The sequence below is a fragment of the Streptomyces pallidus (ex Mingjun et al. 2026) genome (genome assembly GCF_051550185.1).
GTDB lineage: Bacteria > Actinomycetota > Actinomycetes > Streptomycetales > Streptomycetaceae > Streptomyces.
In genome coordinates this window covers 444,869-553,900 of record NZ_CP196181.1, presented here as the reverse complement: position 1 = coordinate 553,900, position 109,032 = coordinate 444,869, and the positions used below count along the sequence as shown (strand labels likewise).

At 74.1% G+C, this 109,032-nt stretch carries 114 protein-coding genes, 1 tRNA gene and 3 pseudogenes (2 of these 118 only partly in view); 65 read left to right on the top strand and 53 right to left on the bottom strand.

All coding sequences use genetic code 11. The annotated features are described in order from the left end of the window. A protein-coding gene (locus ACSHWO_RS02830) for a hypothetical protein (protein WP_438309907.1) crosses the window boundary here: on the top strand, positions 1-206 show its 3' portion. The gene continues 19 nt to the left of window position 1, outside the view; the window shows 206 of its 225 coding nt (coding positions 20-225); the start codon falls outside the window, past its left edge; it ends in the stop codon at positions 204-206. 247 nt (positions 207-453) lie between these two features. Here ACSHWO_RS02830 and ACSHWO_RS02825 read toward each other — a convergent pair whose 3' ends face one another. After that, entirely contained in the window at positions 454-873 is a 420-nt protein-coding gene (locus tag ACSHWO_RS02825; RefSeq protein WP_438309906.1) for a hypothetical protein, read from the bottom strand. Between the two features lie 105 nt (positions 874-978). Here ACSHWO_RS02825 and ACSHWO_RS02820 point away from each other — a divergent pair, with 105 nt between their 5' ends. The 4 genes from ACSHWO_RS02820 (at position 979) to ACSHWO_RS02805 (ending at position 3,472) form a co-directional block, all read left to right on the top strand. Further along, positions 979-1,158 (top strand): hypothetical protein, encoded by a 180-nt coding sequence (locus ACSHWO_RS02820; RefSeq protein WP_438309905.1) that lies wholly within the window; start codon positions 979-981, stop codon positions 1,156-1,158. Positions 1,159-1,603: 445 nt separating this feature from the next. Beyond that, the gene (locus tag ACSHWO_RS02815; protein WP_438309904.1) at positions 1,604-2,152 is read left to right on the top strand and encodes a hypothetical protein; all 549 of its coding nucleotides are present in this window, start codon (positions 1,604-1,606) and stop codon (positions 2,150-2,152) included. Between the two features lie 122 nt (positions 2,153-2,274). After that, complete coding sequence (locus ACSHWO_RS02810) at positions 2,275-2,673, top strand: hypothetical protein (protein ID WP_438309903.1); 399 nt, start codon at positions 2,275-2,277, stop codon at positions 2,671-2,673. Between the two features lie 58 nt (positions 2,674-2,731). Further along, positions 2,732-3,472, top strand: a complete 741-nt coding sequence (locus ACSHWO_RS02805) for a GAF domain-containing protein (protein ID WP_438318877.1) — start codon at positions 2,732-2,734, stop codon at positions 3,470-3,472. A gap of 47 nt (positions 3,473-3,519) precedes the next feature. On the opposite strand, the gene ACSHWO_RS02800 is transcribed toward ACSHWO_RS02805, so the two are convergent. Together ACSHWO_RS02800 and ACSHWO_RS02795 are read right to left on the bottom strand one after the other, a co-directional pair. Next, positions 3,520-4,263: a UdgX family uracil-DNA binding protein gene (locus ACSHWO_RS02800; RefSeq protein ID WP_438309902.1), complete on the bottom strand. Its 744-nt coding sequence runs from the start codon at positions 4,261-4,263 to the stop codon at positions 3,520-3,522. 55 nt (positions 4,264-4,318) lie between these two features. Beyond that, the gene (locus ACSHWO_RS02795) at positions 4,319-4,840 is read right to left on the bottom strand and encodes a DUF5709 domain-containing protein (RefSeq protein WP_361101312.1); all 522 of its coding nucleotides are present in this window, start codon (positions 4,838-4,840) and stop codon (positions 4,319-4,321) included. Positions 4,841-5,058: 218 nt separating this feature from the next. Here ACSHWO_RS02795 and ACSHWO_RS02790 point away from each other — a divergent pair, with 218 nt between their 5' ends. Then, on the top strand, positions 5,059-6,846 hold the full coding sequence (locus ACSHWO_RS02790) for a thiamine pyrophosphate-requiring protein (RefSeq protein ID WP_361101309.1): 1,788 nt from the start codon (positions 5,059-5,061) through the stop codon (positions 6,844-6,846). A 366-nt stretch (positions 6,847-7,212) separates the two neighbouring features. On the opposite strand, the gene ACSHWO_RS02785 is transcribed toward ACSHWO_RS02790, so the two are convergent. After that, on the bottom strand, positions 7,213-7,854 hold the full coding sequence (locus ACSHWO_RS02785; protein ID WP_438309901.1) for an endonuclease: 642 nt from the start codon (positions 7,852-7,854) through the stop codon (positions 7,213-7,215). Between the two features lie 176 nt (positions 7,855-8,030). Between ACSHWO_RS02785 and ACSHWO_RS02780 the strand changes: the two genes are divergently transcribed. Then, positions 8,031-8,216, top strand: a complete 186-nt coding sequence (locus tag ACSHWO_RS02780; RefSeq protein ID WP_385839490.1) for a hypothetical protein — start codon at positions 8,031-8,033, stop codon at positions 8,214-8,216. Positions 8,217-8,249: 33 nt separating this feature from the next. Here ACSHWO_RS02780 and ACSHWO_RS02775 read toward each other — a convergent pair whose 3' ends face one another. Then, entirely contained in the window at positions 8,250-8,615 is a 366-nt protein-coding gene (locus ACSHWO_RS02775) for a hypothetical protein (RefSeq protein ID WP_385839491.1), read from the bottom strand. A gap of 157 nt (positions 8,616-8,772) precedes the next feature. Here ACSHWO_RS02775 and ACSHWO_RS02770 point away from each other — a divergent pair, with 157 nt between their 5' ends. Continuing rightward, a complete protein-coding gene (locus ACSHWO_RS02770; protein ID WP_438309900.1) occupies positions 8,773-9,132 on the top strand; it encodes a hypothetical protein in 360 nt (119 codons plus the stop codon). Between the two features lie 169 nt (positions 9,133-9,301). Here the strand turns inward: ACSHWO_RS02770 and ACSHWO_RS02765 are convergent, their stop codons facing one another. Beyond that, a complete protein-coding gene (locus tag ACSHWO_RS02765; RefSeq protein WP_438309899.1) occupies positions 9,302-10,564 on the bottom strand; it encodes a DUF1266 domain-containing protein in 1,263 nt (420 codons plus the stop codon). A 496-nt stretch (positions 10,565-11,060) separates the two neighbouring features. On the opposite strand from ACSHWO_RS02765, the gene ACSHWO_RS02760 reads away from it, so the two are divergent. The 9 genes from ACSHWO_RS02760 to ACSHWO_RS02720 all read left to right on the top strand — a co-directional run bounded on the left by ACSHWO_RS02760 (position 11,061) and on the right by ACSHWO_RS02720 (position 17,440). Next, complete coding sequence (locus tag ACSHWO_RS02760) at positions 11,061-11,918, top strand: alpha/beta fold hydrolase (protein WP_438309898.1); 858 nt, start codon at positions 11,061-11,063, stop codon at positions 11,916-11,918. A 161-nt stretch (positions 11,919-12,079) separates the two neighbouring features. Then, positions 12,080-13,195, top strand: a complete 1,116-nt coding sequence (locus tag ACSHWO_RS02755; RefSeq protein ID WP_438309897.1) for a hypothetical protein — start codon at positions 12,080-12,082, stop codon at positions 13,193-13,195. Between the two features lie 676 nt (positions 13,196-13,871). Next, positions 13,872-14,045 carry a hypothetical protein gene (locus tag ACSHWO_RS02750; protein WP_438309896.1) on the top strand — a complete coding sequence of 58 codons (174 nt, stop codon included), beginning with the start codon at positions 13,872-13,874 and terminating at the stop codon, positions 14,043-14,045. 273 nt (positions 14,046-14,318) lie between these two features. Continuing rightward, entirely contained in the window at positions 14,319-14,471 is a 153-nt protein-coding gene (locus tag ACSHWO_RS02745; RefSeq protein ID WP_361101274.1) for a hypothetical protein, read from the top strand. Positions 14,472-14,655: 184 nt separating this feature from the next. Beyond that, complete coding sequence (locus tag ACSHWO_RS02740; protein ID WP_438309895.1) at positions 14,656-14,985, top strand: hypothetical protein; 330 nt, start codon at positions 14,656-14,658, stop codon at positions 14,983-14,985. 51 nt (positions 14,986-15,036) lie between these two features. Further along, the gene (locus tag ACSHWO_RS02735) at positions 15,037-15,684 is read left to right on the top strand and encodes a hypothetical protein (RefSeq protein ID WP_438309894.1); all 648 of its coding nucleotides are present in this window, start codon (positions 15,037-15,039) and stop codon (positions 15,682-15,684) included. Then, on the top strand, positions 15,684-16,067 hold the full coding sequence (locus tag ACSHWO_RS02730; protein WP_438309893.1) for a peptidase inhibitor family I36 protein: 384 nt from the start codon (positions 15,684-15,686) through the stop codon (positions 16,065-16,067). The genes ACSHWO_RS02735 and ACSHWO_RS02730 overlap by 1 nt, the downstream gene beginning before the upstream one ends. 402 nt (positions 16,068-16,469) lie before the next feature. Further along, positions 16,470-17,069: an RNA polymerase sigma factor gene (locus ACSHWO_RS02725; protein ID WP_385839497.1), complete on the top strand. Its 600-nt coding sequence runs from the start codon at positions 16,470-16,472 to the stop codon at positions 17,067-17,069. Then, on the top strand, positions 17,066-17,440 hold the full coding sequence (locus ACSHWO_RS02720) for a hypothetical protein (RefSeq protein ID WP_438309892.1): 375 nt from the start codon (positions 17,066-17,068) through the stop codon (positions 17,438-17,440). The genes ACSHWO_RS02725 and ACSHWO_RS02720 overlap by 4 nt, the downstream gene beginning before the upstream one ends. A 19-nt stretch (positions 17,441-17,459) precedes the next feature. On the opposite strand, the pseudogene ACSHWO_RS02715 reads toward ACSHWO_RS02720, so the two are convergent. The 3 genes and pseudogenes from ACSHWO_RS02715 to ACSHWO_RS02705 all read right to left on the bottom strand — a co-directional run. Further along, positions 17,460-18,424: pseudogene (locus ACSHWO_RS02715) on the bottom strand (IS481 family transposase); the annotation flags it as partial. Positions 18,425-18,562: 138 nt separating this feature from the next. Further along, entirely contained in the window at positions 18,563-19,066 is a 504-nt protein-coding gene (locus ACSHWO_RS02710) for a hypothetical protein (protein WP_361101257.1), read from the bottom strand. Positions 19,067-19,222: 156 nt separating this feature from the next. Further along, positions 19,223-19,831, bottom strand: coding sequence for a TetR/AcrR family transcriptional regulator (locus ACSHWO_RS02705; RefSeq protein ID WP_438309891.1), 609 nt, complete (start codon positions 19,829-19,831; stop codon positions 19,223-19,225). Positions 19,832-19,954: 123 nt separating this feature from the next. Between ACSHWO_RS02705 and ACSHWO_RS02700 the strand changes: the two genes are divergently transcribed. After that, positions 19,955-20,911, top strand: coding sequence for an alpha/beta fold hydrolase (locus ACSHWO_RS02700; RefSeq protein WP_438309890.1), 957 nt, complete (start codon positions 19,955-19,957; stop codon positions 20,909-20,911). Between the two features lie 49 nt (positions 20,912-20,960). Here the strand turns inward: ACSHWO_RS02700 and ACSHWO_RS02695 are convergent, their stop codons facing one another. The 3 genes from ACSHWO_RS02695 to ACSHWO_RS02685 form a co-directional block, all read right to left on the bottom strand. Next, positions 20,961-21,650, bottom strand: coding sequence for a hypothetical protein (locus ACSHWO_RS02695; protein WP_438309889.1), 690 nt, complete (start codon positions 21,648-21,650; stop codon positions 20,961-20,963). Between the two features lie 304 nt (positions 21,651-21,954). Then, on the bottom strand, positions 21,955-22,626 hold the full coding sequence (locus tag ACSHWO_RS02690) for a response regulator transcription factor (protein WP_361101243.1): 672 nt from the start codon (positions 22,624-22,626) through the stop codon (positions 21,955-21,957). Further along, positions 22,623-23,621, bottom strand: coding sequence for a sensor histidine kinase (locus tag ACSHWO_RS02685; RefSeq protein WP_385839503.1), 999 nt, complete (start codon positions 23,619-23,621; stop codon positions 22,623-22,625). Before ACSHWO_RS02685 ends, ACSHWO_RS02690 begins: the two co-directional genes overlap by 4 nt. 261 nt (positions 23,622-23,882) lie before the next feature. Here ACSHWO_RS02685 and ACSHWO_RS02680 point away from each other — a divergent pair, with 261 nt between their 5' ends. From ACSHWO_RS02680 to ACSHWO_RS02670, 3 genes are all read left to right on the top strand, one after another. Beyond that, positions 23,883-24,353: a TrkA C-terminal domain-containing protein gene (locus tag ACSHWO_RS02680; RefSeq protein WP_361101237.1), complete on the top strand. Its 471-nt coding sequence runs from the start codon at positions 23,883-23,885 to the stop codon at positions 24,351-24,353. A 7-nt stretch (positions 24,354-24,360) separates the two neighbouring features. Beyond that, the gene (locus tag ACSHWO_RS02675; RefSeq protein ID WP_438309888.1) at positions 24,361-25,587 is read left to right on the top strand and encodes a cation:proton antiporter; all 1,227 of its coding nucleotides are present in this window, start codon (positions 24,361-24,363) and stop codon (positions 25,585-25,587) included. Between the two features lie 99 nt (positions 25,588-25,686). After that, complete coding sequence (locus tag ACSHWO_RS02670) at positions 25,687-25,926, top strand: hypothetical protein (RefSeq protein WP_385839505.1); 240 nt, start codon at positions 25,687-25,689, stop codon at positions 25,924-25,926. A 57-nt stretch (positions 25,927-25,983) separates the two neighbouring features. Here the strand turns inward: ACSHWO_RS02670 and ACSHWO_RS02665 are convergent, their stop codons facing one another. The 4 genes from ACSHWO_RS02665 to ACSHWO_RS02650 form a co-directional block, all read right to left on the bottom strand. After that, positions 25,984-26,631 (bottom strand): hypothetical protein, encoded by a 648-nt coding sequence (locus ACSHWO_RS02665; protein ID WP_438309887.1) that lies wholly within the window; start codon positions 26,629-26,631, stop codon positions 25,984-25,986. Between the two features lie 18 nt (positions 26,632-26,649). Further along, a complete protein-coding gene (locus ACSHWO_RS02660; protein WP_438309886.1) occupies positions 26,650-26,961 on the bottom strand; it encodes a hypothetical protein in 312 nt (103 codons plus the stop codon). A 57-nt stretch (positions 26,962-27,018) separates the two neighbouring features. Beyond that, a tRNA-Trp gene (locus tag ACSHWO_RS02655) sits at positions 27,019-27,093 on the bottom strand. A 67-nt stretch (positions 27,094-27,160) separates the two neighbouring features. Continuing rightward, entirely contained in the window at positions 27,161-27,874 is a 714-nt protein-coding gene (locus ACSHWO_RS02650) for a hypothetical protein (protein WP_438309885.1), read from the bottom strand. Positions 27,875-28,066: 192 nt separating this feature from the next. Between ACSHWO_RS02650 and ACSHWO_RS02645 the strand changes: the two genes are divergently transcribed. After that, positions 28,067-28,774, top strand: coding sequence for a TetR-like C-terminal domain-containing protein (locus tag ACSHWO_RS02645; protein ID WP_438309884.1), 708 nt, complete (start codon positions 28,067-28,069; stop codon positions 28,772-28,774). Positions 28,775-28,834: 60 nt separating this feature from the next. Continuing rightward, positions 28,835-29,971 (top strand): NADAR family protein, encoded by a 1,137-nt coding sequence (locus tag ACSHWO_RS02640; RefSeq protein WP_438309883.1) that lies wholly within the window; start codon positions 28,835-28,837, stop codon positions 29,969-29,971. Here ACSHWO_RS02640 and ACSHWO_RS02635 read toward each other — a convergent pair. Next, on the bottom strand, positions 29,945-30,175 hold the full coding sequence (locus tag ACSHWO_RS02635) for a hypothetical protein (RefSeq protein WP_438309882.1): 231 nt from the start codon (positions 30,173-30,175) through the stop codon (positions 29,945-29,947). The two genes, ACSHWO_RS02640 and ACSHWO_RS02635, sit on opposite strands and share 27 nt — an antisense overlap. A gap of 115 nt (positions 30,176-30,290) precedes the next feature. On the opposite strand from ACSHWO_RS02635, the gene ACSHWO_RS02630 reads away from it, so the two are divergent. Next, positions 30,291-31,016 (top strand): DsbA family oxidoreductase, encoded by a 726-nt coding sequence (locus ACSHWO_RS02630; RefSeq protein ID WP_385839511.1) that lies wholly within the window; start codon positions 30,291-30,293, stop codon positions 31,014-31,016. On the opposite strand, the gene ACSHWO_RS02625 is transcribed toward ACSHWO_RS02630, so the two are convergent. Further along, positions 31,013-32,011, bottom strand: a complete 999-nt coding sequence (locus tag ACSHWO_RS02625) for an IS481 family transposase (protein WP_438309881.1) — start codon at positions 32,009-32,011, stop codon at positions 31,013-31,015. The genes ACSHWO_RS02630 and ACSHWO_RS02625 overlap by 4 nt on opposite strands. 123 nt (positions 32,012-32,134) lie before the next feature. Continuing rightward, positions 32,135-32,344 (bottom strand): hypothetical protein, encoded by a 210-nt coding sequence (locus ACSHWO_RS02620; protein WP_438309880.1) that lies wholly within the window; start codon positions 32,342-32,344, stop codon positions 32,135-32,137. A gap of 499 nt (positions 32,345-32,843) precedes the next feature. Between ACSHWO_RS02620 and ACSHWO_RS02615 the strand changes: the two genes are divergently transcribed. Genes ACSHWO_RS02615 through ACSHWO_RS02605 form a run of 3 tightly spaced genes read left to right on the top strand, consistent with a single transcriptional unit; the run spans position 32,844 to position 33,940 of the window. Continuing rightward, positions 32,844-33,017: a hypothetical protein gene (locus ACSHWO_RS02615; protein ID WP_438309879.1), complete on the top strand. Its 174-nt coding sequence runs from the start codon at positions 32,844-32,846 to the stop codon at positions 33,015-33,017. Between the two features lie 51 nt (positions 33,018-33,068). Then, complete coding sequence (locus ACSHWO_RS02610; RefSeq protein ID WP_438309878.1) at positions 33,069-33,509, top strand: MarR family winged helix-turn-helix transcriptional regulator; 441 nt, start codon at positions 33,069-33,071, stop codon at positions 33,507-33,509. After that, positions 33,506-33,940 carry a hypothetical protein gene (locus tag ACSHWO_RS02605; RefSeq protein WP_438309877.1) on the top strand — a complete coding sequence of 145 codons (435 nt, stop codon included), beginning with the start codon at positions 33,506-33,508 and terminating at the stop codon, positions 33,938-33,940. The genes ACSHWO_RS02610 and ACSHWO_RS02605 overlap by 4 nt, the downstream gene beginning before the upstream one ends. Positions 33,941-33,956: 16 nt before the next feature. Here the strand turns inward: ACSHWO_RS02605 and ACSHWO_RS02600 are convergent, their stop codons facing one another. The 5 genes from ACSHWO_RS02600 to ACSHWO_RS02580 all read right to left on the bottom strand — a co-directional run bounded on the left by ACSHWO_RS02600 (position 33,957) and on the right by ACSHWO_RS02580 (position 38,795). Next, entirely contained in the window at positions 33,957-34,733 is a 777-nt protein-coding gene (locus tag ACSHWO_RS02600) for an MBL fold metallo-hydrolase (RefSeq protein ID WP_438309876.1), read from the bottom strand. A 98-nt stretch (positions 34,734-34,831) separates the two neighbouring features. Continuing rightward, the gene (locus tag ACSHWO_RS02595) at positions 34,832-35,908 is read right to left on the bottom strand and encodes a GlxA family transcriptional regulator (protein ID WP_438309875.1); all 1,077 of its coding nucleotides are present in this window, start codon (positions 35,906-35,908) and stop codon (positions 34,832-34,834) included. A gap of 405 nt (positions 35,909-36,313) precedes the next feature. Beyond that, positions 36,314-36,814: a hypothetical protein gene (locus tag ACSHWO_RS02590; protein ID WP_385839518.1), complete on the bottom strand. Its 501-nt coding sequence runs from the start codon at positions 36,812-36,814 to the stop codon at positions 36,314-36,316. Positions 36,815-36,881: 67 nt separating this feature from the next. Then, on the bottom strand, positions 36,882-38,102 hold the full coding sequence (locus tag ACSHWO_RS02585; RefSeq protein WP_438309874.1) for an FUSC family protein: 1,221 nt from the start codon (positions 38,100-38,102) through the stop codon (positions 36,882-36,884). A gap of 69 nt (positions 38,103-38,171) precedes the next feature. Next, positions 38,172-38,795 carry a TetR/AcrR family transcriptional regulator gene (locus tag ACSHWO_RS02580; protein ID WP_385839520.1) on the bottom strand — a complete coding sequence of 208 codons (624 nt, stop codon included), beginning with the start codon at positions 38,793-38,795 and terminating at the stop codon, positions 38,172-38,174. A 156-nt stretch (positions 38,796-38,951) separates the two neighbouring features. Here ACSHWO_RS02580 and ACSHWO_RS02575 point away from each other — a divergent pair, with 156 nt between their 5' ends. The 8 genes from ACSHWO_RS02575 (at position 38,952) to ACSHWO_RS02540 (ending at position 47,412) form a co-directional block, all read left to right on the top strand. After that, positions 38,952-39,743, top strand: coding sequence for an SDR family NAD(P)-dependent oxidoreductase (locus tag ACSHWO_RS02575; protein ID WP_438309873.1), 792 nt, complete (start codon positions 38,952-38,954; stop codon positions 39,741-39,743). 96 nt (positions 39,744-39,839) lie between these two features. After that, on the top strand, positions 39,840-42,317 hold the full coding sequence (locus ACSHWO_RS02570) for a CehA/McbA family metallohydrolase (protein ID WP_438309872.1): 2,478 nt from the start codon (positions 39,840-39,842) through the stop codon (positions 42,315-42,317). A 152-nt stretch (positions 42,318-42,469) separates the two neighbouring features. Continuing rightward, a complete protein-coding gene (locus ACSHWO_RS02565) occupies positions 42,470-43,417 on the top strand; it encodes an NmrA/HSCARG family protein (protein WP_438309871.1) in 948 nt (315 codons plus the stop codon). 97 nt (positions 43,418-43,514) lie between these two features. Then, complete coding sequence (locus ACSHWO_RS02560; protein WP_438309870.1) at positions 43,515-44,468, top strand: SDR family NAD(P)-dependent oxidoreductase; 954 nt, start codon at positions 43,515-43,517, stop codon at positions 44,466-44,468. Between the two features lie 10 nt (positions 44,469-44,478). Continuing rightward, positions 44,479-45,057 carry a TetR/AcrR family transcriptional regulator gene (locus ACSHWO_RS02555; RefSeq protein ID WP_385839526.1) on the top strand — a complete coding sequence of 193 codons (579 nt, stop codon included), beginning with the start codon at positions 44,479-44,481 and terminating at the stop codon, positions 45,055-45,057. A 391-nt stretch (positions 45,058-45,448) separates the two neighbouring features. Further along, positions 45,449-46,129 (top strand): DUF998 domain-containing protein, encoded by a 681-nt coding sequence (locus tag ACSHWO_RS02550; RefSeq protein WP_438309869.1) that lies wholly within the window; start codon positions 45,449-45,451, stop codon positions 46,127-46,129. 69 nt (positions 46,130-46,198) lie between these two features. Continuing rightward, positions 46,199-46,417: a DUF4287 domain-containing protein gene (locus ACSHWO_RS02545; protein ID WP_438309868.1), complete on the top strand. Its 219-nt coding sequence runs from the start codon at positions 46,199-46,201 to the stop codon at positions 46,415-46,417. A gap of 131 nt (positions 46,418-46,548) precedes the next feature. Further along, positions 46,549-47,412, top strand: coding sequence for a hypothetical protein (locus ACSHWO_RS02540; protein ID WP_438309867.1), 864 nt, complete (start codon positions 46,549-46,551; stop codon positions 47,410-47,412). A 64-nt stretch (positions 47,413-47,476) separates the two neighbouring features. On the opposite strand, the gene puuE is transcribed toward ACSHWO_RS02540, so the two are convergent. Further along, positions 47,477-48,385 carry an allantoinase PuuE gene (gene puuE / locus ACSHWO_RS02535; protein WP_438309866.1) on the bottom strand — a complete coding sequence of 303 codons (909 nt, stop codon included), beginning with the start codon at positions 48,383-48,385 and terminating at the stop codon, positions 47,477-47,479. A 256-nt stretch (positions 48,386-48,641) separates the two neighbouring features. On the opposite strand from puuE, the gene ACSHWO_RS02530 reads away from it, so the two are divergent. The 6 genes from ACSHWO_RS02530 to ACSHWO_RS02505 all read left to right on the top strand — a co-directional run bounded on the left by ACSHWO_RS02530 (position 48,642) and on the right by ACSHWO_RS02505 (position 56,368). Continuing rightward, entirely contained in the window at positions 48,642-48,905 is a 264-nt protein-coding gene (locus tag ACSHWO_RS02530) for a hypothetical protein (protein ID WP_438309865.1), read from the top strand. 158 nt (positions 48,906-49,063) lie between these two features. Then, positions 49,064-50,233, top strand: a complete 1,170-nt coding sequence (locus ACSHWO_RS02525) for an FAD-dependent monooxygenase (protein ID WP_438309864.1) — start codon at positions 49,064-49,066, stop codon at positions 50,231-50,233. A gap of 192 nt (positions 50,234-50,425) precedes the next feature. After that, positions 50,426-50,980, top strand: a complete 555-nt coding sequence (locus tag ACSHWO_RS02520; protein ID WP_438309863.1) for a YrhB domain-containing protein — start codon at positions 50,426-50,428, stop codon at positions 50,978-50,980. A 55-nt stretch (positions 50,981-51,035) separates the two neighbouring features. Further along, complete coding sequence (locus ACSHWO_RS02515) at positions 51,036-51,341, top strand: trypco2 family protein (protein ID WP_385839534.1); 306 nt, start codon at positions 51,036-51,038, stop codon at positions 51,339-51,341. Between the two features lie 43 nt (positions 51,342-51,384). Continuing rightward, positions 51,385-54,840 (top strand): trypsin-like peptidase domain-containing protein, encoded by a 3,456-nt coding sequence (locus ACSHWO_RS02510; RefSeq protein WP_438309862.1) that lies wholly within the window; start codon positions 51,385-51,387, stop codon positions 54,838-54,840. Positions 54,841-54,994: 154 nt separating this feature from the next. Continuing rightward, positions 54,995-56,368, top strand: coding sequence for an FAD-dependent oxidoreductase (locus ACSHWO_RS02505; RefSeq protein ID WP_438309861.1), 1,374 nt, complete (start codon positions 54,995-54,997; stop codon positions 56,366-56,368). On the opposite strand, the gene ACSHWO_RS02500 is transcribed toward ACSHWO_RS02505, so the two are convergent. The 3 genes from ACSHWO_RS02500 to ACSHWO_RS02490 form a co-directional block, all read right to left on the bottom strand. Then, a complete protein-coding gene (locus ACSHWO_RS02500; protein ID WP_438309860.1) occupies positions 56,355-56,942 on the bottom strand; it encodes a hypothetical protein in 588 nt (195 codons plus the stop codon). The two genes, ACSHWO_RS02505 and ACSHWO_RS02500, sit on opposite strands and share 14 nt — an antisense overlap. Before the next feature lie 79 nt (positions 56,943-57,021). After that, on the bottom strand, positions 57,022-57,939 hold the full coding sequence (locus ACSHWO_RS02495) for an MBL fold metallo-hydrolase (protein ID WP_438309859.1): 918 nt from the start codon (positions 57,937-57,939) through the stop codon (positions 57,022-57,024). 97 nt (positions 57,940-58,036) lie between these two features. After that, the gene (locus ACSHWO_RS02490) at positions 58,037-59,299 is read right to left on the bottom strand and encodes an MFS transporter (RefSeq protein ID WP_438309858.1); all 1,263 of its coding nucleotides are present in this window, start codon (positions 59,297-59,299) and stop codon (positions 58,037-58,039) included. A gap of 133 nt (positions 59,300-59,432) precedes the next feature. On the opposite strand from ACSHWO_RS02490, the gene ACSHWO_RS02485 reads away from it, so the two are divergent. The 4 genes from ACSHWO_RS02485 to ACSHWO_RS02470 all read left to right on the top strand — a co-directional run bounded on the left by ACSHWO_RS02485 (position 59,433) and on the right by ACSHWO_RS02470 (position 62,774). Continuing rightward, complete coding sequence (locus tag ACSHWO_RS02485) at positions 59,433-59,642, top strand: hypothetical protein (RefSeq protein WP_438309857.1); 210 nt, start codon at positions 59,433-59,435, stop codon at positions 59,640-59,642. After that, the gene (locus ACSHWO_RS02480) at positions 59,629-61,026 is read left to right on the top strand and encodes an amidase (protein WP_438309856.1); all 1,398 of its coding nucleotides are present in this window, start codon (positions 59,629-59,631) and stop codon (positions 61,024-61,026) included. The genes ACSHWO_RS02485 and ACSHWO_RS02480 overlap by 14 nt, the downstream gene beginning before the upstream one ends. 126 nt (positions 61,027-61,152) lie before the next feature. Further along, a complete protein-coding gene (locus ACSHWO_RS02475) occupies positions 61,153-61,704 on the top strand; it encodes a TetR/AcrR family transcriptional regulator (protein WP_438318874.1) in 552 nt (183 codons plus the stop codon). A 302-nt stretch (positions 61,705-62,006) separates the two neighbouring features. Next, the gene (locus tag ACSHWO_RS02470) at positions 62,007-62,774 is read left to right on the top strand and encodes an NPP1 family protein (protein ID WP_385839543.1); all 768 of its coding nucleotides are present in this window, start codon (positions 62,007-62,009) and stop codon (positions 62,772-62,774) included. Here ACSHWO_RS02470 and ACSHWO_RS02465 read toward each other — a convergent pair. The 5 genes from ACSHWO_RS02465 to ACSHWO_RS02445 all read right to left on the bottom strand — a co-directional run bounded on the left by ACSHWO_RS02465 (position 62,758) and on the right by ACSHWO_RS02445 (position 67,520). Further along, positions 62,758-64,119, bottom strand: a complete 1,362-nt coding sequence (locus ACSHWO_RS02465; RefSeq protein ID WP_438309855.1) for a cytochrome P450 — start codon at positions 64,117-64,119, stop codon at positions 62,758-62,760. The two genes, ACSHWO_RS02470 and ACSHWO_RS02465, sit on opposite strands and share 17 nt — an antisense overlap. 2 nt (positions 64,120-64,121) lie before the next feature. Then, positions 64,122-64,340 (bottom strand): hypothetical protein, encoded by a 219-nt coding sequence (locus ACSHWO_RS02460; RefSeq protein ID WP_438309854.1) that lies wholly within the window; start codon positions 64,338-64,340, stop codon positions 64,122-64,124. A 445-nt stretch (positions 64,341-64,785) separates the two neighbouring features. Beyond that, positions 64,786-65,529 (bottom strand): class I SAM-dependent methyltransferase, encoded by a 744-nt coding sequence (locus tag ACSHWO_RS02455; protein WP_438309853.1) that lies wholly within the window; start codon positions 65,527-65,529, stop codon positions 64,786-64,788. Positions 65,530-65,734: 205 nt separating this feature from the next. Beyond that, positions 65,735-66,001: a hypothetical protein gene (locus ACSHWO_RS02450; RefSeq protein WP_438309852.1), complete on the bottom strand. Its 267-nt coding sequence runs from the start codon at positions 65,999-66,001 to the stop codon at positions 65,735-65,737. Positions 66,002-66,293: 292 nt separating this feature from the next. Beyond that, complete coding sequence (locus tag ACSHWO_RS02445; protein ID WP_438309851.1) at positions 66,294-67,520, bottom strand: SMI1/KNR4 family protein; 1,227 nt, start codon at positions 67,518-67,520, stop codon at positions 66,294-66,296. Between the two features lie 115 nt (positions 67,521-67,635). Between ACSHWO_RS02445 and ACSHWO_RS02440 the strand changes: the two genes are divergently transcribed. Together ACSHWO_RS02440 and ACSHWO_RS02435 are read left to right on the top strand one after the other, a co-directional pair. Next, complete coding sequence (locus tag ACSHWO_RS02440; protein ID WP_438309850.1) at positions 67,636-67,977, top strand: hypothetical protein; 342 nt, start codon at positions 67,636-67,638, stop codon at positions 67,975-67,977. An 11-nt stretch (positions 67,978-67,988) separates the two neighbouring features. Then, positions 67,989-68,255, top strand: a complete 267-nt coding sequence (locus ACSHWO_RS02435) for a hypothetical protein (protein WP_438309849.1) — start codon at positions 67,989-67,991, stop codon at positions 68,253-68,255. Positions 68,256-68,273: 18 nt separating this feature from the next. On the opposite strand, the gene ACSHWO_RS02430 is transcribed toward ACSHWO_RS02435, so the two are convergent. Beyond that, on the bottom strand, positions 68,274-68,741 hold the full coding sequence (locus ACSHWO_RS02430) for a MarR family transcriptional regulator (RefSeq protein ID WP_438309848.1): 468 nt from the start codon (positions 68,739-68,741) through the stop codon (positions 68,274-68,276). Beyond that, positions 68,738-69,232 carry a MarR family winged helix-turn-helix transcriptional regulator gene (locus tag ACSHWO_RS02425; protein ID WP_438309847.1) on the bottom strand — a complete coding sequence of 165 codons (495 nt, stop codon included), beginning with the start codon at positions 69,230-69,232 and terminating at the stop codon, positions 68,738-68,740. Before ACSHWO_RS02425 ends, ACSHWO_RS02430 begins: the two co-directional genes overlap by 4 nt. Before the next feature lie 78 nt (positions 69,233-69,310). Between ACSHWO_RS02425 and ACSHWO_RS02420 the strand changes: the two genes are divergently transcribed. From ACSHWO_RS02420 to ACSHWO_RS02410, 3 genes are all read left to right on the top strand, one after another. Further along, entirely contained in the window at positions 69,311-69,835 is a 525-nt protein-coding gene (locus tag ACSHWO_RS02420; RefSeq protein WP_438309846.1) for a MepB family protein, read from the top strand. 161 nt (positions 69,836-69,996) lie between these two features. Next, complete coding sequence (locus tag ACSHWO_RS02415) at positions 69,997-71,076, top strand: MBL fold metallo-hydrolase (RefSeq protein WP_385839554.1); 1,080 nt, start codon at positions 69,997-69,999, stop codon at positions 71,074-71,076. Between the two features lie 85 nt (positions 71,077-71,161). Further along, positions 71,162-71,497, top strand: coding sequence for a hypothetical protein (locus tag ACSHWO_RS02410; RefSeq protein ID WP_385839555.1), 336 nt, complete (start codon positions 71,162-71,164; stop codon positions 71,495-71,497). A gap of 34 nt (positions 71,498-71,531) precedes the next feature. On the opposite strand, the gene ACSHWO_RS02405 is transcribed toward ACSHWO_RS02410, so the two are convergent. The 3 genes from ACSHWO_RS02405 to ACSHWO_RS02395 form a co-directional block, all read right to left on the bottom strand. After that, positions 71,532-71,756 (bottom strand): hypothetical protein, encoded by a 225-nt coding sequence (locus ACSHWO_RS02405; protein WP_385839556.1) that lies wholly within the window; start codon positions 71,754-71,756, stop codon positions 71,532-71,534. A gap of 1,008 nt (positions 71,757-72,764) precedes the next feature. Beyond that, positions 72,765-73,175, bottom strand: coding sequence for an SRPBCC family protein (locus tag ACSHWO_RS02400; RefSeq protein WP_438309845.1), 411 nt, complete (start codon positions 73,173-73,175; stop codon positions 72,765-72,767). Positions 73,176-73,257: 82 nt separating this feature from the next. Continuing rightward, entirely contained in the window at positions 73,258-73,485 is a 228-nt protein-coding gene (locus tag ACSHWO_RS02395) for an ArsR/SmtB family transcription factor (protein WP_385839558.1), read from the bottom strand. A 38-nt stretch (positions 73,486-73,523) separates the two neighbouring features. On the opposite strand from ACSHWO_RS02395, the pseudogene ACSHWO_RS02390 reads away from it, so the two are divergent. The 5 genes and pseudogenes from ACSHWO_RS02390 to ACSHWO_RS02370 all read left to right on the top strand — a co-directional run. Further along, positions 73,524-74,015, top strand: a pseudogene (locus tag ACSHWO_RS02390) (beta-ketoacyl synthase N-terminal-like domain-containing protein); the annotation flags it as partial. A gap of 108 nt (positions 74,016-74,123) precedes the next feature. Beyond that, the gene (locus ACSHWO_RS02385) at positions 74,124-74,480 is read left to right on the top strand and encodes a hypothetical protein (RefSeq protein WP_438309844.1); all 357 of its coding nucleotides are present in this window, start codon (positions 74,124-74,126) and stop codon (positions 74,478-74,480) included. 72 nt (positions 74,481-74,552) lie between these two features. Beyond that, on the top strand, positions 74,553-75,755 hold the full coding sequence (locus ACSHWO_RS02380; RefSeq protein ID WP_438309842.1) for an erythromycin esterase family protein: 1,203 nt from the start codon (positions 74,553-74,555) through the stop codon (positions 75,753-75,755). A 200-nt stretch (positions 75,756-75,955) separates the two neighbouring features. Continuing rightward, positions 75,956-77,077: a nucleotide disphospho-sugar-binding domain-containing protein gene (locus tag ACSHWO_RS02375; RefSeq protein WP_385839560.1), complete on the top strand. Its 1,122-nt coding sequence runs from the start codon at positions 75,956-75,958 to the stop codon at positions 77,075-77,077. A 280-nt stretch (positions 77,078-77,357) separates the two neighbouring features. Next, positions 77,358-77,891 carry an HD domain-containing protein gene (locus ACSHWO_RS02370; RefSeq protein ID WP_438318871.1) on the top strand — a complete coding sequence of 178 codons (534 nt, stop codon included), beginning with the start codon at positions 77,358-77,360 and terminating at the stop codon, positions 77,889-77,891. 43 nt (positions 77,892-77,934) lie between these two features. Here the strand turns inward: ACSHWO_RS02370 and ACSHWO_RS02365 are convergent, their stop codons facing one another. The 3 genes from ACSHWO_RS02365 to ACSHWO_RS02355 are packed head-to-tail and all read right to left on the bottom strand — an operon-like array spanning position 77,935 to position 80,036. Then, a complete protein-coding gene (locus ACSHWO_RS02365) occupies positions 77,935-78,327 on the bottom strand; it encodes a hypothetical protein (protein ID WP_385839563.1) in 393 nt (130 codons plus the stop codon). Continuing rightward, the gene (locus ACSHWO_RS02360) at positions 78,320-79,162 is read right to left on the bottom strand and encodes a heavy metal-binding domain-containing protein (RefSeq protein WP_438309841.1); all 843 of its coding nucleotides are present in this window, start codon (positions 79,160-79,162) and stop codon (positions 78,320-78,322) included. Before ACSHWO_RS02360 ends, ACSHWO_RS02365 begins: the two co-directional genes overlap by 8 nt. 1 nt (position 79,163) lies before the next feature. Next, entirely contained in the window at positions 79,164-80,036 is an 873-nt protein-coding gene (locus ACSHWO_RS02355; protein WP_438309840.1) for a heavy metal-binding domain-containing protein, read from the bottom strand. 363 nt (positions 80,037-80,399) lie between these two features. Between ACSHWO_RS02355 and ACSHWO_RS02350 the strand changes: the two genes are divergently transcribed. From ACSHWO_RS02350 to ACSHWO_RS02325, 6 genes and pseudogenes are all read left to right on the top strand, one after another. Continuing rightward, the gene (locus ACSHWO_RS02350) at positions 80,400-81,377 is read left to right on the top strand and encodes an alpha/beta hydrolase (RefSeq protein ID WP_385839566.1); all 978 of its coding nucleotides are present in this window, start codon (positions 80,400-80,402) and stop codon (positions 81,375-81,377) included. A 324-nt stretch (positions 81,378-81,701) separates the two neighbouring features. After that, positions 81,702-82,193: a hypothetical protein gene (locus ACSHWO_RS02345; RefSeq protein ID WP_438309839.1), complete on the top strand. Its 492-nt coding sequence runs from the start codon at positions 81,702-81,704 to the stop codon at positions 82,191-82,193. 349 nt (positions 82,194-82,542) lie between these two features. Beyond that, positions 82,543-83,205 carry a hypothetical protein gene (locus tag ACSHWO_RS02340; RefSeq protein WP_438309838.1) on the top strand — a complete coding sequence of 221 codons (663 nt, stop codon included), beginning with the start codon at positions 82,543-82,545 and terminating at the stop codon, positions 83,203-83,205. Between the two features lie 769 nt (positions 83,206-83,974). Beyond that, the gene (locus tag ACSHWO_RS02335; RefSeq protein WP_438309837.1) at positions 83,975-85,075 is read left to right on the top strand and encodes an LLM class flavin-dependent oxidoreductase; all 1,101 of its coding nucleotides are present in this window, start codon (positions 83,975-83,977) and stop codon (positions 85,073-85,075) included. Further along, the gene (locus tag ACSHWO_RS02330) at positions 85,072-85,725 is read left to right on the top strand and encodes a CE1759 family FMN reductase (RefSeq protein WP_385839569.1); all 654 of its coding nucleotides are present in this window, start codon (positions 85,072-85,074) and stop codon (positions 85,723-85,725) included. Before ACSHWO_RS02335 ends, ACSHWO_RS02330 begins: the two co-directional genes overlap by 4 nt. Before the next feature lie 169 nt (positions 85,726-85,894). Continuing rightward, positions 85,895-88,675: pseudogene (locus tag ACSHWO_RS02325) on the top strand (ATP-binding protein); the annotation flags it as partial. A 590-nt stretch (positions 88,676-89,265) separates the two neighbouring features. Here the strand turns inward: ACSHWO_RS02325 and sbnA are convergent. The 9 genes from sbnA to ACSHWO_RS02280 form a co-directional block, all read right to left on the bottom strand. Beyond that, positions 89,266-90,360, bottom strand: a complete 1,095-nt coding sequence (gene sbnA, locus ACSHWO_RS02320) for a 2,3-diaminopropionate biosynthesis protein SbnA (protein ID WP_438309836.1) — start codon at positions 90,358-90,360, stop codon at positions 89,266-89,268. 11 nt (positions 90,361-90,371) lie between these two features. Then, positions 90,372-91,406 (bottom strand): 2,3-diaminopropionate biosynthesis protein SbnB, encoded by a 1,035-nt coding sequence (sbnB, locus tag ACSHWO_RS02315; protein WP_438309835.1) that lies wholly within the window; start codon positions 91,404-91,406, stop codon positions 90,372-90,374. Next, positions 91,403-92,470, bottom strand: coding sequence for a TauD/TfdA family dioxygenase (locus ACSHWO_RS02310; RefSeq protein ID WP_438309834.1), 1,068 nt, complete (start codon positions 92,468-92,470; stop codon positions 91,403-91,405). Before ACSHWO_RS02310 ends, sbnB begins: the two co-directional genes overlap by 4 nt. Beyond that, a complete protein-coding gene (locus tag ACSHWO_RS02305; RefSeq protein ID WP_438309833.1) occupies positions 92,467-95,103 on the bottom strand; it encodes a non-ribosomal peptide synthetase in 2,637 nt (878 codons plus the stop codon). The genes ACSHWO_RS02310 and ACSHWO_RS02305 overlap by 4 nt, the downstream gene beginning before the upstream one ends. Positions 95,104-95,108: 5 nt before the next feature. After that, entirely contained in the window at positions 95,109-97,709 is a 2,601-nt protein-coding gene (locus ACSHWO_RS02300) for a Pls/PosA family non-ribosomal peptide synthetase (protein WP_438309832.1), read from the bottom strand. 846 nt (positions 97,710-98,555) lie between these two features. Next, a complete protein-coding gene (locus ACSHWO_RS02295) occupies positions 98,556-100,118 on the bottom strand; it encodes a mucoidy inhibitor MuiA family protein (protein ID WP_438309831.1) in 1,563 nt (520 codons plus the stop codon). A gap of 8 nt (positions 100,119-100,126) precedes the next feature. Beyond that, the gene (locus ACSHWO_RS02290; protein WP_438309830.1) at positions 100,127-102,256 is read right to left on the bottom strand and encodes a DUF4139 domain-containing protein; all 2,130 of its coding nucleotides are present in this window, start codon (positions 102,254-102,256) and stop codon (positions 100,127-100,129) included. A 202-nt stretch (positions 102,257-102,458) separates the two neighbouring features. Continuing rightward, on the bottom strand, positions 102,459-102,944 hold the full coding sequence (locus ACSHWO_RS02285) for a lamin tail domain-containing protein (RefSeq protein WP_385839606.1): 486 nt from the start codon (positions 102,942-102,944) through the stop codon (positions 102,459-102,461). 335 nt (positions 102,945-103,279) lie between these two features. Continuing rightward, a complete protein-coding gene (locus ACSHWO_RS02280; protein ID WP_438309829.1) occupies positions 103,280-103,549 on the bottom strand; it encodes a hypothetical protein in 270 nt (89 codons plus the stop codon). Positions 103,550-103,649: 100 nt separating this feature from the next. On the opposite strand from ACSHWO_RS02280, the gene ACSHWO_RS02275 reads away from it, so the two are divergent. Continuing rightward, positions 103,650-104,711 carry an NAD-dependent epimerase/dehydratase family protein gene (locus ACSHWO_RS02275; RefSeq protein ID WP_385839616.1) on the top strand — a complete coding sequence of 354 codons (1,062 nt, stop codon included), beginning with the start codon at positions 103,650-103,652 and terminating at the stop codon, positions 104,709-104,711. A 38-nt stretch (positions 104,712-104,749) separates the two neighbouring features. On the opposite strand, the gene ACSHWO_RS02270 is transcribed toward ACSHWO_RS02275, so the two are convergent. Continuing rightward, the gene (locus ACSHWO_RS02270) at positions 104,750-105,868 is read right to left on the bottom strand and encodes a sensor histidine kinase (protein ID WP_438309828.1); all 1,119 of its coding nucleotides are present in this window, start codon (positions 105,866-105,868) and stop codon (positions 104,750-104,752) included. Further along, entirely contained in the window at positions 105,865-106,587 is a 723-nt protein-coding gene (locus ACSHWO_RS02265; RefSeq protein ID WP_438309827.1) for a response regulator transcription factor, read from the bottom strand. Before ACSHWO_RS02265 ends, ACSHWO_RS02270 begins: the two co-directional genes overlap by 4 nt. Positions 106,588-106,701: 114 nt before the next feature. Between ACSHWO_RS02265 and ACSHWO_RS02260 the strand changes: the two genes are divergently transcribed. Genes ACSHWO_RS02260 through ACSHWO_RS02250 form a run of 3 tightly spaced genes read left to right on the top strand, consistent with a single transcriptional unit; the run spans position 106,702 to position 108,781 of the window. After that, on the top strand, positions 106,702-107,403 hold the full coding sequence (locus ACSHWO_RS02260) for a glycosyltransferase family 2 protein (protein WP_438309826.1): 702 nt from the start codon (positions 106,702-106,704) through the stop codon (positions 107,401-107,403). Further along, positions 107,400-108,029, top strand: coding sequence for a TIGR04282 family arsenosugar biosynthesis glycosyltransferase (locus tag ACSHWO_RS02255; protein ID WP_438309825.1), 630 nt, complete (start codon positions 107,400-107,402; stop codon positions 108,027-108,029). Before ACSHWO_RS02260 ends, ACSHWO_RS02255 begins: the two co-directional genes overlap by 4 nt. Further along, positions 108,026-108,781, top strand: a complete 756-nt coding sequence (locus ACSHWO_RS02250) for a class I SAM-dependent methyltransferase (RefSeq protein WP_438309824.1) — start codon at positions 108,026-108,028, stop codon at positions 108,779-108,781. Before ACSHWO_RS02255 ends, ACSHWO_RS02250 begins: the two co-directional genes overlap by 4 nt. 19 nt (positions 108,782-108,800) lie before the next feature. On the opposite strand, the gene ACSHWO_RS02245 is transcribed toward ACSHWO_RS02250, so the two are convergent. Further along, positions 108,801-109,032: the 3' portion of a hypothetical protein gene (locus ACSHWO_RS02245; RefSeq protein WP_438309823.1), read on the bottom strand. The gene runs 152 nt beyond the window's last position; only the last 232 of its 384 coding nucleotides appear in the window; the start codon falls outside the window, past its right edge; it ends in the stop codon at positions 108,801-108,803.

Below are 109,032 nucleotides of genomic sequence, written 5' to 3'. Positions count from 1 at the left end.
AGGACGGCGGCAGCCCCCGTACGCCCCCGCACGCCCCGGCCGAGCACATCCTCGTCGTCGACCTCGGCACCACCGTCACCACGGCCACCCTCCTCATGGGCCCCGAAGCGCAGCCCATCCCCGACCCGGTCGCGGGCGCCCGCTCCTGGCCGAGCCGTTCCCCCTCGGCGACGGCCTGGTGTGCGACCCGTCCGGGCGGTTCCTGACCGTGGGGATCGGCACCCGGACGGTGCTGGTGCTCCACCTGCCCGGCCTGGAACCGGCCGCTGTGACCGGGCTGCTCGCCGAGCCCTTCACGGAACGCACCCGCGGAGGAACTGCCCTCCTAGAAAGGCGCCCAGGGCGGCCAGGTGCCGGGCTCAGGGGCAGGGCCGGCCCGTGCGGGCGACGGCGGGCCGCTTCCGCCCCGCCGCATGCGGCCGCCCCGGGGCTCGTCGATCCGCGGGACCGCCGTCACACCGCGGGCGACGACTCCGCGATGCGGTAGCGCCGGTACGCGCTGGCGAGCGGGCGCCGGTGCCGGTCGGTGAACACCCCGTGGACCTCGTACGTGCCGGCGGCGGCGTGTCCGACGGGCAGACGCTCGGGCTGGAGGTGGATCTCATAGGGGCCGCCGGCCCTGAAGCCGCCGAGCTGGGTCTCCTGCGCCGCCTCGACGGTGCCGTCCCGGACCCGGGTCTCGGTGTAGGCGAGCCCGTCCACGTCGCGGCCCAGCCGGAAGACGAGGCACAGCGTGACCAGCGCCCCCTCGGGTAGTTCGACCGGGTCGGACCGCTCCGGGTGCGCGCTTCCCGGGCGGCCCGGGCAGCCCTCGTGCTCGGTCAGCAGGGCCATGTCCACGAGTTGGAAGTCGGTGTTCCGTGATGCGTCCATGCTGCGCCCCTGCCCCGGGGGACCGCCAGGAAACGAAGCACGGCGGCCGCGGGTGTCGGCCCCGCCGGGCCGGGGCAGGCGCGGCAGCGCGAAGGAGGTGCGGTCATGGCAGGCAGCATGCGGGACAAGCAGCAGCAGCCCGGAACGGGCCGCGAGGAGCAGATCCACGAGGTACCGGCGCCGGCGGACCCCGGGCCGGCCGACGAACCGCGGCGGAAGGACCGCCCGCGCGGCCACCGCCCGCCCCAGGACCGGCGGTGGAGCACCGCCCCCCGGGAGGACTGACACGGCCCCGGTCCCTGACCCGCCGAAGGAGGCGGTGTCGGCGGGCAACGCTCCCGGGCCGTGCCGGGCCGGGGCGTTGTGCGAAACGTGGTGCGAAACACTGCGGCCGGACCGCTTCCGGGACCAGGGAGCGGGCAGGCGGGTGCACCCGCCGGTGCCGCACCGGCGGGGCACCGACGCGAGCGGGGCGTACCCATGGACGGGCCCGGCAGTGCCAGGCCCCGGGACGGCTGCGCGCCCAGGCGGCGGGACTGCGTGACGGGGACGTCGACCGCGTGCGCGCGTCCTGGAGGAGACGGACGGGACGCGCATCGGGATCCGCGTTCCGGCCCCGGCCGCGGAGCAGTACCGGCTCTCCTGCGTCGACACGGCCGCGGTCGGTGCGGGCGAACTGGAACTCCCGGGCACGCTGCACTTCACCAGCGGTCCGCCGGAGCCCTGGGCCGTGGTGCGGGCCGCGGCCCGGCAGGTCGTACCCGACTCACGGCGGACCGTGCGGTTCACCGGGCCCGCCCCGGCCGACGAGGCCCGGGCCGCCCTGTGGCGGCGCACCGCCGAGTTCGTACGCCGCTCCCCGCTCGGCCGGGAGGCGCCCGTACCTCCGCTCGTCCTCGGGAGGGCGGACGGCTGCTGGCCGCGACCGCACTGGAGGTGTTCCCCCACGACGGCGTCGCGCACCCCCTCGACCCGCCGGAGGGCCGGACCGGGACATCGGCCTGGTGGACACCGCCGGGTCGGTGCCGGTGCCCCCAGGACCCTGCAGTACGCCTTCGCGCGGCACGCCGCGACCACGCCGCTCGCCTGCCTGCGCCGGGTGCGCCTCGCCCAGGTGCACGCCGAGTTGACGGCGGCCGCCCCGGCCGACGGCGGCGCCATGGTCACCGAGGTCGCCGCGCGCTGGGGGCATCAGCCACGCCGGCCGCTTCGCGGCGGCCTGCCGGAACGCGTACGGCGCCTCGCCCTCGCAGACCCTGCGGTCCCCCTCGACGGCTGACCCCGGCGGCCCGCGCATGCCCGGGCGGGTGACAACGGACGATACGTCCGTACACCCTCCGGCATCACCCCCGGTGAGGGTGGCCCGGAGCGGAGGCGGACCACAGCGGGGAGGTGGGGGGTGTGGTCGACGACGCACCGGTCGGTGACGGTCCGGCGCGCCGTTCCCTGAACGGGGTGTGGCTGGCGGTCGCGCGGGAGATCACGGCGGCGCTCGACGGCGTCCCCGCGGAACAGGCGCCCGAACGGTTGTGCGGCGACCCCACGGCCCTGCGCCTGGCGGAGATCCAGTTCCCCCTCGGGGAGGGCCCCGGCGTCAGCGCGGCGGAGGTCTTCGCCCCCGTCCTCGCGCCCGACCTGGCCACCGACGCCAGGCGGTGGCCGCTGTTCGTGCCGCAGGCCCTGCTCGGATGCCGAGCCGACGAGGCGCTCCCGTTGCGCGCCCGGGCCTTCCGCGAGGGACGGACGGCCGCCGAGGTCGCATGCCGTCATGCACCGCAGGATCCACTTCGACGAGAGTGACTAGTTCCAAGCCCGCAGGGACGGGAAGCAGGCGACCCGACATGACCGCGAACAGCAGCTGGCCAGGGCATTCGTCAGCCTGACGGACACGCTCGCGCCCGACTTCGACCACCTGGGCCTCTTCGACGGACTGATCGGCCACTGCGTGGACCTGCTCGACGCCGACGCGGGCGGTGTGATGATGGGCGACGCCCGCGGGGGACTGCGCATCATGGCAGCCTCGGGCGAGGAAGCGGTACTCCTCGAACTGCTCCAGCTGCGGACGGGCAGCGGGCCGTGCGTGGACTGCTACCACAGCGGTCAGCCGCTCCCGGTCCCCGACCTGGCGGCGGAGCGCCGGCGCTGGCCCGAGCTGTCCGCCGCCGCCCTGGAGGTCGGCTACCAGTCCTCCCAGACCGTCCCGCTCCGCCTCCACGACCACGTCATCGGCGCGCTGACGCTGTTCCGCCGCGCCACGGGCACGCTGCGGCCCGAGGAGATCGAACTCGCCCAGGCACTCGCTGACTCCGCCGCGCTGTCCCTGCCGCACTGGAGTGCCGACCCCGTCCCCGCGGCCGAGGTGCTCACGAAGACGCAGGCCGCGATCGCGTACAAGAACGCCCTCGATCGCCAAGGGCATGGTCGCCGAGCACGCCCGGGAGCCTGCAAGAGGCCTCGCAGTTGCTGCGCGACTACGCGGTGCGCCACCAGGTGTCCATCGCGGACACCGTGCACGGGCTCGTGGCGCGCACCCTCGACCTCGACCGGATCACCGCCCTACCGCAGCCGTGAACCCGCAGCCGTGAACCCGCAGCCGTGAACCCGCAGCCGTGAACCCGCGGCCGGGGGCCCTGCGCCCGTCTGCCGTCAGCCCTGCCCCCGCGGCCGGGCCCGCTGAGTCCCCGCGAGGGCACGGACGGCGACCTGCAGGTCGGCCACCAGGCCGCGGTACGCGGCGTCCCGGTCCGGCGCGCGGAGCACGGCGGACGGATGCACGGTGACCAGCACCTGGGCCTCGGGCAGACCCGGACGTCCGTCCCGCCCGTCGGCTCCCGGGAGTGACTCCAGCGTGCCCCGGTGGTCACCGAGCCGGAAGGGCCCGCCGAGGAGCGCCCGCCCGGCGGTCGCGCCCAGGGCCACCACCAGGCGTGGCCGGACCGAGGCCAGCTCCGCCACCAGCCACGGCCGGCAGGCGGTCATCTCCCGCAGGCTCGGGGCCTTGTGGATCCGTCGTTTCCCGCCCTCGGGAACGGTGAACTTGAAGTGCTTCACCGCGTTCGTGAAGTAGACCGAGGACTCGTCGAGGCCGACCTCGCCCAGGGCCCGGCGCAACAGGACGCCCGCCGGGCCGACGAACGGCTCGCCGGCCCTGTCCTCCCGGTCCCCGGGCTGCTCGCCCACCAGGACGACCGGGGCCCTGCGCGGGCCCGCCCCGAAGACCGTCTGCGTCGCGTCCTCGTGCAGGGGGCAGCCGCGGCAGGAGGACGCGGCCCTGCGCAGCTCGCCGAGGTCGCGCGTGTCCGGAACGAACGGTCCGGCGTCGTGGTCCGGCCCCCCTGCCGCGGCGGCACTCCGTCCGCCGCCTTCCGCGTGCTGAGCTCGCTGCCGCACGCCACTCACCTCCGTCGGGTCCACCGGAGGGCGCGCCCGGGCGGCACCGGGGGTGTCACCCGGCGTCGGTGCCCGGGAAGCCGGTGTCCTCGTCCTGTTCCTGCTCCTCCGCCTGCTCGGGCTCCTCGATCACGTGGACCGCGGCCTCCTCCGCTGCTGCGGCACCGCCGTCGATACCCACGTCGCTGGCCCTTACGGCCAGCTGCCGGCCCGCTTCGGGGTCGTACACGGCGGTCAGCCGGCCGGCCCGCACGCCACCGGCCTGAGGGTCGATCGGTTCGCCGTTGCCACCCGGCAGGTCGCCGATTCCGTTGTCCTCACCGGGCTGCGTCGGGTCGGGGTCGGGGACCTCCCGGGCCAGGCGCTCGTCCAGGCTCTCCCCGTCGTGCTGCTCGCGCAGGGTCGTGCCGTGGCCCGCGGCCGCGTACGGACGCTCGGGCGGGGACTCGCCGGTGTCGAGCCGTTCGTCGAGTCCGGGCTCGGCGAGGGTGTTCTCCAGGTCCGGCTGCGCCTCACCGGGCTGGTCCGGGTTCGGCAGCTGGTACACGTTGTCGCCGGTGGAATCGGTGTCGCTCATGGGTGTGCGCCTTTCACTGGGCGTCCGTGCGTGCTCCGTGCCCCGCCCTGCGGCTACTCGCGCTCCACGTCCCGTTTTACCACCGTTCCGGGATCCGGCCCTGGCGGGTCCGGCGACCCCGCATGCGCCGACCCCGCCCGGGCAGACGTCGAAGGCGACGGGGGCTGCGGGCGCGACGGGGCGGAACCGTGCGGTTCCGACCAGGAGGGAGCAGGACGATGAAGGTTGCCGACTACGTGTTGCAGCGACTGCGGGAGTGGGGGATCAGGTACGTCTTCGCCTACCCGGGCGACGGAATCAACGGTCTCCTCGCGGCCTGGGGACGGGCCGAGGACCGGCCGCGCTTCATCCAGGCGCGGCACGAGGAGATGTCTGCCTTCCAGGCCGTCGGCTACGCCAAGTTCTCCGGCCGGATCGGCGTCTGCGCCGCCACCTCCGGCCCCGGAGCGATCCACCTCCTGAACGGGCTGTACGACGCGAAGCTCGACCACGTGCCCGTCGTAGCCGTCGTCGGGCAGACCGACCGCAGCGCCATGGGCGGCTCCTACCAGCAGGAGGTCGACCTGCTGTCCCTCTACAAGGACGTCGCCTCCGACTACTGCGAGATGGTCACCGTCCCCGCACAACTGCCCAACGTCCTGGACCGGGCGTTGCGGATCGCTGCCGCCCGCCGGGCACCCACCGCCGTGATCCTCCCCGCCGACGTGCAGGAACTCGACTACGAGCCGCCCGCCCACGTCTTCAAGCAGGTCCCCTCCAGCCTGGGCGTCGGCCACTACGCCCCCGTGGCCGCCGCCGAGGACATCGCGCGGGCCGCGGACATCCTCAACGCGGGCGAGCGGCCGGCGATCCTCATCGGGCAGGGTGCCCGGCACGCCCGCGCCGAGGTCGAGCAGGTCGCCGACCTCCTCGGGGCCGGCGTCGCCAAGGCGCTGCTCGGCAAGGACGCGCTGCCCGACACCCTGCCGTACGTCACCGGGGCGATCGGGCTGCTCGGCACCAGGCCGTCGTACGAGATGATGCGGGACTGCGACACCCTGCTCGTGGTGGGATCCAGCTTCCCCTACACGCAGTTCCTGCCGGAGTTCGACCAGGCCCGTGCCGTCCAGATCGACATCGAACCGGCCATGGTCGGCCTGCGCTACCCGTTCGAGCTCAACCTCGTCGGTGACGCCGCCGAGACGCTGCGGCGCCTCGTACCGCTGCTGGACCGCCGTACGGACGGCGCCTGGCGCGAGACGATCGAGAAGGGCACGGCGCGCTGGTGGGAGGTCATGGAACGGCGGGCCGGCGTACCGGGCGAACCGATCAACCCCGAGTACGTGGTGCACGCGCTGGACGGGCTGCTGCCGGACGGCGCGATCGTCACCGCGGACTCCGGGTCCGCCGCGAACTGGTACGCGCGGCACCTGCGGATGCGCGACGGCATGCGCGGCTCCCTCTCCGGCACCCTCGCCACGATGGGACCGGGTGTGCCGTACGCGATCGGCGCGAAGTTCGCCCACCCCGACCGTCCGGCGATCGCACTCGTCGGGGACGGCGCCATGCAGATGAACGGGCTGGCCGAACTCCTCACCGCGGCCAAGTACTTCCACGAATGGTCGGACCCCCGGCTGGTCGTCGCGGTGCTGAACAACCAGGACCTCAACCAGGTCACCTGGGAGATGCGCGCCCTGCAGGGCGCCCCGCAGTTCGAACCCTCGCAGAGCCTCCCCGACGCCCCCTACGCAGAGATCGCCGCACTGTTCGGCCTCGACGGCGAGCGGGTGGAGACGGCCGAGGCCGTCACGCCCGCCTGGCGGCGGGCGCTGGCGGCGGAGCGGCCGTACGTCATCGACTTCCGGACGGACCCCGCCGTACCGCCGATCCCGCCGCACGCCACCTGGGACCAGATCAAGTCCGCCGCCGCCTCGGTGCTGCGCGGGGACAGCGACCGCGCCGCCGTGGTCCGCCAGGGCGTGAGGGCGAAGCTCCAGGAGTTCATGCCCGGCGGCGGGGGGAGCTGACCGTGACCGGCCGGTGGAACGCCGGCACCGACCCCGGCCGGATCGACCTCGCCGGGCTGGAACCCGACGCACCGGACGCGCCGCACAGCAGACCACGGAGCCGCAGCGCCCGGGAGCCCCCGACAACCTCCACGCACCGGCCGACGGCGAACGGGAATTCGGGGCGCACGGCCGCTTCGACGCCCGCGCCCGCAGCCGCAGCACGCAGCAGTGCGCCGCCCGGTGCCTCGACGAGCTGGCCGGGCGGCTGAGCGGCGCGGTGCGGACGCCGGGGACACGCCGGTGACGGCCGACGCTACTGCGACGGGGAGCCGTCCGTTCCGCCGGGCATCGCGGGCCGTACGGGCCCGCGGGCGCTCATCGCCGTCACCCGGCACGCAGCCGGTCGGCCGCGCCACGGGTCAGGCTCACGCGGACCAGGCCGTCGGCCAGTCGGGCGAACTCGCGCCGCGGGACGAGCGCGGCGAGCTTCCCCGGCGTACGGGGCAGGCCGACGCCGGATGCCGCATCACGCACCCGTGCGTCGGCGAAGGGCCGCAGCTCCGGCCAGACGGCCTGCGCCTCGCGGCAGAAGACGTCGGCTCCCGCCGGGCCGATCCTCGGCACCTCCTGGAGGAGCTCCCGTACGCGCGCCGGGTCACCGCCGGCCTCGTCCCGCAGGGCCCGAAGATCGCCGTTCCAGCGGTCGAGCAGCAGCTGCGCTCCCTCGCCCAGGGCGGTGGCCGTGCTCTCGTCGTACCTGCGGTAGTGCGCCCGTCCGAGCGCGTCGACGCGGTCCTGCCACCGCGCGTCCGCCATCCGCCGCGGTGTGCGCAGCCCGGCGGCGAACAGCTCGCGGGCCGCCGCGACCGCCGTGTTCGCACGGATGGGCGCCGACAGCAGCACGCACAGCACGAGCAGCTGGTACAGGGGCGCCGGCGTGTCGCGGAGCCGGATGCCGGCTTCGTGGACGTACGTCTCGCCGAAGTCGCGCAGGATCCGGCGGGCCATCGCCTTCGAGGAGTCCATCGGGTGTCCTTGCCGAGCGGTTCCGCGGCGGGAGCCCCCGCCCCTTCCGGCCGGCACCTGCCCCCGTCCCCGCGGGGCACTCCCCGTCGGGGAGGAGGATAGCCCGGGACGTTCGCGGGCAGGAGCCAGGGTAGGTAGTCCGGGACACCGGACGCAGAGCTCCGGGAGGCACAGCCGTGAAGGGCAGCGAGGACAAGCGGCAGGACCTGCCGCAGGGCCGCGAGGAGCGGGCACAGAAGCATCCCGGACCGGATCCGGTCCACCCCGAGGCCAGCAAGCCGGTGGCCGGCAAGAGCCCCGAGGAGCTGCGGAGGCAGCAGGAGCGGAGGATCGCAGAGGAGCGCGCCGGCGACGCCCGGTGACCGCCCGCGGCGCCCGCCGGACGGTCGACGGCCCTACGGCCCGTCGTCGTACATCCCCGCCTCGACCTCCAGGGCGAGTTCCTGGAGGACCTCGATCGAGGAGACCTCCGTCCGCCCGTGGTCGTGTGCGATCGCCAGGCTGGTGAACGCCAGGCTGAAGCCGGAGACCATCGTGTGCAGGGCGGGGCCGAGGGCTCGGGAGACGTGTGCCGCCACCTGCTGCGCGGACGCGTCGGCCGGCACCCTGATCGACGGCAGCATCTCGTTCAGGAGCAGGGTGGCCACGCCGGGCCCCGCTCCCTGGGCGTCGACGTCCTCGCCCGCCTCGGCGGCCAGGCGGATGTCCTGCGCCTCGGTGAGGATGCCGATCACTCGCTTGAGTATCTCTGCACGTTCCATCTCGGGCAGCGTAGCTCCGCGCCCCGCGGACCGCCGCCGGAGGCCGCCGGGCGGCGGTCACCGAGGGTACCCGTGCGGACACGGGGGACACGGGGCGGGTACGGGTGGATGCTGGAGGAGGACCCGAAGCGTTCCGGCTGCAAGGGAGGAGTACGCCATGAGCAGTACGGAGGTGACCGTGGTGGTCAGCGACTGCGCCGAGGAGGACGCCCGCGCCGTCTTCGCGACGCTGGACGCGGCCTTCACGACGGAGAGGACGACCAGGCCGCGCTCGGGCACCGGGGCGACGGTCTGGACGTCCGCCTATGACGTGGCCACCCCCGGCGAACGGAGCCCTACTGAGCCCGCCGCCCCCCTCGCACACCAGGTCAGCGTCGAGGCCCAGGGCGGCTACCGGGCGGTGGACCAACTGGTGGCCGTACTGGACTCGGCGTACGTGATCGACACGGTGGGGACCGCCGCCGGCGACCAGGAGAAGGACATCCACCTGCGCCTCCACGGCCGCGCCATGGTGTGATGCGCCCGTTCCGGGGCAGGGGACACCATGCGAACGGCTTTCCCGAAGGGCCGCGCGGTGGGCACCCCCTCTCCTCGTGCCGCGCGGCCGACGGGCTGGAGGGCGTCCCTTCAGCCCGTCTCCCGTGCCCCGGCCGCCGGGGCCGCGACCGGGTCGTCATGCGGTGGTCTCAGGCCCAGGGGAGGGTGCGCCAGGGGCTGGCGGGGTCGGTGGTCAGGACCCGGTGGACGCGCAGCGCGGTCTCGTACGACTCCCCGAACTCCTCGCCGTCGAAGTGCAGACACCGGCCGAGCAGGTACGCCGCCGAGAAGCCCTCCCAGGAACGGTGGTGGGCGTGCGCGAGGCGACCGGCGCGGACGACCGCCGCCTCCGCCTCCTGCAGGGAGCACAGCCGGGCGGCCAGCCCCCAGCGGGCCATGCCGGAGGCCCGGCCGTGGTCCCACGCCTCGACGGCGCGCACGTACCCGCGTTCCGGGAGCAGCCCGTCGGCGCGGAACCGGGCCTCGTAGCGGGTGATCCGCCCGATCAGCCGCCGTACGCCGTCGACCTCGGACTCGACCTCGGCCGCGGTCGGCGCCTCGCCCCGGGTGACGCCGTCGGGAGTCAGCACCGGCTCGGCGGCCTCCTCGGCCCGGCGGCGGATGACCTGGACGGCGGCCGTGCGCCAGTGCCCGGCGTCCACGGGGCCGGCGAAGTCGAGTGCCATCCCGCGCCGCAGCTGGAGGACGAACCTCCAGGTGCTGCTGACCATGCGGGCGCTGAGCAGCGTCTCCTGCATGTCGAGCCAGTCCTGCCGGGTGGTGACGCCCCACCACTCGTCGAGGATCCTCCTCTCGGCGGTGTAGCCGTCGCCGTGGTAGGCCATCGCGTTCCAGAACCGGCCGTTGCGGACCGACAGGTGCGCGCCGACGGCCAGGCCGAACGCCACGTGGCCCTGCCGCGGGCCACCGACTTCGAGGGTGTGGACGGTGTCCCGGGCGAGGCCGGACTGCTCCACTCCGGCGTAGTGCCGCCGCCACAGCTCCCGGGCCTCGGGGCCGGCCGGAAGCACGCCCTCGCAGGGGCTGCCCGGGTTCACCACGAGGAACGGCGGGTCACCCGGCTCCCACACGCCGGCGAACCAGCCGAGGGAGTAGCCGTTGAAGACCGGGTCGGGCGCGGGCGGCGGCAGCATCCCGGCGGTGTAGACGGCCAGGCAGTAGGTGCCGGTCTGCGGGTTCCAGTACGGGTGGAAACGGCTGGTCCCGCGGTTCGCGTCGACCGCCGCCTTGGACTGCATCATGAACAGGTCGGCCCGGGCGACGAGATCGTAGTACGCGGGCCAGTCGCCCCGTACCTTCGCCTCGTACAGTCCGCGTTCCAGGACGCTGGGCGCCCGCCACGCCTGCGCTCCGGTCGGCGCTCCCCCTTCGTGACCCACTGTCAGACCCATGGCCGAACCCTACGCGGCCGGCGCCCCGATCCGGACTGCGCCGCCAGGGCTGCGGTGAGCCGCTGGAGCCAGTCCCGTGCGGAATCCAGGCCGGGGGCGCCGTCCGGTCCGACGGCGGCGGAAACGGCGGCGGAGCCACCGAGGACCTTCGCAGGAGCCGAGGTGCGGGGCGGGTACCCCGCGGGGCACCAGCGTCCACACCGGAGGGTGGGGAATCCCCTCGTCCAGGGCGAAGTCGAGCTGGACCTCGCCCCCGGGCGTCCCCTCGGCCCGCCACGGGATGAACGTGCGTGCTCCGGCCGTGTCGCCGCCGTAGGCGTACCCCAGGTGTGGTCCCGGCGGGCGCCGTCGGCATCGAGCACCACGCCCGGTGCCGCCTCCGGCCGTCGGCGCCGCGGGCGCCCCCGGGCCGCGCATTGGCACCCGGGGACGCCCGCCGGTAGGTTCGGGGCCCGGAACCCGAGGGGCCAAGGACGTTCGGATGCAGGGTGGCGGAGTGACGGAGACCGACCTGGCGCTGGGCGACGGCCGGACGCTCCACGTCTACGACACCGGAGCCCCCGCCCGTGCCCCGGGCGGTGAACGCCTCGCCGTCGTCTGGCACCACGGCACCCCGAACATCGGTGTGCCGCCCGTGCCCCTCTTCCCCGCCGCCGAACGGCTCGGCATCCGCTGGGTGTCGTACGACCGGCCCGGCTACGGCGGGTCCACCCCGCGTCCTGGCCGGGACGTCGCCTCGGCCGCGGCCGACGTGGCCGCCGTCACCGAGGCGCTCGGCATCGACCGCTTCGCGGTCATGGGCCATTCCGGAGGCGGCCCGCACGCCCTGGCCTGCGGGGCCCTGCTGGCCGACCGCGTCCTCGCGGTGGTCTGCGGCGCCGGACTGGCCCCGTTCGGCGCCGAGGGGCTCGACTGGTACGCGGGCATGACGGAGTCCGGCGCCGCGTCCCTGCGCGCGGCCGCCGCGGGCCGCGCGGCGAAGGAGCGCTACGAGGCGAACGCCGCCTACGACCCGGAGATGTTCACCCCCGAGGACCATGCCGCGCTCGTCGGCGACTGGTCGTGGTTCGGCGACGTCGTCGGCCCGGCCGTGGAGGCCGGTCCGGGCGGGCTGATCGACGACGACCTGGCCTTCGTAGCCCCCTGGGGAGCGGATCCGGCGCGGGTCCTCGCCCCGGTCCTCTTCCTCCACGGCGCCCGGGACCGGATCGTGCCCAGCTCGCACGGCCGGTGGCTGGCGGGCCGGTGCCCGTCCGCGGAGCTGCGGTTGAGCCCCGCCGACGGGCACATCTCCGTCCTCGGCGCCGGCCCGGCCGCCCTGGAATGGCTCGTGGACCGCTCCACCCGCCCCTGACTGACCGACCGGTGGTCTCGCAGGCCGCCGAGACGGCCCAGCGCTCCACTCGGCCGACCGCACGCCCTGGTCAGGAGCTGACCACAAGCGGTCTGTACCATTCCGCCGATCCGCACGGCACCATGTGCCTCGTACATGTGATGATCAGGGGGATTCTCCGTATGAGGAAGACAACTGCCACCGCCGCTGCCGCCCTCGCGCTCGCAGGGCTCGTCACGGCCGCCGGGCCGGCCGGCGCCGCGGGCTGCACACCGGAACTGCGGACCCTGGACGCCCTGTCCACCGCGGGGCCGACCCGCAGCGGGACCGTGCACGGTCTGGGGCGCGGCGACCTCGCGGTCGGCACGAGCAACGCCCTGCCGGTCTACTGGACGGGGACCACCGCGCACGCCGTGCCGCTGCCCGACGGCTGGACCGGGGGCACGGTCGGTTCCGTCAGCGACAACGGGATGATGGTCGGCACGCTGACCCGCGACGTCGACACCACGGCCGCGTTCAGCTACCGGCCGGGCGACGCCCAGGTCCGGCTGCTGACCGGCCCGACCCGTTCCGGCGCGACCGCGGCGATCAGTTCCACCGGGCGAGTGGTCACCAGCGAGAACGGCGTCGCGAAGGAGTGGGCGAACGGCTCGGTGGTCCGCGAACTCCCGGCGCCCGCCGACGCGTACCCGAACAGTCGGCTGTCCGTCAGCTCGGTCAACAAGCGCGGGGACGTCCTCGGCAACCTGTACAGCGAGTTCTGGAACCAGGAGACCGACGAGATCATCATGCGCTTCCACCCGGTGGTCTGGCCGGCGGGCGGGTACCCGGCGTACAGCCTCCGGGCGTGGAACCAGGAGGCGCAGATGCACTCCACGATCGGCAGCGCCATCGACAACCGGGGCCGGGTCGTCGGCCACGAGTGGACGGCCTGGCGCGAGCTCCAGCACCTCCGGCCGGCGACCTGGAAGCAGTCGTACGACGCGCTCCCCGCCGAGCCCGGACGGCTGGCCGGCGAGGAGGACCTGTCCCTGGACGCCACCAGCCCCACCAGCGGGGCGGTGGTCGGTGCCGCCGTCTCCTTCGAGGAGGGCTGGAGGAAGAGCTCGCAGCCCGCGTACTGGCCCGGGAAGGGCCCGGTACTGACCCTGCCCGGCGGCTCCGGACCGCGCCGCGGCAGCGCCCACGCGGTCACGGACGACGACCGGGTGGGCGGCAGCGTCCTCGACGAGAACGGGCTCGGCCGCGCCACGGTGTGGACCTGCGCGAGCAAGCAGGCGTTCCTGCCGGGGGCCTGACGGGCCACCGGCGGGGAGGACCGGGGCAGGGCAAACCCGACCCCCGAGTGTCCGTCTGGGTGGTCAGACCGGGCGGGGCGGCCGCGGCTCCAACGGGGGCCACGACCTCCTCCCGTACCCGTACCCGTACCCATGCTGCCTGTGCCCGCACCCGAACGCCCTGGTGGGCCCTCGGCCGGCTGTGCGCGGCCGCTTGGGCACTGTCCTTCCCGCTGGTGTCCGAGCTGGCCACGCACAGGCTGCGGGGGTGGTACGCGGGCGCCGGATACCTCGGCGCCCTGCCGGGCACGGCGCTGTTCGGGCCACCTCGGGCGGCGTCGGGGGAATCCGGGGGCTGCTGCGGCTGCTCGGGGACGCCAGGACCTGGAGCGCCGCCACCCTGCTAACTGGTCCGTCAGGTGTTCGCGATCCCGACCGGGTGCGCCGACGTGCCGCCCCCGGCGCGGAGCCCGCTGCCCGGCCGCCTGATCAGTGAACTCTGGCCGTGGGGCCGGTGGGTGGCGGTCGCCCTGCTGCTCCTCGGCGGCGCGGCGGTGGCCGCCTCGCTTCTCCTGCGTCCGCCGCGGACCGTGGTCGCCGCCGCCGACCGGCTCGCCGTCGGCCTGACGGCGGCGTTCCTACTGGCCCCGCCGACCGGTTCGGCTACCTGGCGCTACCCGTACTGCTGGCCCAGGGCATGCTCGATGCTGCCGAGGGCCGACTCGGGGCGCTGCGGTGCGGGATCATCAGCGCCCGCGCCCAGATCGAGATCAAGCGGATGACGCCGGTCTGGGTTCCCGGTCGGCCCCGCCGCAGGAAGGACGCCGAGGACATCAGCCGGCTCCGGTCGGCCCTGGGCCTGAAGGCCTGACAGCTGCTGGTCGAAGGCGTGCGCAGGCGCCCGGGGTGGTCGCCGACGGCGGGGACGCCGTCACCCGGACGGCGTCCCACCGGGGGCGCCGCACCGTGCGGCCGGTCACAGTGTGGGCGCGTCCTGTTTTTCAGTGGCCGCAGGGAGGAGCGCGTAGGACATCGCGGAGAGCGGCGCACCCCCGGCGAGCCCGGCACGGAGTGCCGCGAGGGTGGGGCCCGCGGGCGTCCGCCCGCCTCCGCTCCGATCCGAGTCGGATGAAAGGAACCCCTGATGCGGAACGACTTCGCAAGCACGGACCAGCCCGAAGAGGCGCGGCGTACCACTCCCCGTCCGGGGACGGCCGAGAGCGTCCGCCGAAGTGCCGGTGCCGAGGGCCGGCCGGACCCGACCGTCGAGGAGCACATCATCCTGGGCGAGGACTGACTCCAACGCCGGCCGTCGATGCGTTCGTTCGTTCGTCCGTCCGCCGGACGGCCGGGCAGTGATCCGGACGGCCGGCCCGGGCCGACGGGCTGGCGCTGCCGACCGAGGACCACCGGCTGGGCACCGAGGGCTACCCCGGCCAGTGCCCCATCGACCTGGCCGGCACCCGGATGCGGAGTTCAGCGTGCAGCTGCACGGACGCGGCGAGCCGTGGGCCGACGACGGCATCGAGGTCGGCCGCGGCGACCACGCGCTCAGCGTCGGGTTCCGGCAGCTCCGGGCCGGGATCGCGCGGAAGTACACCCTCGCCTGCGTACCGCTCGACCTCGGCGGCCGCCGCCACGACCACAGCCACGTCCACGTCATGCCGCACGTCACCCGGGAACGCATCGACGAACTCGTCGACGGCCTCTCCCGCCCCGGGCCCTTCGACCGCTCCGCCGAAGCGGGCGCCGAGCGGCCGCCGATCCCCGGGCGGCGCCGACCCGCTCCCGGCACCGGGGCCCGCCGGTGATCCGGCCCGGACCGGGGCGTGTCCCCGCCCGTCCTTGATCGTTTGACGGGTGTGGAGCGCAGCACTGCCCGGAGGCGGGCGACGGGTCGGACGGCGGCGGGGCTCGTGCTGGCCGCGCTGTGCGCCTCGGCCTGTACGGCACCGCCCCCGCCGGCCCCGCCCACCTCGGAGCAGGGCCGCAGCGATCTGATCAAAGCCGCCCAGCAGGTAGTCGTCGAACGCTGCCTGACCGCCCGCGGTGCGGCCGGACCGCCTCGCCGGGAGGACGTGCTGTTCGGTACCGAGCCCGCCGAGTTGTCGGTCACGCTCGCCACCGGCCACACCGTCCGTACGCACACCGACGGCTGTCTCGCCGAGGCACACCGCTTCCTCTACGGCGACCAGGCCCGCTGGTTCCGGGCCGAGGTCACCGTCAACAACCTGCGCCCCGAGGCCGAGGCCCGGCTCGGCGAGGACCCCGCGTACCGGGAGGCCCTCGCCCGCAGGGCGGCGTGCGGCGACCAGCAGGCCGACTGCATCCGCGCGAGCGGCCTGGAGGAGCTGCGGGGCAGGCTGGAGCCGGCGCGGCTGGCCGAGGTCCGCGCCGCGCACCGCGAAGAACTCACCACGTACGACCGGCTCCGTGACCGCGCGGTGCGCCGCGCGGCCGACGTGCTGGCCGAACCGTCCACCCCCCACCCGAAAGGCGACGTCCCCTGATGAACCTCACCACGCGGAGCAAGCTGCTCACCGCCGCCGCGGCGTTCCTCGTCCTCACCGGCGGCCTGGCGGCAGCCGGGCCGGCCGGGGCGGCGGACTGTCCGAGCGGCGAGTTCTGCGCCTGGGAGCACGCCGACTTCAAGGGCCAGCGCGCCAACTGGAGCGGTGACGACGGCTGGTGGGAGAGCTGGATCGCCGACGAGGACTCCTCCTGGGCCAACCACGGCATCTCCGGCCCCGGTGTCAAGGACCACGTGAAGGTGTACTCCGCGGCGCACCAGGGCGGGCACATGACCATCTGCCTCACCCCCGGCCAGGAGGTCAGCTTCAACAGCGCGGCCAACGACAGCGGCGACTCCCACACCTGGGCCATGAGCTGCTGAGGCGCTGACCTGCTGCTCGCCGTCGGTTCCCGGTCGGCCGGGTGTGGCAGGGTACGGCCATGAGCGAAGGAGCACGGGCGGGCCGGTGGCGGGTACGTCCCGGAGAAGGCGTACCGAGCCCGGCCCGACCGGCCCTACGAGCTCTTGCACGACCACGACCACGACCACGACCACGACCGAGACCCGACGGCGACCGCGATCCGCGCCCCGGACCGACGGGTCCCGGAACCGGCGTGAATCCTTTTGCGCGCGCCGTGCCTCTCATGGGCAGTGCGGACGACCCCGTCCGCCCCGCATCACACCGGGAGGACCCCATGACCACCGTCGTCATCGCCGTCGCAGCCGCCGCGCTGCTGCTGTGCGCGTGCACCGTCACGCTGCTGCGCCGCCGGGGGCGTCGGCGTGGCTGAGTACACCTGGCCCGGCGCGACCCTGGTCGCCGCGGCGCAACGCGGCGAGGTCGAGGCGCTCACCGCGCTGGTGTACGGCTCGTCCCCGCATGTGCACCGGTTCGCGCACACCCTGTGCGCCACGCCCCAGGACGCCGAGGACGCCGCCCAGGAAGCGCTGATCATCCTCTACCGCAAGATCGGCATGTTGCGTGCCTCCGGGGCTCTGGCGTCGTGGATGTTTCGGATCGTCCGCAACGAGTGCCTGCGCCGCGCCCGCAGCCTGCTGCACCGCGGGCCGGCCGACGAGCCCGACCGGATCGGCATCCCGGGCGGGGACGACGCGCTCGGGGGTGGCACCGCGCGGTCCGCCGAGGACGACGTCCTGATGCGCCTGGAGGCCGAGCGCGTCGCGGCCGCCGTCGCCGCGCTGCCCGACGACCAGCGACAGGTGCTCGTCATGCGGGACATCCAGGGCCTGCCCGGCCGCACCGTCGCCGACCGGCTCGGGCTGAGCACCGCAGCGATGAAGTCCCGCCTGCACCGCGCCCGTTCGGCGGTGCGCGAGGCACTGGGCGACGAAGCGGCCGGGACGAGCGGAGCCCGACGATGACTCCCGACCCGACCACGGTGACACGTCCCGCGACGCCCCTTGCCACGCCCGACGCCGCCGACGCTGCCACGCCCGACGCCGGCGCCGACGCTGTCGCACGTGGTGAGCCGACGCGCGGCCGCTTCGCCAGCGACACCGTTCCGCGCCATCTGGCCCGCGGGGCCGTCGGGTTCGGCGCGCTCGCCGGCGCGTTGGCGCTGCTGCCGCTCACCGGCCCGGCGAGCCTGCTGCTCGCCCCGGTCGGCCTGGTGGCACTGCGCGGGTGCCCGATGTGCTGGGCGATCGGCCTGGTGGAGACCGTCTCGGCCGGGCGGCTGCGCCGTTCCTGCACGGACGGGAGCTGCAAACTGACCAGCGCGGGGCGGCACTAGGTGTATTGCTCAGTGAGGTGGGGACGCGGCTGGCGGGTGGTTTGCCTGCGAGCGCGGTGTGTCCGCGGTGGTGGTTGTAGGAGTGCAGCCAGCCGGGGAAGGCGTCGCGTCGTTCCTGTTCTGAGCGGTAGGGGCGGGCGTAGGCCCACTCGTCCAGCAGGGTTCGGTTGAGGCGTTCGACCTTGCCGTTTGTCTGGGGTCGGTAGGGCCGGGTTCGCTTGTGGGTGATCCCGGCCGCTGCCAGGGCGTCGCGCCAGTCGCGGGATCGGTAGCAGGAGCCGTTGTCGGTCAGGACGCGTTCGACGGTGATGCCGACGCCGGTGAAGAACGCGTGGGCTCTGTCCCAGAAGCCGGTGGCGGTTTCCTTCTTCTCGTCGTCGAGGATCTCGCTGTAGGCGAGGCGGGAGTGGTCGTCGACGGCGGTGTGGATGTAGCTGTAGCCGGCGTTGGCACGGTTCTTTCGGCCGGCCTGGCGGCCGAGGGTCGTGTGGCCGCCGCCGTCGGGATGTTGCCGAGCTTCTCGATGTCGACGTGGACCAGCTCGCCGGGCTTGTCCCGTTCGGAGCGGCGTATGACGGCACCGGTGGCCCGGTCCAGGTGGGCCAGGCGGGCCGGGCCGAACCGGGTCGGGACCCGGTGCACGGTCGAGGGCGCCAGGTGCAGCAGGTGTGCGATGCGGGCCGGACCCGACCGGCGCGTGAGCCGGACCGTGACGATCCGGCGCTTGGTGCGGGTCGGGGTCCGGCGCGGGCTGTGGTGTGGTCGGCTGGAGCGGTCGGACATGCCGGCCGGGCCGGAGGCCCGGTAGCGGTCGGCCCACCGCTGGGCGGTCGTGGGGGCGACCTGGAAGCGTTCGGCGGCCCGCCGAAGCTGCCAGCCGTCCTCGACCACGCAGCGGGCCAGGCGGAGACGTCCGGTCTCGGTCAGGGGTGCATTACGGTGGGGCGCGGGGGCCTTTCTGGTCGCCGGTGCAGATGTCGCAATCCACACCAGGCCAGAAGGCCCTCACCCGTTTCAAGATCCCTCAACCGAGACCTGCATCACCCGTCCACAACCTCCCGGGACAGAACAACTAGCGCGGGACGACCCCGCCGCGCAGGGCCGACGGGCTCCTTGCCGAGGTCATGCCACTCGGCCCGTGCGGCGGGGGCGCGGGTGTGCGTGCAGGAGCGCCCACACGCGCCGGCCGTCCTCGCCGACGTCAGTGCCGCAGGTGTGCACGCTCGGCACGGCCGCCAGGTCGCCGAGCAGCTGCTGCTCGCCCCGACCCCCGTCGACCCGGTGGCTGAGCACGAGGACGAGGACGGACCGGTCCTGCTCCGCGAGGTGCACGCTGACCCGTTTCCCGCTGTCCGCGACGACCGTGCCGACGAGCAGCCGCACCACCTCGTCCAGGTCGGCCGCGTCCAACTCGCCGTACCCCCAGCCGCGGACGGTGGCCAGGGCTTCTCCGGCGGCCTTCTTCGCCGCCCACTCGTCCGACCGGTACACCAGCGCGGCCGTCTGCCGGTTCCGCACCGCCAGTCGGGGGCGCGGGTGTTCCGCCGGCTTCGTCTTCTGCGGCGGCGACTGCGAGGGGGACGGCGGCGGCGGTTTCGGGCTCCCGCCCTCCACGACATCGCTCATGCGGCCACGCTACGCCCCGGGCCGCGGGTGTCGAGGCAAAACCAGCGGATTGGACGCCTCCGGGCTATGTGCTGTGCCGGCGCTTGACGCGCATTCACCGCGGGCCCGGTTCGGCCGGTCGAACCTCGTGGCGTCGAGCTCGGTCCTGACCCGGGGTCAGTCACGTCGCTGCTGGAAGATGCGGTCCAGGTGGTGGTCCAGGACGGCGATCGCCGACTCGGGTGTGCGCTGGCCGACGATGATGCTCGTCCCCAGGGTGGCCGTCATGGCGAGCAGGCTGACCGCCTCCGTGCGGGCGTCGACGCCGGGGTCGGCCAGGCCGGCCTCCTGCGCCCGGCGGAGCAGGCCGGTCACGGCGTCCTCCGCGGCGTTGGGCTTGTCGATGAACGGTTGGGCGGCCAGCGCCTCGTCGGTCACGGACAGGATCGAGTACGAGGTGTACAGGAGGTGGAAGGTCCGGCCCTCCTCGTCGGTGGGGAGGGAAGCCAGCAGCAGGGCCTCGACGGTAGCGCGCGGGCTCGGATCGGGAACGGCGGCGAGGCGGGCCCCGACACGTGCGGTGAAGCGGTCGGTGAGGTGCTGCAGCCCGCGGAAGAGCAGGTTCTCCTTGGTCTGGAAGTAGTACTGCACGAGCCGCAGGGAGACTCCCGCCTCGGCGGCCACGTCGCGCATCCCGACGGCGTGCAGCCCGCGCCGGCCGGCCACGCGGACGAGCGCCTCGGCGATCTGTGTCCGGCGTTCGTCGTGGTCCACGCGTTTCGGCATGTGTCTCTCCGCCCGTCCTCGGTGCATCCCTCGCGGCCCGGCATCCCCGGACCCTTTCATGATACCGCCGTACCATCTTTGTGGTACGTTCGTATTACGAAGAACGGATCCCAGGAGGTACCCGTGCCCGAGAACGCGACGCCACCCCGCGCCCGCCGTGACGTCGGCCGCTACGTCAACGACACCTTGCGCGACCGCTACTTCGCCACCTGCGACGTCCTGCTCGCGATGGGCGCCCCCATCCGCTCCGAGACGGACGTCGAGACGAGCTTCGGTACCACGCACGTCTACCGGTACGGCCCGGCGGACCCCGCAGCCGAGTCCCGCACCCCCGTCGTCCTGATCCACGGCTCGGGCGGCTGCGCCGCGATGTGGTACCCCAACACCCGCGCCCTCAGCGCCGAGCGCCCCGTCTACGCCCTCGACACCCCCGGCGACCCCGGCCGCAGCATCCAGCGCGAGCCGATGTGGCAGCCCGAGCGCGCCGCCCAGTGGCTCGACGAGGCCCTCGAAGCACTCGGTCTCGACCGCGTCCACCTCGTCGGCTCCTCCTACGGGGGCTGGCTCGTCATCAACCAGGCCCACCTCGGGCCCGGACGACTGGCCTCCGTCACCGCACTCGACCCGGGCGGACTGGAGAAGGTCGGCCTGCGCTTCTTCGTCTGGATCTTCGCCAGCCTCTTCGCCACCTTCGCCCCGAAGGCGCTGCGGCCACGCCTGGCCAGGTGGCTCGAACAACCGGTCATCGTCGTCCCGGAGTTGCGTGCCTGGATCCACGCCGGAGTGAAGGCCTTCCGGATCCGCCGGCCGGCACCGCGCCCGCTGTCCGAGGACGCACTGCGCTCCATCCGGACGCCGTTCTACCTGATCATGGGCAAGCGCAGCCTCCTCCTGCGCCCGAAGCGGCAGTTGGAGCGCGTGCCGCGACTGGTCGCAGGCGCCCGCGCCGAGATCGTCGCCCAGACGGGCCACGGACCGCAGATCGACCACCCGGAGCTCGTCAACGCCAGGATGCTGACCTTCATGGAGGACGTCGACTCCCCGGACCCGGCCGCGGCGCGCGACCGCGCACGGGCATAGCGCCCCACGGGCAGGCCGGCGCCGACCCGCGCGGCCCCGGTCCGCCCGCCTAACGGTCGTACGGGTTGGCCCCCACGGGCACCTGCCCCGCACCGTTGCAGATCGGGCAGACCCGCCGGGTGGAGCACAGCGGGCACCGCCCCAGCCGGTCGGGGTCCCGCGGTATGGATCTGGATCCCCATCCGGGGTTGCCGCCGAGGACCCAGCCCTTCCCCTCGCAGACGGGGCACCACCCCAGGCCGTCGCACTCGTAGCAGAGCTCGTGCCCGGCCCACAGCGTCTCCGGCGTCGCCGACGGCCCGGGCCGCACGTGCGGAACGGGCTCGTACAGGGCGATGTCCGAGGTCCGCCCCTCGTACAGCACCGAGCTGCGGGAGGCCGGGACGGAGACGCGGACCCACGGCCCGCCCCGGAGGACGCCCTTCGCCTCCCGGTCCTCGGCCCCGGGCCGCCGTCCGCCGGTGTCCCAGCCGCCGGCGGACAGCAGGGCGGCCGCGCGAGCGGCGAGCCCGGGACCGTACGCCTCCTGCGGCGGCTGCGCCCCGTCGGCCTGTACCCGTTCGATGAACGCGTGGTGATAGGTGGCCGGCACCGTCCCGCCGTCCCGGAGCGGTTCGGGCGGGACGGCGAACTCGGGCACCTGCCCCGGCGTCAACTGCTCCGCCAGCGCCCGCAGACACCCCCGTACCGTCGCGACCTCCCGCTCGAACCTCTCCCGCGCGCCCGCGATCTCCTCCATGTCGTTCCTCCCCCGTACTCCTCTTCGTTCTGTGTTCGGAACGTCGCAACCCCGTCGTCGAGTTCCACCGTCCGGCAGGGGGCGGGCGGCCCCTGCAGTGCTTCGGCGGCCGCACTGTCCATGAACGTCTGCAACGGCGTTCGCGGCCCGCCGGACGTCCGCCCGCCGTGCCGGGCCCCGTCGCGGTGGGTGTCCTTGGCGTCGAAGTAGGCGGGCATGCTTCCCGGGCGACCGGCCAGGGCGGCCGATCAGGGTGCCCGCGGGCGCCACGGAGTACCGGTACCGCGACGGGAAGGTCCGGCGTTCAGGGTTCGATGAGGCCGACGCGGATGGCGTAGCGGGTCAGTTCCAGGCGGTCGTTCAAACCCAGCTTCTGGAGCATGTTGGCGCGGTGCCGTTCCACCGTCTTCGGGCTGATGACGAGGAGGTCGGCGATCTGCCGGGAGGTGTGGCCCTCGGCGACGAGCTTGAGGACCTCCTCCTCGCGGTCCGTGATCGGCCGGTCCGGCAGCGACGCCCCGGAGCGGGCCCGGTCGAGGTAGCTGCGGATCAGCGCCGACTCCGCGCCCGGATAGATGAACGGTTCGTCGCGCAGGGCGGCACGGCAGGCCTCCACCAGGTCACGGTCGGCGACGGACTTGGGCACGTACCCGTTGGCGCCGACGCGCAGCGCTTCGAAGAAGTACTGCTCGTTGTCGTACATGGTCAGCATCAGGATCCGCAGCCCGGGCCGGATGCGGGCGAGCTCACGGGCAGCCTGGAGGCCGGTCGCGCGGGGCATGGCGATGTCCAGGACGGCGAGGTCCAGGCCGGCGTCCGCGCGGGCGGCCGCGACGGCCTCCGCACCGTCACCGGCCTCGGCCACCACCTCCAGGTCGGGCTCGGCGTCCAGGATGAGCCGGACACCGCTGCGTACGAGCGCGTGGTCGTCGGCGAGGAGGATCCGGGCGGGCCGTCCGGCGGCGGGTGCGGTCATCGCTCGTCTCCTGGGGTGGCTGTGGTGGGCGTGGCGGCTGTGCCAGATGCGGTGGGTGTGGACGGGGCGATGTTCAGGCGGACGTCCGTGCCGCCCTGGGCACCCGACTCGATCACGAGCTCGGCCCCGATGAGCAGTGCGCGCTCCCGCATGCCGCTGATCCCGGCCCCTTCGGGCGCTCCTCCCCGCCCGCGGCCGTCGTCACGGACGAGCAGGCAGGTTCCGCCGCCCGGCAGCGGCCGCAGGTGCATCTCCACCCGGGACGCACCGGAGTGGCGGGCAGAGTTGGTCAGCGCCTCCTGCGCCACCCGGTAGAGGACGAGTTCCGTGGCCGGGTCGAGCCCCGGCAGGCCGGGCGCGACGTGCACGCCGACCGACAGGTTGCGGCCGGTGAACTCGGAGGCCAGCGAGCGCAGCGCGCTGTGCAGCCCGAGTTCCTCCAGGACGCCGGGCCGCAGGCGCCGCGCGATGCGGCGGATCTCCTCCAGGCTGGCCCGGGTGGTCTCCTGGGCCTGGTGCAGGTCCTCGCGCACCTGCGGTGGCGCGTGGTCGGCGGCGTGCTTGAGCTGGAGCAGCACGGCGGTGAGGGTCTGGCCGATCTCGTCGTGCAGCTCCTGGGCGATGCGCTGCCGTTCGGCTTCCAGGGCGGTCAGGACGCGTCCGCTGCTCGCGGCGCGTTCGGCCTCCAGCCGGTCCAGCATGGCGTTGAAGGTGCCGGTGAGACGGGCGATCTCGCCGTGCCCGCCGGCCCGGGGCCGTTCCCCGGGGTTGAGGAGGTCCGCCGTGGCCATGGCCCGGTCGAGCCGGCCCAGCGGCGCCAGGCCGACGCGGAGCAGCACCGCGTTCAGTACGAGCATCACGACCAGCCCGCAGACCAGGACGATCCCCTCGCCGAAGAGCACCGGGGTGGAGACGGTGACCGGGCCGAACAACAGGGCCACGCTGAGGACCAGAACGGCCGCGTTCAGCAGGAAGACCCGCCAGTACAGTGACACCGTCCGTCCCACGCCTTTCCCGGCCGCTCAGATCCCCTCCGATACCGCTGCGACCTGCGACGGAGCCTGCTTCCCCGCCCCATCCTCGGCCGGCCCGGACACCGCTGTCCATCCGTGACGGCACCCATATTCCCGCTGCTCACAAGATGGCACCATGTTCCCGCCGCGGCCGGGACCGCCCCGCCGGACATCCCGTCACACAGCGCCGCCGGCATCCTGCACGGAACGACACGAGGGGGATGGGCTGTGCCTGCTCCACGGATGAGCACCACGCCGCTGCCCGGCATCGGGGTCCAGTACGACCTCACCACCCGCGAACGCCGGCACCTGTCGGTGATCGCCCACCGCGACGGCACCCGCAGCGTGAACCTCTACCGCGCCGACGACCCCGACGACTGCCTCCAGTCGCTCCACCTCACCGCCGGGGAGAGCGCGGCCCTGGTAGACGCCCTGATGCCCGCCCACCACAGCCCGAACCTCCTCCACACGACCGAACTCGGCCTGGTCGCCGAGCGCATCGAACTGGCCGGACACTCGCACTGGAACGGCCGGGTGCTCGGCGAGACCCGGATGCGGACCGAGACCGGCGTATCAGTCGTCGCCGTACTGCGGCGGGCCGGGGCCCGGCCCTCCCCGGGGCCGGACTTCCGGCTGGCCGGCGGGGACACCCTGATCGTCATCGGCACCCGCGAGGGCGTCGACGCGGCCGCCGCGATACTCGGGCGGGAGTGAGGCGCCCGTGCACTCCGCCCTCTTCCTCATCGAGTTCGGTGCGATCCTCCTCGGCCTGGGCCTGCTCGGCCGGGTCGCGGGCAGGCTGAGGTTCTCACCGATACCCCTCTACCTCCTGGCCGGGCTCGCCTTCGGCACCGGCGGCATCCTCCCGCTGGGCGCGAGCGAGGAGTTCGTCGCCATCGGCGCCGAGATCGGCGTCATCCTCCTGCTGCTGATGCTCGGCCTGGAGTACACCGCCAACGACCTCGTCTCGAACCTGCGCACCCAGTACCCGGCCGGCCTCGTCGACTGCGCCCTGAACGCCCTGCCGGGCGCCGCCGCCGCGCTGCTCATGGGCTGGGGGCCCGTCGCGGCCGTGGTCCTGGCCGGCGTCACCTGGATCTCCTCCTCCGGTGTCATCGCCAAGGTCATGGGGGACCTGGGCCGGCTCGGCAACCGCGAGACCCCGGTCATCCTCAGCATCCTGGTCCTCGAGGACCTCGCCATGGCGGTCTACCTGCCGATCATCACCGCCCTCCTGGCAGGCGTCGGCCTCGCCGCGGGCAGCGTCACCCTCGCCATCGCGCTCGGAGTCGCCGGCGCTGTGCTGTTCGTCGCCGTGCGCTACGGGCGGATCATCTCCCGTTTCGTCTCCAGCGACGACCCCGAGAAGCTCCTGCTCGTCGTCCTCGGCCTGACCCTGCTGGTGGCGGGCATCGCCCAGCAGCTGCAGGTCTCCGCGGCCGTCGGCGCCTTCCTCGTCGGCATAGCCCTGTCCGGCGAGGTCGCCGAGGGCGCGCACGCCCTGCTCAGCCCGCTGCGGGACCTCTTCGCCGCCGTGTTCTTCGTCTTCTTCGGCCTGCACACCGACCCGGCCAGCATCCCGCCGGTGCTCCTGCCCGCGCTCGCGCTGGCCGTGGTCACCACCGGTACGAAGATCGCAACCGGCTACTGGGCCGCGAAGCGCGCCGGGATCGGGGTCAACGGCCGGTGGCGGGCGGGCGGCACGCTGGTGGCCCGAGGGGAGTTCTCCATCGTCATCGCCGGGCTGGCCGTCACCGCCGGCATCGAGCCGGCGCTCGGACCGCTGGCGACCGCGTACGTCCTGATCCTCGTCGTGCTCGGTCCGCTGACGGCCCGCTACACCCAGCCCCTGGCGGAACGGCTCGCCCCGCGTCGGGGCGGCACGTCACCGGTCCCCGCCGAACCTTCCGCCCCACGGCAGCACGAGCCCGTCGGCCAGGACGGCTGAAAGTCGGTCACGGTCCCCTCGACCGATCAACTTTCGATGACAAGGGCGTCATCCGTTCGGAGGACGGTCGCCATGTAACGGGCCGCTAACGTTGTGACCATGACAGACGACACGGCGGAGCCCGGCGACGGCTCCACACCCCTGAAGACGGCTGCCGGAGTCGCCGTCGGCATTCTCGTCGCCCTCTCGCTCCTCGCCCTGGTGTGGTGGTCCGGCTGGCACATCCCCTTCGTGCTCGGATGGCTGTCCGTCAAGGCCGGGGTGAAGATCGGTGCCCTCACCGTGGCCGGCCTCGTGGCCTTCGCCGCGTGGCGCAGCAAGCGGGGCGGCACGTCGTAACCCGCGGCTCGCCGCCGGGGTGTCGGGGCGGGTGCCCGGGCCGCCGTCCTCGCCCCGTCAGGCGCGGCGGCGGACCGGGTGCCCGGAGGGGGCACTGGTCAGCCAGGACCCGTCGCCGAGCGGCCGGACGTCGTACGAGTGCCGGGCGTGCGCGGTGAACTCCCCGGCCACCGTGCCCGCCCGTACGTCGACGAGGTAGCAGCGGTAGCTCTCCTCCGCCTCATCGCCCCCGTCGCCGTCGCCGTCCCGCTTCCCGCGCACGCCGTCGCCGACCAGGGTGACGACGGCGGTGTCCGGGGTCAGATAGCCGCCGCTCCACTCCGTCCAGACCGCGTCCGGATCGTGTCCGATCGCCTCGACGGAGAGGGCGAACAGCACCTCCCCGTCCGGATAGCGGTGGAACGCGACGTCCTCCTGCCCGTGGTCGACCGTCATGAACTGTTCCCCGCCGGGGGCCAGATCGATCAGGCAGCGGTCGGACCACGGGTAGGCGTCGAAGGCGGGCGCACCGTCGTCGCCGGGTGTCGCCCGGTAGATGACCGAACCGTCCTGGCCCTCGCCCACGTCCAGGAGCACGCTGCCGTCCCCCGGATGCAGGAACTGGCAGGCGCCGTGGCCGACCGTGTCGAGGTCCGTGCGGGCCACGACCGCACCGGTGCCGGCGTCGAGGGCGACCCACTGGTCCGGCCCACCCCGGCCCGCCATGGCGTCCGGCCGGTAGACTCACACCACCTGGCCGTCCCGGGACAGCACACAGCCGGGCCGGTGCCCGTGGGGCTCGTCCGTGTACGGGTCGAACGCCACCCGCCACAGCACGTCCCCCGCGTCCGACACGCACACCACCGCGTTCAGTGTCGCGTACACCGCTTGCTGCAGGTCGGCGGCGACGGCCGCTCCGACGGCCTCGTCACCGGCGACCGGTCGGAACACGGCAGCCGGTTCCAGAACACCCGAGGCGTCGGCGGTCAGGGCGTAGGAACGGATCCGTCCGTCGATGAGACGTGTGATGAGCTGCGGTGATCGGGGTTCGGCCATGGGGCGGGGCTACTGAACCCGACCGGGCCGTGCCCGCCCGGACCCCCGGGGCGGGGGCGAAGCCGGCCGGATTCGAACCGGCGTCCTCGCCGTTTTGGAGACCGCGCGCGACGACCTCTGCGCTACGGCTTCGCCCCGACCGGCATTGTAGGGGGTGGCACGGCGTCCAGCGGCTGCGTCAGGCCGACGGGCACGCCCCTCACGCCGGCCCCTGCGAGCCCGATTCCGGGACCACGGCCTGCGGGCCCTGCGGGTTCAGCCGCAACCAGGCCGACAGCGCGGCCTGGAGGTCCGCGACCTCCTGACGGGTGAGCGCCTCACCGGAGGGCCCCACGTGCAGGCGGACCCCGCCGGCGGTGACCCGCCATCCGACGCCGCGCCGCGGCGACGAGGTGAGGGCATTGCCATGGGCGAGGGCGCGCAGGGCCCGCTCGACGCGCGGTGGGAAGGGCCGCGCTGCCGCCGACCCCACCGGGACGGCGTTGCGGGGTCGGGAGGGGATGCCGACGGCGGTGTAGAAGGCACGGATCGCCTCGTCGAGCGGCATCGAGGAGGTGGGTGCCAGGCCGACGAACTCCTCGACCAGTTCGGGATGCGGAGGCGGCGCATTGCCCCCGTACGGCTTGGCGTGCAGCGGATGCTCGTCGGTCTCCAGCCGTACGCAGGCGGGCGGGACCAGTACCCGGCTGAACCCGGCACCGGTCAGCTCGGCGTGCAGCTTCCGCAGCTTGGCGGCCTGCCGGGGCACGGGGTGGGGGTCCACGGACGCGGGAGCGTCGGGCCGACCGGACTTCGGCGTCGACCCCAGGGGACCGTTGGAGCGGTGGAGGACACCGGACTCGGTCAGGACGATGGTCGCCTGCCGGCTCCGCGCATCGCAGCCGAGCCGGAACCCCACCACGGTCGTTGGCACTGGACCTCCACTGGGCGGTGACACGGCCACCGTAGCGGGACCTCCGACCGCCCCGACCCGGATTCCCCGTTTTTCACCCCCCGAAGCACCGGCCCGTACCGGACGCGTACGGTACGGCCATCACACCCGGAACTGACGACACCTCATACGCCGCTCCGCATACACGTGTTCAGTGCCAGGTACGGTTTCCGCATGGATGACAACGTGATATCGGGTGCCGTGGTCAAGGACGCCGCCCGTCGCCTCTTGCCGGAGCTGGGTGCCGCGGGGCTCTCCCCGGACGCCGTGGCCGGCGACGGCGGCTTCGCCCGTACCGCCGTGGAGGCCGTCTTCCCGCACCGGGACGACCTGTTGACCGCCCTGGTCATCGACGCCTACGACACCTCCGGTGCGGCGATGGAGCAGGCCGACCGGGCCGCAGCAGACGCCGGCGCGTCGGCGGGTGCCCGCCTCCTCGCGGTCACGCGTGCACTGCGGGCGTGGTCCTTCGCGCATCCGGGCGAGTTCACGCTGATCTACGGTTCGCCCGTGCCGGGCTACCACGCCCCGCCGGACACGGTCCTGCCCGCCTCCCGCACCCCCGCGGTGCTCGCCGGGATCGTCAGGGCCGCGCTGGAGGCGGGCGAGCTCACCCCGCCCCGGCGGGCGCTGCGCGGAACGCCGCTGCTCCTGCCGGCGGCGGTCGAGCTCTTCGGCGGTGTGCCCGAGGCCCCGTTCTCGGACGTCATCGAGCGGGGCATCGTCCTGTGGAGCAATCTGATCGGGCTCCTGGTGTTCCAGGTCTTCAGCCGCACCCACGACAGCGTGAAGGACGAGGCCGCGTTCTTCGACTACGCCGTCGCCGTGGCGGCCGAGAGCATCGGACTGGAGGTCCCCCTGGACGGCGACACCACCGACTGAGCCTTCCGGCCCGCGACAATTCGCATGCATTCCCACCGTTCCGACCGGCATCATCGCGGGATGATCGGCAATCGGATCACCCATCGCACGGCGGACGGCGTCCGCATACCCGGCACCTGGCGGCACGCCTTCATCTGCAACGGCGGCTCCTACTTCCTCACGGACCTGTTCATCTACGCGGACGGCCTCGTCGACTGCTGGGAGCTCGTCACCCTGGAGGAGTTCGAGGAGAAGCTCCGCACCGGGTGGGTGGCCACCAGCCTTCCCGAGGGCGGCCGCGCGTCCGCCCACCACCTGGCCGCGTGGAGGTTCGGCGAGCCGCAGACCTGGCTGACGCCCGAGCTGCTGCTCGCCGAGGTCCGCGACACGATCGACGAGCTGAACGGCCGCCCCGACTCGACCGGCCGCTGCCTCGCCGCCGTGGACGTCTTCCTCGCCGACCGGACGGAGGCGAACCGCGCCGCGGCCCGGGCCGCCTACCTGGCCGTACCCGAGACGGTGCGCCGCTACGCGCTCGGCGACATGGACCGCAAGGACCGCCCGCTCCGCGTCCTCGTGGCCGGTCCGGGCGGACGGATGCCGGGCGCGGCCGACGGGCGGGTGACGCAGGCGGAGTACGAGGACGCCCTCGCCTACTTCGAGGAGCGCGGCCGGTGGATCGCCGAAGCCCCGAAGCGGGTGCCTGCGGACGGCGCGGCGAAGCCGTTCGCTCCCGCGGTGAAGCTGTACCACTCGTACCCGCAGCGTGCGTTGGAGGAACCGGACAAGCGCGCCTTGCGCCACGACTACCCGGCCGCGGTCACCGTGGACGGCACCACCCACCCTTCGGCGGCGCACGCGTACTGGGCCCTGTCCGTCGCCGCGCCCGCGGACCGCGCCCGCGTCACGGCAGCGGAGTCGGGTGCCCAGGCCCGCACCCTCGCGGCCGGAGCGGCGCGCCGCGACGGCTGGGAGCAGGTCCGGACGGCGGTCATGGCCCGGCTGCTGCGCGCCAAGTACGAACAGCACCCCGACCTCGCCGCGGTCCTCCTCGCCACCGGCGACGCGACGGTGCTCTACGACGACGCGGACTCGGACTTCTGGGGGGACAACGGCGGCCGCGGCCGGAACTGGTCGGGCCGCCTGCTGGAGCTCGTCCGCTCCGAACTCCAGGCCCACCGGGCCGGTCCCTCAGGGGCCGACGAAGCCCGGGCGTAGCAGGCCGGGTCGGGCCGCGCCGGTTCGTGCCAGGGATTCGAGGCCGGGGTCGTCGGTCGCGCGGAACACGGCCGCCGCCGTGTTGAGGACGAAGACCGCCTGCTCGGAGCGGCCCGGACCGCGCAGTTCCCCGTCCCGGCCGGTGAAGCCGGGGCGGCCGCGGCTGCGCGTTCGGGAAGGCGCCGCCCGAGTAGCACCCGTCACCTGACGGACTGCCCCGTCGCCGATGGACCTGCGGGACCGGCCCGGGTTGTGATCGGCGTGCGCGCCCGGCCGCAACGAAGCGGCCGGGGGCCTCGTACTACCTTCGGAGGAGAACGTGCCGACGCACACCAACAGCCCTACGGTGACCGTCTGGTCCGACATCGGCTGCCCGTGGGCGAGCCTCGCCCTGCACACCCTGAACGACGCGGTCGACCGGCGGCAGCTGGACCTGCAGATAGACCACCGGGCCTTCCCGCTGGAGCTGTTCAACAGCGAGCCCACCCCGAAGTTCATCGTCGACCCGGAGATCGTGACCATCGCCGCGAACCGCCCCGAGCTGGGATGGCGGCTGTGGAGCGGCCGGCCCGAGACCTACCCCGTGACCACCCTGCCCGCCCTGGAGGCGGTGCAGGCCGCCAAGGACCCGGCGATCGGCGGGCTGCGCGGCAGCGACGAGCTGGACCGCGCGCTGCGCACGGCGTTCTACGTCGACAGCAAGTGCATCAGCCTCCACTCGGTGATCCTCGAACTCGCCGAGGGGTGCGAGCACGTGGACGCCGAGGCCCTGGCGGCCGCCCTGGCTCGCGGGAGCGGCCGTGCCGAGGTGTACGAGCAGTGGCGGATCGCCCAGGGCCCGGGCATCCAGGGCAGCCCGCACCTGTTCGCCGCGGACGGTTACGCCAGCCACAACCCCGGCGCCACCTTCACCTGGACCCGCTCCCCGTACGAGGGCGGCTTCCCGAGGCTGGACGCGTACAGCACCGACTGGGCCGACGAACTCCTCGACGCCCTGTACGCGGACGCGGACGTGAACGCGGACGCCACCGCAGCCGCCCGCTAGCTGTATTGCCCTGTGAGGTTGGGGACGCGGCTGGAGGGTGGCTTGCCTTCGAGTGCGGTGTGTCCGCGGTGGTGATTGTAGGAGTGCAGCCACTGCGGGAATGCCTCGCGCCGTTCGGTCTCTGACCGGTAAGGGCGGGCGTAGGCCCACTCGTCGAGGAGGGTGCGGTTGAAGCGTTCGACCTTGCCGTTGGTCTGGGGCCGGTAGGGCCGGGTTCGCTTGTGGGCGATCCCGGCCGCGGCCAGGGTGTCCCGCCAGGTGTGGGAGCGGTAGCAGGAGCCGTTGTCGGTCAGGACCCGTTCGACGGTGATCCCGGCGTCGGCGAAGAATGCCTGTGCGCGGGTCCAGAACGCGGTGGCGGTCTCCTTGGTCTCGTCGGCCAGGATCTCGCTGTAGGCCAGGCGGGAGTGGTCGTCGACGGCGGTGTGGAGGTAGCTGTAGCCGAGGTTGGGGCGGCCGTGGGCGGTGCGGGGCCGGGCGGGGTCCCGGTGTGCCGAGCTGTTGCGGCCGCCGCGGGCACGGCCGAGGGTTCTGTGTCCGCCGCCGTCGGGGATGTTGCCGAGCTTCTTGATGTCCACATGGACCAGTTCCCCGGGCCGCTCGCGTTCGTAGCGGCGTATGGGCCGGCCGGTGGCCCGGTCCAGGTGCGCCAGGCGGGCCAGGCCGAACCGGGCCAGGACCCGGTGGACGGTCGAGGGCACCAGCCCCAGCAGATACGCGATGCGGGCCGGGCCCCACCGGCGGGCGAGACGGACCTTGATGATCCGGCGCTCGGTGCGGGTCGGCGTGCGGCGAGGGCTGTGCAAGGGGCGGGAGGACCGGTCTGCCATGCCGGCCTCACCCAGGGCCCGGTAGCGGACCGCCCACCGCTGGGCCGTGGTCGGCGAGACCCTGAAACGCTCGGCTGCCCTCCGCAAGGGCCAGCCGTCCTCGACGACGCAGCGGGCCAGGCGCAGACGACCGGTCTCGGTCAGGGGTGCATTACGGTGGGGCATGAGGGCCTTCTGTCGTTCGGTGGAGATGTCGCAATCCACACCGAACCCGGAAGGCCCTCACCCGTTCAAGATGCTCCAACCGAGACCTGCATCACCTGTACACAACCTCCCCGGACAGAACAGCTAGCCGCGGCGGACCTTCGGCGCCCCCGTCTCCCTCCGGCGCGCGCAGCCCGGGGGATGGGGGGACGGCGTCGTCGTCGGGGCGGCGTAGCCGAGGAGGCCCTCCCTCGTGTACGGGCCCTCGCAACCCGGGTCGCGGGTCAGCAGCGAGTGCTCGGCCGCCGTGCACTCGTCGAGCCGGACCGTGCCGGGCGCGGGGTGGCGCAGCACCTTCCACACCGCCCGCAGTGGTGTGGCCGCGGCTGTGCTCCCAGGTCCGCAAGCAGCCCTCGGCACCCTGCATCAGTTCGTCCTCGCACGTCCTGACCGCCGGAGACCCGGGTGTCCTCGATCCAGCCGGCAGGAGCCCGTAGTGGGTGCCGCCGCGGTCCGTGCCGACTTCCCAGACCCCGGCTGCGGTGACCTGCCGGTCCAGGACCGATCCGCCGTCGGGGCTGCGGAACGGGTACCGCACGGGGTTCCCGGACGCGGCCCGGGGGCCGGGGAAGCCAGGCGAAGGCAGTCCCGGAGGGCGGCCGCTGACCCCGCCCCCGCGCGTCGTTCGCGGGGCCGATCAGCAGGGCCGCCAGCGCCAGCACCAGGCCCGCCAGGAGGTACCGGCTCCGCCTGGTCGCGGAAGCTCTGAAGTTGCTCAACCCGGGCTTGGGGGCGCCACCGCCCGGGGCATCGTGCCCCTACGACCGGAACGGAGAGAAACGGGGGTCGAGCGATGGAAGTCGTACTGACCATGGCAGTGGTCATCGTCGTGGTGGTCTTCCAGGTGCTGCGCGGGGGCGGGAGGTCGAAGCGGCGTAAGGGCCTGTGGGGTGGCGGCGACTCCTGCGGCGGCGGATCCTCCTGCGGTTCGTCCTGCGGCGGGGGCGGGGGAGGCGGCGGAGACTGACCTCCGCCCTCGCCCGCCGGCCGTTACTGCGATATCGTATTATCCGAAATCGTGAGTTCTGAATCGATGCCCGCCGAGCAGTCGGTGCTCCTGGCCCTGCAGCGCGCCACCCACGCCACGCTGCACCTGATCACCACCGAACTGGCCCACCTCGAACTGACCGCGGCCGAGATCAACGCCCTGGCCAACCTGGCCGACGGCCACGGTCGGACCGTCTCCCGGCTCGGGGCCGCCGTGGGCAGCCGGCCCACCACGCTCACCAGTGTGCTGGACCGGCTGGAGCGGCGCGGACACATCACCCGCGGCAAGCAGGCGGGGGACCGCCGCTCCGTACGCATCGAACTCACCGCGTCCGGGCGCGCGGCAGCCGCCGAGATCAGCCGAACCCTCGCCGATCTCGAAGGCCGCGCGCTGCACGGCCTGCCCGCCGGGGCCGTGGCCGGCTTCCACGCCGTGCTGGACGCGCTGATCGAGAAGGGACCGGGATCATGACCACCGAGACGCAGCAGGTGCACGAGGACCCGTCACCGTTCGCGGAACTCATGGCAGAGGTCATGGCCACCGCCGAACACTTCGGGCACCGCCAGCACGTCCAGCTGACCTGGCTGGCCGTCCGACGCCACGGAACCGGCGCAGCGGTGGACCTGGTCAGCGACGGTATCCGGCGCACCGCCCGTTACGCGGGCGCCCCGCAGAAGTACAACGCCACCGTCAGCCGCGCCTGGGTGGAGCTGGTGGGCCACCACGCAGACGGAACGGACACCGCCGACTTCGACGCGTTCGCCCACCGGCACCCGGCGCTGCTCGACAAGAAGCTGCTGACCCGCTACTACCACCCCGCCACCCTGGCCGGCACCCGGGCCAGGACCGGCTGGGTCGAACCCGACCGCAGCCCGTTCCCCTGGCAGCACGCCGGCGCCTGAGTCCCGGACCGGCCGGTCACCGCCCGAGGTCCCGGGGGGCCGCGGTGTCGGGGGTCCGCACGCGCAGCCGGCCGGCAGCGGCCCGTGCGTCCAGGCGCCGCTGCTCCGCCGAGGCCCAGGTCGCGACGCGCCGGGGGTCCAGCGGGGTGCCGTGGCCGACGTACAGCCGGGTCGGCTTGAGCGCGAGCATCTCGCGCAGGCTGGCGAGGTTCTGCTGCGGGTCGTCGTGGAAGGGCGGATTGGCGGGACGGCCGGGGATCAGACCCATGAAGGAGTTCGCGACGAGGTCGCCGGCGACCAGGTCTCCGTCGTCGGTGAGGACGGAGATCGAGCCGGCGGTGTGGCCGGGCGTGGGCATGATGCGGCCGTCGATCCCGAAGTCGTGCAGGCTCGTCTCCCCGCGGACCAGGACCTCGGGTTCGAAGGGTTCGGCGGTGGCGTGCAGCTTCGGGTTGCGGTCCATCAGTCGGCCCATCGGGCCGGTCGGCAGCAGGGGTTCGCGGGCGCGGCCACTGCGGAACGTCTGCACGTCGGCGGCGTGGCCGGCGACGGGCGCTCCGGTCAGGCGGGCCAGTTCGGCGGCGGAACCGAAGTGGTCGATGTGCCCGTGGGTGATCACGATCAGCGCGATGTCGGCGGGGTCGACGCCGTGGCGGGCCACGGCGTCGCGGATCAGGGCGCCGCTGCCCGGCGTGCCCGCGTCGACGATGACCGGCCGGCGGCCCAGCAGCAGGTAGGCGTTGACGGCGTGCTTGCCCAGGACGGGGATCGCGACGACCTTGGTGCGGGACATGGGGTTCTCCTCGGTGTGTGCGCGTGGTGGGACGGCAGCGCGGAGCGACCCACCGCCCGGCGAACCGTGGCGGTGCGGTGAGGACGCGCTGCGAAGGCTCAGAAGGCCCGGGCGGCGGGAGGCGCGCAGACGGCGGGCCCGGCAGGGGCCGCAGGCGTGTCGGGTGCGCCGGGGGTCTCGGTCGGCGCGTCGGGTGAGCGGAACCGGCGCCGGTATTCGGCCGGGGTGGTCCCCAGCCGCTTGCGGAAGACGCGGTGCAGGGTCTCCACCGAGCCCAGCCCGGTCCGGGCGGCGACCTCCGGCAGCCCGCGGTCGCTCTCCTCCAGCAGACGTCGCGCCGCCTCCAGCCGTACCGCCTCCAGGTACGCGGCCGGCGTCCGCCCCGTGCGGCGGCGGAACAGCCGCCCGAAGTGCCGCACGCTCAGGTGCAGCCGGTCGGCGAGCACCGGCACGGGAAGGTCCTCGGCCAGGTGCTCCTGGATCCAGGCGCGCAGCTCGTCGACGCGGTCGTCGTCGGCCGAAGCCTGCACGGACAGCGGAACGCTGAACTGACTCTGCCCGCCCGCCCGTTTGACGTACATCACCATGGCGCGGGCCACCTCCACGGCCAGTGCCTGACCGTGGTCCTCCGCGACCATGGCGAGCGCCAGGTCCAGCACGGCCGTGACCCCGGCACACGTCCACACCCGCCCCGCCCGTACGAAGATCGGGTCGGGGTCGACCGCGACCGCGGGATGCGCCGCGGCGAGCTGATCGGCCGTCAACCAGTGCGTGGTCGCGGGCAGGCCGTCCAGCATCCCCGTGGAGGCCAGCAGGTGCGCGCCGGCGCACATCCCGGCGACACGACGCGCCCCCGGAGCGGTGCGGGCGAGCCAGTCCGCCACGACCGGGTCCACCACCGCCGCGATCCGTCCCTCCGACTGCTCCATCGCACCCGCCACCAGCAGCGTGTCCACCCCGTCGCCGACGTCGTCCAACGCCACGTCGGCCACCAGGCGCACCCCGCCGGAGGTGCGCAGTTCCCCGGCGGCCGCGGCCGCGATCTCCACCCGGTACCCGGGCCCGGTGGGCGCCAGCAGGCGCGACGCGACGGAGAACACCTCGGCGGGCCCGGTCACGTCCAGCAACTCGACGCCCGGGAAAGCTGCGATGACGACTCTGCGCGTTTCGGCCATGCCACGATCCTCATCCCGGAGCAGGCCCGTCCGCAACGACCCGTTCCTGTCAGAAACGGCCATGCCCGGGCCGTGGCCGCGGGCGGGTGCGCGTCGACCACGACCCCCCGCAGCCGGGAGCATCGCGGCCGTCCCTGGACCGCACCGTGTACGTCGGACCCACGCGCTCCGGAAACGCTGATCCACGAGCTGGAAACCCGCCGCGACCGGGCACGCCTGGTCGCCTCCCCCTCGAACGGCGTCGTGCCGGCGCAGCCGCTGCCCGCACTCGATCCGGCGGCGACGGCCGGCCGGCACGCGGCGGCATCGCGGGTCGAGCGGCCGCCCTGGTGGGCTGGACCGAGGACCGCGCCGTCTCGTCCGAGTGGGGGGAGCGCCGCCGGGTCCGACCGCGCGCCCAGGACGTCAGTGGCCGGCGGCGGCTTTGACGAGCGCGACCGCGGTGCCGATCGCCGCGTCGATGCCCCCGGCCACCAGGGCGGCGAGGGTGCCGCTGCCCATCCGGACGCCGCCGTAGCAGCCCCAGGCGAAGAGGGTGCCCACGTTCACCGCTGCGGCCGTCGCCAGGGCGGTGTCCAGCGCCATCACCCCGAGCGCCGAGACGCCGATCAGGAGGAGCGGGCCCACCGCGGACAGCAGGAGCGGGCTGCTGACGAACAGCAGCGAGCGCAGCTCCCGTCCGGTGGCGAGGGTTCCGTGCACGACGCGGTGCGCCTGCTGGTCGGCGGTGAGGGCGGCGAGCCACAGGCCCACCGAGGCGGTGACGACGGTCAGTGCCGCGTCCGCCGCGTCCACGTGGCCGCCGGCGCCGAGGCCGATGACCACGGAGATCATCGTGATCGTCGCGTACAGCCGTTCTTTCAGCCGGGCCGCGGTCTCCTCGACGGTCATCTCCTCTTCGGTCACGTCCACACCGTAGGGCTTCGGCCCGCGCGGGCGCCGGAGCGAGGCCTGGTGGTGGCGACGCGCCGCCTCACGCGCCCTCGCGCTCTTCCTGCTCGCCGCCGGCGCGTCGACGGCGCAGACGGGACGTGAGGCGCCGGCTGCGCCGGGTACGGGTGTGGCGGTCGAGCTCTTCCAGCAGGCGCTCGGAGCGCTTGTCCACGCCCAACTCGTCGAGCACCCGGTCGATCTCGGCGAGCAGCGCCCCCTGGAGCTGCCACTGGGCCGGGTCCTCCCCGATCCGGGCCAGGAGGAGGCGGGCGAGCCGGTCCCGGCTCGCCCGGGCCACGTCGAGCTCCCCGGTCAGCCGGGCCTCGGCCTCCTCCGCGTTGGCGCTGACCTGGGCCGTGATGAGCTGGGCGAAGCTCTCCACCGCCGTGGCCGTGTGCCCGAGCACCTCCCGCAGTGCGCCCCGGACCTCGGCCGTGAACAGCGGGCTGTCGGGGCGGGCCTTGGCCAGGTCGGTCAGCGTACGGCAGGCCACGCGCAGGACGACCGCGCAGATCTCCAACGTGTCCAGGCCCGTGCGCAGCACCAGCCGGAAGAGCAGGCCCTCCTTGACCCGCGGGTTGAGCCGGAGGCTGTCCTCGGCCTGCCGGAGGGCGGCGTCCACCTGTGCGATGTCGTTGTCGAGCCGGCGCGCCTCGTGGAGGCGGGCCGCAGCCTGCTCCACCTTGGCCGGGCCGAGCGGTTCCTCGCCGATGTGGCCCAGCAGCCGGCTCATGCGCGCCGCGAGGTCGGTGATCGCTTCGCTGGCCGGGCCGACCCAGACCGGCGGGGCGACGAGCAGGTTGACCAGCATTCCGACGGCTGCTCCGATCAGCGTCTCCAGGACCCGGTCCCACGCGGTGTCCGCGACCTGGGTGACGCCGAGGACCAGCATGGCGCTGATCGCGACCTCGGGGACGAACTCGTCCACCCGGACCAGATGGCCCACGAGCAGCGACGCCAGGATGACCAGGCCCAGGCTCCACCAGGTGAGTCCGACCAGCGCGCTGAAGCCGATGGCGATCAGGACGCCGGCGACCACGGAGTTCACCCTCCGGATGCCGGTGGTCAGGGTGGAGTAGAGGGTGACCTGGACGACGAGCAGCGCGGTCAGCGGTGCGGTGAGCGGGGCCGGCTCGCTGCTCAGCCGTAGCGCGATCACGTAGCTGATGACGGCTGCCCCGGTGGAACGCAGGGCCTGGACGGCGACCGGCTCGCGACGGCGGTCGGCGATACGGGTGAGGGTGCTGATCATTTCCGGCATACCTGCGCGCATTCCCCCACGGGCGCCCGGTGACGCAGTCGCCGCCGTTTTCCCCTCCTCGGAGGGGGGTCAGGCCGTTCGGCTGCCCGGGACGGCGGTACGCAGGGCCGTGCCGCAGGCGTCCGGGTCCGCGGTCGCGCCGCCCGTCAGCAGCAGGATCGTGTCCACGAGCTCCTCGGCCGGCGAACCGGTGGCCAGCCGCCTCAGCTGCTGTCCGAAGACCAGCGCCACGACGGCACCGGCCAGGCGCTGCGGGTCCGGCAGGCCGAGCCGTTCCAGGACGCCGCAGGCGAGCCGGTCGTACGCGGCGAAGCACTCGGCCGCGGCGGCCCGGAGCCGTTCGTCGCGCCCCGCCTGGATGTACAGCTCGAACGGCGCGATGTGCCGGCTGTCGAAGGCGGTCCCTCCCGCGACCGTCGCCACCAGCTCGGCCGCGCCCTCGGCGTCGAGGCCGTCCGCGGTGGCGCAGTTCTCGGCCAGTTCGGTGAGGCGCCGGGTCTCCTGGGCCACGAAGTGCAGCAGGCTTTCGCGGAGCAGTTCGTGCTGGGTGGCGAAGTGGTAGGTGACGGAGCCCAGCGACACCTGTGCTTCCTTCGCGATTCGCCGGTTGCTCAGCGCGGCGATGCCCTCGTCGCCGATGATGCGAAGGACGGCATCGATGATGCCCTGGCGGGTGTCGGCTGCCTTCTCCATGCCCGCAATGGTCGCACCCGGGCGATCTCGCCCGACGGGCCGGGTGCCAACTCGGGAACGGCGCGCGGGTATCGGCCCGCCCATGGCATGGACACGTCGGATACCCCTCCTCTATGGTCCAGTTCGTTCGAACGAACAACGGAGAGGGTGGTACGGATGCGTGTCAACGGATCGACGGTTCTGCTGACCGGGGCCACCGGCGGACTCGGGACGGCACTCGCCGGAGCGCTGGCCGCGAAGGGCGCGAGCCTGGTCCTCACCGGGCGCAGGGAGGACGCCCTGAAGGCCGTCGCGGACCGGTTCGGCGCGCGCGCCGTCGTCGCGGACCTCGCCGACCCGTCCGACGTGGAGCGCCTCGCGCAGGAGTGCGCCGATGTCGACGTGCTCGTCGCGAACGCGGCGCTGCCGTCCAGCGGGGACGTGCTGGAGTACACCCCCGACCAGGTCGAACGGGCCCTCGCCGTCAACCTGCACGCACCGGTGCTGCTGGCGCGCCTGCTCGCCCCCCGCATGCTGAAGGCGGGCCGGGGCCACATCGCCTTCGTCGGATCCATCTCCGGCAAGGCGGCCAGCAAGTCCTCCTCGCTCTACAACGCGACGAAGTTCGGCCTGCGCGGCTTCGCCCTCGCCTTCCGCCAGGACCTGCGCGGCACGGGCGTGGGCGTGTCCCTCGTCCAGCCCGGGTTCGTGCGCGAGGCCGGCATGTTCGCCGCGACGGGCGCCAGGCCCCCGGCCGGCATGCGCACGGTCTCCCCGGCTCAGGTGTCCGCCGGCGTGATCCGCGCCGTGGAGCGGAACCTGTGCGAGCTGAACGTGGCGCCGGGGGAGTTGAAGCTGCTCAGTGCCATCGCCGGGCAGTTCCCCGGATTCGCCGAGAAGGTACAGGGCCGGATGGGTGTCGAGCGCACCATGGCGGTCATGGTCAGCGCCCAACGCGACACCCGCTGACGTACCCGCACCCACCCGCGCCCCCGCCCACCCCGCACGCCCCCCCCTTGCCCCGCAGCCCCGCCCCCCGACACCGGAAAAGGGAAAGGCGACCCGATGGACGACCTGGACGACCTGGACGGCTTGGTCCCGCGCCCCGTTGCACGCCACGACCACCGGTCCCGCGTCGGACGCCGGGACCTCCTGCGCCTCGGCACACTCCTCGCCGCCGGCGGCCTCGCCGCGACGGTTCCCGCTGACCTCGCACGGGCCGACATGGTCCCGCGGGGCAACCGCGGAGCGACCACCACCTACGACGGCCACTCCCCGTTCGGCTTCGACCAGTGGGCGTCCGTCGACTTCGAGGTCCCGGAGGGCGTCCGGCGCATCTCCGTCTCCGCGGCGTTCGACGCCGCGGACGGCGTCCTCGACCTCGGCATGTTCGGCCCGACCGGCTTCCGCGGCTGGTCGGGTGGGGCGCGCCGCGAGTTCACCCTCTCCGGCTCGGACGCCACCCCTGGCTACGTCCCCGGCCCCGTCCAGGCCGGCAGGTGGTCGGTCGCCCTCGGCCCGATCGTGAACACGCCCGGCGGCATGGACTGGCAGATCACCGTCACGCTGGAGTACGGCGAGCAGCTGCCGGAGCTCCCGTACGACGACCTGCCCGCGGCGGTGCCCGGGCGCGGCCGCGGCTGGTACCGCGGGGACCTCCACCTCCACACCGTCCACTCCGACGGCCGCCGCACGGTGGACCAGCTCGTCGACGCCGCCCGCGCCGCCCGGATGGACTTCATCGCCACATCGGACCACAACACCAGCTCCACCGGGGTCTCCTGGCGCGGGAACGTCCCCACGGACCTGCTCGTCCTCAACGCCGAGGAGGTCACCACCAGGCACGGCCACTGGCTGGCGGTCGGCCTGCCCCAGGGCGAGTGGGTGGACTGGCACTACGCGCCCGCCGACGGCGGGGTGCTCGACCGGCACGTCCGGCGCGTCCACGGCCTCGGCGGGTTGGCCGTCGCCGCCCACCCCATGACCCCGGGACCCGGCGCGCTCTGGGAGTTCGGGCTCGACCGCGTCGACGCGCTGGAGGTGTGGAACGGGCCGTGGACGCTGGACGACGCGGCCGACATCGCCGTCTGGCACACCATGCTCTGCCTGGGCAAGCGCATCGCGGGCCTCGGCAACAGCGACGCCCACAGTCCGAGCGACGTCGTCGGGCAGCCGCACAACGTCGTCAACGCCGCCAGCCTGTCCCGCGCCGACGTCCTGGACGCCCTGCGCAGGGGCAGGTCGTACGCCGCCGAACACGCCGGCGTGACCGTGGACTTCACCGCCCGGGCCCACGGCGCGACGGCCGGCCCGGGGGAGGAGCTGCCGCTGTCCCTGTTCGACGCCGTCGACGTCACGGTGGACGTGTCAGGAGCCCCGGACGCCGTCATCACGCTCCACACCGAGTGGGGCATCATGGCCGCGACCAGGACCGGCAGCGACGGAACGGGCCGGCTGCACTGGCGCGGCTGGGGCAAGGCCTCCCTCTTCGCCCGCGCCGAAGTCCGGCGCCTGGAACCCGCCTCGACGACCCTCGACCAGATGGTGGCGGTCACCAACCCCGTCTGGTTCCACACCGCGAGCCTGCCCCCGTACGCCGTCGAGCAGCGCACCCTCTGCGTGACGCAACAGGCGCCCGACGGCTCGTGGAGCAGCGTGCGGCCGCTGCCCGGTGCGCAGAACGCGCCGTCGTCCAACGGGGTCGGCACCGCCGTCGCCGGCCTGCCCGACGGCTCGCTCCCGACGCTGGGCCTCGGCACCGACAACAGCCTGTGGCTGACCACCCGCAAGAGGGCGAACGCGGTGAGCCCCTGGCAGCGGCTCACCGGGCCCGACGGCCAGAGCGGGTTCACCGTCCTCGACGCCGCGATAGCCGGGTTCCCGGACGGTACCGGCCAGATCGTGGCGGTCGGCACGGACGGCACGCTGTACCACCAGCGGTGCGGCCCCGGCGGCGCCCCGACCCGCTTCCGGGCCGTGCCCGGTGGCTCCCCGACCGGCCGCTGGGGCGCGACGAGGGCGGCGATCGCCGCCATGCCCGACGGGTCCGCGCAGCTCGTCGCCTACGGCACCGACGGAGCCATGCAGCACTGCATCCGGCGCGCCGACGGGACCTGGACGGGGTGGGGGCGTCTCGCCGGGGCCGGCGGAGCACCCACGTTCTCGGGTCAGGCCCTCGCGATCACCGGGCTGCCGGACGGGTCCGCCCAGGTGCTCGCCATCGGCCTCGACGGCACGGTCCACCACCAGGTGCGCCGCCCGGACGGCACGTGGACCGGCTTCCGGCCCCTGCGCGGAGTCACCACGCCCACCATGGGGGCCAGCGACGTCGACATCGCGGGCATGCCCGACGGCTCGGCCCGGGTCGTCGCGGTCGGCCGCGACGGCAACGTCTGGCACGACACCCGGAGGCCGGACGGCTCCTGGGCCGGCTTCGTGCAGGTCCCCGGCCCGAACGGCCGCGACGCGTTCCGGGCCGGGCAGGTCCGCATCACCGCCCTGCGCGACGGGACGGCCCACGTCGCGGCCATCAGCGCGGGCTGAGGGGCTCCCTCCCCCGACGCCGCGTCGGCCCCAGTGGGCGTCTTGCGCCGGTTCGTCGGCGTGTGCGGCACGGATGCGGGCCCCCGCAACCGTAGGTTTCGCTACCAGATTCTGTGGGTGGCTTCGGTTGCGGCAGGGAAGAGGTACTGGCGATGGACGGCAGGCGGATCATCACCGTGTTCGGCGCGACGGGGCACCAGGGCGGAGCGCTGGCCCGGGCCGTCCTGGCGGACGAGGGCGGCGGTTTCGCGGTCAGGGCCGTGACCCGCAGTCCGGAATCGGACCGGGCCCGCGAGCTGGAGCGGCTCGGCGCGGAGGTCGTCCGCGCCGACCTCGACGACGAAGAGAGCCTCCGGCCGGCCCTGGACGGCGCCTACGGCGCCTTCCTGGTGACCAACTTCTGGGAGGACATGTCCGCGGCCCACGAGCAGGCGCAGGCGCAGGCCCTGGCCCGGGCGGCGGGACACGCCGGGGTGCAGCACGCGATCTGGTCCACCCTGGAGGACACCCGCGAGTGCATTCCGGTCGACGACGACCGCATGCCGACCCTGCAGGGCTCGTACAGCGTGCCGCACTTCGACGCCAAGGCGGAGGCCGACCACTACTTCACCGACGCCGGAGTCCCCACCACCTTCCTGCGGACCACGTTCTTCTGGGAGAACCTGCTGTCGGCCTTCGACTCGCACCAGGGTGAGGACGGCACGTACGCACTCACCTATCCCATGGGGGACCGCAGGCTCTCCGGCATCGCGGTGGACGACGTCGGCAAGACCGCCCTGGCCCTCTTCAAGGGCGGGACCGACTTCATCGCCGCCACGATCAGCATCGCCGGCGAGCACCTCACCCTCGCCGAGATGGCCGCGACCATGACCGAGGTGCTCGGCAGGCCGGTGCGCTACGAGCCCCTGACGCCGGACGCCTTCCGCGCGCTCGGATTCCCCGGCGCGGAGGAGTTCGGCAACATGTTCCAGTACTACGCCGACTGCGAGCACACCTTCACCGCGGCCCGCGACCTCGATGCCGTCCGCGCCCTCCACCCCGGCCTCCAGGACTTCCGGACGTGGCTGTCCGCGCACCGCGACGAGTTCCGGCTGGGCTGACCCTCGAAGTGAAACGGATAGGTCATCCGGATCTGTGCTACCGTCCTGCCCAACGCCAAACGGATGAAGTATCCGTATGTCTCTCGGGGAGGAACACATGAGGAAGACAGCGGTCGTCACGGCAGGAACCGCCGGCATCGGTTGGGAAACGGCGCTGGGGCTGGCCGCCGCCGGGCACTCGGTCACCGTGGTCGGACGCAACGCCGACCGCGGCGCCCGCGCCGTCGAGCGGATCAACGCCGCCCACCCGGACCACCCGGCCCGGTTCCTGCCCGCCGACCTCGCCTCGCTCGACGAGGTCCGCGCGCTCGCCGACCGGATAGCCTCCGACCACGCCGCCTCGGGCGACCCGCTCACGGTGCTGGTGAACAACGTGGGGGCGATGTTCCCCGACCGGCGCACCCTCGGCGGGGTCGAGGCGTCCTTCGTCGTCAACCACCTCTCGCCGTACCTGCTGACGGAACTGCTGCTGCCCACGCTGACCGCCGGTGCGCCCAGCAGGATCGTCAACGTGACCTCGGGCGCGGTCGGCCTCGCCAAGCGGGTGTTCGACGCCGTCGAACCGCCCGGCGGCTACTACGGCTTCCACTGGTACGGCCGCGCCAAGCTCGCCAACCTCGCCTACGCGCTCGACCTCGCCGCACGACTCGACGGAACCGGCGTATCGGTGTTCGCGGCCGACCCCGGGGGCGCCGCGACCGACATGACCGACGGCACCCTGACCGACCCGAAGATCGTCTCGCCCGCGCTCCGGCTGCTGTGGCCGCTGGTGCGCCGCAGGTTCGAACGCTCCACCTCGGGACCGGCGTCGGTGGCCGCCAGGCCCTCGATCGCCGCCGCCACCGACCGGGCGCTGACGGGCCGGACCGGCCTCCTCATCGGGGCCGGGGTCCGCCCGGAACCGCCGATCCGCACCGCGACCGACCCGCGCGTCGCCGATGCCGTGCGCCGACTCAGCGAACGGCACGCGCCGCTCGCCACCGCCTGGCCCGTCCGGCGCCGCCGGGCCGACACCGGCTGCGGAGGCCATCCGGATCGGCCATCCGGTTAACATGTCCGTCATGACCACGCCCCTGCGCAAGGACGCGGCCCGCAACTGGGACCGGATCGTCTCCGTAGCCCGCGCCCTGGTCGACCAGGGCGTGCCGCTGCAGCTCAACGACGTCGCCCGCCGCGCCGAACTGGGGGTCGGCACCGTCTACCGGCACTTCGCCACGCCCGAGGCCCTGCTGGAGACCGTCGCCGCGCCCTGCCTCGAAGGCCTGGCCGCCCACGGCGAGCAGGCACTGGCCGACTCCGACCCCTGGCGTGCGCTGGAGGGCTTCCTGTTCCGCACGGTCGAAGCGCAGGTCGGCGATGCGGCCCTGGCCCCCGTCGCCGCCGCGGCCACGGACGCCCTGCCGCGCACCACGGAACTCAAGGTCGTGCTCCGGTCGGTCGGCACCACCCTCGTCGACCGGGCGCGGGCCGCCGGCGCGGTCCGCCCCGACCTGGACCCCGCCGACCTCGTCCCGCTCATGTGCGGTATCGCCTATGCGGTCGACGTCCACGGCGGCGATCCCGCGGACCGCATCGACACCGCCCACCGCTACCTGGCCACGCTGCTCGGTGGCCTGCGGGCCGTACCCCGGCCCGTGTGACCGCCGCCCGGTGGCTGCCGTGTACACCGACGGGACGCGCCCGGGGCCGGCGGGGTGCTGTGGACCAGCACCGCCGCCGTCGCCGGGCCGCCGCTCTCGCGCGTGCTGCGGATGCACCGGGCCGTCGAACCGGCCCGCCGGGGCATGCCGTTCTCCGAGATCGCCTTCAGGCCGGGGTCCCCCGGGCAGGGTCACCAGTGTCCCACGGGCCCCACCACCGGACTGCCCCCGACGGCCCGCAGGGCCCGAAACCCCACCCCCCGAGTATGTGTGGTGCAGATCACAGCCGCCCGGTCGATGAGATCGCGCACCCGCCCGGGTCTACCCCTCGACAGCACGCGAGCGCCATGAAGCCCGTCTTCCGAGGGCGGCGCACGAGGAGGGAAAACCCATGGCCCAGACGCTCAACGCCCCGCCCGTCGGCCGCGCCGGAGCGCACCCTGCGCGGCTCGCTCCCCGGGCGACTCGACTCCTCCTGGCCGGCGGTCTGGCGGCGGGTCCGCTGTTCCTCGGCGCGGGCGTGGCGCAGGGGCTCGCGCGCGACGGCTTCGACTTCACCCGTCATGCGATCAGCCAACTCGCCCTCGGCGGCCCGGGCTGGATCCAGACGGCGAACTTCCTGATCACCGGAGCCCTCCTCGTCGCCGGCTCGATCGGGATGCGCCGCACGCTGCGCGGGGGAGGGGTCGGTCGGACGTGGGGCCCGGTCCTGATCGGCGTGTTCGGCACCTCGTTCCTGGCGGCCGCGGCCTTCCCGGCCGACGCCGGTGCCGGGTTCCCGGCCGGCGCCCCCGAGGCCGCAGTGCTGAGCGCGCACGGCGCCGTACACGTGGTCGGCGGCATGGTCGGCTATCTCGCGCTGTGCGCGGCCTTCCTCGTGCTGGCCCGCACGCTCGCCGCCCGGGGTCACCGCGGCTGGTCGGTGGCCTGCCGTCTCGTACCCTTCGGCGTCCTCGCCGGGTTCGCGGGCTCCTCCGCCACTGTGCTCGCCTTCACCGCCGGCGCGGGGCTCGGCCTCGTCTGGCTGGCCGCGGTGACGGCCCGTCTGCTCGCGGATGCGGCCGACCGCTAGCCGCGCACCGGCCCGTACCGCACCATGACGACCAACCAAGATCATCCAACGGACGAAAAGGAGCGCCTGATGGCCGACGCGGTGAAGGGTCCCGCCAGCTACTTCCCCTCGATCGAGAAGAAGTACGGCCGGCCGATCACGGAGTGGAAGGAGCTCATCCGTTCCTCGCTGCTGACCCGGCACATGGAGCTCGTCTCCTGGCTCAAGTCCGAGCACGGCCTGGGTCACGGCCATGCGAACGCCCTGGTCGCGCACACGCTCGCCGAGGGCGGCGGCAAGGAGGGGTAGGCCCGGCGCCTCGGAGCCCACCGGGGAATTGAACGCGTTCAGACCGAGTGGCAGTATGAGGGCGTGTGCGGCGCCCTGCGCACGGGCGGGGGGCGCGGCGCCCTTCGACGTGCCACAAGGGGGGAGAGGCCGTGGAGACGAAGCGGTCCTTCGGTCGGTTGCTCGCGGTCTCGGCCCTGGTACTGGTCCTGGAGGTGATGCTCGCGGCGGTGATCGGCGTGCTGTACGCCCTGACGCGGGAGCCCTACTTCAAGGGGCAGTACCTCCAGGCCGCCCAGGCGGTGCTGACCCTCACCTGCGTGGTCGCGGTCGTGGCGCTGCTGGTGTCGCTCACGGTCGTGCTGCCCGCCGTGGCGCTCGGCGACCTCCTCGGGCGTCTGCTGGGCGGCCGGAACCCGTGGGGTTGGGTGCCGGTGACGGTGGGCGCGCTGCTGGCGCCCCTCGCGGTCGCGGGACTGGCCGGGGGCATGGAGAGATCCACCATGGGGGTGACCTGGGCGGCGGCCACGGCCGTCCTGTCCGTGGCCGCCCTGCTCGGCCGCCCGCGGCGGGAGGGGCTGTTCGGCCTGGTGGCGGTGCGCGGTACGGCGGTCGTCGTGGGGACCGGCCTCCTCGGCGCCTTCGGGCTCTGGACGGACGTCCTGCCGAGGTACCGTCCCCCGTTGATCACCGCTGCGTCCGTGGTCGGAACGTGGCAGGACGAGACGAGCGGCAGCCTGACCTTCGAGGCGGACGGCCGGGTGACGGTCCACGGCATCAACCGGTTCCGGCCCGGCGACAGACACTTCGACCCGGTGCCGCGTTGCTCGGGGCAGGGCACGTGGACCTTCACGCCCGGGCGGCGCAACACCTGGGGCCAACGCGTCGACGTCGACGTCGCGGGCTGCCCGCTGCCCGAATGGAGGGTGGCCGGCAGGGCCGGGCAACTGGAGCTGTACCACTTCGTCGGCGATCCGGACGCCCGCAACCTGTACGAGCTGCGGAAGGTGAGGTAGCCGACGGCCCGGTCGGCGGCGCGGCGGTCCCCTACGGGGAGCGTCCCACCGCGCGGTTGAGCGGTCAGCGCCCCGGCGGGTGCGTGGCGAGCCAGTGGCGCGCGATCTGCTCGCGCGTGGCCACCCACGCCCCGCCTAGCTGCGCGACGTGCCTCAGGAATCCGTCGAGCGCGCGGATGCGGCCGGGCCGGCCGATGATCCGGCAGTGCATGCCGACGCTCATCATGCGGGGGCGGTCGGCGCCCTCGGCGTGGAGCGCGTCGAACGTGTCGACGAGGTAGGCGAGCAGGTCGTCGGCGGTGGTGAAGCCGTGGACGGTCAGGAACTTGAAGTCGTTCGCGTCCAGGGTGTACGGCACCACGAGGTGCGGGCGGCCAGCCGCCTCCACGTAGAACGGCAGGTCGTCCGAGTAGTCGTCGGAATCGTAGAGGAAGCCGCCCTCCTCGGCGACGAGGCGCCGCGTGTGGGGGCTGGTCCGGCCGGTGTACCAGCCGACGGGCCGCCGCCCGACCAGCTGCTCGATCGTCGCGACCGAGCGCGCGATGTCGGCGCGCTCCGCTTCCTCGGGCACGTGCCGGTAGTCGATCCAGCGCCAGCCGTGGCTCGCCACCTCCCAGCCGGCGGTGCCCATCGCCCACGCCACGTCCGGATTGCGGGAGAGCGCCTGCCCCACGGCGTAGACGGTCAGGGGGGCGCCGTGCGCCGTGAGCGTGCGGTGGACCCGCCAGAACCCGGCGCGCGAGCCGTAGGCGAACATCGACTCGGCGTTCAGGTCCCGCCCGCCCACCACGGGTGGCACGCCGACGAGTTCGTGGAGGAAGCCCTCCGACGCGGGGTCGCCTTCGAGGACGTTCTGCTCGCCGCCCTCCTCGTAGTTGAGGACGAGGCTGACGGCGACGCGGGCGCCGCCGGGCCAGGCGGCGTGCGGCGGCTCGGCACCGTAGCCGACGAGGTCGCGCTGATGCTCGGACACGGGCGGCACCCTACCGTCGATCGGGCCGCCGGCCACGGAGGTGTGCCACCCGTCTCTCTCGTGGCCGTTCCCGGGTCGCGCACGGCCGTCGCCCGCAGCGGGGCGGCGGCCCAACATCCTGTCGACTTCCGGACCGTCCCCGCCCGGGATTCGTCCGCTCCACCGCACCTCGAACACCTACACCCGTGCGGCTGGCCGCGGTGTCCGGGAATCCCACCGGAACGCCGCGCGCCCCCCGACGAGTTCGGAGGTCCCGTTGGCAGCGTCCCCGCGCGCCCGCGCACCCCGCCGGCTGGCGGCCCTGGCCCTCGGTACCGGCGTCCTGCTGGCCGCGCCCGTGGCCCCGGCGTCCTGCTGGCCGCGCCCGTGGCCCCGGCGGTCGCTGCCGCCGACGCGGCCGGCGCCGCGCGGCCCGTCGCCCCGGTGGCCCGCCGTCAACCTGCACGCGGGTACGTCGATCAACCCCACGACCGGTCTGATCTTCGGAGTGGTCCGCAGCACCGGCACCCGCCTCGTCTGACCGTCACAGGACAGCACCGGGCAGACGGGCACCCGCTCGTTCAACTGGCGGGACCGGGCGGTCGTCCGGCCCGGAGCCGCCGCCCGCGCTCCCGCTCCACGGTCGTAGAGTGGGGTTCAGCGCCGGAACGGGTGCCCGACCCGGACGAAGGGGTGTTCATGGCGAACCGTCGCGCCGTCGTGGTCGGCGCCGGAATCGGAGGTCTGACGGCCGCCCTCGCCCTGCACCGCAGCGGCTGGCACGTCACCGTCTGCGAACGAGCCCCCGCACCGCCCCTCACCGGCGCCGGCATCGGCCTCGCCCCCAATGCCCTGCGCGCACTGGACGCCATCGGCGTCGACGCCGCCCGCGCCGCCGGTAGCGCCGTACCCGAGACGATGGGGGTGCGCCGCTCCGACGGCCGGTGGCTCACCCGCGTCGCCACCGCGGACATGGCGGCCCGCTACGGCGTGGCCCCGATCGCCGTCCCACGACCGGCCTTCACCGCCGCCCTGGCAGCGGCCCTGCCTGCGGGTGCCGTCCGCTACGGCAGCGCCGTGACCGCCGTCCACGACCCCGAGGGCAGCCCGGTCGTCCGTACGGCGGCCGGCGAGGACCTCGCCGCCGATCTGGTCGTCGCCGCCGACGGCATCCGCAGCCCGCTGCGCCACGCGCACTTCCCCGCCCACCCCGGCCTGCACTACATCGGCGAGACCGCGTGGCGAACCCTCGTCGATGCGCCGGACCTGCCGATAGCGGCCATGAGCGAGACCTGGGGGCGGGGGCAGCGGTTCGGCGTGACCCCGATCTCCGACGGCCGCTTCTACCTCTACGCCACCGCGCTCGTCCCGCCCGGCACCCGGTCCGCCGACCCCCGAGCCGAACTCCGCGACCGCTTCGGCTCGTGGCACGACCCGATACCCGCCCTGCTGGACCGCATCGACCGCCTCGACCCCGCCGACGTCCTCCAGAACGACCTCTACGACCTGGCCGCCCCGCTCCCCGCCCTGCACCACGGCCGCGTCGCCTGGCTCGGCGACGCCGCCCACGCCATGGCGCCCAACCTCGGCCAGGGCGGGTGCCAGGCCATCGAGGACGCGGTGGTCCTGGCCGGCCTCCTCCCCCCGAACGGCGCCGACCCCGTCCTCGCCGCCCTCGCCGCGTACACCGCCGCCCGCCGCGACCGCACCGATGCCGTACGCGTCCGCGCCCGACGCGTCGGCCGCCTCGGCGCCCTCCGCAACCCCCTCGCGGTGGCCGCCCGCGACCTCGCGGTCCGCGCCACCCCCGACCGCCTGGCCCTGCGCGGCATGGACGACCTCTTCAACGGCTTCCGCCCCCCGCCGTGACGGCCGACGGCCCGGGCGGCCGAGCCGCCGGCGGACGGGCCCTGGCGGAAAGGCGCTGGCGGCAGCCGGCCGCTGCGGTGATCCTGCAGTCGTGATCGCACGGGACGAAGCGGTACGGATCGTCGAGGAAGAGCTGGCGCGCGAGCGCCGGGCGAGTGCTGCCCGGGCGTCGGGCAACCGCGGCGCACGGTCGTGGTGGACGTCCGAGAGCACGAACTCGCCTGGCTGGTCCTCGTCCAGTCCGAGGAGTACGCCCGCACCCGGGACCGGCACACGATGCTGGTCGGTCACGGCCCGTACCTGGTCGACCGGCTCGACGGCGGACTGCACTGCATCGGAGCGGTCTCCGCGGTCACCGGAGCGTGGGAGGACGACTACCGCAGCCGCATCCGCGGACTGCCCGTCCGCCGCACCGCAGTGGACGACCCGCACGACGAACTGCGCGCCGCCGCAGGGGCAGGGGGCGACCGCATGGCCGCCGCCCGGGTCCTGCGCTGGAAACTGCCCGCGCTGTCGCCCGCTGAGGCACGCGCCTACGTGACCGGGCTGCTGGCCGGCGAGGTACCTCCCCGCCTCCTCGCCGTGGCACGGGAGGAGTTCGTCAGGCCCCTCAGCCGTGTGCTCTCGGTGCGGACCCTCGTTCCGGGCACCGGGGTGACCGGAACAGGCAGTCATTCAACCGACCACCGTGCGCGGGTGGTTGGGGATGAGTACGGTGACAGCGTACGAGGACCGGACCGGGTGTGAGTACCCCCGTGCCGTGTGCTGACGCGTGTGCGAATCGGGCCGAGGGGGATGCCGCGTGATCGAGCTGTCGACCGTGATCAAGGAGCTGCGGGAAGAGCTGGAGCTGTCGATCGCCGAAGCGCAGGGGAAGAAGCTGCAGTTCGAGCTGGGGGCGATCGAGCTGGAGGTGTCGCTCGCGCTGGAGAAGAAGGCCGGCGGGCACGGCAAGGTCAAGTTCTGGGTCGTGGACCTCGGGGTCGACGGGTCCGTGCGCAGCGACGCGGTCCAGCGCGTGAAGCTGTCCCTGCAGCCGACCGTCGACGTGGCCGGCGTGCGGACCAGTGCCTTCGTGTCCGGCCGGGCGGGATCGATTGAGCAGTAGCCGCCCACTCGCCCCGTCGGCGGGGCTGGACGAGCGGCGGGCCGTGCAGATCGTTTCCATGTGCCAGGACGGCAGCGGCAAACGGGGCTCCGGCTACCAGGTCGGTCCCGGGCACGTGCTGACCGCAGCGCACGTCGTCGACGACGCCAGGGAGGTGTTGGTCCGTTTCGTCGACGGCCGGGGCGGGATCACGGACGTCGACGCCGAGACGGCCTTCCTGCACCGGCGGCTCGACATCGCGGTGCTCGCACTGCACCCCACCACGGACGCGGAAGGCGTGGCCCCGCGGGCGGTCGGCGCCGTCCCGTACGGGCGGCTGGGCCGCCGCTCGGCGCCGTGCGAGGCGGTGGGCTTCCCGCGCTTCAAGCTGCGGCACGAGGTGGGACCGGACGGCGCGGGGTTCGAGTACCGCGACACCCGGCACGCCCACGGCTGCGCGGTCGCCCTGTCGGGGCGGCGCGAGGGCACGCTGGAGCTGATCGTCGACCCGCCCGGGACCGACCCCGCTGCCGACCGGGGCGCCGGTCGTGCCACCGAGCGTGCGCCGTCGCCCTGGGAGGGCATGTCCGGGGCGGCGGTGTGGAGCGGCGGCTGCCTCATCGGCATCGTCAGCGAGCACCGGCCCACCGACGGTGCGGGAACCCTGACCGCCAGCCGGGTCGACCGCTGGTACGGGATCCTCACCGACGCCGAGCGCACCGCCCTGCACCGCCTGATCGGCCTCCCCGCCGGCCCGGCGGGGCTGGTGCCCGCCGACGCACACGCCCAACAGGTCCACGACTACCTGAGCGCGGCCCTGGCCTCGACCCGGGAACACCCCTACGTCGGCGGCACCAGCGGGCCCGGCGCGCCCCCGCTGGCCGACGTCTACCTCGCCCAGCGGGCCCGCGTACGCGCCCTCGGCAGCGGCGTCGGCACCACCGCCGTGGGCGCCGTGGGCCGGGTCACGCCGCAGGAGCTCTCCGCCGAGGAGGCCGTGCACCGGATCGCAGGCTCCGGCGGTCGGGCGGCGCGGGTGACCGTCCTGACCGCGGGACCGGGCGGCGGCAAGACGACCTTCCTGCGCATGACGCTCGCCACGGCAGCCGGCCGTCACCTGGCCGGAGGGGACGCCGGGGCGGGCAGGACCGCGGACGCGCACGCACGAACGGACGCGCACGCACGAACGGACGCGCACGCACGAACGGACGCGCACGCACGAACGGACGGGCACGCACGCGCGGATGCGCGCGCACTGCCGGTCCTGCTCCGGGCCACCGACCTGCTTCAGGAGGATCCGCTCCCGCAGGTGCTCGCCCGTGCGGTCACCCGCGACCTGAGCCGGTTCGGGCTGCTCGAAGGACCCGACCCCGAAGTGTTCCGTTCGGAGCCGGAACCGGGCGTGCCGTGGCTCGTGATGGTGGACGGGCTGGACGAGATCCTCCTCCCGGAGTCCAGGCGCAGGGTCTTGCAGACCCTGGCCGGCCACGCAGGTCGCAGGGGGACCACCGGCCCCACCAGCTCCACCGGGCCCGCGACCGCTGGCAGCCCGTTCCGCTTCGTGGTCGCCACGCGTCCGCTGCCCGAGGCAGAGCTCGGCGTCCTCGGCGAGGACACGCCGGTCCTCGAACTGCGCCCGTTCGACCCGTCGGAGTTCCGCTCCCTCGCCGTGAAGTGGTTCCGTGCCACGGGGCGGACCGCGCCCGAACGGGCGGCGGACCGGCTCGCGCACACCGCCACGGCCACCGCCGCCGCCTCGCCCGCGGCCGGCCTCGGTAGCGTCCCGCTGATGGCGGCCATCCTGTGCGCCCTCGGTCCCGCCGAGCAGGACCAGCCGCTGCCCGCGCACCGCGGCGACCTGTACCGGCGTTTCGTCGGGGCCCTCGCCGACCGGCACTACGCCGCCGGCCTGTCCGGGATCCGGGAGCAGACCCGCCAGGCCCTGGAACGCTACGGCACCAAGGTGCTCGACCGGGCACGGGAGACGGCCGAGGGATTCTTCCCGCTCGTCTCCCGCCTTGCCGCCCAGCACGTGGGCCGGCCCCGGAACCGCCCCGGGGAGGAACACGACGTCCTCGCCGCTCTCCTCGGCTTCCCGGAGGCCGCGCGACCCGACGCCGGACCCGATCCGGTACTGGAGGAGACGTGGCGCCGGTTCCTGGCGGACCTGCTGCGGCACAGCGGCCTGTTCACCCAGGACGACGAGTCCGGTTTCACGTTCCTCCACCAGACCCTCGCCGACTACCTCGCTGCGCAGGCCGTCGCCGCCGACCCCGGTCGGCTCCGGTCGGAGCTGCGGCGGTTCGTCGGCACCCGCCGCCCCGAACCGCCCGGCAGGCGGCGCGCCCGGCTGGAGCTGCGTACCGCCCAGATGTCGTACGCGGGCTTCCTGCTCGACGCGGCGGCCGACGACCCGGCGGGCGCCCGGGCCCTGCACCGGCTGGCCGCCGCGACCGACGCCGGCCTTCCCGACCTGCAGTTCATCGCCGCACAGGCCCGGCTGGGCACGCGGCTGCCGCCGGGGGTCGCCGAGCGGACGGCCTCGGCGCTCGTCTCGCTGGCCTCCCGGCCGAGCCGCCTGCGCGACGGCCTGAGCGCGGTCATGGCGCTGGCCGACCTCGACGACGAGCGGGCCCGGGAACTCCTCGTGCGGATCGCCGGGGACGAGGACGCCGGGGGCGTCGCGCCACTGGCCTTCACCCGCAGCACCCCGGTGGCGCCGCAGACGCTGCGCCTGTACAACGGGGTCGCCCGGGTGCAGGCCGCGCTCCGGCTCGGCGAGGGCGGCGACGAGCGCGGCACCAAGCTGCTGCTGGAACTGGCCCACGAGGACGCCGTGCACCCGCTGGCCCGCGCCCACGCGGCCGGCGCCCTCGCCCAGCTCGGGCATCCGGGCGCCGGCGAGCTGCTCCTCTCCCTCGCGAAGGACACCCGCTTCGACGGCTCCGGGCGCGCGCTCGCCGCCCGCCTGATGGGGGTACGGCTCGACGACCGGCGCGCGCTCCGGATCCTCGCGGACATGGCCCGCGACCGGTCCCTCGACCCCGTGTCCCGCGTCAACGCCGCCCATTCGCTCGCGCGGCTGGGGGACGCGCGGGCCAAACCCGTCCTGACGGAGCTCGTCCGACCGGTCAGGGGACCGGCCCCGACCGGGGTCGACCGGCTCGTGCGTTCCTTCGTACGCGTCAAGGCCGCCCGGCTCCTCGCCGAACTCGGCGACCCCCGCGCACCGCGCCTGCTCCTGGGCCTGGCCCACGACGAGCGCGTGGTGTCCTTCTACCGCCGCCGGGCCAAGGCCGTCCTGGTCATGGTCCACAGGGGGGTCATCCGGTCCGGGTACGCGAGCGGGGCCGAGGAGGACCTGCTCAGGCTGGACGCCGACATCCGGGAGATGACCTACAGCCGGTGCGCGCGCCTCGTGATGGCGTACGCGCGCGTGCGGCAGCGCCTCCTGCTGCCGTTCCTGCTGCGCAGACTGGACCGTACCGGCACCGCCGAGCTCGGGACCCGCGGCCACTGACGCCCGTGCCGACTTCGTGACGCGTTCGTGACGACCTCCGTCCGCGCCCTCAACTCGCCGCGGAGTCGGCCGGGTCGGGCGCGCGCCCGGGGCCGCCGGGGCCAGGGAACCGGGCAGTAGGATCATCCCGCAACACGACGCGAAGGGGTATCCAGTGGCGCGGGTTGCAGTGATCGGTGGGGGTATCAGCGGGTTGGGGACGGCCCTCGTGCTCGGTCGGCGGGGCCACACGGTCACGTTGTTCGAGCAGGACGCCCGGGAAGCCGGCGAGGACCCGCACCGGGACTTCTTCCACTGGGACAGGCCCCGGGTCCCGCACGCCGTCCAGCCCCATTCGCTCCTCGCACCCGTGCGCACCGTGCTCCGCACCGAGGCGCCCGACGTGTACGCGGACCTGCTGGCCCGCGGCGCCCGGGAACACCACGAGTTCGACTGGTTCGGCGAGCACCCGCCCTACCGGGCCGGCGACGAGGACCTGGTGACCCTGCGCACCCGCCGCATCGTCCTGGAGGCCGCCCTGACCGCCGCCGTGCGGCGGGAAAGCACCGTTGACGTGCGGCGGGGCTGCCGGGTGAGCGGCCTCGCCCTCCGGGAGGGCCGCCCGGCCCGCGTCACCGGCGTACGGGTGGGCGGGGACGTGTACCGGGCGGACCTCGTCGTCGACGCGGCCGGTCGCCGCTCGCCGGTTCCCGCCTGGCTGACCGCGGCCGGCTGCCGCCCGCCCGTCGTGGACAGCCACCGCACCCGGCTCGCCTACCTCTGCCGCTGGTACCGCCTGCGCAACGACGGCCCGCGCGACCCCGGGCGGGTGAAACCCGGCTCGGCCGCCCCCTTCGCGTTCGGCGGCGTCTTCCCCTCCGACAACGACACCTTCGCGGTGAACCTGGTCGTCACCACGGACGATCCGAGCCGCGGCGCGCTCACCGACCCCGCCGTGTTCGAGGCCGGCGCCCGTCTCTTCCCCGCCAGTGCCGCCTGGCTCGCCCTGGCCCCCGAACCCCTGTCGCCCGTCCTCGCGATGGCCGGCCTGGACAACCGCTGGACCGCCCTCGCCGACGACGAGGGCCCCGTCGTCACCGGCCTGGTCAACGCCGGGGACAGCCTGATCCACACCAACCCCACCTCGGGCCACGGCGCGTCCCTCGGCCTGCGCGCCGCCCAGCACCTCGCCACCCGTGTCGACGAGATCGCTGCGGACCCGACCGGCTACCACGCCTGGACGGTGCAGACCCTCCGCCCCTGGTTCGACGCGCAGGTGGCGGCCGACCGCGCCACCGGGCGGCGCCTCGCCGAGGGCGCGATCCCGTCGGATCGGCGGGCTGCCGCTCTGGCCGCCTGCGCCTTCGACGATCCCGTCGTCATGAGGGCCCGCGCCCAGGTACGGCATCTCGTACGACCGGCCGACGACGCCTACGGCACCGACGAGGTGGAGCGGCACGTCACCGCATGGCTGGCCGCCCGCCCGGACTTCTCGCCGGAGCCCGACGGCCCGACCCGGGACCAGTGGGACGCGCTCATACCGGGTTGAGCGCGGGGCGCCGGCCCAGGGGCGCGAGCGCCAGGAGCAGCAACAGCCCGCCGATCGGGAGGAGGTCCAGGCTGACCGTCGAGACGGCGATGCCCGCCACCACGACGAGCGGCCGCCAGGCCGGGATCCGCCGCAGGACCGCCAGTTGGGCCGTGAGCAGGACCAGGCCCACGTAGAAGAGCAGCGGGCCGACGGTGTAGACGGCGGGAGTCACCCCCGGGTAGCTCCTGACGCCCTCGAACATGGCGTTCATGGCCTCCCGGTCCGCGCAGAGGAACCCGACCACCAGGTCGACCACGGTCTGCGCCGCCGCTGCTGCCGCCCCGAGCAGACCCACGGTGACGGCGGCGCCGGCGAGCAGGCGCGCCGCCGGCCCGCGCCCGGTCTCCGCCCACCGCCGCAGGGTCCACATCACCGGTACGAAGGCCAGTACGGCCGTCAGCAGCGCGAGATGGCCGAGGCCCCAGGCGAGGCCGGGGCCGTGCGTGGGGTCGGTGAGGCGGATGGTTCCGTAGACCGTCATGCTGAGGGGACCCACGGTGAAACAGGTCAGGTGGCGCGTTGCGTTCGGCATGAAGTGATCATGACCGTGGGGTGTGCCCGGGGCCTCGGGGATGGCCCGGACGCTTCCCTGAGACGTATCCGAGCCGGGCTCAGTGTGCGTCGGCGGGGACGGGCGCGAGGCGGTAGGCGCCGTCGTGGGAGACGACGCGGCCCGCGGTCGGCGGCGCGAAGTGCGTTCCCAGGACGAGGGCGTCGGTGTCGGCGAGGGAGCCGAGCAGCGTGCGGCGCGAGGCCTCGGACTGCGACGGGTCGATGTCGACGCAGGCGCCGATGGCGGGGTGGGCGAGCTGGACGGGGTGGTGGATGCAGTCGCCCGTGATCAGAGCCGTCCGGCCGCGGTCCGTCAGCTCGACTGCGATGTGGCCGGGGGTGTGGCCGGGGGTGGGGAGCAGCCGTACGTTCGGGGCGATCCCCACACCCTCGGCGGGTACGTCGACGAGGTCGAGCAACCCCGCTTCCTCCACCGGTGTCACCGAGTCCAGGAACATCTGCCGCCGGGCCTCCTCCATGTCGTAGCCGGCCCAGAAGTCCCGCTCCGTACGGGAGGTGACGTACCGGGCGTTGGGGAAGGTCGGGACCCATGCGCCGTCCACCGCGCGGGTGTTCCAGCCGACGTGGTCGGCGTGCAGGTGGGTGAGGACCACCAGGTCGACCGACTCCGGGGGGAATCCGGCGGCGGTGAGGCGCTGGAGGTAGTCGGTGTCGAGGTGGTGCCAGGCGGGGTTGGCCCGCTCCTTGCCGTTGCCGATGCCGGTGTCCACGAGGACGCGCAGCCCGCCGACGGCGAAGGCGAAGCTGTGGCTGTGGAGGTGCAGGACGCCTTGGTCGTCGGCGAAGTGGGGGCGCAGCCAGTCCTGCCCGGCGACCACGGCGGGGGTGGCGTCCGGCAGCAGCCAGGGTCCGGTGGCGGGTGGCAGGAGGGTCTCGTCGATGCGGTGGACGGTGACGTCGCCCACGGTCCAGGTGGGGGTGGTGGCGGACGGGCGAGTGGCCGGCGAAGTGCTCATGACTGCTCGTTTCCTCGGTCTTGTCGAGCGGGCTACGGAAGATCGTTCGGTTTCCGGAGTTCGGAGTCGGGGCCTGGGGGTTGGGAGTTCGGGACGCTCACCGGCGGGCGTCGGGCGTGCGGCGGGCTTCCCGGCGCCGTGCCGCGGTGAGTGCTCCCAGAGCGGCGACGGCCGTCAGCCCGGCGGCGACGGCGTAGGACTGCGAGGCGGTGGCCAGTCCGTACCGCTGGGTGGCGGCGCCCGCGGCGATGGCGGGCAGGCTCATGGAGAGGTAGCTGAGGACGTAGTACGCGGCGACGGTGGCCGCCCGGTCGTCCTCGGGGAGCGCGGCGAGTGTCATGCGCAACGCCCCCTGGGAGACGGCGCCGAAGGCGATCCCGGCCAGGGCCGCTCCGCCGTAGACGGCGGGCAGGCCGGCGCCGTGCAGACCGCCCAGCGCCAGGGCGCCGGCGGGTACGACGGCCAGGCTCCCGCCGGTGACGGCGGCGTACGGGGCCGTACGCCGCAGCGCCCACACGGCCAGCGTGGCCGCGGTGGTGAGCGTGAAGAACACCATGCCGCCCACCGCCCGCGGGGCGGCCGGGGCCACGAGGTGCACCAGCGCCGGGCCGAGGGAGGAGTAGAAGCCGCCCAGCGCCCAGACGGCGACGACGGCGGCGCCGGCCACCAGGAGGGCGCGGCGGGCCGACTGCGGCACGGCGAGCCGCGGGCGCAGCGAGCGCAGGGCGCCGGCGTGCGGGCGGGCCGTCTCCGGGGTGAAGGCGACCGCGACGGCCTGCGCGGTGAGCAGGACCGCCGGCAGCAGGTACACGCTGACCGCGGGGGCGGGGCCGAAGTTGACGAGGAGGGAGGAGGCCAGGACGCCGGCGGCCATGCCCCCCACCGGGGCGATGCTGTTGGCCAGGGCGGTCCGTCCCGGACGCAGGGGGTCCGCCAGGTCGAGGAGGGCCGCTCCCGCGGCACTGGTGGCCGCGCCGGTGGCCGCTCCCTGCAGGACCCGGGCGCCGATCAGCGCACCGGCGCCGTCCGCCGTGGCCAGCAGCACCATGGAAACGGCGTCCAGGGCCAGGGCGGTGGCCAGGACGGGGCGCCGTCCCAGGTGGTCGGAGAGCGATCCGGTGGTGAGCAGGGCCAGCAGCAGCGTCAGGGAGTAGGCGCTGAAGACGACGGTGACGGTCAGCGCGGACAGCTGCCAGGCGTCCTGGTAGTGGGGGTAGAGAGGGGTCGGCGCGCTGGACGCCGCGAGGAGGGCGGCCAGGACCGAGGCGTTGAGGGCGAAGGAGGCCGTACGACGGCTCGGGATCGGGCGGGCGGCCCGGTGGGCGAGGGGCACGGGTGCTGGGGCTGCAACTGCGGTCACGGACAAGCTCCTTGACGCTAAACGCAATCGGTTTGCTTTTAGGTAGCCTAGATCCCTACAGTCGACTAACGCAAACCTTTAGCTTTAGTCCTTCTGGGGTGCTCCGCCGCTCCAGCCCGGAGAAGGGAAGTCCGTGTCCGCCCCTGACCTCACCCCGCCGGAAGCCGCCGCATGGGCGGCCCGCGCCGGCCTCCCGCTGCCCGCCGACCGGCACGCCGCGGTCGCCGCCGTCGCCCGTCACATCCACTCCGTCGTCGCGGTCCTGCGGGAGCTGGACTTCGAGGACACCCCGCCCGCCCCCGCCTACCGCGTGGCACGGGAGCAGCCCGATGCAGCCGTATGAACTGACCCTGGCCGCGGCCGCCGACGCGATCCGCACCCGGCGCCTGTCTCCCGTCGAGCTGGCGGATTCCGTCCTGGAGCGGATCGCGCAGGTCGACCCGCGCCTGCACGCGTACGTCACCGTCACCGCCGAGCAGGCCCGCACGGCCGCGCGCAGGGCCGAACGCGACATCGCGGCAGGCCGCTACCGCGGTCCGCTGCACGGTGTGCCGATGGGCCTGAAGGACCTGATCGACGTGGCCGGAACGGCGACGTCCGCCAGCTCCCGGGTCCGCACGGGCCACCGGGCACGGACCGACAGCGCGGTCGCCGCACGACTGAAGGCCGCCGGCGCGATCCTGCTCGGCAAGACGCACACCCACGAGTTCGCGTACGGCCTGACGACCCCGCAGACCCGCAACGCCTGGGACCCCGCCCGGATCGCCGGCGGGTCGAGCGGCGGATCCGCCGTCGCCGTGGCATCGGGCGCGGCGACCTTCGCCCTGGGCACCGACACCGGCGGATCGATCCGCGTTCCCGCCGCACTCAACGGCGTCGTCGGCCTCAAGCCGACCTACGGCCTCGTCTCCCGGCGCGGCGTCACGCCCCTGTCCTGGTCGCTGGACCACGTCGGCCCGATCACCCGCACCGTCCGGGACGCCGCCCTGGTCCTGCCCGCCCTGGCCGGACGCGACCCGCTCGATCCCGCCTCGCTCGCCGCGCCCGCCGTCGACCACCGGCGGCAGGCCGCGGGAACGAACCTCGCCGGCCTGCGGATCGGGGTACCGCGCACCTACTACTTCGACCACGTCCACCCCGAGGTCGAAGCCGCGGTCCGGGACGCCGTCGACCACCTCCAGGCCCTCGGCGCACACCTCGTCGACGTCGAGATCCCCATGACCCGCTACGTCCAGGCCACCCAGTGGGGCCTGATGGTGCCCGAGGCGACCGCGTACCACGAGCGCACCCTGCGCACGGTCCCCGAGCTCTACCGGGACGACGTCCGCGTCCTGCTGGAGGCCGGCGCACTGATGCCCGCCGGGGACCACCTGCGCGCCCAGCGCTCCCGCACGCTCATGCGGCAGGCATGGGCCCGTTTGTTCCAGGAGGTCGACGTGATCGCCGCACCCGCCGTCCCGGCGACCGCGGTGCGGGCCGGCCAGGAGGCGATCACCTGGTCCGACGGCACCGTCGAGGGCGTCTCCGACGCCTACGTACGCCTGTCGTCGCCCGCCAACATCACCGGCGTACCGGCCCTGTCCGTACCGGTCGGCCGCGACACGGCAGGCATGCCGATCGGCATGCAGCTCCTGGGGCGGCCCTTCGGCGAGGACGTGCTCTTCCGCGTCGGCCAGGCGTACGAGCGGACCGGTCCCGCCCGCGAACCCGCGGCGCACGCCGCGTGAGCGCGCGCTCGGGTCCGGGCAGGCCCGGCAGATCCGTCCGGCCGGGCCCGAGCCGCAGGTCGCACCCAGCGATCACCGCGCTAGAAGCAATGATTTTGCGTTAAGGTGGAGCGTGTGAGCAGGCAGATGGTACGCCCCGGTGGGCGCAGCGCCCGGGTCCAGGCGTCGGTGCACACCGCGGTACGCGAACTCACTGCGGAACTGGGCCGGGACGCCCTGACGGTACCGCTGATCGCCCAGCGCGCGGGCGTGACCCCGTCGACGATCTACCGCCGCTGGGGAGACCTCCAGGAACTGCTGTCGGACGTGGCGGTCGAGCGGCTGAGGCCCGACGCCGCGCCCACGGAGCACGGCACCCTCGCGGCCGACCTGACGGCATGGGCCGAGCAGTTCCTCGACGAGATGTCCTCACCGACCGGCCGCTCCTACATCCGCGACGCCCTGCTCGGCGACCCGGACGGCAGCAATGCCGGGCAGTGCTCCGCGTACGCCGCCGAGCACATCGGCGTCATCCTCTCCCGTGCGACCGAGCGCGGGGAGGAGGCGCCCGAGGTCGAGGCGGTCATCGACCACGTCGTCGCCCCACTGATGTACCGCATCCTCTTCCGCCCCGACGGCCTCGACACCGCGTACGCGCGTCGTCTCGTGACGGCGGTCCTCGGCGCGTCCGCCGGATGACCGGCGCGACCGCCTGACCCGTTCCCACCGGATGGCGGGGCGCCCACCTCGCCGCCCGCAGCCGCTCGCGGACCGGCACGCCCGGTGCGACGACCCATGACGAACCGTCATCAGTGAACCCGGAAGCCCCATTGCGGCTCCGTTCGCATCAACTCGCCCGCCGACAGCGACGTTTGACGTCCTGACCCTTGCCGAACCGGCCGGCTTCGCCAATGATGCTCCCGGCGCGCGCCCGGAGCCGCCCCACGGCGGGCGGCCCGTAGGTGCGCCGTCCCTCACCCCCCACGGCCGGGAGGCCAGCCTTGCGGACGAACCGTCACATCCGGAGATCACTCGTGGTCGTCGGCGCCGCCCTCACCCTGCTCGTCGGCGTCCCGCAGACGGCGTTCGCGGCGCCGCCCTCCGCACTGCCCGTCAACGCCGACCCCATGGAGCTGAACTTCCAGCCCGCCTACGACTACGACACCGACGGCTGCTACCCGACCCCAGCCATCGGCCCGAACGGCACCCTGAACGGCGGCCTCAAACCCACCGGAGCCCTCGACGGCAGCTGCCGGGACGCCTCCGACCTCGACAACACCAACGGGTACGCGCGGGCGACCTGCAACAACGGCTGGTGCGCCGTGATGTACGCGCTCTACTTCGAGAAGGACCAGGCCCTGCCCGGAGTCAGCCTCGGCGGCCACCGCCACGACTGGGAGCACGTGGTGGTCTGGATCCAGAACAACGAGGCGAAGTACGTCGCCACGTCCGCGCACGGCGACTTCGTGATCCACACCCGCGACCAGATCCGCTGGGATGGCACCCACCCCAAGATCGTCTATCACAAGGATGGCGTGAGCACGCACTGCTTCCGCGCCGCGAACAACAACGACGAACCGCCGGAGAACCACAAGCGGGCCTGGCAGTTCCCCGCACTCGTCGGCTGGTCGGGCTACCCCCCGACCCTGCGGGACAAGCTCAGCCAGGCCGACTTCGGCAGCGCGCACTTCGGCCTGAGGGACGACGCCTTCCCGTCGCACCTGGCCGAGGCCAAGCCGGCCGGCATCCCCTTCAACCCGTACCAGTAGCCGCGGGCCCGCCACGCCCGGGCGCCACCGCGACGTCCTCACGGGTGGTCACGTCGAGGGTCAGGCCTTCGGGTTGGAGGATGCTCCGCGTACCGAACACGGGCGGGCTGCCCGGGGCCCGGGTGAGGCGGTAGCGACTGGTCAGGGCAGCCGCGGTGACGATCACGGCGACGGTGGCGAAGCGCGCCCCGAGGCAGGTCCGGGGTCCGCCGCCGAAGGGCATGAAGGCGTACTTGGGCAGGGCGTGGTCGGCGGGACGGTCGATCCAGCGGTCGGGGCGGAACTCCGTCGGCCGGTCGTAGTGCCGCGGGTCCCGGTGGAGCACGAAGGGGCTGACGGCGACGCGCTGGCCGGGGCGCAGCGGGTAGCCGGCGAGCTCGGTGGGCTGGTCGACGGCCCGTTCCAGGAACCACAGCGGGGGATAGAGGCGGAGCGTCTCCTTCACGACGCCTTCGGTCACGGCCAGCCGGGGCAGGTCGGCCGCGGTCGGGAGGCGCGACCCGCCGTCGAGTTCCCGGCCGGCTTCGGCCAGGACCTGCCGCTGCACCTGCGGATGCTGGTCGAGGAGGAGGAAGAGCCAGGCCAGCGCGGCGGCGGTGGTCTCGTGTGCGGCGAACAGGTTGGCGACGACGATGCTGACCGCTCCCTCATGGGTGAGGGCGCCTTCGTCGCACGCGGTGACGAGGAGGTCCGCGATCACCGCGGGGGAGTCCTCCCCGCGCGTGCAGCCACGCCGGAGGATCAGGCGGGACACCTCCGCGGCCAGGTCGCGGCCGACGCGGTGGAGCCGCCGTCTGCGCGGCGACCAGCGCGCGGGGACGGGCAGCGCGCCGGGCAGCCGGGCGTCCTGGAGGCGGGCCACCAGGTCGGGGACCCGGCCGGTCTCCGGTCCCAGGCAGAATTCGGCGATCAGCTCGGCGCTGAGTTCCTCCAGCGCGGGGACCGCGTCGATCCTGCCGCGGGCGTTCCAGGCTTCGGCGTGCCGGACCGCCGTCGAGGCGAGGCGGTCACCGGCGGCGCGCAGACTGCTCCGGTTCAGTCCGCGGCCCGCCAGGCTGCGGGCGCGCATCCAGTGGGCCAGGTCCTCCGAGGCGCGGCCGCCGTCGGTCTCCTCGCCCAGCAGGTCACGGCTGATGGTGTAGGCGGTGTTGGTGTGCTTGAGGACGGTTTCCGCGAGGTGGGGCGAGTTGACGAGGTACAGGTCGTCGGCGAAGCGGACCAGGTCGCCGTACTGCCGCTGGTCGAGCAGGAAGCCGAGGGGATCACGCTCGTAGGCGAGCCGGTTGCCGTACCGCCCGGCCCCGGCGGGGCCGGGCGGTACGCGCAGCGGAGCCGTGGTCACCACGGCTACCGCCCCTGTACGTAGTAGTAGTAATACGCACTGAAACGGTCCTGGGCGCTCAGCGCGCTCCTGACCGCGCCGGTGCGCTGGACCTTGGCCCCGGAGGGGTCGTCGACCAGGGGCGCGGCGTTCGACGCGGCGAAGGCCGATCCGCCGCCGAGGAGGGCGGCGACGGCGGAAACCACTACGAGGAGCGTCTTGCGCAGGGGGATCAGGGCGGCCATGGCGGTGTTCCTTTCGGTGGGCCGGGCGGCTGGTCCGTCCGGTTCCTGACCACCATGGGGCCAGCCGCCCGGGCCGGGATCACGTCGCGCCTTCTCGTGACGTGTCAGCCGGCCCCGGGGGTGGCATACTCCCCGGCCCGTGTTCCGACGGGCCCGGAGCGTCACCCCGCACGTACCCAGGGTCAGCGGGGACAGTCCCAGCCCGTAGCCCGAGCCGCCGCCCGCATCGGCGGTGGTCCTCATCTCCGCGAGCTGCGCCGGCGGCAGCAGGCGGCCGCCCCGCAGCGCCCGGTAGAAGCGGCCCAGGTCGTCCGCTGAGGAGATGGGTCCCCGGCCGAGGTGAACAGCACGGGTTGAACTCGGTGACGCCGTAGGGCTCCGGGTTCGCCGCGCCAGCACCTTGCGGTAGCCGCGGCTGTGCGGGGACCTGCCCGCTTCCGGCCGGTCAGGCGCGGCAGCGCAGCAGTTCCAGCGGCGGATGCGCGCGGAGTTCCGCCCAGAAGTCCTCGCCGTACTCGCGGACACCGGCGTCGGACACCTGCAGCGGAACCCACTCCACCGCGACGAACCCGGCCGCCCGCAGGCACTGCTCGTAGACCTCGCGGCGCGGCGCCGTGGTCACGATGCTGATCGGCTCCGGCTCCAGGAGGGCCGTGACCCGCACCCGCGGACCCGTCTCGCTCTCCTCGCCGGTCGGCTCGCAGAGGACCCCGTACGCGTCCAGGGAGGCGCAGTCGAACCGGTAGTCGGGCTTCTGGGCGAGCACGAAGAACTCCCCGCCCGGCACCAGGCTCCGGTGGACGTTGCGGCACATCCGCTCCATCGCCGCGACGTCCTCGGCGTAGTTGAGGCACTGCACGCCCAGCGCGACGTCGAAGCGCCGGTCGAGCGGGGGGAGTTCGGCCACGTCCCCGACCTCGTAGCGCACGCCCAGCGGATCGCGCTGCTCGAACTCCCGGGCGGCGGCGATCATCTCGACGGAGATGTCGACGCCGAAGACGTCCGCGGCGCCGCGCCGCTTGAACTCCCTGCTGTGGAAACCGGTGCCGCACGCCAGGTCGAGGACCGACCTGCCGCGGACGTCCCCGACCATGCCCACGAAGCCGGGCACCTCCCCGTAACGCATCAAGGGCAGGGACTTGAACCCCTCGAAGGCCTCGCCGATCCCGTCGTACTGCTGCACGCTCACGTGCCGCCCCCTCCAACGCCTCGTCATGTCCGCGACCCGCGCCGGCCGCCCCCGTGAAAAGGGGCCGGCCGGGCGCGGGTCGCGGTCGTGGCAGGGAGTCTGCTGCGCGCGGCCCGGCCCGCCGTACTGGCAGATGCCACGAAGAACTCGGCGGGACGACCTCACACTCTCCTACGACCTCCCCCGGGTCGGTCGCGGGGCGCGGCTACTTGGGGGAGAGCCGGCAGGCGTGTGCCGCCGCCTTGTTGGAGACACCGGCCTCCTGGAGGCTGCTGACGCACGCGGTCTGGTCGCCGCCCTGGCCCACGTAACACGCCTGCACGATGTCGCTGTTGACCTTCACCTTCTGTTGCGCGACGTACTGCTCGCAGGCCTGCATGTCCGCGTGGGCGGCCGGGGCGGCCAGGGCGATGCCGGCGGCCGAAAGGACCAGGCCGGCGAGGATGCTCGGGATACGGGCCGACGGACGCATGCGGACGCACCTGCCTTCTCGGTCGGTCACGCGGTCCGCGGGTGCGCCGGACCGCGGGCGGGGGCGGGCGACACAGAGCAGGCACTCCGAGGGGCGACCGGCTCGTCGCTGCGGCCACCCTCGCCCTTCCGACGCTAGAGCACGGCACGGGCGTACGCACCCGTTGGGCCGGCCCGGCCCGCTCACCAGGGAATCCGCCGCCCCTCTGCCGTCAGCGTCAGCGTTGTGCAGCCGACCCGGTCACCGCTGTCCGGAGACGTCCAGCTCGCCGCGGCGTTCACGAGGGACCGGTTCAGGAGCCGCGGCGGGTGGAGAGGATCTCGCGTCCGCGCTCCTCGGTGATCAATCGAGCCAGGGCCGGGTGCGCCAGCAGGGACACGGGGGCTATGTGGTCCTCGTCGAGCGGGCGCCACAGCCGTAGCGCGGCCCGCAGCTCCGGCCACACGGAGTCCGGAAGACGGCCCTGGACCGGCTCCCCGGCCCCCTCGGGCTCCCCGGGGAGTGCGGTGTCCAGACGGGCGAGGACGCCGTGCACCGCCGCATCGAACTCCGGGTTGCCGTAGGTCAGCCCGTCCGGGTCGAACCCGTCGGGGTCGAAGTCGACGGCCAGCGCACGGGCCTCCTCCACACCGCAGTTCTTCAGCAGCCGCAGCGTGGTGCTTCCCCACAGCGGGGCCTGCCGCTCCTCGGCGTGGACCAGGGGGAGCAACTCCCGTGTGAAGAGGGGTGACGTGAGGAAGTCGGCGCGCTCCTCGTCGACCACGGCGACCCGGTCCAGGGGAACGGTGTGCGTGTCGCCGAGCATCGCCAGCATCTGGAAGCGCAGCAGCCGGGCCCGCCCGTTCCCGAACCGGGACGCCTCCTCCAGAACGCCCAGCGGCCCCTCCACCGCCCCGTCGAGCGCCGCGCGCCGGGCCCGCTCCACCTCCGCGTCCCAGTGGTCGCGCGTGGCGCCCGGCGGGCGGCGCAGGGCGTGGAAGGAGACGTACTGCTCGTCCATGAGGTCGCGGAAGGAGCGGAAGCGCTTCGGGCCGCTGCCCGACCACGAGGCCAACCAGTACGCGGCCCACTCGCCGTGCCCGTCGACGTCCTCGGGGTCGAGGAACACGACCGCGGCATCGGCGTCGAGGGACAGGCGCAGGGAGCGGGCGATGATCCGGCCCTCCGGCTCCTCGTCGTCCTCGTGGAACTCGGTGTCCCGGTACGCCTCGATCCAGCCGCGGCCCTCGTCGGAGTCGGCCAGCCAGGCGAGCTCGGCCGCGCCCGCGAGACGGTGGATGAAGACGCCGGCGTTCCGCCAGCCGTCGCTGGTCAGCAGGAACTCGCGCAGCGAGGGCGGCAGCGTGCGGCCCAGTCGGGCCTCGGCGGCCGCAACCGCCTCCGCGGTCGCCGGGGCGAAACCGAGCCAGCGCTCCCGCGCGACCCCGTCCGCCAGCGATAGGTCCTGCTCGGGGTCGTGCGCATCGACCCATTCCCCGCTCCAGCGTTCGAGGAACGGCTGCCACTGCTCGTGCTTCATGGGGTGTTCTGGCCCTCTCCGTGTCGGTGTCACCTGATCAAGGACAGGGCGGGGGCCGCGACGGTTCCCGACCGCGGAGCCCACCCACCCGCGTGCCCGCGTCGCATACGAGGCGATGCGCCCGGTCTACCGGCCGTCGGTCCAGGAGCCGGTCGACCTGTCGACCGCCGCCGCCACCGTCTTCGGCGCGGCCCGCGCCGGGCACGAACAGGCGGCGGTGCGCTCGGGCGGGGACGAGATCCAGATCTGGGACTTCAAGCAGGGCAAGGTCGTCGAGAGCTTCGCCGCCGAGACGGGCACGCCCCGGCCGATGGGCTTCGACCAGACGGGCCGGCTGCTGGCCGTGGTCACCACCGAGGGATCGTCAGGATCCGTGACCTGGAGGCGCACACCTGGCGGACCATCGCCTACCAGGGCGTCCAATGGCTCAACGGCTTCCCCAACCCGTCCCGGCTGAGCACCGCCGCCATGACCAACTCCTTCGTCTTCTGGGACGTGGAGCGGGGCACGGAGCTGTACCACTTCACCCCCGGCTACGGGGCGACGGGTGCCTGGTCGGCGGACGGCGGCCGGCTCGCCTGGGCTGAGGGCTCGGCCGTGGACGTGCTGCCGCTGGACCCGGAGGCGTGGCGCGGGCGCGCCGGCGACCTGGCCGCCCGGAACCTGTTCGGGGGCGAGCGCGAACTCCTTCCCCCGGGCTCCCGCTCCGACGCCTGCGCGGCCCTGGAGAAGTGAGGCGCGCCCGCGCGGTGGTCAGGCGGTCCGCGCCGCGAGCTCGGCGTTCGCACGTTCGGCGACGAGGGCGAGGACGCGACCGGCGGCGGCCAGGTCCTCGGTGGGTATCCCGCCCCAGATGCGGGCGGTCACGGGGGCGGTCTCGGCGCCGACGGCGGCGAGCAGCTCGCGCCCCGCGTCCGTGGGGAGAATCCGCCCGCCGTCCGCGACGAGCAGCAGCTCCTCGGCCAGCAACGCGTCGACAGTGGCGCGCACATCGGCCGGATCGGCCTTGAGGGACCCGTGCACCCGGTCGATGAGGTCCTCCACCGTCTGCGGGGCTTCGGCGGTGACGGCGGCGCGCAGGACGATCTGTTGCTGGAAGGTGATGCCGTGCCGGGCCAGGAGGTGTTCGAGGACGCCGCGGGCGGCGTAGTGGGCCAGGCCGAGGGCGCGGGCGTCGGCGAGGGGGGCGGCGGCGGAGACAGAGGTGGCGGTGCTGGTCATGGTGTTCTCCCCTGGGTGCTCTCGTTATTCGGAACGGATGGAGCGAGAGGTGCGTCGAGCAGGATCGCCAGTTCGTCGGTGAACGTGCGCGTGCGCGGTGCGTCCGGACCGCCGAGCGGCTCCAGCAGGTCCTGGAGGAGTTCCCGGACCACCCCGACGGCCTCCCGCGTGACGGCCTGGCCCCGCTCGGTGAGGGCCAGTTGCACGGCCCGCGGGTCGCGGGGGTCGCGGGCCCGCTCGACCAGGCCGGCCGACTCCAGGGCGCGCGCCAGCTTCGAGACGTACAGCGCCTCCAGGCCGGTGTGGTCGGCGAGCCGGCGCTGACTCGGCCGCTCACCGGCGCGCTGCATCCCGTAGAGCGACGCGACCAGCGAGTACTGCGCGTGGGTGAGGCCCAGTGGGCCCACCGCACGATCGACCGCGACGCGCCACTTGTTGGCGAGCCGCCACACCAGAAATCCGGGACCGGGACCCGGAGAACCCTTGCTCATGGCGAATAGAGTACATGGCTATTATGTCCATGGCTGCTATTTGGCGGGCTGCGGCGACGGTGATGGCAGGATGGGGCCATGGTGACGAATCGGCCGTGGACCGGGCTCCACGGTGACCTGTTGGAAGCGAAGGCGCTGGTGTACGACCCGAGCGGCTTCACGTGCTCCCCGCCCGTGCCGGAACCGGAGAGCGCCGAGTACGCGGCGTGCGCGTTCACGCTGGACGGCCGCTCGGTCCGGTTCCGCGCGGCCAGGACCACGCCGACGAAGGCGGGCCAGTTCGTCACCGTGTGGCAGCGGTCCGAGGAGGGGCCGATCCGGCCCTTCGACGCCGACGACGGGGTGGACCTCTTCGTCGTCAGCAGCCGCGACGACGACGGCTTCGGGCAGTTCGTCTTCCCGCGTGAGGTGCTGTGCGAGCGCGGCATCGTGTCCCGCAACGGTGCAGGCGGCAAGCGCGGGTTCCGCGTCTATCCGCCGTGGGTGACCACGACCAGCCGCCAGGCGGCCAGCACCCGGGCCTGGCAGGTGGACCACTTCTTCCACATCGGCGGGGGCGGACCCGCCGACCGGGAGCGCGTCCACGCCCTCTACCACCCGTAGGCGCCGCGTGCACGCCGGGTGGGCCGGGCGGAAGGCCCGGTCCGGCGGCGCCCCGGGGACAGCGCGGGCGGTCCGGCGTAGGCTCGTCGGCAGGGGCCTCGTCCCCCACGGCTCCGCCGCGAGCCGCATCCGGACGAGACGGCGGGACGGCGGGAGGATCCATGACCGCGCTCGGTGACCCGATCGAGATCGACGACCGGACCGTACTGGTCCTCGGGCAGGAACTGGACGTGGAGCACGGTCGGCCGGACGTCGGCAACGCCCTCGTACACCGCGTCGGCGACACCCTGGTGATGGTGGACACCGGCGTCACGGCGGCCTTCCGGACGGCACTGCGCGAGGCAGCCGACCGGGTCGGGCCGTGGGCCCGGGCCCTGGTGCTCACCACGCACGGCCATCTGGACCACGTCGGCAACAACGACCTGGCCGACGAACTGGGCGTGCCGGTCGAGCACTACGTCCCCGCCCCCGACCTCGACCAGATGCGGGACCCGATCGGGTACTGGGTGCGGTCCTTCGACCGCATCGCCGGGTGGGCGCCGCTGCCCGCACCGCCCGCGGCGACCGCCGACAAGGTGGTCTCGCTGTTCCAACCCCTGCGGCCCTTCGGCGCGACGACCCGGACGTACGAGGAGCGGCCGCTCGAACGGATCCGGATCGGCTCGCTTCGCTTCACCGGCTGGACCTTCGCCGACGGCGCCGTCCGCGTGCTCCGGAGCCAGGGCCACTGCGCCGGCCACGTGATCGTGTACCTGAGCGACTGCGGCGTCCTGCACCTGTCCGACGAGGGCAACGGAGCCTGCGGTGCCATGGTCGACGCCGACCAGCTGAAGATCCAGACCGTCCTCGGCTCCGTCGCCCACCTCTTCGAGGAGGGCGAGGCCGCCTTCCTCACCGACGGGCACACGTTCACCGTGCGCCGCGGGGCCGACGTGGTGTCCCACCTCGACGGGCTGGTGGACCAGGCCACGGCCCTGCAGGCGGCGGCACTCAGACTCACCGGGGAGAGCATCCGGGTCCGGCCGAGCCCCTTCACCACCCGCTACGCGGAAACCCTCGCCGACCTGCGGATCGGGGGCGCCAACCCGAACCCGCTCTTCACCGCCATGATGGCGGTCAACGAGCTCCGCGAACTCGGGCTGCGACCGGAGTCCGACGACGTCGACGCCCCCTGGTCCCGGCCCGCCCTGGACAACCCCGCACCGACCGGCACCGGGCCCGACACGGGTGACCGCACCTAGCCGTCGCCCCGCCGAGGCCGACACGAGGCGCTGCCCGACGGGCGCGCCCGGCCGGGCAGGGAGGCGGGGGTCTACAGTGCGGTCCGTGACTGATCAGGAAAGACGGTTTCTGGCCGCGGTCCGCGACGTGCTGAAGGAGGCCGGGTTCGCCGAGAGCGCGGAAGGCGCGGAAGGCGTCCACACGGTGCAGCACGCCCGCGGCGTGATGGTCGGTTGGATGCCCGAGGAGATCCGCAGCGTACGGGTCCGGCGGCGGGGCCCGCGCCGCAGCCGCACCGTCGGCCGCAAGGACCTGCCCGGCCTCCGCCAAGCCTTCGGCCTGGCCCTCGCCGCGGCGTTCCGCAACGCCGGCTTCGCCGTCGAGACCCGCGGCGACGAGTGGCTCCTCGTCCTCCAGCCCGAGCACCGACCCGAGCTGTAGGCGGTGGTGCGCCGCCCGCCCCGACCGGATCCCGTCAGATCAGGTCGGTCCGGTCGCGGGTCTCGTCGACCACGGGCAGGGCCGCCGAGACCCGGCGCCTGCGCAGGACGCTCGCGTACACGGCCAGACCCAGGACGCCCACGCCCATCATGAGCAACCCGACGACGTCGAGGTTGATGCCTTCCATCTCCCAGTCACTCGCGAAGGTGAGGATCGCTCCCACCAGGATCAGGGCGATGCAGCCGCCTATGCCGCGCATGCGTGTGCCTCCTCGTCCGGGATCCGGCGCAGGGCCGCGTCGGTGTGCTGAACGGCTTCCTGTCGACGCGTCTGCCCGCGAACGGCTCCGGCATGCGGGCGACTTGCCCGCCCTCAGCGCCGGACCCGGAGGCCGGGGCGGACAGCGCGGTCGCCCGGACGTTGCGCTCGACCTCCTCGCCGACCGCGTCGGACTGCTGCTGGGCGAGTTCGAAGGTGGCGCTGGGAAACGCCCCCGGGCGGCATGGGCCGGGTCGGAGTGTGGGTTGCGGTAGAGCTGCTCGGCCCGGTCGCGCAGTTCGAGCACGGTGGGGATGGCGAAGGCCATGTAGGTGATGACGGGGCGGAGGTTGCCCATGGCGTCGCGGTAGCGGGGGTCGACGGTGACCCGGTGGGCGGGGTTCGCCGACTGCGCGACGGCGAGCTGGAGTTGTAGCTGCCGGCCGATGGTGGACCCGAGCAGGGGGTGCAGCTCCGGCGCGAACACCCAGTCCGGGCGGACCTCGCCCGGCCCTCGACGTACGCCTCGGGGGCGACGACGAACTCCTCGTTGGCCATCTCGCGGCGCAGCTCCGCGTGCGTGGCCGGCGCCGGGCGCGGCCAGGCTCCGGTCAGTCACATGTGGACCAGCGCCCGCCACTTCGAGATGGGTGGGCGAGAGGTCCTGCGGACCGCCGCGCCCAGCGGCGGCTGCGGTCCCCGCTCCCCAGAACCCGGCGAACCGGTCCGGGCCGACCTGTTGGCGGCGGTTTCCAGGTAGCGCTCGGCCATGCCGGTGGCATACAGGTCGAACGAGGGGAACGCGGACGGCGGCGGAGGCCGCACCTCGCCAGTTCGCGGGCGAATCGTCGCCTCGCACCATGGCCCGGATCGCAGCCGCGTAGCCGGCCGCGGGGGAGAGGGGGTCGGGTTTGCCGGGCGGTGCCTGCGCCGGAGCATGCGCCCGCTGCGCTGCTGGCGTGCGCCGCTGCGGTGCGGGGATGAGGAGTCGTGGGCGCGCGGGCGGGCGTCAGACGGTCCCGGCCAGGGCTGCGTCGAGCCGCTCCAGTACGTGGGGCCAACCCCTGCCCATTCCCTCGTACGCCTGTCGGCCCATCGGTGTGCCGAGGTCGAAGCCGGCGTGGGTGAGGGTGAGCCGGGTGCCCGTGCCTTCGGGGTGCAGCGTCCACGTGACGGTGGTGTCGAGCGTGCCCTCGGCGAACCGGTAGGCCAGCTGCCGCTCGCCGTCCACCTCGGTCACCTCGCAGGACTGGTGGCCGAAGGCGCCCATGTCGAGGGTGAAACGGTGCCCGACGACGGGCTTGACGTCCCCGGCGGCCCACCAGCGCGCGTGCAGCTCGGGGTCGGTGAGGGCCCGCCACACCGCCGCCGGGGGGTGCGGGAGGAACTTCTCACAGGTGATCGTGTCGTTCTCGGTCATGTCTCGGCTTCCTCGTCCAGGAGATCGGACAGCGCGTCCAGGCGCTGCTTCCAGTAGTGCTCGAACGGGTGCAGCCACTCGCTCACCTCGACCAGCCGGGCAGGTCGAGGTGGTGGAAGCGGTGCCGGCCGCGCGGCTCCTCGCGCACCAGTCCGGCGGTGCGGAGCACGGCCAGGTGCTCGGAGACCGCGGGCCTCCCGAGCTCGAACAACCCGGCCAGCTCGCCCGTGGAGCGAGGGCCCTCGCGCAGGCTCTCGAGCAGTCTGCGACGCACCGGGTTGGCCAGTACGCCGAATACGTCGGTGGGCATGACGTCAGTATGCGTCGGGAGAATCCGACGCGTTGCCCGTGCACGTCGCGGCCGGACTCCCGGTGGACCCCGCGTCGCTGCTCCCGCGCGCCGAGGCGAGGAAGCTGGACCGGGGCGAGCAACTCGCCGTGCTGAGCGCACGCGAGGCATGGCGGGACGCCGGCGCCCCTCCGGTGGAGCCGGAACGCTTCGCCGTGGTCATCGGCACCGGAACCGGCGGCGTCCTCACCACGCTGGCGCAGGACGACATCCACGAGCGGGCGGGGGTGCGCCGGCTCTCCCCGTTCACGGCTCCGATGCTCAGGCCCAACGGCCCGGCCGCCTGGGTGAGCATGGACCTGGGTGCGCGGGGCGGCGCCCGGACGCCGGTCAGCGCCTGCGCTTCCGGGGCCGAAGCCCTCGCCCTCGGCCAGGACCTGATCCGCAGCGGACGTGTCGACGTGGTCGTCGCCGGAGGGGTGGAGGCATGCCTGCACCCCTTCACCCTCGCCGCCTTCGCCCAGATGAAGGCACACTCGCCACCGCGTCCGAGGACCCCGAGTCGGTGTCCCGTCCGTACGACCGCCGCAGGTCGGGCTTCGTCATGGGCGAAGGCGCCGGGATGACGGTCCTCGAACGCCCGGAGTTCGCCCGGGCCCGTGGCGCGCGCACGTACGGTGCGCTGGCGGGCAACGCCGCCAGCTCCCGCGCCCACCACGTCACCGCCTCCGACGCCGACGGCCACCAAGTCGATGACAGGCCACATGCTCGGTGCGTCCGGAGCCGTCGGCGCGCTGGCCGCGCTGCTCGCACTCAGGGACGGTGCCGTGCCGCCCACGCGAAACCTGGACGAACTCGATCCGCACGTCGAGCCGGACGTGGTGGCGGGGGAGGTGCGCACGGGCCGGTGGTCGGCGGCACCGGCCAACTCCTTCGGCCGCACGCCGCGAACGTGGCAGCGGCGGCGGTCCCCCGCGCGGCCGGCCGGCCGGCCGGCCGAGGCAGCCCGTACTTGAGGGTTCCGTCCCTCCCAGCCGCCGAAAGCGCAGAAAAGTTTCAACCGAGGCTTCAACGATACCGTTGAGGGCATGGCTACCGACATCAAGGACACGGCCCGTACCGCCGACGCTGCCGCCGTCATGGGGCTCCTCCCGACCCGGCCCCGCCTGCTCGCCCTGGGCGAGCCCACCCACGGCGAGGACGCCCTCCTGGACCTCCGCAACCAGCTCTTCCGACAGCTCGTCGAGCAGGAGGGCTACCGGACGATCGCCATCGAGAGCGACTGCATGGCGGCCCTGGCCGTGGACGACTACGTCACCACCGGCGCGGGCAACCTCGACGAGGTCGTGGAGCACGGAATCAGCCACGGCTGGGGCACCTCCGCGGCCAACCGCGAGCTCGTGCGCTGGATGCGCGCCCACAACGAAGGCAGGCCCGCGTCCGAACGGCTCCGCTTCGCCGGTTTCGACGGCCCGCTGGAGATCACCGCCGCCGCGAGCCCGCGCCAGGCCCTCACCGCACTCCACGGCTACCTCGCGCTCCACGTCGACGCGGAGCTGCTCCCCTGCACCGCGGAAGCACTCGACCTGCTGCTCGGCCCCGACGAACGGTGGACCGATCCCGCCGCGATGCGGGACCCCTCCCGGTCCGCGGGACGGTCCGACGAGGCCGGCCGGCTGCGCCTGCTCGCCGACGACCTGTCGTCCCTGCTCGACGAACACACGCCGCACCTGCTCGCCGCGACCTCCCGGGACGACTGGGACCGGGCGCGCCTCTACGCGCGCACCGCCACCGGCCTGCTGCGCTACCACTCCTGGATGGCCGACACCTCACCCGCCCGCATGACCCGGCTCGTCGGCGTCCGGGACCAGATGATGGCCCGAAACCTCCTCGCCCTCGCCGACCGCGGCCCCGCACTCGTCCACTCCCACAACGCCCACCTCCAGCGCGAGAGGAGCACGATGCGGATGGGCGGGAGACCGCTCCGGTGGTGGAGCGCCGGTGCGCTGGTGAGCGCCCGGCTCGGCACGCAGTACGCGTTCGTCGCCACGGTCCTCGGAACCCTCCGGCACCAGGGCGTGGACACGCCCCCGCCGGACACCCTCGAAGGCCTCCTGTACGCGCTCCCGGAGAGCCACCACGTCATCGACGCCCGGCGGCTCGCCACCGCCCTCGGCGATGCGCGCCCCGCGCCCCGCGTGTCCCCCTGGTTCGGCTACGCCCCCTTCGACCCGGCCCACCTGGCGGACGTCGACGGTCTCGTGTTCGTCAAGGACGTCGTCCGGAGCTGACGGCCCCGGCGCGGCGAGCGGGGCCGGGACAAGACGTACACGGCCTGACACCGCTGACCCGCGCATCCCGCAGGCCAGAACGTCCGATTATCGACGCTCCGGAGGGAACACAGCCTGCCTTCCTGCCAGTTCAACGAAGGGAACCGGGACGGGCCCGCACGGCCCGTCCCGGACCGGCAGTCCATTGGCAAGGAGACAACGTGCGCATACTCTTCACCGGACCGGCAGCGGCCGGCCACCTCTTCCCGATGATCCCCACCGCACAGGCGCTGCGCGCCGCCGGTCACGAGGTGCTGTTCGCGGGCTCGCAGCCGTTGGACCGGCTCCGCGAAGCCGGTTTCCCGATCGTCGAGATCGGCGACGGCCGTTCGATCCGGGAGGTGTTCGAGCAGTCCACCGGTGAGGAGGTGCGCTACGTCGCCCCCGACATGACCTCGGACCAGATCCTCGACCGGGCGGCCCACGGCTTCGCGCTCCTGTCCCGTTCCACCGTGGACGGCCTGCTGGCGGCCGCCGAGAACTGGGGCGCCGACCTGCTGGTCTACGACTCCTTCCAGGCCTCCGCCCCGCTGGTCGCGGCCAAGCTCAAGATCCCTTCGGTGGTCCAGAACTTCGGCGTCACCTCCGGCCTCGACATGGTCCGCCGGCTCGCCGCCAACTTCACCGAGGCGTACGAGACGTACGGGGTCGCCGGCCCCGCCACACCCACCGCGCTGGACATCGTCCCCGCCTCGCTCGGCGGGGACCCGGGCGGCCTGCGGATGCGCTACCTCCCTTACAACGGAGGCGGAACCGTCCCCGCCGAGCTGCTCCGTCGCGGCGACCGCCCGCGTGTCGCGATCACCCTGGGCACCGTGCTCACCGAGATGGACGGCGTCCGCGCCATCGTCCGCCTGACCGAGGCCGCGGCCTCGGTGGACGCCGAGTTCCTGCTGGCCGTGGGCGACGCCGACCTCGCCCCGCTCGGCACCCTCCCGGACAACGTCCGCCCGCTGCCCTGGGTTCCGCTCGCCGAGCTGCTGACCACCTCCGACGCGCTGATCCACCACGGCGGCTCCGGCACCCTGCTCACCGCCCTGCAGGCCGGCCTGCCCCAGCTCCTGCTGCCGCAGGGCGCCGACCACTTCACCAACGCCGACGCCCTCACCGCAACCGGCGCCGCCCTCCGCTCCGCCTCCGACGAGGTGGACGCCGCGCTCCTCACCCGCCTCATCACCGACCCGGCCCTGCGCGAGGCCGCCGGCCGCCTCCGGGCGGAGAACGACGCCCTGCCGAGCCCGGCCGAAACGGTCCCGGCCCTGGAGGCCCTGACCGTCGCCTGACGGCCGCCCGACACACGGCAGACGACCGACGGACGGTCCGCGGGAGCACACCCCGCGGGCCGACCGGCCCGCCGCCGGGGCGAAGGACGGGCCCGGGCCGTTGCCGCCGCCCCGTTCGCCGGGAGCGACGACCGTCCACGGGCGCACCAGGTTCCACCGGATACTCGGTACCGCTCTTCGGGATCGACGCGATCGTGTCCGTCGGCGGACTTGACGGTGTCCTTTGCCTCTCGTGGTCCGCCTGGTAGGCGGCCGCGCCGATCGACTACCCCTTCAGCACCTGGAAGTCGACGAGGTGGACGTGCACCGGGTGGGAAGGACGAATGATGACCGCCAGTGCGCGTACCGTCTGCGGGATGACCACGATGCCCATGGATACCTTGACGCGTGCCACCGCTACCCGGACCTGGCAGTGGACCGCGACGGCGTGCTCTTCGGTGCGGCGACGCATGACGTGGGCAAGACCCTGCACCCCGAGGAGCTCGCCGGGCCCGGCTCGGCACACGAGGAAGCCGGCCGTGACCTCCTTCTGCGCCGCGGCTTCCCGCCCGCCCTGGCCCGGTTCGCCGCCACCCACGCCTGCTGGGACGACCCCGCGGTGACGGTGGAGGACCTCCTGGTGAGCACGGCCGACAAGGTGTGGAAGGACAAACGCGTCCCGGAACTGGAGGACAGGCTCGTCAAGGCCCTGGCCGCGGCGACACGGCGGGAGCCCTGGGAGGAGTACCTCGCGCTCGACGACCTGCTCGCCCGGCTCGGGGCGGACGCCGGCCACCGCCTGGCCTTCCAGTCGGCGTTCCCGGTGCACCCCTGACCGGGCGCGTGTCCGCACGGCCGGCGGGCGGGGTCGGCCGCGGTCAGGTCAGCAAGCGCTCGATGGCCTCGCGGGCGCGGGCGTTCGAAGCCGCCTCCTCGGCCAGGGACCGGGCCAGGGCGTCGATCCACTCGTCCACGCCCACCGGGCGCCGGGACAGCACGATGCCCCGGACCTCGTGGCTGATCTCGCCGGTCACCCGCCCCCGGTCCACCCTCAGCGACAGCCGCTGCTCCCCGAGGACGACGTCCACCTCGGCGACCGCGCCCTCGCGCCCGGCGAGCCGGTCCGCCACGGAACGGCGGCGCGCGACCCGTACGGCGCCGGCCGGTAGCGAGTCCGCCAGGTTCGCCGACAGCACGCCGACGTACAGGTCCAGGTCCGCGCTGTCCCGACGCAACGCGGCGGCCAGCGACGCCACGTCCCGCTCAGGCATCGAGGCTCATCACCATCGTCGGCCGGTCGATGACGTGGTCGTCGCGCAGGGGGCGCACCGCCGTGCCGATGGCGAAGAACTCCGTGGTGTGCGACCCCCAGGAGTGCGAGTGCTGCCTCAGCTGGACCGCCACGATCCCCTCGGCCTCCAGGGCCTGCGCCTCCGCCTGCATGCGGCTCATCGCCAGCTCCCGCGCATCGTAGAGCGCCTGGGTGAACGGTTCGATCTCGACGTTGCGGCCGGCGTTGCTCAGCACCTGCGCGAAGCGCTGGTGCGCCACGTGGTAGACGCACGACCCCATCACCATGTCCAGCGGCGCGTATCCGGCCCGGACCAGGGTCCAGAAGTCCTGGCCGGACAGGTCCGAGGTGAACGGCTTCCCCTTGTTGTTGAGCCATGTCCCGCCCGGCCCCGGGTCCGCGCCGTCCGCCTTCACCGCCGTGCCGACGGCGATGAACTCGGCGATGTCCGAGCCGAACTCCTTGAACTCGATGTCCAGCCGCACCCCCACGACCCCGTCCGCCCCCAGGGCGCTCGCCTCCGCCTCCATCCGGCCCATCGCCAGCTCGCGCGCGTGGTACATGGCCTGCGACAGCTTGGTGAGCTCCTGGTTCTTCGACCACCGGCCGAGCTGGAAGCCCACGTGGTAGACCGAGGAACCGAGGACCAGGCCGAGCGGGCGGAAGCCGGCCTCGCGCACCAGCAGGAACTCGTTCACCGTCAGGTCGGACGTGAAGAGCGAGTGCTTCTCGCTCGGCCGAAGCTGCGCGAGTCGCCGCATCGCGTCCTCGGGCACGCCCTCCGCGGCCCGCACCTGTCCTGTTCGATCGCTCATGTCAGCGCTCGCGCTCCAGTCTCATGATGGTCAGTGGCCGGGGGCCGGCGGGTCGCTCGGAGCGACCGAACCGGGCGACGGCGGTGCCGGTGAAGGCTGCTTCGACCCTGAAGTCGCGCGCGTACCCGAAGTTGGGGCACTCGATCTCCCTCACCTGGAGCTCCGCCTCGCTCACCACCACCCCCTCGCCACCGTGCTTCGCCGCTTCGAGGGCCAGTTGCCGCCGGGCACTGTGGCGGACGTGGTCGAGCAGCCGGGTGTGGCCCTCGACCTCCTGGTTCTCGGCGGTCCAGGGCTTGCGGCGGTTGGTCCGCCAGTCGTCGTGCCGTGCTTCGACGGCGAGGCCGAAGGCGAGTCCCGTCGGAACCCATCCCGCGTGGAGGAGCTTGGCGAAGTCCAGGCCGCTCAGGTGTGACGTGAAGGGCGCGCGCGGCCGGATGCGGGAGCGGGCCCGGACCGCGGTGCCCAGCACGGTGAACTCGGTTCCACCCGAGGGGAACTCCTCGAACCGCAACCCCACCCCGACGATCCCGTCGCCGCCGAGCGCCCGGCACTCGGCCACCGCGCGGGAGACCGCCAGCCCGCGCGCCGCGTACACCGTCCTCACCAGCGTCGAGAAGGACGCGTCCCACGCCGAGGACGGCACCTTCCTGCCGTCCGCGACCGACCACGCGCCCGGGCAGCCCCAGAGGCCGCCGTACCCGCGGTCGAAGACGGCCGTGCCGAGCACCTGCCCGACCGGGTCGAAACCGGCGCCCGTGACCGCCGCGAACTCCTCGGCCGACAGCGTCGAGTCCCAGGCGCCCCCGGACCGGGGGGCTGCCGCCCCGCCGTCGGCGGCGGGCGCCGGACCGGCGTCCCATCGGAATGTCATAGGCCCCCCTGCCGTCGGTTCGCTCCCCGCAATCATACGGTGATCACCATCTCCAACGGAGCTGCTCAGCGGTCCCGTTGGGTGCGGGTCCCGACACCCGCCGAGTCGCGCCGGGTCGGTGTGCGGTCCACGCTCCACCGGCTCCCTCGGGGGTGGCGGAGGAAGCGCATCACTCGTGCGGTGGGCCCTGCGCGTAGCCCGTGCGGGGGATGCGTCGCCCCCTGTGCGCGTGACGGGTCGTGCGCCCCGGGCCGAGGCCGTACGCATAGGGGCGAACCAGTCGGCCCCCGCGGCGGCGCGCGGTCCGACCGCCGTCCCTCCGGGGCGCACACCCACGCCGTCGACCACGCGAGGAGTCGGATCATGACCGAAGCCGCACCCGTACCCGTCACGCCCGTCCTGGAAGCGGCCGCGGCCGCATTCGCCGGCGACTCCGCGAAGCCGCCGTTCCTGTTCGACATGCCGCCGTCCGAGGGCCGCAAAGCGGTCGACGAGGTCCAGTCCGGCGAGATCGCCAAGCCCGAGGTGGACGAGGAGTGGGTGACCGTGCCCGGCGGGCCCACCGGCTCGGTCCGCGCCCGGATCGTCCGCCCTGCCGGCACGGCGGGAGCGGAGCTTCCCGTGGTGATCTACATCCACGGTGCGGGCTGGGTGTTCGGCAACGCCCACACCCACGACCGGCTCGTACGCGAGCTCGCCGTGGGCTCCGGGGCGGCCGTCGTCTTCCCGGAGTACGGCCTCTCGCCCGAGCACCGCTACCCCGTGGCCATCGAGCAGAACTGGACGGTGGCCCGCTGGGTCGTCACCGACGGTGCCGCCCACCACCTGGACGCCGCCCGGATCGCCGTGGCCGGTGACTCCGTCGGCGGCAACATGAGCATCGCCCTGACCCTCATGGCCAAGGAACGCGGCGGCCTGCCGCTGGCCCACCAGGTCCTCTTCTACCCGGTCACCGACGCCTCCTTCGACACCGGCTCCTACCACCAGTTCGCCGAGGGCTACTTCCTGCGCCGCGACGGCATGCAGTGGTTCTGGGACCAGTACACGACCGACGCGGCCGAACGCGCCCTGATCACCGCGTCCCCGCTGCGCGCCACCACGGAGCAGCTCGCCGGGCTCCCGCCCGCGCTGGTCATCACAGCCGAGGCCGACGTCCTGCGCGACGAGGGCGAGGCGTACGCGAACAAGCTGCGCACCGCCGGCGTCCCCGTCGCCGCGGTCCGCTGCCAGGGCGTCATCCACGACTTCGTGATGCTCAACGCCCTGCGGGAGACGCGCGGCGCCCAGGCCGCGATCGACCTGGCCGTGTCCACGCTGCGTCGGGCCCTTTCGGGCAGCTGACGACCCGGGGGACGTCCTCGGCGTCGTCGACGGCGAACACGATGCGGCGGATGCCCAGCGTGTTCGCCGGCCGCGTTCCTCCGGCTCGACGCCGGTCGCCTTGGGCCCGTGCGGTCGACATTCCGGAACCGGCGGGGGACCATGGAGCGGTTACGGCCGTTGCGGCCGTTCAGCGCGAAGGCGGCATCAGGCAGTACGCGCCCGCCGGCGACTCCGGCGGTTGCGGACCCTGCCGGGCGCGCGACCGCGGTGGCGCACACGCCCGCGGTGTGACCGGGCCATCAGCCTCCGCTTCGACCAGGAGCCCTGACGAGGAGAAGTGCCATGCACCGACGTGCGCGCACCAGCGCGGCTGCCGCTCTGATCGCCCTGGGCGTCTCGGCGCCCGTTGCGGTGCCGACGGCAGCGGCGTCCGCCCAGTCCCGCGTCGCGCCTGCCGCCACCTGCACCGTGTCCGCCGCCGACTCGGCGGGGCGGGTGAGCATCTCGGGGGAGGGGTTCACGTCGGGACGGGCCCTGTTGTCCTCGCCGAGCGCAGCCACCACGTCCTTCGACGTTCCGACCGGCGGCGCCTTCCGGATCGGCAGCAAGCCGGACGACAGGTACGCGGTGACACAGGGCGGCCGCACCACGGCGTGCACCGGAGGACCGGCGCCCGCCGTCACACCCGGCACCTCGTACAAGGCCGGAGTCACCTCGGGCTGGGACGCGGTGAAGGCCGACTGCGGCGCCAAGCCCCCGGCATCGGCGAACGACGCGTTCTCCGAGGGCTGGAAGAAGGGCGCGGCCGCGGCCGAAGAGGTCTTCTGCAAGTGACCCCGTGGTCTGCGGTCCGCCGCGCCGGGTTGGTTAAGGGCAGATCAACGGGACCTTAAGGCTGTCTGCGGACTCGCTGCCCCCGGCGTGGTCCGAACCGCGGGTGTGAGCGCCGCGTGCACGGCGCCCCCTGACGGATCCGGGGCTGTGACCTGCCTTTTTGTGTGTCATCGAGAAGCCGGGGGCTGCGCGGTGTGCCCGCGGAGCGCCCAGAGGCTCCTCATGCCCGAACGCGTGGGGCGGCGACGGGGCCGAACCGGGCTGAACTCGCGAGCGGTGCCGGCCGTATCCAGGGCGTGGAGGTGGGAGGTCCATCGATCGAGGAGTGTCAGTGTCCAGGAAGCGGACGATGAGTCTGAAGAAGAAGCTCGTGCTCTCTGTGGTCGCGGGAACGATGGCGGTCGCAGGGGCCGTTGCCACGATGGCGACCGGCAACGCCGCCGTCGCCGAGGTCGTGTGCAAGGGGTCGACGGTGACGTTGTCGGGCGAGGCGGGTGCGCCGGCGGCGAGTAGTGGGACGTTCCCGGTGGGGACGAAGCTGAAGGTGACGAACCTCGACAACGGCAAGGCGACGACGGTGACGGTGAGCGGTCCGTCGGGTAGTTGTGCGCTGTTGAACGACGCGGCCTTCGAGCAGGTGCGGGAGCCGGGCAAGAACCTGATCCGGCGGGCGCGCATCGAGCGGGTGTCGGGTCCTGACGCGCCGGCTGGTGCGGCGGCCGGTGCTCCCGGTGCGGCGGGTGTGCAGGTGCCGCCGGCCAGCGGGGAGGTCGTGTGCAAGGGGTCGACGGTGACGTTGTCGGGCGAGGCGGGTGCGCCGGCGGCGAGTAGTGGGACGTTCCCGGTGGGGACGAAGCTGAAGGTGACGAACCTCGACAACGGCAAGGCGACGACGGTGACGGTGAGCGGTCCGTCGGGTAGTTGTGCGCTGTTGAACGACGCGGCCTTCGAGCAGGTGCGGGAGCCGGGCAAGAACCTGATCCGGCGGGCGCGCATCGAGCGCGTGGGCTGAGCGGGCGGGCTGACGCGAGGCCGCAGGTGCCACGGCGGGGCATGCCGTCCCCGCCGTGGCACCCGGCGTTTTCCCCTTGTGGTGCGCAGGGCAGCTCGGCCGGCTCGATCGCCTTCAGCCGCCCGTCGTCGAGCCCCGGGATCTCGATCACACGGTCAGCGCCGTGTCCGGATCTGCTTCCGGCGGCGCGGTCCAGGTGGGCGCGGACGTGGATCGGCCGGGGCCGCCCCCTCCGCCCGCGACGAGCGAGGCGGAGCGTCCGTATGTCCTCCAGGCGCCTGACGCCACGGTCGAATGGGCGAGCGCTCGGTGGCGGCCGTCTCAGCCGTGGGCGGGATGATGAGCGGCGTCGCCGCCGTGACTACTCGGCGTAGTGGGCCGCCGGCCCCGGTGGAGCAGGCCCCGCCCGTCGAGCCGCCGCCCCGGGCACCGCCGCCGACCTTCGCCCCGCAGGTGTCGTGCCGCCGCGAGCCGTCCCCGAGACCGCGTCCGCCCGGGCGGCGGGACCGGTCCTTCCGCCACCCCGGCCCCCGCCCTGAGCCCCTTCCCCTCGGCTCCGGCCGCCGCGCCGCGGTGTCCGGATCCGGGGCGTGGAGGTGACAGACAGCGGGCGACGGTGTGCTGCTGCCGGTCCGGGGTTGATAGGTCACTGTCCGAGGGCGTCGACCACGCGGTCGGTCCGCCTGTACGCCCACGGGCGGGAATACCTCGGGTGCACCCCCCGTTCCCGGGTATAGTTGAACCGTAAACCAGTTTGGGAAGGGGAGCCATGCAGTTCGGGATCTTCACCGTCGGTGACGTCACGGCTGATCCGACGACCGGACGCGTGCCCGGTGAGCACGAGCGGATCAAGGCGATGCTCGCCATCGCCCAGAAGGCCGAGGAGGTCGGCCTCGACGTCTTCGCCACCGGCGAGCACCACAACCCGCCGTTCGTCCCCTCCTCGCCGACGACCATGCTCGGCTACGTCGCCGCGCGCACCGAGAAGCTGATCCTGTCCACGTCCACGACGCTGATCACCACGAACGACCCGGTGAAGATCGCCGAGGACTTCGCGATGCTCCAGCACGTCGCGGACGGCCGCGTCGACCTGATGATGGGCCGCGGCAACACCGGCCCGGTCTACCCCTGGTTCGGCAAGGACATCCGCGACGGCATCGACCTCGCCATCGAGAACTACGCCCTGTTGCGCCGACTGTGGGACGAGGACGTCGTCACCTGGAAGGGCAAGTTCCGTACGTCTCTGCAGTCCTTCACCTCGACCCCGCGCCCGCTGGACGGCGTCGCGCCCTTCGTCTGGCACGGCTCCATCCGCTCGCCCGAGATCGCCGAGCAGGCCGCGTACTACGGCGACGGCTTCTTCCACAACAACATCTTCTGGCCGGCCTCCCACACCAAGCAGATGGTGAACCTCTACCGGCAGCGCTACGCCCACTACGGCCACGGCACCCCCGAACAGGCCATCGTTGGCCTCGGCGGCCAGGTGTTCATGCGCAAGAACTCGCAGGACGCGGTACGCGAGTTCCGCCCCTACTTCGACAACGCGCCGGTGTACGGCCACGGCCCGTCCCTGGAGGACTTCACCTCCCAGACGCCGTTGACCGTGGGCTCGCCGCAGCAGGTCATCGAGCGGACCCTGTCCTTCCGGGACTACGCCGGCGACTACCAGCGCCAGCTCTTCCTCATGGACCACGCGGGCCTGCCCCTGAAGACCGTCCTGGAGCAGCTCGACCTGCTCGGCGAGGAGGTCGTGCCGGTGCTGCGCAAGGAGTTCGCGAGCCTGCGCCCGGCCGGCGTGCCGGACGCACCGACGCACTCCGCTCGCGTGGCGGCGGCCCACGACACCCCGAAGGAGAAGACGCAGGCATGAAGCTCGTCATCGTATCGGCGGGACTGAGTTCGCCCTCCTCGACGCGGCTGCTCGCCGACCGGCTCACGGCCGCGACGCTGCAGCACGTGGACGCCGAGCCCGAGGTGATCGAACTGCGGGACCTGGCGACGGAGATCGCCCAGCACTTCGTCACCGGCTTCCCGTCCGCCCGCCTGGCCGCCGCGCTCGACGCGGTGGCGGCCGCGGACGGCCTGATCGCCGTGACCCCGGTGTTCGCGGCGTCGTACAGCGGCCTGTTCAAGTCCTTCTTCGACGTCATCGACAAGGACGCCCTCACCGGGAAGCCGGTGCTCCTCGGCGCGACCGGCGGCACGGCCCGGCACTCCCTGGTCACCGAGCACGCGCTGCGCCCGTTGTTCACCTACCTGCGCGCGCTCGTCCTGCCGACCGCCGTGTACGCGGCCTCGGAGGACTGGGGCGAGGAAGGGCTGGCCCAGCGCATCGCCCGTGCCGGCGCGGAGCTGGCGCGCTTCATGGCGCCCGCCGCGTGGGACGGCGCCCCGGACGTCGACACCGCCGCCGCGATCGCACCCCGTTCGCTGACGGGGGCGATCACGTCGGTGGACCCGGCGGACGGCTTCGAGGTGGTGCCGTTCGAGCAGCGGCTGGCCGCGCTCCGGGCCCCGTAGCCGCGCAGGGGCCCCGTAGCCGCAGCGGGGCCGGTTGCGACCGGGCCGGGACCCCGGCCCGCCCGACCGTCCCCGCCGCGCCGACCCCTCCGTGGGCCGCCCCGTCGGGGCGGGCGCCCGGGGCGAAAGCCGGTGGCGGCACCGGTCGGGCAACACGCAGAATTGGCCGGTGCAGTACCTCATCCTCGGCGTCACCGAAGCACGCGACGACACCGGCGCCCCCCGCGTCATCGGCGGCGCCCGCCTGCGCGCACTCCTCGCCGCACTCGCGCTGCGGGCCGGCGGGCCGGCCGCCGCCTCCGTCGCCGACCTCGTCGACGAGGTGTGGGACGACGACCCGCCCAGGGACGCCCCGGCCGCCCTCCAGGCGCTCGTCGCCCGGCTCCGCAGGGCCCTCGGCGGACGGGACACCGTGGTGGCCGATCCCGCCGGCGGCTACCGCCTCGCCGTCGCCAGCCAGGACGACGTCGACCTGCACCGTTTCACCCGGCTCGCCCGTGAAGGGCGCGTCCGGCTCACCCAGGCGCCCGCAGACCCCGCCCGCGCCGCAGAGATCCTCCGTTCGGCCCTCGCCCTGTGGCGCGGCCCGGCCCTCGCCGACCTCCCGGAACCCGTCCGCCGCGACCACGCCGCCGCCCCGGAGGCCTACCGCGCCGCCGCCCTGCGCGACCGGATCGAGGCCGACCTCCGCTCCGGCCACGCCGATCCGGCGGGGCTGCTGCCCGACATCGAGGCGCTGATCCAGGGGAGCCCGTACGACGAGACCCTGCGAGGCCAGCAGCTGCGCGCCCTGCGGGCAGCCGGCCGCACCGCCGACGCCCTCGCCGCGTACGAGCAAGCCCGCCGGACCCTCGCCGACGCCCTCGGCACCGACCCGGGCCCCGAACTCGCCGCCCTCCACGCCGAACTGCTGCGCCCGCCGGCCACGGTGCCTGCGGTCCCGGCTGCCGCGGTCCCGGCCGCAGGGCACCCCGCCCCCGCCGCCCCCGCGGGCGGGAACCTCCGGCCCCGGCTGAACTCCTTCGTCGGACGCGAGCCGGAACTCGCCGCCCTCCAGGCCGACCTGGCCCGCCTCCGCCTCATCACCCTCACCGGACCGGGCGGTTCCGGGAAGACCCGACTCGCCGAGCAGGCGGCCGCCGCCCACCCCGAGCCCGGCTGGCTGGTCGAACTCGCCCGCCTCGACCAGCCCGCCGCCGTCCCTGGCGCCGTCCTCAGCGCCCTCGGGCTGCGCGAGAACACCCTCGTGGCCCGCGAGAAGTCCGCCGCCGAGGACCCCGCCGCCCGGCTCGTCGAACTGTGTGCCGACCGCCGCCTGTTGATCGTCCTCGACAACTGCGAGCACGTCATCGGCGCGGCCGCCGAGCTCTCCGAGCTCCTCCTGACCCACTGCCCGGGGGTCCGGATCCTGGCCACCAGCCGCGAACCCCTCGGGGTGCCCGGCGAAACGCTCCGCCCCGTGGACCCCCTCCCGCCCGACCCCGCGCACCGCCTCTTCGCGGACCGGGCCGCCGCCGTCCGCCCGGGCTTCAGCCCCGACGAGGACCCGGCCGCCGTCGCCGAGATATGCGACCGCCTCGACGGGCTCCCGCTCGCCATCGAGTTGGCCGCGGCCCGGTTGCGGCTGCTGACCCCGCGCCAGATAGCCGACCGCCTCGACGACCGCTTCCGCCTCCTGACCAGCGGCGCCCGTACCGTCCTGCCGCGCCAGCAGACCCTGCGCGCCGTCGTCGACTGGTCCTGGGACCTGCTCGACGACGCGGAACGCACCGTCCTGCGCCGCCTCTCCGTCTTCGCCGGCGGCTGCGAACTCCCGGCCGCCGAGGCCGTCTGCAGCGACGGCTACGACGGCCCCGACGGTACGGGCGGCGCCCTGGACGTCGCCGACCTCCTCGGCTCCCTGGTCGACAAGTCCCTCGTCGTCGCCACCCCCGACCCCGACGGCCACGGCATGCGCTACCGCATGCTCGAAACGATCCACGAGTACGCCGCCGAACGCGCGGGCGCGCACGCCGCCGACCGCCACGCCGCCGCCGACCGCCACGCCGCGCACTTCCTGGCCCTCGCCGAGGAGACCGAGCCCCTCCTGCGCGGCGCCGCCCAGCTCCGCTGGATCCGGCGCACCGAGACCGAGCTCGACAACCTCCGCGCAGCCCTCCGGCACACCACCGGGACCGGCGCCACCGGGATCGGCGCCACCGGGAGCGGCGAGACCGGCCAGCGGTTCGCCCTCGCCCTCGGCTGGTTCTGGTGGCTGCGCAACTACCGCGCCGAGGGGGCGCAGTGGGCCGGCCGGGTCCTGGAGACCCTCTCCGCGGAGCCGCCCGAGGGCACTCCCGCGTACTGGCGCTTCATGCGCCTGCGCATGCTCCACGTCTTCCTGCTCGCCGAAGGCCAGGCCCCCGAAGACTTCCGCACCCCCGAGAACGTCGCCCTCGCCGCCCGCATCCGGGAGGTCTTCCGGGCCGAGGGCCCCGAGACCGCCCGCTTCCCCGGCATGCTGTGGCCGATGACCACCCTCCTCACCGGCAACGTGCTCGACATGCGCGAGGGGCTCGACGAGACGGTCGGCAACTGCCGCCGCCACGGCGACGACTGGGAACTGGCCGTCGCCCTCCTGCTCCGCACCCACCTGGCCATCGACCTCACCGGCGGCCTGTCCACCGTCGACGCCGACCTCGCCGAACTGCACGAGATCGCCCACCGGGTCGGCGACCGCTGGACCCGCGCCCAGGTGGCGAGCGCCGCCGGCGAGGTCGCGCTCTCCCGCGGCCGCTACGACCTGGCCCGAGCCGAGTACGAGGAGTGCCTGCGCCTCGCCCGCGAGGTCGGCGCCCATATGGAAGCGCCCTTCACGGTGGCGCGGATCGCCGAGACCGCCTTCTGCGCGGGGGACTTCGCCGGCGCCGAGCGGCTGCTGGCGGAGGCGGCCCGAGAAGTCGACCAGTACGGCGGGGTGTACGACGTCCGGGCCTACGCCGGCATGCTGTCGAGCCTGCTCGCCCTCGTCCGCGGGGACCTCGGGCGGGCCCGGGAGGCGTACGAGCTGGCCCGGGCCGCATCCGAACGGTTCTCGGCGCCCCCGCAGCTCACCGCCGGCCTCGACAACATCGACGCCGCGCTGATCAGCCGCGAAGCAGGCCCGGAGGCGGGCCTCGCCGCCATCGGCCCGGCCCTTGCCTCGGCCGTCGCCGCGCACTGCGCGGAGCGCATCCTCGCCTCGCTCGCGGACACCGCGGCCGTCATGCTGGCCCGGTCCGGCCGCGCCGCACCGGCCGTACGGGCCCTTGCGGCGGCCACCGCATGGCGTGCGGGCCACCCGCGTTCCGTCCCGGAGCAGGCCGCCGTCGGCGCGATCCCGGACGCCACCCGCGAAGTGCTGGGCCCCGGCCGCTACGAGGAGGAGGCTGCGGCGGGCGCCGCGCTCTCACCGGCCGAGGTCGTCGACCTCCTCACGGGCAGCTGGGCCGGCCCGCGCCGGCCCGCCGGCCCGCCGGCCCGGCGGGCCGGCGCGCAGCGGCAGGTGGTGGCGGGACCGCCTCAGGTGCTCGACGGGCGGGGGTCGGGGGAGGGCTCCGGCGCGGGCTCTGCCGAGGGCGCTGCGGAGGGCTCCGGCATGGGATCCGCCGCGGGCGCTGCCGAGGGCTCTGCGGAGTGCTCCGCGGAGTGCCCCGCTGAGGGCTCCCCGATGGCGGATTCGCCGTAGAGGGCCCGCACCCAGTTGTCGTGGTAGACGGTGTCCAGGTAGCGCTCGCCGAGGTCGGGGGCTATGGCGACCGACGTGACGGCGGGGCCGTCGTGGCGGGCGAGCCAGCTCGTGGCGCCGCTGACCACCGTTCCCGTCGAGCCTCCGAAGAGGAAGCCGTGGTGGGCGAGTTCCCGGCAGGTGCGGACGGTGTCGGCCTCCTCGACGTGGACGACCTCGTCCACGTAGGACGTGTCGAGCAGGGGCGGGCGGACGCCCATGCCCAGGCCGGGGATCATCCGGCGTCCCGGCGGGCCGCCGAACGACACCGAGCCGACGCTGTCCACGGCGACGACGCGCACCGGCCGGCGCCAGTGCCGGAACCAGCGGGCACAGCCCATCAGGGTGCCGGTGGTCCCGGCGCCGACGAACAGGACGTCCAGCTCGGGGAACTCGCGGGCGATCGCCGGCGCCGTGCTGCGGTAGTGCGCGTGCCAGTTGGCCGGATTGGTGTACTGGCTGAGCCACACCCAACGGCTGTCGGACGCGCACAGCGCCTCCACGTACGCGATGCGTGCCGCCAGGAAACTGTCGTAGGGCTTCGCGTTGTTGATGACGTGGACCTCGCTGCCCAGCGCCTCCATCATCAGCCTGGTCGCCAGGTTGCACCGGGAATCCGTCACGCACAGGAACCGGTAGCCCTTGCTCGCCGCGATCACGCTGAGGGCGACGCCCAGGTTTCCCGATGAGGATTCGACCAGTGCGGACCGCGAGTTCAGGACGCCTTTTCGCTCGGCGGACTCCACCATCGCGGCCGCGGCCTTCAGCTTGATCGACCCGGCGAAGTTGAACCCCTCGCACTTCAGGTACAGCGGGGAGTCGAGGACGGGTCGGAGGTCGACGTAGAGGTCGTCCTCGTTGAAGGCGTACGGAGATGAAATGACGGGCACGTGAGGTCTCCTCAGCCGTAGCGGGTGACTTCGTGGAAGAAGCCGTCGATGGTCTGCAGGTCTCCCGCGGCGGTGACCGTGTCGTAGACGTACTTGCCGACGGCCAGGTCCAGGATCCCGAGGCCGAAGGGCGAGAACACCACGGGGCGGTGCGCCGGTATGGAGACCCGGCCGGTGATGACGTCGTCCAGCGTTCCGTGCAGGAACCGGTGGTTGCCGGTGAGCTCCTCGGTCAGCTGCGCTGAGGTGCCGGCGCGCAGGCAGTGCTCGACGTCGTCGACGATGTTGGTCGAGGCGAGGAGGACCGCCGGGGCGAGGTCCCGCAGGGAGATGTGCAGCACGACGGGACGGTGGCCGAACCAGCTCGGGTCGGTGATGTGGGGCTCGGAGGCGACGGTGGCGAACACCACCAGGTCGCTGACGCGGATCAGCTCCTCGGGGTCGTCGTGCACCGCGATGAGGCTGGTGCTGCCCGACTGCTCCAGGTAGGTGCGGAAGGAGGCCGCGTTGCGCGTGTTGACGTCGTGTACGCCGATGGCCTCGAAGTTCCAGCCCGTGGCGGTCAGGAAGCCGTGGATGTAGCGGGCGATCAGGCCCGACCCGATGAAGCCGACGCGGGTCGGGCGGGGGCGGCCCCGGGTGAGCCGGTCCGCGGCCAGGACCGCCGAGGCGGCCGTCCTGGTGGCGCTGATGATGGAGCTTTCGAGGCAGGCGAACGGATAGCCGGTCACCGGATCGTTGAGGACCAGCACGGCGGACGCCCGGGGCAGCCCGAACTCGGTGTTCTCGGGGACGCTGGCGACCCATTTCAGCCCGTCCACGCGGTTCGCTCCGCCGAGGGAGGCGGGCAGCGCGATGATGCGCGAGGAGGGGCGGTCGGGGAAGCGGAGGAACAGCGAGGGCGGGTTGACGCTGCGGCCCGCTCCGTGCAGGTGGTACGTCTCCTCCACGAGCTCCACGATGTGCTTCTCGTTCCCCTCCAGCGCCCGTCGGACCTGCTCGCCCGGGATCACCGCGAAGGGCGGCACCAGTCGGTCGGTGGTCATGTCAGGGTCACCTCGATCGTCGGTTCGCAGTCGGCTGCGCGCCGGGGGTCGGCCAGACCGACCACCACCTGGCGGGCGCCCTCGAAGGCCTCTCTGGCGTGGGCGGTACGGAGGTTGTCGACGAGCAGCAGGTCACCGGCCTCCCACGGGCGGCGGACCGTGTGCGCCTCGTACACCTCGTTGATCACCCGGACGGTGTCCGCGTCGAGCGGGTCGCCGTTGCCGTAGTGGGTGTTGAAGGGCAGGCCTTCCGGCCCGTACTCGTCGACGAGGTACTCGCGGATCTCGGGGGCCAGTGTCCACTCGTTGAGGAACGCGATCTGGTTGAACCAGCAGCGGTGGCCGGTCTCCGGGTGCCGCAGCACGGCGCTGCGCCGCTGCCGGGTCCGCAGGGTGCCGTCCGGGAGCCATTCGAAGGCGATGGCGTGGGCCCGGCAGTGGCGCTCCACGGCGTCCCGGTCCTCGGATCCGAACGCGTCCGTCAGCGAGGCGCCGATGTCGTTGCCGTAGGTACGGGTGAGCAGCCAGCCCTCGCGCTGGAAGCGCTGGGTGATCTCGGCCGGGAGCGCGTCGAGCACCACGGAGGCGTCCGCCACGGTGGTGGCCCCGCCGGCGGCGGGCGCAGTGATGCAGCCGAAGAGCATCAGCGACGGGAACTCGGTGGTGTAGCTGAGCTCGTGGTGCATGCACATGGGCTGGTTCGGCGGCCAGGTCGACGAGGAGTAGACCCCTTCGGAATGGGTTTCGCGGGGGGCGAAGGCCTCCCTCTCGGTCAGCGGGACCGCGCCGAGCTGCCGCAGCGCGCGGTCGACGTCCGCCGGGTCCGCGATGCCGAGGCCGCGGACCAGGACGGCGCCGTGGTCGAGGAGGGCGCCGCGCAGCATGTCGCGCTGCTCGCCGATCCAGTTCGAGGTGTCCGCCGTGCCCGGGACGTGGAGCAGCGGCAGGCCGTCCGTCGGCCCCGTCCCCGGTCCCTGCCCCGGCCGCGGCTGCGCCGTGTCCTGTTGGCCCGTACCGGACATCGCGACGGAGGCTGCGGAGGCAGCGGAGGGTGCTGAGGTCATCGGGGGCTCCTGTCGGTTTCGTCGGCGGACGGGGTGGGGCTGGTGGTTCCGGTGCCGGGTGCGGGCCCGGACGGGGTGGGCGTGGAGGGGGTGGAGGTGGAGGTGGACGGGGTGGGCGCGGAGCGTTCCTCGACCAGCCGCGCGAGGTCGGCGAGGGCCGGGCAGTCCGCCAGGTCCCGGAGGGTGACCGCGCGGTCGAGGGCGACCGCGACCCTGAGGGCGGTCAGTGAGGTACCGCCCAGGTCGAAGAACCGGTCCTGCCGGTCGATCCGCCCCTCGGGGAGCCCCAGGGCCGCGGCCCAGGCCGCTGCGACCCGGCGTTCGGCAGGCGTCTCCGGGGGCTGCCGGCGGTCGGCGGCCGCGCCCTGCGGGCCGTCCGCGGCGGGCAGTGCGGTCAGGGCGGCCAGGGCCTTGGTGTCGGTCTTCCCGTTGGCGGTCAGGGGCAGGGCCGCGAGCCGGTGGAAGACGGACGGGACCATGTACGCGGGCAGCATGCCGCTGAGCGCGTCGCGCAGCAGGGGCGTCTCCAACGGCGCGGCCGCGGTGTAGAAGGCGGCGAGGTGGCGGCCGTCCCCGGGGGGACCGGCGGCGATCACCGCGGCCTCCCGGACGCCCGGCACGCGCAGCAGGGCGTTGTCGATCTCCTCGATCTCGATGCGGAAGCCGCGGATCTTGACCTGGGTGTCCCGTCGGCCGAGGTACTCGACGGTCCCGTCCGGCAGCCAGCGGCCGTAGTCGCCGCTGCGGTACAGGCGGCTGCCCCGGTGGTGCGGGTCCGGCCCGAAGGCGAGCCGGGTGCGTTCGGGGTCGTTGACGTACCCGCGGCCCACGCAGATCCCGGACAGCACGATCTCGCCGGGTGCGCCGAGCGGGACGGGGTTGAGGCGGCGGTCCACCACGTACAGGCGGACGTTGTTGACGGGGCGGCCGAGCGGGATGCGCGCGGCGTCGGGCACCCGGTCCATGACCTGGTGGTTGGTGTCGTCCGAGGTTTCGGTGAGGCCGTACGCGTTGACGAGCGTGATCCCCGGTTCGGCCGCGAACCAGCGCTCGACGAGCTGCTTCTTGACCGCCTCGCCCGTGACCGACACGCAGCGCAGGTCCGGGAGGGCGCGGGGGTGCCGTTCCAGGAGGGACAGCAGCGTTTCGAGGTACGAGGGCACCACCTGCAGGACGCTGACCCGGCCGTCGGAGACGGTGTCGAGGAAGCGCCCGGGATCGAGGATGTCCTGCTGGCCGACGATCAGGGTCCGGCCGCCGGTGAGCAGGCCGGACAGCAGCTGCCAGAGGGAGATGTCGAAGCACTGGGGTGCGGTCTGGGCGACGGTGTCCGCCTCGCCGATGCCGAGGTCGTCGATCTTGGCGTAGAGGTGGTTGAGCAGTCCGGCGTGTTCGCACATCGCGCCCTTGGGCTCTCCGGTGGAGCCGGACGTGAAGAAGATGTAGGCGAGGGACTGCGGCTGGACGCGCACGCCGGGGTCGTGTGGGGAGTAGGAGGCGTACGGGTCGTGCGGACCCTCCTGGGGCGCGGGGAGGGTGAAGACCCGCATCTCGGGCAGGGCGTCCAGGGCCCGGCTGAGGCCGGCGGCGCTGCCGTTCTCCGTGAGGGCGAAGCGGCATTCGGCGCGGGTGAGCATGGTGGCGATGCGGTCGGCCGGGAAGTGCGGTTCGACCGGCAGGTACGCACCGCCGGCCTTGAGGACGGCGAGGACGGCCGCGAGCCAGCCCAGGTTGCGTTCGGACACCACGGCGACGACGTCCTCGCGGCGCAGTCCGTGGGCCAGGAGGGCGTGGGCGAGCCGGTTGGCGCGGGCGTTGAGCTCGGCGTAGGTCCACTGCAGGTCGCCGTGGACGGCGGCGATCCGGTCGGGGTGGGCGGCCGCCTGCTGCTCGAACACCTCGTGGGCGCGGAGGTCCGGGAGCCTGCGGGCCGCTCCGCCGAGCTCTTCGAGCTGGTGGTGGAGTTCGGCGGGGCCGAGCAGGCTCTGGGGTCCGGGTGCGGCGTCGGGGTCGGCTGCGATGTGCCGTAGTGCGGTGAGGTGGTAGCCGGCGATCCTGGCGGCGCAGTCGGCGTCGATCAGGTCGGTGCGGTAGTGCAGCTCCAGCAGGTGCCGGCCGTCGTCGCCGCCGGTCAGGGCCACGTGGAGCGGGGTGCCGGGGTCGGGGCGGGCGCCGCCGTACGGGTCGAAGACGATCTCGGGCCGGGGCGCGGAGGCGGGCCCGGGCGGGGCCGCGGTGCCGGGGGCGGGGGCGGGGGTGCCGGGGGCAGGGGCGCCGGGGGCCGGGGGAGCGGCCGCGGCGTGCGTGTCCCGTACGAGCTCCCGCCACGAGCCGGGAGTGGGCGTTGCGGGGCGGCAGGGCCGCGCGGCGCCGTCGACGTCGGCGACGTGGCCGCCGGGGATCGCGTCCTCGCCGGAGAGGGCACCGAGGACCTTGAAGTGGGCGGCCAGGACCACCGTCGGGAGCGAGGTGCCGAGCTCGCCCGCGAGCCGGTCGAGTGCGGTGGCGAGCGCTGCGGGGATCGCGGTGCGGTACTGCGCCGTTCCGTTGACGGGCGTCCGGGTCCAGCGGGGCAGGACGGTACCCGCGGAGGGGGTGTCGGCGTGCGGTGCGGTGTGCGCTGTAGTGGTCATCACTTTCACCTCCGAGGGTCCGTGTCGGGCAGGTTCAGGTTCCGGGCCGGGTTTCCGCCCCAGACCTCCCCCTGGGGGACGCTCTCGCCCTTCATGAGGAAGGAGTCGGGCGCGAGCTCCACGCCGTCCGCGACGGTCACGCCGTAGTGCACGAGGGCGTTGGTCCCGACCGTGCAGCGGGCACCGATCACGCTCCGGTCCGATTTGAAGGCGCCGTCCTCCTGCGAGTGGCACTGGATGGCGCATGCAGCGTTCAGGGTGCACTCGTCGCCGATCGTGACCATGGGCCGTTCCGGCAGGAAGCACCCGTCGTCGAAGACCCGGCGGCCGATCCGGACCCCCAGCATCCGCCACAGCAGTGGCTTGAACGGGGTGCCGTTGAACAGGCGGACGTACGCCTCCGAAGGGACCTTCCAGTAGCGCTCCCGCTGCCAGAACCGCCGGTCGTAGATCGAGCAGAACAGCGGGCCGGGCCGGTTCAGGGCCGTGACCACGCGCTCGGTGAGGACGACGTAGGCGACGCTGAACAGGATGGCGGCGTAGTTGGCGAGGACGACCGCCGCGCCGCCGAGCTCGTCGTAGGCCTCGGCACCGACCGCGAAGATCAGTGAGACCGCGAAGAACTGGAACCAGCGAACGGCCAGGTATTGGCCCATCGTGGCCACGTTGTGCCGGTTCTTGGCGGGCAGGAGCCGGCGGGCGGTCTCGGGCCCGTCCGGCCCGGCGAGGTCGCCGTCCCTGCGGACCGACCGGGGGATCTCGAAGCTGGGCGAGCCCAGCAGCCCCACCCCTTCCCGGAGCTCGCCGTCGACCGGCACCATGACCTTGGTCGCGAGCAGGCAGTTGTCGCCGGTCCTGCCCCGGGAGGGGTAGGAGATCCGGTTGCCGAGGAAGTTGTGCGCGCCGATCGAGACCCGGGACACCCGGAAGGACGTGTTCGAGAAGTCGGCGTTGTTGATCGACAACCCGTCGGCGACCATGGTTCCGCGTCCCACGGTCGCCAGGTGCGGCGTCTCGTGCCGCACCTCCGTGCCGAAGTTCGAGCCGGTCTGCTCGAAGGGGGAGAGGTCGTAGCCGATGCGCCCCAGGTAGTGGACGATCGCCGAGCTGTCACCGAACAGCCGCGTCAGTGCGCGCCGGTTGCTCAGCAGCGTGATCGCCCGGTACACACCGTAGTGGATTCCGTACAGGGGGTAGACGCGGTCCGGGGTGAGCGCCCGGCCCAGCAGGCGCGGCACGGTGGCGACCATGAGGAGGGCGAGGGCCAGCCCGCCGAAGAACAGCAGCGCGGACGCCACCAGGGCCTCGACGTAGAACTGCCAGGTCGCCAGGGCCGTCGGGCCGGGCTGCAGGGCGGAGGCGAGCTGGGGGACGTTGTCCACGATGAGCCACGCGCCGCCGGCGATGGCCGGAAGGTAGACCAGCAGTGCGGTCAGGATCTGCAGGAGGCCGTGCAGGGCCCTTCGGAGCGTGCCGCACCGGGCCGGGGCCACCGCCCGGAAGTCGGTGTCCGTGGGAACGGCGGGCGATCCGTGCCAGCGCTCGTCCGACGGCACCGCCTGCCCGGCGTGGAGCGAGGACGCGTGACCGAGCTGGGCGCGGTCCCCGAGCGACGTCCCGATGTCGAGGACGGAGGCTTCACCGACCACCGCGTCCTTGCCCAGGGTGACCGGGCCGGTCTCGATCAGGCCGTCCCGGGCCCGGTAGCAGCTGAAGTGGACGTCCTTGCGGATCACGGATCCGTCGCCGATGGTGAGCAGGTCCGTACACACCGGCGCGATCCGGGAGAAGACGGTGACTCCACGCCCTATCCGCGCGCCGAGGGCCCTGAGGTAGAGGACGTACAGCGGCGAGCCGACGAAGAGCACCAGCGGGTTGGCCCGGACGAGTGTCCGCACGATCCAGAAGCGGAAGTAGGCGAGGCTCCAGACGCGGAGCCGGACGGGCTTCCACCTGCCGACGAGGGTCCACTTCACGAGGACCGGGAAGGTGCAGAGGAAGAGGAAGGCCACCCCGCCGGCCACGACCGCGCGTGTGTACTCGCTGACCACGCCGTCACCGGCGGCTATCCACACGTAGCCCCAGACCGCCGCGTAGGCCAGGAAGCCGGAGTAGGCGAGGAACACCATGAGCTGGAGTGCGCCGCAGAGGTGGAAGTGGGGTGTGCCGCGCACGGTCGGGGGAGGGGCCCCGATCGGGCCGATCGTGGCGGCGGGCGCGTCGCGTATGCCGACGGTGCCCGCCGCGTCGGCTATGCCGGCCGTGCCGGATGCGACCGGCAAGGCGTCGGAGGGGGTGGCTTCCGCCGGTGCGACTGCTGTCACCAGGCCGCTGATCGTGGGGTTCCGGTAGACGTCCTTCATGGAGACCGACGGCAGTTCGGGGTGCTTCCTCACCAGGGCGCAGAAGTGCGCCATGACCAGGGAATCGGCCCCCAGGTCGGCGAAGAAGTCTGCGTCCACGGACACGGGGTGCACGTGGGTGACGTCGGCGAGCAACCGGGCGAACGCCTCTTCGACGTTCGTGAAGGGACTGGTCGGCCCGCCCGCTTCGGCTGAGAGCGCCTCCGCCGGAGGGGGCACTTCGCTGACCTGCTTTCCCGTCATCTCTCGCTCCCTGAAGATCGTCTCACAACCCATGTTCGAAGCAAAACGGAAAAATAGCCACCTAAACCCAGCAAACAGAATTTTTCGTGTCAAGGCACATGCTTTGGACGCGATCCGTGGCCGTGTTCACACCATGCGAAGCCGTGACGGTGTTCGGCAACCGGTGGGCGGGCAGGGCCGCGGCCTCCTGCGGGTACCCGCTCACCTGGGCTTATGCCGTGCTGCGCCCCGGATTTGGCGGCGAAACGGTGGCGCGGTCGGGAGCCCTGCGTGGTGGCGCGGAACGCTCCGCGCACGGCTGCGGTTCCGGTCTCTCCGGGCGTTCAACCCGGCCGTTCCGCAGCCGAGTTCGTTGATCGCCGGGCCGAGGGCGGGGCGGGCGCGGTGATGGTGTCCGGCTGCCGGACGGGTCGGAGCGATCGGCCTGCGGCGATCGCCCATCCGAGTGAGCGAATCCCTATGCAGGGCACGCTCTCCGGCCTCGGGGGCGGCGCCCTTCCCGGTCGCTCACGGGCCCGTTGCCGCCCCGGCCGGACCGCGCGGCGGTGGTGCGGACCGGTTCCGCCGACCCGGGAACCGTCCCGCGATCCGGGGGGTCCGCCCCGGCGGATGCCCTTCTCGGTACGGACCCGCCCACGCTCCCTCGGGCGGACGTGCCCGTTCCGCCGGCGCAGGTACGTGCGAAGCGGCGGCCGCGGTGGCGTGGTGGTCGGCCGCGGGGCCGGGGGAGCCGGCCCCGTCCCGTACCCGGTATCCCGAACCACGGGGAACGGTGGGGGGTTGGGTCGACAAGCCGCCCACGTCATGGGCGGCGTGGGCAGCTCGACGGGCGGGTTCCCGCCGGGTTCAGAGCCCGGCGACCTTGGCGCTCGCCGACAGTTCGTAGACCAGGGTGACGGTGCGGCGGCCACCGGGCGGGAGGGCGATGTCCCAGCGGGCTATCCCTTCGGCGTCGACTGCTTCGGGCGCAGGGGAGCAGGACTCCTTGCGCACGCGCACCTCCACCGCCGAGACCTCGGAGACCGGGATCCGCTCCCGGAGGGCGACGGTCCGTTCGCCGTGTTCCCCGGGGGCGGAGAAACGGGACACGTGGAGCCGGACGGTGCGGGTGACGACCGTCCGCTGCGTGATGCCGACGGAATCGCGGGATTCCTCCGCACGCCGGACCACCCGGAGGTCGTCGCAGCTGCCGAAGGCGAGCTCGACGGTGGCGCCGGGTGTGGTGAAGTCCAGGCTGCCGCGGCCGCTGAACCCGCTGCCGCGCACCAGGTCCACGGGCCCGGCGAGCAGCGCGTGCCCGGACCGGTTGCCGAACCGCACCACTTGGGTGACCAGCGGGGACAACTCGGGCGAGCAGGCGTACTCGCTGGTCGCGGCCGTGGTGAAGGAGGAGAGCGGGACCCGGTGGGCACGGCCGTCGGAAGGCACGGAGACCGGAGCGGGGGCGCTCAGCACGCGCGTCTCGCCGCCGTCGTCCACCCCCGGCAGGCCGAGCACGGGGGCCGGGCCGAGGTCCCCTGTCTCCTCCTCGCGCAGCTCGACGTCGACCGTGCGGCGCTCCGCGGCGGTGCGGTCCTTGAGCGTCAGCCGGTCCTCGACCAGTCGCGGGGGATCGGTGGCCAGCGCCGACCGTGCCGTCGACAACGTCAGGCGTACGTCCGTCCAGTCCTCGCCGGTGCGCTGCCAGACGACGGCGTCGCTCTCCAGCGTCAGCGAGTCGCCGTCGAGCACGGCCCGGTAGGCCGGCCGCCACAGCGCACACGCGGTGAGATGGCTCAGACGCAGCCCGGCCGGCCCGGCGACCGCGGACTCCACGGTCAGCTCGATGTGGCCGACCAGCTCGGCGGGTTCCTCCCCGGCGAGGGCCATGGCCCGCTCGACCTCGCCCAGTTCGGCGCCGAGGGCGGTGAGCCGGGCCTGCGCGGCGCGGAGTTGCTCGCCGTGCGCGTCGCGCTCGGCGTCCACCCGGTCCAGTTCGCGAGCCCAACGCGGCGCATCGGCCTCCCCGGAGCCGGCGCCCTCGCGGATCTCCCGCAGGAGGTCGGCGGCGAGGCGGCCGAGCAGGTCGAGGCGGGTGTGCAGGCGGTCGCGGTGCTGTTCCAGGGCGACCCGCTCCTCTTCGAGGGCGCGCACGCGTCGGCGCAGGGCGGAGTCCTCGTCGGCGGACGGCAGTGGCCCGCGCGGCGTCCAGGTGCGGACGATCCGGGCGTCGAGCACGGTCGTGGCGTGATCGGCGGTCAGTTCGGCATGAAGGGTGCGGTCGACGGCCAGTGCACTGACCGGGCCCAGACGCAGGCGCTGGACCCCGGCCGCCAGGTCGAGCGTCACGGCGCGCTCGACATGGGCGCGGTCCTCCAGGCAGGTGACGGCGGTGACGGGGAGGGCTATCGGCTTCGGTGCCGTGGACATGGCGTGTGTCAGCTCCTGCGGTTGCCGCCGACCAGGGCCTTGCCGGCCGGGATGCGGATCTCGTAGCCGCCGTCGAGGGCGGTCGTGCCGCCGGCGGGCAGGTCCACCCGCCAGACGCGGGTGCCCGGGGCATGCTGTTCGTGGCCGGTGCCGGTGTCGGCACCAGTGCCGTTTCCCAGGTCGGGCGCGGTCCAGTCCGCCCGCTCCTCGATCCGGACGTCGGGTTCGGTGGTGACCGGCACGCGCTCGCGGACCTCGACCGTGACGGGCTTCGCGAGCCGGTTGGCCAGCTCGACGTGGACGCGGTGGTCGAGGACGGTGATGTTGTTGCGCAGGCCCGCGGTGGACTCGTGCAGGTTCGTCCGCCGGACGACCCGCACGCCCTCGGCCGCCCCGAGCCCCACCCTGCACACCCCTCCGGGGGCGAGCGTGGGCAGTGCCGCGGTCAGCAGGTAGTCGTCGTCGACGGTGACCTCGACGGGGCCGGCCAGCAGCGCCTGGTCGGTGGCGTTCGAGAGCACCAGGGTCGCGTACACGGTCTGCTCCACGGACGGCACGCACAGGTACTCGGTGTGCAGCCCGACCGGGATCTCGGCGACGGTGACGGTGTGCCAGGTGCCGTCCGACGGAATGTCGGCGGGCGCTGCGGCGTCGTAGCGGTGGTCGAAGGAACCCGCCGACTCGCGGGGACGCACGGCGTGTCCGGGCAGCGGCAGCCCGGCCACCGTTTCGGCACGGCGGCGGTGCTCGCCCGCCGCCGGGTCCGCGGGAGCGCCCGGGAACAACCTGCCCCGGCGACCGCCGTGTTCGTCGGGGCCGCTCAGGACGAGGGCGGCGTAGTCGAGTTCGGTATCGCTCGGCTGCGGCGGACCGGCAGGCGCTGCCGGCGTCGGCGCAGCCCGTCCGGGAGCCGCGGGTGCCATGGGGCCACCGGGGGCCGCGGGTGCCGCGGGTGCCGGAACCATGCCGAACCCGCCTCCGCCCCGCGGCCGGCCGGACGGCTGCAACGCCCTGGGCAGGGCGAAGTCGGGCGTTTCCCCGTCGGGTCCCGCGAACCCGGCGGGCGGCGCGCCGTAGCCCCGCGGCGCCGGCGGAGGAGGCGGCGGAGGCGCGAGCGGCGGCGGAACGGGACCGGGCGCGGCGCCCGCGGCAGCCCGGGGCGCGGGGGCGGCCCCGCCGGTGACGGGTGCGGCGGCGGCCTGAGCCGGGCGGGGGCCCACGGCCTCGTACCCGGCGAACAGGTCGGCGAGCCCGGCCGGCGGCTCGCGCCAACCGGACGGCGCCGGGGCGGGCTGCCGGCGGCCGATCCGGATCGAGCGCAGCCTCGGCAGGTCGGTGCGGCGCCGCAGGTCGGCGGTGGCCAGGGCGATGCGTACGCCGTTCCAGTCCTCGCCGGTGCGCTGGGCGACGGAGGCGCGCAGCACCAGACGGCCGGTGCCGTCGCCCTGACGGTGGGTGAGACGGTACGCAGGCACCCACACGGCGCCCGGCACCCCGTACTCCAGCTCCAACCGCAGTTCCTGCCCGGCCTCCGCGCAGCCGTCGAGGCCCAGTACGGCGCAGACGGTGCTCTCCACGTGCGCCGACGGAACGTCCGTGGAGGCCCGGTCGAGCCGGTCCGCGGCGACGTCGAGCTCGTGCGCGACGCGGAGCAGGGCCTCCTCCAGCTCGACGAGACGGGTGTGCAGGGCCGTCAGCCGCTCGTCGACGAAGTCGGCGAGCTCCAGCCAGGCGTCGACCGGGGCAGTGCGGTGCGGGTCATCGCGCCTGCGGGCCGGCGGCACCGGATGCAGCCCCCTGACCTCCTCGATCAGGCCCAGCTGGCGGTCCCGGCGGCCCCGCGCGGCCGCGTACTCGTCACGCAGCCGCTCGACCTCGCGCCGCAACTCGTCGCGCGTGCCGGTGTCGAGGGGCTGGGCCTCGACCTCCACCCGGGCCTCCGTGACGCGCACACCGGAGGGGTGCAGGACACGGGCCCGCAGGGACCCCGGGTCGAGCGAGCGCGGCAGTCCCGTCACCCGCAGCCGGCCGTCCGGCGGCACGGGGCCCCGGGCCTGCCGACGGCAGAGGGCGCCCTGTGCGTACACCACGACGGAATCGAGGGTGGACCCCCACCTCTGCTCTGCCCCAGCCGTCATCTTCCTCGCCGCCCCCCACGTTCCGCTTCCGTGCTGACCGAAGCTTACGCCCGCGCGGGAAACCCCCTCGCGTCGCGGTCCGACCGCGCCCGCGCCCGCCCGGGACTCCGGGCGGGCGCGGTTGCGGTGGGTGGGTGCGGCGGTTCACCGGTGCCGCGGGTGTGACTGCCGGTGTGGCGGGCGGTGCGGCGGGCGGTGCGGATCAGCCGTGGCGCCGGCTACCGCGGTTGCCCCAGGACTCGGTGTCGACGACGTTGCCGCGGTTGTCGCGGAGGGTGACGGTGTCGCGCTCGTCCCAGACCTGGTGGCGGCGGTTCCAGTAGACGTCCTGGTGGGTGTCGCGGCCCTGGCCGGTGTGGACCTTGACGCTGGAGCGGCCGTCCAGGCGGAAGTCGCCGAAGCGGTAGCGGTTGCCGTCCCGGTCGGTGAGCGTGTAGCCGCGCAGGTCGAGGCTGTGGCGGCCGGTGTTCTTCAGCTCGACCCATTCCCGGTTCAGGGCACGGCCGGAGCGGTCGCTGACGCCGCGACCGCCGTGCTGGACACCGTCGATGACGACCGAGGACGGGGCGGCGCTGCGGTGACCGCGCCGGTGGTCGTCGGCGGCGGCCGGTACGGCCGCCGCGCCGATCAGGGTGCCGGCGGTCAGGAGCGCGGCGAGGGCACGGCGGGCGACGAGAGAAGCAGACATGAAGATGACTCCTCCAAGAGACGCTACGACCCGGCCTGGTGCGGCCGGGCAGCCTCCGAACGGTTCCCGGCGTCCTGCCGGGCAGGCACACTCTGACGCCCGAAGCCCCCCGAGTGCGGCTCATTCGGCCCGTGTTGCTCAATCCGGATATGTCCGTAACCCTCCCGTGTACCGGGCAAGGGTCAAGGCCGCGTTGACGCCCGGAGGGAGGCCGTCCGGCGCGCGCCCGTGGGAGGTCTGCGGACGGGGCGTCCCGGCGGCGCGAGTCCGAAGCCGGCCCCGCCCTTCGCCCTTGGGCCGAACGGGTTCAGCGTCGTGTAACAGCCCTCCCCGGTTCAGCCGCTGCGGCCGCGGGCCCCGGTGACGTACGCGACCAGGACTCCGGCCAAGGCCCCCCACACCAGCCCCTGGCCCGCGGCGTACCACCAGCCGAGGACGCAGGACACCAGGGCTACGGCCGCCCCGGCCACGAGCGCCTGCCGGTCCTTGAGGAACTCCCAGTCCGCCCTGCCCCGTCCGGGCTCCCGGAGTTCACCGACCGCGATGCGGACGACCAGGACCGCCAGGACGAAGACGGCGGTGAGCAGAGCCGGTTCCAGTTCCACGGTGCCTCCTCCGACGGGCTTCCAGCCGAACGATGACGGAAGCCTTACGGCCCGGTGCGGGTACGACCACCACCGCCGCCGACTCCGTAGCGTCTCCGACATGCGAGTACTCGTCACAGGAGGAGCCGGTTTCATCGGGGCGCACGCGGTGGCCGCGCTGGCGGCCGGTGGCCACGACCCGGTGGTGTTCGACGCGCTGCTGCCCGCCGCCCATCCCACCGCCCCGGACCTGCCGGAAGCCGAGTTCGTGCGGGGCGACGTCCGGGACGCGGACGCCGTGCGCGGCGTCCTGCGCGGCGTGGACGCCGTGTGCCACCAGGCGGCGATGGTGGGCCTGGGCAAGGACTTCGCGGACGCGCCCGCCTACGTGTCCTGCAACGACCTGGGCACGGCGGTGCTGCTGGCCGCCATGGCCGGAGCCGGCGTACGACTCCTGGTGCAGGCGGGGTCGATGACGGTGTACGGCGAGGGGCGGTACGAGTGCCCGGTCCACGGGCCGGTCCGGCCGGGCCCCCGGGCGGCCGCGGACCTGGAGGCGGGCCGGTTCGAACCGCGCTGCCCGCGGTGCGCGGCGGACCTCGTGCCCGGCCTGGTCGGCGAGGACGCCGCCACCGACCCGCGCAACGTCTACGCGGCGACCAAGCTGGCGCAGGAGCACCTGGCCACCGCGTGGGCACGGGCCACCGGCGGGCGGGCGGTGTCGCTGCGCTACCACAACGTGTACGGCCCCGGGATGCCGCGCGACACCCCGTACGCCGGGGTGGCGTCGTTCTTCCGGTCCGCGCTCGCCCGGGGCGAGGCACCGCGGGTGTTCGAGGACGGCGGCCAGCGCCGGGACTTCGTCCACGTGCGGGACGTGGCCGGGGCGAACGCCGCCGCCCTGGCCGCCCTGCCGGGGATGCTCGCGGGCAGCCACACCGCGTACAACGTGGGGAGCGGCGACCCGCACACCGTGGGCGAGATGGCGGCGGCCCTCGCGGCGGCCCACGGAGGCCCGGAGCCGGTGGTGACGGGCGAGTTCCGGCTCGGCGACGTACGGCACGTCACCGCCGACTCGTCCCGGCTGCGCCGCGAGCTGGGCTGGCGCCCGGAGGTCGGCTTCGCCGCGGGCATGGCCGAGTTCGCGCGGGCACCGCAGCGGGCTCCGGCGGCCCCGGCGTAGCGGGCGCCGAACGGGCGGCAGCGGGCGCGGCCCCATGGTCAGCCGCCCGCCCCGGCGAGCGGCAGGGTCACCTCGAAGCGGCAGCCGCCGGGCACGTTGCGGACCTCGGCGCGCCCCGCGTGGGCTTCGACGATGCCGCGGACGATCGCCAGCCCGAGCCCGGCACCGGCCGGGGGCGTCCGGGCCGGACTGCCGCGCCACCCGGTGTCGAAGACCCTCGGCAGGTCCTCCTCGGGGATGCCGCCGCAGCCGTCCGAGACGGACAGCACGACGCCCTCCTCGCGCCGGTCGACGCGCACGGCGACGGTGCCGTCGGCCGGGGTGTGCCGGATGGCGTTGACGAGGAGGTTGGCCAGGACCCTGGTCATCTCCTTGCCGTCCACCTCGACGGGCACGTGCGCGATGTCCTCGCCGAGCAGCCGTACGCCGCGTTCCCGGGCGAGCGGGTCGGCGCCCAGCAGGGCGTCGGCCGCCAGGTCCCGCAGGGAGACCCGGCTGCGGGCCAGCTCCAGGGCGCCGGCGTGGATGCGGGACAGCTCGAACAGGTCGCCGACCATGGCGTCGAGGCGTGCCACCTCCGTGCGGATCTGCCGGTGGTAGCGGGCGGGATCGGCGGCCACGCCGTCCTCCAGCGCCTCCGCCATGGCCCGCAGCCCGGCCAGCGGGGTCCGCAGGTCGTGGGAGATCCAGGCGACCAGCTCGCGCCGCGAGGTCTCCAGGGCGCGCTCGCGGTCCCGGGAGTCGGCGAGGCGGGCGCTGGTGGCGGCCAGCTCACGGCTGAGCTCGGCGAGTTCCGCCGTGGCCCTGGCCGCCGGGGCGGCGAACGTGCCGCCCTCGCCGAAGTCCCGGGCGGCCAGGGCGAGGTCCCGGCTGCGGGCGACGACCCAGCGGCCGAGCAGCAGTGCGGTGGCCAGCGAGACGACGGCTGCCATGGCCACGACGAGGGTGACGACGGTCAGGTCGTGCGGCGAAAGGAACATCGCCCACGCCACGGCGAGCGTGCCGGCGAGCATGGCCGTGACCGTGACCGCGGCGACCACGGCCAGCGACACGGCGACCGACCGGTGGCGGAGCAGCCGCAGCGCCAGTGCCCCGAGCGCGCCCGCCCCGGCCGCACCGCCGAAGGCGAACACGGCGATCAGCAGGACGTCGTTCACGGCGTCGTCTCCTCGCCCGGCGCGTCGAAGCGGTAGCCGACGCCCCAGACGGTCCGGATGAGCCGCGGCGCCGCCGGATCGTCCTCGATCTTGGCCCGCAGCCGGCGCACGTGGACGGTGACGGTGGACAGGTCCCCGAAGTCCCAGCCCCACACCTCCCGCATCAGCTCCTCCCGGCCGTGTGCCCTTCCCGGACGCGCGAGGAAGTGCGCGAGCAGGTCGAACTCCCGCAGGGTGAGCGCGAGCACCTCGCCGTTCCTGGAGGCCTGGCGGGTCTCCCGGTCCAACCGGATGCCGCCCCCGTACAGGACGGCCGGCCCCGGCTCCGCCGCCACCGCGGTGCGGCTGCGACGCAGTACGGACTCGACCCTCAGGACCAGCTCGCGGGGGCTGAACGGCTTGGTGACGTAGTCGTCCGCGCCCAGTTCCAAGCCGGTGATCCGGTCGTCCTCGTCCCCGCGGGCGGTCAGCATGATCACCGGCAGGGGGCCGTCGGCGCGCAGGCGGCGGCACACCTCCAGCCCGTCGATGCCCGGCAGCATCAGGTCCAGGACGACCAGGTCGGGCCGTTCCCGGGCGACGCGGGCCAGGGCGGCGGGGCCGTCGGCGGCGTGTTCGACGGCGTGGCCGGCCCGGTGCAGGTAGCCGGTGACGACCTCGGCGACGGTCGGATCGTCGTCGACGACGAGGATCCGGGCGGGGGGTGGGGGCGTACTCATGTCCCCAGCCTCGCACCAACCGCCTCCCGCCGCCGCGCCGAGGCCCCGCACCGGCTCCGACGTCCGCGTTTCGTAAGGGGTTGATGTCCGTTATATCCCCCGGGAGTTCCTACGGTGGCAGGCGTGACCGAACACACCGTGGACGTCGTCCTTCCCTGTCTGAACGAGGCCGAGGCCCTGCCCTGGGTCCTCGCCCGCATCCCCGCCGGGTGGCGGGCCCTGGTGGTGGACAACGGCTCCACCGACGGCTCCGCCGACCTCGCCCGCTCCCTCGGCGCCACCGTCGTGCCGGAGTCCCGGCGCGGCTTCGGCGCCGCCTGCCACGCCGGACTGCTCGCCTCCGACGCCGAGTTCGTCTGCTTCTGCGACTGCGACGCCTCCCTCGACCCCGGACTGCTCACCGGCTTCGTCGCGGCCGTCGCCGCGGGCCGGGCCGATCTCGTGCTCGGCCGGCGCCGGCCCCGCGGACCGGGCGCCTGGCCGCTGCACGCCCGCGCCGGGAACCTCGCCCTCGCGCACATGCTGCGCCGCCGCACCGGGCTGCGCCTGCACGACCTGGGCCCGCTGCGGGCCATGCGGCGCGAAGCCGTCCTCGCCCTCGCGCTCACCGACCGGCGCTCCGGATACCCGCTCCAGATGGTCGTCCGGGCCGCCGACGCCGGGTGGCGGGTCCGCGAGGAGGACGTCCCCTACCTGCCCCGAGCCGGCAGGTCCAAGGTCACCGGCACCTGGCGGGGCACCTGGCACGCCGTCCGCGACATGCGCGCGGTCCTCGCCGAACCCCCGCACACCGCCGCCCTCGGGGGGACGCGATGACCAGCCTCCTCGTGATCGCCAAGCAGCCCCTGCCCGGCCGGGTGAAGACCCGGCTCACCCCGCCGTTCACCCCCGGCGAGGCGGCGGCCCTGGCCGAGGCGGCCCTCGCCGACACCCTCGACGCCGTGGCCGCCACCCCGGCCGACCGGCATGTCCTGGTCCTCGACGGCTTTCCGGGCCCGTGGCTGCCCAGCGGCTTCGAGGTCCTGCCCCAGTGCGCCGGCGGCCTGGACGCCCGCCTCGCCGCGGCCTTCGCCCACTGCACCGGCCCCGCCCTGCTCATCGGCATGGACACCCCCCAGGTCACACCGGACATCCTCGCGCCCGCCCTCGCCTTCGACCGGTGCGACGCCTGGTTCGGGCCGGCCGCCGACGGCGGGTTCTGGGCCCTGGGCCTGGCCGTCCCCGACCCCGCCCTCCTGCTCGGCGTACCCATGTCCGTACCGGAGACCGGAGCCGTCCAGTACGAGCGGCTGCGCGCGGCCGGGCTCCGCACCGGCCTCCTGCCGTGCCTACGGGACGTGGACACGGCCGCGGACGCCGCCGAGGTCGCCGCCCGGGCCCCGGCCGGCCGCTTCGCCGCCCTCCACCACCGCCTGAACTCCGGCTCGCAGGACACCCTGTGACCGCCCCCGCCAACCCGCACGCCCCCGCCGACGGCCCGCACCCCCCCTCCGCCCCCGGCCCGGCATGGTGCGACGACCCCTACGACCGCGCCCTGCACGCCGGGCGGGGTCCCCTCTTCCTGCGCCGGACGGACGGCTGGCTGCTGCCGCTGGACGTCGAACGCTGGTGCACCGACGCCGACGCAGCCGACCGGAGCGTGCTCGCCCGCTGCCGCGGCACCGTCCTCGACATCGGCTGCGGCCCGGGCCGGCTCGTGGCCGCGCTGGCCGAACGAGGCCACCGGGCACTCGGCGTCGACGTGAGCCCCGCCGCCGTCCGCCGTACGGTGCGCCGGGGCGGCACCGCCCTGTGCCGGTCGGTGTTCGGACCCCTGCCCGGGGAAGGCCGCTGGACCACCGCCCTGCTCATCGACGGGAACATCGGCATCGGCGGCGACCCCGCGGCCCTGCTGCGCCGCACAGCCGCCCTCCTGGCCCCCGGCGGACGGCTGATCGCGGAGGCCGCTGCGGTCGAGGTGGACGAGCGCTGCGAGGTACGGCTCGACGACGGCCGCGGCGACCCCGGCCCCGCCTTCCCCTGGGCCCGGGTGGGCCCCGAGGCCCTGGCCCGCCACGCCACCGGCGCCGGCGCCGGCTGGCGGACCGGCCACACCTGGTCGGCCGTCGGCCGCCACTTCACCGAACTCATACACGGCCCGCACCCCGGCGAACCCGTACGCGCACCCGGACCTCCGTCCCCGGGCGGCGTCTGACGGCGGCCCCTGGGCGCTCTCACCCGCCGCCAGGACCGGGGCAGGACCACGACACCCGCGGCCACGGCCGGATCAGCGCCAGGTCGCGCGCGTCCGGCAGGGGGAGCGCCGACGGGTTCGGTGGCGCCCCCGGCCGCAGCAGCACCGGCAGCGCGACCAGCACCAACGCCCCGCAGGTGAACAGCGCACCGCGCACCACCGGCCGGGCCGGTCCGGCCGCCACCAGCAGTCCCCCGGCGAGCACCAGCGGT

What these genes read in the sequence shown, in the direction of transcription:
- ACSHWO_RS02690 (WP_361101243.1), bottom strand. Translation starts at nt 22,626, where the DNA reads ATGACCGCACCCGCCGCCGGACGGCCCGCCCGGATCCTCCTCGCCGAC.
- ACSHWO_RS02545 (WP_438309868.1), top strand. Translation starts at nt 46,199, where the DNA reads ATGGCCGACGCGGTGAAGGGTCCCGCCAGCTACTTCCCCTCGATCGAG.
- ACSHWO_RS02665 (WP_438309887.1), bottom strand. Translation starts at nt 26,631, where the DNA reads ATGGCGGGCCGGGGTGGGCCGGACCAGTGGGTCGCCCTCGACGCCGGC.
- ACSHWO_RS02290 (WP_438309830.1), bottom strand. Translation starts at nt 102,256, where the DNA reads ATGACGGCTGGGGCAGAGCAGAGGTGGGGGTCCACCCTCGATTCCGTC.
- ACSHWO_RS02600 (WP_438309876.1), bottom strand. Translation starts at nt 34,733, where the DNA reads ATGTCCCGCACCAAGGTCGTCGCGATCCCCGTCCTGGGCAAGCACGCC.
- ACSHWO_RS02365 (WP_385839563.1), bottom strand. Translation starts at nt 78,327, where the DNA reads ATGCCTGAGCGGGACGTGGCGTCGCTGGCCGCCGCGTTGCGTCGGGAC.
- ACSHWO_RS02255 (WP_438309825.1), top strand. Translation starts at nt 107,400, where the DNA reads ATGACCAGCCTCCTCGTGATCGCCAAGCAGCCCCTGCCCGGCCGGGTG.
- ACSHWO_RS02330 (WP_385839569.1), top strand. Translation starts at nt 85,072, where the DNA reads ATGAAGCTCGTCATCGTATCGGCGGGACTGAGTTCGCCCTCCTCGACG.
- ACSHWO_RS02820 (WP_438309905.1), top strand. Translation starts at nt 979, where the DNA reads ATGGCAGGCAGCATGCGGGACAAGCAGCAGCAGCCCGGAACGGGCCGC.
- ACSHWO_RS02550 (WP_438309869.1), top strand. Translation starts at nt 45,449, where the DNA reads ATGGCCCAGACGCTCAACGCCCCGCCCGTCGGCCGCGCCGGAGCGCAC.
- ACSHWO_RS02480 (WP_438309856.1), top strand. Translation starts at nt 59,629, where the DNA reads ATGCAGCCGTATGAACTGACCCTGGCCGCGGCCGCCGACGCGATCCGC.
- ACSHWO_RS02395 (WP_385839558.1), bottom strand. Translation starts at nt 73,485, where the DNA reads ATGCCCACCGACGTATTCGGCGTACTGGCCAACCCGGTGCGTCGCAGA.
- ACSHWO_RS02305 (WP_438309833.1), bottom strand. Translation starts at nt 95,103, where the DNA reads ATGACCACTACAGCGCACACCGCACCGCACGCCGACACCCCCTCCGCG.
- ACSHWO_RS02825 (WP_438309906.1), bottom strand. Translation starts at nt 873, where the DNA reads ATGGACGCATCACGGAACACCGACTTCCAACTCGTGGACATGGCCCTG.
- ACSHWO_RS02295 (WP_438309831.1), bottom strand. Translation starts at nt 100,118, where the DNA reads ATGTCCACGGCACCGAAGCCGATAGCCCTCCCCGTCACCGCCGTCACC.
- ACSHWO_RS02335 (WP_438309837.1), top strand. Translation starts at nt 83,975, where the DNA reads ATGCAGTTCGGGATCTTCACCGTCGGTGACGTCACGGCTGATCCGACG.
- ACSHWO_RS02640 (WP_438309883.1), top strand. Translation starts at nt 28,835, where the DNA reads ATGATCGGCAATCGGATCACCCATCGCACGGCGGACGGCGTCCGCATA.
- ACSHWO_RS02425 (WP_438309847.1), bottom strand. Translation starts at nt 69,232, where the DNA reads ATGAGCAAGGGTTCTCCGGGTCCCGGTCCCGGATTTCTGGTGTGGCGG.
- sbnB (WP_438309835.1), bottom strand. Translation starts at nt 91,406, where the DNA reads ATGACCACCGACCGACTGGTGCCGCCCTTCGCGGTGATCCCGGGCGAG.
- ACSHWO_RS02460 (WP_438309854.1), bottom strand. Translation starts at nt 64,340, where the DNA reads ATGGCCGCCCTGATCCCCCTGCGCAAGACGCTCCTCGTAGTGGTTTCC.
- ACSHWO_RS02275 (WP_385839616.1), top strand. Translation starts at nt 103,650, where the DNA reads ATGCGAGTACTCGTCACAGGAGGAGCCGGTTTCATCGGGGCGCACGCG.
- ACSHWO_RS02765 (WP_438309899.1), bottom strand. Translation starts at nt 10,564, where the DNA reads ATGGGTCTGACAGTGGGTCACGAAGGGGGAGCGCCGACCGGAGCGCAG.
- ACSHWO_RS02400 (WP_438309845.1), bottom strand. Translation starts at nt 73,175, where the DNA reads ATGACCGAGAACGACACGATCACCTGTGAGAAGTTCCTCCCGCACCCC.
- ACSHWO_RS02585 (WP_438309874.1), bottom strand. Translation starts at nt 38,102, where the DNA reads ATGCCGGAAATGATCAGCACCCTCACCCGTATCGCCGACCGCCGTCGC.
- ACSHWO_RS02750 (WP_438309896.1), top strand. Translation starts at nt 13,872, where the DNA reads ATGCTCGATGCTGCCGAGGGCCGACTCGGGGCGCTGCGGTGCGGGATC.
- ACSHWO_RS02660 (WP_438309886.1), bottom strand. Translation starts at nt 26,961, where the DNA reads ATGGCCGAACCCCGATCACCGCAGCTCATCACACGTCTCATCGACGGA.
- ACSHWO_RS02475 (WP_438318874.1), top strand. Translation starts at nt 61,153, where the DNA reads ATGGTACGCCCCGGTGGGCGCAGCGCCCGGGTCCAGGCGTCGGTGCAC.
- ACSHWO_RS02440 (WP_438309850.1), top strand. Translation starts at nt 67,636, where the DNA reads ATGCGCCCGGTCTACCGGCCGTCGGTCCAGGAGCCGGTCGACCTGTCG.
- ACSHWO_RS02445 (WP_438309851.1), bottom strand. Translation starts at nt 67,520, where the DNA reads ATGAAGCACGAGCAGTGGCAGCCGTTCCTCGAACGCTGGAGCGGGGAA.
- ACSHWO_RS02300 (WP_438309832.1), bottom strand. Translation starts at nt 97,709, where the DNA reads ATGACGGGAAAGCAGGTCAGCGAAGTGCCCCCTCCGGCGGAGGCGCTC.
- ACSHWO_RS02795 (WP_361101312.1), bottom strand. Translation starts at nt 4,840, where the DNA reads ATGAGCGACACCGATTCCACCGGCGACAACGTGTACCAGCTGCCGAAC.
- ACSHWO_RS02560 (WP_438309870.1), top strand. Translation starts at nt 43,515, where the DNA reads ATGAGGAAGACAGCGGTCGTCACGGCAGGAACCGCCGGCATCGGTTGG.
- ACSHWO_RS02595 (WP_438309875.1), bottom strand. Translation starts at nt 35,908, where the DNA reads ATGGCCGAAACGCGCAGAGTCGTCATCGCAGCTTTCCCGGGCGTCGAG.
- ACSHWO_RS02310 (WP_438309834.1), bottom strand. Translation starts at nt 92,470, where the DNA reads ATGACCTCAGCACCCTCCGCTGCCTCCGCAGCCTCCGTCGCGATGTCC.
- ACSHWO_RS02575 (WP_438309873.1), top strand. Translation starts at nt 38,952, where the DNA reads ATGCGTGTCAACGGATCGACGGTTCTGCTGACCGGGGCCACCGGCGGA.
- ACSHWO_RS02265 (WP_438309827.1), bottom strand. Translation starts at nt 106,587, where the DNA reads ATGAGTACGCCCCCACCCCCCGCCCGGATCCTCGTCGTCGACGACGAT.
- ACSHWO_RS02525 (WP_438309864.1), top strand. Translation starts at nt 49,064, where the DNA reads ATGGCGAACCGTCGCGCCGTCGTGGTCGGCGCCGGAATCGGAGGTCTG.
- ACSHWO_RS02645 (WP_438309884.1), top strand. Translation starts at nt 28,067, where the DNA reads ATGGATGACAACGTGATATCGGGTGCCGTGGTCAAGGACGCCGCCCGT.
- ACSHWO_RS02555 (WP_385839526.1), top strand. Translation starts at nt 44,479, where the DNA reads ATGACCACGCCCCTGCGCAAGGACGCGGCCCGCAACTGGGACCGGATC.
- ACSHWO_RS02495 (WP_438309859.1), bottom strand. Translation starts at nt 57,939, where the DNA reads ATGAGCACTTCGCCGGCCACTCGCCCGTCCGCCACCACCCCCACCTGG.
- ACSHWO_RS02720 (WP_438309892.1), top strand. Translation starts at nt 17,066, where the DNA reads ATGACTCCCGACCCGACCACGGTGACACGTCCCGCGACGCCCCTTGCC.
- ACSHWO_RS02340 (WP_438309838.1), top strand. Translation starts at nt 82,543, where the DNA reads ATGAGTCTGAAGAAGAAGCTCGTGCTCTCTGTGGTCGCGGGAACGATG.
- ACSHWO_RS02705 (WP_438309891.1), bottom strand. Translation starts at nt 19,831, where the DNA reads ATGCCGAAACGCGTGGACCACGACGAACGCCGGACACAGATCGCCGAG.
- ACSHWO_RS02570 (WP_438309872.1), top strand. Translation starts at nt 39,840, where the DNA reads ATGGACGACCTGGACGACCTGGACGGCTTGGTCCCGCGCCCCGTTGCA.
- ACSHWO_RS02770 (WP_438309900.1), top strand. Translation starts at nt 8,773, where the DNA reads ATGAGCAGTACGGAGGTGACCGTGGTGGTCAGCGACTGCGCCGAGGAG.
- ACSHWO_RS02360 (WP_438309841.1), bottom strand. Translation starts at nt 79,162, where the DNA reads ATGAGCGATCGAACAGGACAGGTGCGGGCCGCGGAGGGCGTGCCCGAG.
- ACSHWO_RS02355 (WP_438309840.1), bottom strand. Translation starts at nt 80,036, where the DNA reads ATGACATTCCGATGGGACGCCGGTCCGGCGCCCGCCGCCGACGGCGGG.
- ACSHWO_RS02745 (WP_361101274.1), top strand. Translation starts at nt 14,319, where the DNA reads ATGCGGAACGACTTCGCAAGCACGGACCAGCCCGAAGAGGCGCGGCGT.
- ACSHWO_RS02730 (WP_438309893.1), top strand. Translation starts at nt 15,684, where the DNA reads ATGAACCTCACCACGCGGAGCAAGCTGCTCACCGCCGCCGCGGCGTTC.
- ACSHWO_RS02500 (WP_438309860.1), bottom strand. Translation starts at nt 56,942, where the DNA reads ATGCCGAACGCAACGCGCCACCTGACCTGTTTCACCGTGGGTCCCCTC.
- ACSHWO_RS02450 (WP_438309852.1), bottom strand. Translation starts at nt 66,001, where the DNA reads ATGCGTCCGTCGGCCCGTATCCCGAGCATCCTCGCCGGCCTGGTCCTT.
- ACSHWO_RS02415 (WP_385839554.1), top strand. Translation starts at nt 69,997, where the DNA reads ATGACCGCGCTCGGTGACCCGATCGAGATCGACGACCGGACCGTACTG.
- ACSHWO_RS02755 (WP_438309897.1), top strand. Translation starts at nt 12,080, where the DNA reads ATGAGGAAGACAACTGCCACCGCCGCTGCCGCCCTCGCGCTCGCAGGG.
- ACSHWO_RS02785 (WP_438309901.1), bottom strand. Translation starts at nt 7,854, where the DNA reads ATGGACTCCTCGAAGGCGATGGCCCGCCGGATCCTGCGCGACTTCGGC.
- ACSHWO_RS02405 (WP_385839556.1), bottom strand. Translation starts at nt 71,756, where the DNA reads ATGCGCGGCATAGGCGGCTGCATCGCCCTGATCCTGGTGGGAGCGATC.
- ACSHWO_RS02710 (WP_361101257.1), bottom strand. Translation starts at nt 19,066, where the DNA reads ATGAGCGATGTCGTGGAGGGCGGGAGCCCGAAACCGCCGCCGCCGTCC.
- ACSHWO_RS02625 (WP_438309881.1), bottom strand. Translation starts at nt 32,011, where the DNA reads ATGCCCCACCGTAATGCACCCCTGACCGAGACCGGTCGTCTGCGCCTG.
- ACSHWO_RS02790 (WP_361101309.1), top strand. Translation starts at nt 5,059, where the DNA reads ATGAAGGTTGCCGACTACGTGTTGCAGCGACTGCGGGAGTGGGGGATC.
- ACSHWO_RS02605 (WP_438309877.1), top strand. Translation starts at nt 33,506, where the DNA reads ATGACCACCGAGACGCAGCAGGTGCACGAGGACCCGTCACCGTTCGCG.
- ACSHWO_RS02350 (WP_385839566.1), top strand. Translation starts at nt 80,400, where the DNA reads ATGACCGAAGCCGCACCCGTACCCGTCACGCCCGTCCTGGAAGCGGCC.
- ACSHWO_RS02380 (WP_438309842.1), top strand. Translation starts at nt 74,553, where the DNA reads ATGGCTACCGACATCAAGGACACGGCCCGTACCGCCGACGCTGCCGCC.
- ACSHWO_RS02430 (WP_438309848.1), bottom strand. Translation starts at nt 68,741, where the DNA reads ATGACCAGCACCGCCACCTCTGTCTCCGCCGCCGCCCCCCTCGCCGAC.
- ACSHWO_RS02565 (WP_438309871.1), top strand. Translation starts at nt 42,470, where the DNA reads ATGGACGGCAGGCGGATCATCACCGTGTTCGGCGCGACGGGGCACCAG.
- ACSHWO_RS02680 (WP_361101237.1), top strand. Translation starts at nt 23,883, where the DNA reads ATGAGCACCACGCCGCTGCCCGGCATCGGGGTCCAGTACGACCTCACC.
- ACSHWO_RS02420 (WP_438309846.1), top strand. Translation starts at nt 69,311, where the DNA reads ATGGTGACGAATCGGCCGTGGACCGGGCTCCACGGTGACCTGTTGGAA.
- ACSHWO_RS02580 (WP_385839520.1), bottom strand. Translation starts at nt 38,795, where the DNA reads ATGGAGAAGGCAGCCGACACCCGCCAGGGCATCATCGATGCCGTCCTT.
- ACSHWO_RS02435 (WP_438309849.1), top strand. Translation starts at nt 67,989, where the DNA reads ATGACCAACTCCTTCGTCTTCTGGGACGTGGAGCGGGGCACGGAGCTG.
- ACSHWO_RS02615 (WP_438309879.1), top strand. Translation starts at nt 32,844, where the DNA reads ATGGAAGTCGTACTGACCATGGCAGTGGTCATCGTCGTGGTGGTCTTC.
- ACSHWO_RS02345 (WP_438309839.1), top strand. Translation starts at nt 81,702, where the DNA reads ATGCACCGACGTGCGCGCACCAGCGCGGCTGCCGCTCTGATCGCCCTG.
- ACSHWO_RS02775 (WP_385839491.1), bottom strand. Translation starts at nt 8,615, where the DNA reads ATGGAACGTGCAGAGATACTCAAGCGAGTGATCGGCATCCTCACCGAG.
- ACSHWO_RS02285 (WP_385839606.1), bottom strand. Translation starts at nt 102,944, where the DNA reads ATGTCTGCTTCTCTCGTCGCCCGCCGTGCCCTCGCCGCGCTCCTGACC.
- ACSHWO_RS02695 (WP_438309889.1), bottom strand. Translation starts at nt 21,650, where the DNA reads ATGGAGGAGATCGCGGGCGCGCGGGAGAGGTTCGAGCGGGAGGTCGCG.
- ACSHWO_RS02670 (WP_385839505.1), top strand. Translation starts at nt 25,687, where the DNA reads ATGACAGACGACACGGCGGAGCCCGGCGACGGCTCCACACCCCTGAAG.